At 64.4% G+C, this 112,551-nt stretch carries 107 protein-coding genes and 3 pseudogenes (1 of these 110 only partly in view); 51 read left to right on the top strand and 59 right to left on the bottom strand.

Annotated features, from left to right (window positions below):
* Window positions 1-734 carry the 3' portion of a LysR family transcriptional regulator gene (locus ACUXH0_RS13695; RefSeq protein WP_024972933.1) on the top strand. It extends 169 nt beyond the left edge of the window, so the window shows 734 of its 903 coding nt (coding positions 170-903); the start codon falls outside the window, past its left edge; its stop codon occupies window positions 732-734.
* Here ACUXH0_RS13695 and ACUXH0_RS13690 read toward each other — a convergent pair.
* From ACUXH0_RS13690 to ACUXH0_RS13675, 4 genes are all read right to left on the bottom strand, one after another.
* A complete protein-coding gene (locus tag ACUXH0_RS13690) occupies window positions 727-1,890 on the bottom strand; it encodes an MFS transporter (protein WP_182594173.1) in 1,164 nt (387 codons plus the stop codon). The two genes, ACUXH0_RS13695 and ACUXH0_RS13690, sit on opposite strands and share 8 nt — an antisense overlap.
* Before the next feature lie 77 nt (window positions 1,891-1,967).
* On the bottom strand, window positions 1,968-2,795 hold the full coding sequence (locus tag ACUXH0_RS13685) for an isocitrate lyase/PEP mutase family protein (RefSeq protein ID WP_012435485.1): 828 nt from the start codon (window positions 2,793-2,795) through the stop codon (window positions 1,968-1,970).
* 3 nt (window positions 2,796-2,798) lie between these two features.
* Window positions 2,799-3,497, bottom strand: a complete 699-nt coding sequence (locus ACUXH0_RS13680; RefSeq protein ID WP_182594138.1) for a 2-hydroxychromene-2-carboxylate isomerase — start codon at window positions 3,495-3,497, stop codon at window positions 2,799-2,801.
* A gap of 65 nt (window positions 3,498-3,562) precedes the next feature.
* Window positions 3,563-4,507: a LysR substrate-binding domain-containing protein gene (locus ACUXH0_RS13675; protein ID WP_182594139.1), complete on the bottom strand. Its 945-nt coding sequence runs from the start codon at window positions 4,505-4,507 to the stop codon at window positions 3,563-3,565.
* Between the two features lie 148 nt (window positions 4,508-4,655).
* On the opposite strand from ACUXH0_RS13675, the gene ACUXH0_RS13670 reads away from it, so the two are divergent.
* The 9 genes from ACUXH0_RS13670 (at window position 4,656) to ACUXH0_RS13630 (ending at window position 13,274) form a co-directional block, all read left to right on the top strand.
* Window positions 4,656-5,873 (top strand): MFS transporter, encoded by a 1,218-nt coding sequence (locus ACUXH0_RS13670; protein WP_182594140.1) that lies wholly within the window; start codon window positions 4,656-4,658, stop codon window positions 5,871-5,873.
* Entirely contained in the window at window positions 5,870-5,998 is a 129-nt protein-coding gene (locus tag ACUXH0_RS13665) for a hypothetical protein (protein ID WP_259393700.1), read from the top strand. Before ACUXH0_RS13670 ends, ACUXH0_RS13665 begins: the two co-directional genes overlap by 4 nt.
* A gap of 121 nt (window positions 5,999-6,119) precedes the next feature.
* Window positions 6,120-6,758, top strand: a complete 639-nt coding sequence (gene queE / locus ACUXH0_RS13660; RefSeq protein ID WP_182594141.1) for a 7-carboxy-7-deazaguanine synthase — start codon at window positions 6,120-6,122, stop codon at window positions 6,756-6,758.
* Window positions 6,759-6,837: 79 nt separating this feature from the next.
* Window positions 6,838-7,314, top strand: coding sequence for a 6-carboxytetrahydropterin synthase QueD (gene queD, locus ACUXH0_RS13655; protein WP_182594142.1), 477 nt, complete (start codon window positions 6,838-6,840; stop codon window positions 7,312-7,314).
* 19 nt (window positions 7,315-7,333) lie between these two features.
* Window positions 7,334-7,882: a tRNA adenosine(34) deaminase TadA gene (gene tadA, locus ACUXH0_RS13650; protein ID WP_004626767.1), complete on the top strand. Its 549-nt coding sequence runs from the start codon at window positions 7,334-7,336 to the stop codon at window positions 7,880-7,882.
* Entirely contained in the window at window positions 7,879-8,805 is a 927-nt protein-coding gene (gene ldcA / locus ACUXH0_RS13645) for a muramoyltetrapeptide carboxypeptidase (protein WP_182594143.1), read from the top strand. The genes tadA and ldcA overlap by 4 nt, the downstream gene beginning before the upstream one ends.
* A gap of 112 nt (window positions 8,806-8,917) precedes the next feature.
* Complete coding sequence (locus tag ACUXH0_RS13640) at window positions 8,918-10,540, top strand: ABC-F family ATPase (protein ID WP_024541683.1); 1,623 nt, start codon at window positions 8,918-8,920, stop codon at window positions 10,538-10,540.
* A gap of 240 nt (window positions 10,541-10,780) precedes the next feature.
* Window positions 10,781-11,404: a carboxymuconolactone decarboxylase family protein gene (locus tag ACUXH0_RS13635; RefSeq protein WP_004626773.1), complete on the top strand. Its 624-nt coding sequence runs from the start codon at window positions 10,781-10,783 to the stop codon at window positions 11,402-11,404.
* A gap of 322 nt (window positions 11,405-11,726) precedes the next feature.
* On the top strand, window positions 11,727-13,274 hold the full coding sequence (locus ACUXH0_RS13630; protein ID WP_012435492.1) for an acetyl-CoA hydrolase/transferase family protein: 1,548 nt from the start codon (window positions 11,727-11,729) through the stop codon (window positions 13,272-13,274).
* A gap of 19 nt (window positions 13,275-13,293) precedes the next feature.
* Here ACUXH0_RS13630 and ACUXH0_RS13625 read toward each other — a convergent pair whose 3' ends face one another.
* Together ACUXH0_RS13625 and ACUXH0_RS13620 are read right to left on the bottom strand one after the other, a co-directional pair.
* Window positions 13,294-14,187 carry a LysR family transcriptional regulator gene (locus tag ACUXH0_RS13625; protein WP_004626778.1) on the bottom strand — a complete coding sequence of 298 codons (894 nt, stop codon included), beginning with the start codon at window positions 14,185-14,187 and terminating at the stop codon, window positions 13,294-13,296.
* Window positions 14,188-14,381: 194 nt separating this feature from the next.
* Complete coding sequence (locus ACUXH0_RS13620) at window positions 14,382-14,897, bottom strand: hypothetical protein (RefSeq protein WP_004626780.1); 516 nt, start codon at window positions 14,895-14,897, stop codon at window positions 14,382-14,384.
* 152 nt (window positions 14,898-15,049) lie between these two features.
* On the opposite strand from ACUXH0_RS13620, the gene ACUXH0_RS13615 reads away from it, so the two are divergent.
* Entirely contained in the window at window positions 15,050-16,486 is a 1,437-nt protein-coding gene (locus ACUXH0_RS13615; RefSeq protein ID WP_004626782.1) for an aldehyde dehydrogenase family protein, read from the top strand.
* A gap of 69 nt (window positions 16,487-16,555) precedes the next feature.
* Here the strand turns inward: ACUXH0_RS13615 and ACUXH0_RS13610 are convergent, their stop codons facing one another.
* Together ACUXH0_RS13610 and ACUXH0_RS13605 are read right to left on the bottom strand one after the other, a co-directional pair.
* Window positions 16,556-16,816, bottom strand: a complete 261-nt coding sequence (locus ACUXH0_RS13610; RefSeq protein WP_004626784.1) for a DUF1289 domain-containing protein — start codon at window positions 16,814-16,816, stop codon at window positions 16,556-16,558.
* 41 nt (window positions 16,817-16,857) lie between these two features.
* Window positions 16,858-18,729 carry a glycoside hydrolase family 15 protein gene (locus ACUXH0_RS13605; protein ID WP_182594144.1) on the bottom strand — a complete coding sequence of 624 codons (1,872 nt, stop codon included), beginning with the start codon at window positions 18,727-18,729 and terminating at the stop codon, window positions 16,858-16,860.
* A 37-nt stretch (window positions 18,730-18,766) separates the two neighbouring features.
* On the opposite strand from ACUXH0_RS13605, the gene ACUXH0_RS13600 reads away from it, so the two are divergent.
* The 5 genes from ACUXH0_RS13600 (at window position 18,767) to ACUXH0_RS13580 (ending at window position 24,883) form a co-directional block, all read left to right on the top strand.
* On the top strand, window positions 18,767-20,014 hold the full coding sequence (locus ACUXH0_RS13600) for a DUF2252 family protein (RefSeq protein ID WP_182594145.1): 1,248 nt from the start codon (window positions 18,767-18,769) through the stop codon (window positions 20,012-20,014).
* 78 nt (window positions 20,015-20,092) lie between these two features.
* Window positions 20,093-21,223, top strand: coding sequence for a 3-deoxy-7-phosphoheptulonate synthase (locus tag ACUXH0_RS13595; protein WP_220485445.1), 1,131 nt, complete (start codon window positions 20,093-20,095; stop codon window positions 21,221-21,223).
* Window positions 21,224-21,676: 453 nt separating this feature from the next.
* Entirely contained in the window at window positions 21,677-22,624 is a 948-nt protein-coding gene (locus tag ACUXH0_RS13590) for a fimbrial protein (RefSeq protein WP_182594146.1), read from the top strand.
* Window positions 22,625-22,779: 155 nt separating this feature from the next.
* A complete protein-coding gene (locus ACUXH0_RS13585; RefSeq protein ID WP_182594147.1) occupies window positions 22,780-24,321 on the top strand; it encodes a methyl-accepting chemotaxis protein in 1,542 nt (513 codons plus the stop codon).
* 94 nt (window positions 24,322-24,415) lie between these two features.
* Window positions 24,416-24,883, top strand: coding sequence for a hypothetical protein (locus tag ACUXH0_RS13580; RefSeq protein ID WP_182594148.1), 468 nt, complete (start codon window positions 24,416-24,418; stop codon window positions 24,881-24,883).
* Window positions 24,884-24,904: 21 nt separating this feature from the next.
* On the opposite strand, the gene ACUXH0_RS13575 is transcribed toward ACUXH0_RS13580, so the two are convergent.
* The 12 genes from ACUXH0_RS13575 to ACUXH0_RS13520 form a co-directional block, all read right to left on the bottom strand.
* Window positions 24,905-25,627 carry an MgtC/SapB family protein gene (locus ACUXH0_RS13575; protein WP_004626797.1) on the bottom strand — a complete coding sequence of 241 codons (723 nt, stop codon included), beginning with the start codon at window positions 25,625-25,627 and terminating at the stop codon, window positions 24,905-24,907.
* A 99-nt stretch (window positions 25,628-25,726) separates the two neighbouring features.
* Window positions 25,727-26,830 carry an SDR family oxidoreductase gene (locus ACUXH0_RS13570; protein ID WP_182594149.1) on the bottom strand — a complete coding sequence of 368 codons (1,104 nt, stop codon included), beginning with the start codon at window positions 26,828-26,830 and terminating at the stop codon, window positions 25,727-25,729.
* Window positions 26,831-27,107: 277 nt separating this feature from the next.
* On the bottom strand, window positions 27,108-28,139 hold the full coding sequence (locus ACUXH0_RS13565; RefSeq protein ID WP_004626801.1) for an XdhC family protein: 1,032 nt from the start codon (window positions 28,137-28,139) through the stop codon (window positions 27,108-27,110).
* A 57-nt stretch (window positions 28,140-28,196) separates the two neighbouring features.
* A complete protein-coding gene (locus tag ACUXH0_RS13560) occupies window positions 28,197-28,871 on the bottom strand; it encodes a CoxG family protein (protein WP_012435499.1) in 675 nt (224 codons plus the stop codon).
* A complete protein-coding gene (locus tag ACUXH0_RS13555) occupies window positions 28,862-30,094 on the bottom strand; it encodes a vWA domain-containing protein (protein ID WP_012435500.1) in 1,233 nt (410 codons plus the stop codon). Before ACUXH0_RS13555 ends, ACUXH0_RS13560 begins: the two co-directional genes overlap by 10 nt.
* 3 nt (window positions 30,095-30,097) lie before the next feature.
* Complete coding sequence (locus ACUXH0_RS13550) at window positions 30,098-30,994, bottom strand: AAA family ATPase (protein ID WP_012435501.1); 897 nt, start codon at window positions 30,992-30,994, stop codon at window positions 30,098-30,100.
* Between the two features lie 20 nt (window positions 30,995-31,014).
* Complete coding sequence (locus ACUXH0_RS13545) at window positions 31,015-31,821, bottom strand: FAD binding domain-containing protein (RefSeq protein WP_012435502.1); 807 nt, start codon at window positions 31,819-31,821, stop codon at window positions 31,015-31,017.
* 14 nt (window positions 31,822-31,835) lie between these two features.
* On the bottom strand, window positions 31,836-34,214 hold the full coding sequence (locus tag ACUXH0_RS13540) for a xanthine dehydrogenase family protein molybdopterin-binding subunit (RefSeq protein WP_004626811.1): 2,379 nt from the start codon (window positions 34,212-34,214) through the stop codon (window positions 31,836-31,838).
* Between the two features lie 19 nt (window positions 34,215-34,233).
* Window positions 34,234-34,761 carry a (2Fe-2S)-binding protein gene (locus ACUXH0_RS13535; protein WP_004626813.1) on the bottom strand — a complete coding sequence of 176 codons (528 nt, stop codon included), beginning with the start codon at window positions 34,759-34,761 and terminating at the stop codon, window positions 34,234-34,236.
* Window positions 34,762-35,130: 369 nt separating this feature from the next.
* A complete protein-coding gene (locus ACUXH0_RS13530; protein WP_004626815.1) occupies window positions 35,131-35,307 on the bottom strand; it encodes a hypothetical protein in 177 nt (58 codons plus the stop codon).
* 162 nt (window positions 35,308-35,469) lie between these two features.
* The gene (locus ACUXH0_RS13525) at window positions 35,470-35,949 is read right to left on the bottom strand and encodes a CreA family protein (RefSeq protein WP_004626818.1); all 480 of its coding nucleotides are present in this window, start codon (window positions 35,947-35,949) and stop codon (window positions 35,470-35,472) included.
* Window positions 35,950-35,981: 32 nt separating this feature from the next.
* Window positions 35,982-36,947 (bottom strand): LysR family transcriptional regulator, encoded by a 966-nt coding sequence (locus ACUXH0_RS13520; RefSeq protein WP_024541686.1) that lies wholly within the window; start codon window positions 36,945-36,947, stop codon window positions 35,982-35,984.
* A gap of 64 nt (window positions 36,948-37,011) precedes the next feature.
* Here ACUXH0_RS13520 and ACUXH0_RS13515 point away from each other — a divergent pair, with 64 nt between their 5' ends.
* Window positions 37,012-38,565, top strand: a complete 1,554-nt coding sequence (locus ACUXH0_RS13515; RefSeq protein WP_004626822.1) for an MFS transporter — start codon at window positions 37,012-37,014, stop codon at window positions 38,563-38,565.
* A 273-nt stretch (window positions 38,566-38,838) separates the two neighbouring features.
* Here the strand turns inward: ACUXH0_RS13515 and ACUXH0_RS13510 are convergent, their stop codons facing one another.
* A complete protein-coding gene (locus tag ACUXH0_RS13510) occupies window positions 38,839-41,874 on the bottom strand; it encodes a transglycosylase domain-containing protein (protein ID WP_310735967.1) in 3,036 nt (1,011 codons plus the stop codon).
* 103 nt (window positions 41,875-41,977) lie between these two features.
* Window positions 41,978-42,889, bottom strand: coding sequence for a LysR family transcriptional regulator (locus ACUXH0_RS13505; protein WP_012435506.1), 912 nt, complete (start codon window positions 42,887-42,889; stop codon window positions 41,978-41,980).
* 111 nt (window positions 42,890-43,000) lie between these two features.
* On the opposite strand from ACUXH0_RS13505, the gene ACUXH0_RS13500 reads away from it, so the two are divergent.
* From ACUXH0_RS13500 to ACUXH0_RS13460, 9 genes are all read left to right on the top strand, one after another.
* Entirely contained in the window at window positions 43,001-44,110 is a 1,110-nt protein-coding gene (locus tag ACUXH0_RS13500) for a muconate/chloromuconate family cycloisomerase (RefSeq protein WP_004626829.1), read from the top strand.
* A gap of 36 nt (window positions 44,111-44,146) precedes the next feature.
* The gene (catC, locus tag ACUXH0_RS13495) at window positions 44,147-44,437 is read left to right on the top strand and encodes a muconolactone Delta-isomerase (RefSeq protein WP_004626833.1); all 291 of its coding nucleotides are present in this window, start codon (window positions 44,147-44,149) and stop codon (window positions 44,435-44,437) included.
* Window positions 44,438-44,472: 35 nt separating this feature from the next.
* Window positions 44,473-45,408 (top strand): catechol 1,2-dioxygenase, encoded by a 936-nt coding sequence (gene catA, locus ACUXH0_RS13490; protein WP_004626834.1) that lies wholly within the window; start codon window positions 44,473-44,475, stop codon window positions 45,406-45,408.
* A 28-nt stretch (window positions 45,409-45,436) separates the two neighbouring features.
* Window positions 45,437-46,795, top strand: coding sequence for an SRPBCC family protein (locus ACUXH0_RS13485; RefSeq protein ID WP_004626836.1), 1,359 nt, complete (start codon window positions 45,437-45,439; stop codon window positions 46,793-46,795).
* Complete coding sequence (gene benB / locus ACUXH0_RS13480) at window positions 46,792-47,280, top strand: benzoate 1,2-dioxygenase small subunit (protein WP_004626838.1); 489 nt, start codon at window positions 46,792-46,794, stop codon at window positions 47,278-47,280. The genes ACUXH0_RS13485 and benB overlap by 4 nt, the downstream gene beginning before the upstream one ends.
* Before the next feature lie 35 nt (window positions 47,281-47,315).
* Window positions 47,316-48,344: a benzoate 1,2-dioxygenase electron transfer component BenC gene (gene benC, locus ACUXH0_RS13475; RefSeq protein ID WP_012435509.1), complete on the top strand. Its 1,029-nt coding sequence runs from the start codon at window positions 47,316-47,318 to the stop codon at window positions 48,342-48,344.
* A complete protein-coding gene (locus ACUXH0_RS13470; protein ID WP_182594150.1) occupies window positions 48,341-49,123 on the top strand; it encodes a 1,6-dihydroxycyclohexa-2,4-diene-1-carboxylate dehydrogenase in 783 nt (260 codons plus the stop codon). The genes benC and ACUXH0_RS13470 overlap by 4 nt, the downstream gene beginning before the upstream one ends.
* A 100-nt stretch (window positions 49,124-49,223) precedes the next feature.
* Window positions 49,224-50,543 (top strand): MFS transporter, encoded by a 1,320-nt coding sequence (locus ACUXH0_RS13465; protein ID WP_004626844.1) that lies wholly within the window; start codon window positions 49,224-49,226, stop codon window positions 50,541-50,543.
* A 13-nt stretch (window positions 50,544-50,556) separates the two neighbouring features.
* The gene (locus ACUXH0_RS13460; protein ID WP_182594151.1) at window positions 50,557-51,753 is read left to right on the top strand and encodes a benzoate/H(+) symporter BenE family transporter; all 1,197 of its coding nucleotides are present in this window, start codon (window positions 50,557-50,559) and stop codon (window positions 51,751-51,753) included.
* 67 nt (window positions 51,754-51,820) lie between these two features.
* Here the strand turns inward: ACUXH0_RS13460 and ACUXH0_RS13455 are convergent, their stop codons facing one another.
* Entirely contained in the window at window positions 51,821-51,982 is a 162-nt protein-coding gene (locus ACUXH0_RS13455; protein ID WP_012435510.1) for a hypothetical protein, read from the bottom strand.
* Between the two features lie 385 nt (window positions 51,983-52,367).
* Between ACUXH0_RS13455 and bioA the strand changes: the two genes are divergently transcribed.
* From bioA to ACUXH0_RS13430, 5 genes are all read left to right on the top strand, one after another.
* Window positions 52,368-53,783 (top strand): adenosylmethionine--8-amino-7-oxononanoate transaminase, encoded by a 1,416-nt coding sequence (gene bioA / locus ACUXH0_RS13450; protein ID WP_182594152.1) that lies wholly within the window; start codon window positions 52,368-52,370, stop codon window positions 53,781-53,783.
* Entirely contained in the window at window positions 53,770-55,017 is a 1,248-nt protein-coding gene (gene bioF / locus ACUXH0_RS13445; protein WP_182594153.1) for an 8-amino-7-oxononanoate synthase, read from the top strand. The genes bioA and bioF overlap by 14 nt, the downstream gene beginning before the upstream one ends.
* 1 nt (window position 55,018) lies before the next feature.
* Entirely contained in the window at window positions 55,019-55,726 is a 708-nt protein-coding gene (bioD, locus tag ACUXH0_RS13440; protein ID WP_182594154.1) for a dethiobiotin synthase, read from the top strand.
* A 37-nt stretch (window positions 55,727-55,763) separates the two neighbouring features.
* Complete coding sequence (locus ACUXH0_RS13435; RefSeq protein WP_182594155.1) at window positions 55,764-56,282, top strand: hypothetical protein; 519 nt, start codon at window positions 55,764-55,766, stop codon at window positions 56,280-56,282.
* Window positions 56,283-56,447: 165 nt separating this feature from the next.
* Window positions 56,448-56,972 carry a hypothetical protein gene (locus ACUXH0_RS13430; RefSeq protein ID WP_004626852.1) on the top strand — a complete coding sequence of 175 codons (525 nt, stop codon included), beginning with the start codon at window positions 56,448-56,450 and terminating at the stop codon, window positions 56,970-56,972.
* A gap of 95 nt (window positions 56,973-57,067) precedes the next feature.
* On the opposite strand, the gene ACUXH0_RS13425 is transcribed toward ACUXH0_RS13430, so the two are convergent.
* The 4 genes from ACUXH0_RS13425 to ACUXH0_RS13410 all read right to left on the bottom strand — a co-directional run bounded on the left by ACUXH0_RS13425 (window position 57,068) and on the right by ACUXH0_RS13410 (window position 59,695).
* Entirely contained in the window at window positions 57,068-57,277 is a 210-nt protein-coding gene (locus tag ACUXH0_RS13425; RefSeq protein WP_004626853.1) for a DUF1653 domain-containing protein, read from the bottom strand.
* Between the two features lie 7 nt (window positions 57,278-57,284).
* A complete protein-coding gene (locus ACUXH0_RS13420; RefSeq protein ID WP_004626854.1) occupies window positions 57,285-57,632 on the bottom strand; it encodes a hypothetical protein in 348 nt (115 codons plus the stop codon).
* 82 nt (window positions 57,633-57,714) lie between these two features.
* Window positions 57,715-58,710, bottom strand: a complete 996-nt coding sequence (locus ACUXH0_RS13415; RefSeq protein ID WP_182594156.1) for a hydroxymethylglutaryl-CoA lyase — start codon at window positions 58,708-58,710, stop codon at window positions 57,715-57,717.
* A gap of 85 nt (window positions 58,711-58,795) precedes the next feature.
* Window positions 58,796-59,695: a LysR family transcriptional regulator gene (locus tag ACUXH0_RS13410; RefSeq protein WP_024972907.1), complete on the bottom strand. Its 900-nt coding sequence runs from the start codon at window positions 59,693-59,695 to the stop codon at window positions 58,796-58,798.
* Between the two features lie 155 nt (window positions 59,696-59,850).
* On the opposite strand from ACUXH0_RS13410, the gene ACUXH0_RS13405 reads away from it, so the two are divergent.
* From ACUXH0_RS13405 to ACUXH0_RS13390, 4 genes are read left to right on the top strand one after another with little or no spacing between them, the layout of a single operon-like run.
* Window positions 59,851-61,056, top strand: a complete 1,206-nt coding sequence (locus tag ACUXH0_RS13405; RefSeq protein WP_004626857.1) for a CaiB/BaiF CoA transferase family protein — start codon at window positions 59,851-59,853, stop codon at window positions 61,054-61,056.
* Between the two features lie 14 nt (window positions 61,057-61,070).
* Window positions 61,071-62,513 (top strand): 3-isopropylmalate dehydratase large subunit, encoded by a 1,443-nt coding sequence (gene leuC, locus ACUXH0_RS13400; RefSeq protein ID WP_009238149.1) that lies wholly within the window; start codon window positions 61,071-61,073, stop codon window positions 62,511-62,513.
* Window positions 62,500-63,147: a 3-isopropylmalate dehydratase small subunit gene (gene leuD, locus ACUXH0_RS13395; RefSeq protein WP_004626859.1), complete on the top strand. Its 648-nt coding sequence runs from the start codon at window positions 62,500-62,502 to the stop codon at window positions 63,145-63,147. The genes leuC and leuD overlap by 14 nt, the downstream gene beginning before the upstream one ends.
* 56 nt (window positions 63,148-63,203) lie before the next feature.
* Window positions 63,204-64,541 (top strand): MFS transporter, encoded by a 1,338-nt coding sequence (locus ACUXH0_RS13390; protein WP_012761973.1) that lies wholly within the window; start codon window positions 63,204-63,206, stop codon window positions 64,539-64,541.
* Window positions 64,542-64,784: 243 nt separating this feature from the next.
* Here ACUXH0_RS13390 and ACUXH0_RS13385 read toward each other — a convergent pair.
* A pseudogene (locus ACUXH0_RS13385) lies at window positions 64,785-64,907 on the bottom strand (DEAD/DEAH box helicase); the annotation flags it as partial.
* Between the two features lie 1,276 nt (window positions 64,908-66,183).
* Between ACUXH0_RS13385 and ACUXH0_RS13380 the strand changes: the two are divergent.
* The 3 genes and pseudogenes from ACUXH0_RS13380 to ACUXH0_RS13370 all read left to right on the top strand — a co-directional run.
* Entirely contained in the window at window positions 66,184-66,537 is a 354-nt protein-coding gene (locus tag ACUXH0_RS13380) for a hypothetical protein (RefSeq protein WP_182594157.1), read from the top strand.
* On the top strand, window positions 66,537-66,737 hold the full coding sequence (locus ACUXH0_RS13375; protein ID WP_182594158.1) for a hypothetical protein: 201 nt from the start codon (window positions 66,537-66,539) through the stop codon (window positions 66,735-66,737). Before ACUXH0_RS13380 ends, ACUXH0_RS13375 begins: the two co-directional genes overlap by 1 nt.
* A gap of 119 nt (window positions 66,738-66,856) precedes the next feature.
* Window positions 66,857-67,393: pseudogene (locus tag ACUXH0_RS13370) on the top strand (helix-turn-helix domain-containing protein); the annotation flags it as partial.
* 29 nt (window positions 67,394-67,422) lie between these two features.
* Here ACUXH0_RS13370 and ACUXH0_RS13365 read toward each other — a convergent pair.
* Window positions 67,423-68,634 (bottom strand): MFS transporter, encoded by a 1,212-nt coding sequence (locus ACUXH0_RS13365; RefSeq protein WP_182594159.1) that lies wholly within the window; start codon window positions 68,632-68,634, stop codon window positions 67,423-67,425.
* A 119-nt stretch (window positions 68,635-68,753) separates the two neighbouring features.
* On the opposite strand from ACUXH0_RS13365, the gene ACUXH0_RS13360 reads away from it, so the two are divergent.
* The gene (locus tag ACUXH0_RS13360) at window positions 68,754-69,716 is read left to right on the top strand and encodes an AraC family transcriptional regulator (protein WP_004626864.1); all 963 of its coding nucleotides are present in this window, start codon (window positions 68,754-68,756) and stop codon (window positions 69,714-69,716) included.
* Between the two features lie 3 nt (window positions 69,717-69,719).
* On the opposite strand, the gene ACUXH0_RS13355 is transcribed toward ACUXH0_RS13360, so the two are convergent.
* A complete protein-coding gene (locus ACUXH0_RS13355; RefSeq protein ID WP_012761975.1) occupies window positions 69,720-70,637 on the bottom strand; it encodes a LysR family transcriptional regulator in 918 nt (305 codons plus the stop codon).
* A gap of 217 nt (window positions 70,638-70,854) precedes the next feature.
* Here ACUXH0_RS13355 and ACUXH0_RS13350 point away from each other — a divergent pair, with 217 nt between their 5' ends.
* The 3 genes from ACUXH0_RS13350 to ACUXH0_RS13340 are packed head-to-tail and all read left to right on the top strand — an operon-like array spanning window position 70,855 to window position 74,913.
* Window positions 70,855-72,159 (top strand): MFS transporter, encoded by a 1,305-nt coding sequence (locus ACUXH0_RS13350; protein WP_182594160.1) that lies wholly within the window; start codon window positions 70,855-70,857, stop codon window positions 72,157-72,159.
* 43 nt (window positions 72,160-72,202) lie between these two features.
* Window positions 72,203-73,417: a M20 aminoacylase family protein gene (locus ACUXH0_RS13345; RefSeq protein WP_182594161.1), complete on the top strand. Its 1,215-nt coding sequence runs from the start codon at window positions 72,203-72,205 to the stop codon at window positions 73,415-73,417.
* A 20-nt stretch (window positions 73,418-73,437) separates the two neighbouring features.
* Window positions 73,438-74,913, top strand: coding sequence for an amidase (locus tag ACUXH0_RS13340; protein WP_182594162.1), 1,476 nt, complete (start codon window positions 73,438-73,440; stop codon window positions 74,911-74,913).
* On the opposite strand, the gene ACUXH0_RS13335 is transcribed toward ACUXH0_RS13340, so the two are convergent.
* Complete coding sequence (locus ACUXH0_RS13335; protein WP_182594163.1) at window positions 74,902-75,621, bottom strand: LysR substrate-binding domain-containing protein; 720 nt, start codon at window positions 75,619-75,621, stop codon at window positions 74,902-74,904. The genes ACUXH0_RS13340 and ACUXH0_RS13335 overlap by 12 nt on opposite strands.
* Window positions 75,622-75,642: 21 nt before the next feature.
* On the opposite strand from ACUXH0_RS13335, the gene ACUXH0_RS13330 reads away from it, so the two are divergent.
* The gene (locus ACUXH0_RS13330) at window positions 75,643-75,897 is read left to right on the top strand and encodes an NADPH-dependent FMN reductase family protein (protein ID WP_004626876.1); all 255 of its coding nucleotides are present in this window, start codon (window positions 75,643-75,645) and stop codon (window positions 75,895-75,897) included.
* Here ACUXH0_RS13330 and ACUXH0_RS13325 read toward each other — a convergent pair.
* From ACUXH0_RS13325 to ACUXH0_RS13300, 6 genes are read right to left on the bottom strand one after another with little or no spacing between them, the layout of a single operon-like run.
* Window positions 75,894-76,742: a phosphodiesterase gene (locus tag ACUXH0_RS13325; RefSeq protein WP_182594176.1), complete on the bottom strand. Its 849-nt coding sequence runs from the start codon at window positions 76,740-76,742 to the stop codon at window positions 75,894-75,896. The two genes, ACUXH0_RS13330 and ACUXH0_RS13325, sit on opposite strands and share 4 nt — an antisense overlap.
* A 5-nt stretch (window positions 76,743-76,747) precedes the next feature.
* On the bottom strand, window positions 76,748-77,809 hold the full coding sequence (locus ACUXH0_RS13320) for an ABC transporter ATP-binding protein (RefSeq protein WP_182594164.1): 1,062 nt from the start codon (window positions 77,807-77,809) through the stop codon (window positions 76,748-76,750).
* Window positions 77,806-78,603, bottom strand: coding sequence for an ABC transporter permease (locus tag ACUXH0_RS13315; RefSeq protein WP_004626882.1), 798 nt, complete (start codon window positions 78,601-78,603; stop codon window positions 77,806-77,808). The genes ACUXH0_RS13320 and ACUXH0_RS13315 overlap by 4 nt, the downstream gene beginning before the upstream one ends.
* Window positions 78,600-79,451: an ABC transporter permease gene (locus ACUXH0_RS13310; RefSeq protein WP_182594165.1), complete on the bottom strand. Its 852-nt coding sequence runs from the start codon at window positions 79,449-79,451 to the stop codon at window positions 78,600-78,602. The genes ACUXH0_RS13315 and ACUXH0_RS13310 overlap by 4 nt, the downstream gene beginning before the upstream one ends.
* Window positions 79,452-79,453: 2 nt before the next feature.
* Complete coding sequence (locus ACUXH0_RS13305) at window positions 79,454-80,485, bottom strand: ABC transporter substrate-binding protein (protein WP_182594166.1); 1,032 nt, start codon at window positions 80,483-80,485, stop codon at window positions 79,454-79,456.
* Window positions 80,482-81,552 carry a LacI family DNA-binding transcriptional regulator gene (locus ACUXH0_RS13300; protein ID WP_182594167.1) on the bottom strand — a complete coding sequence of 357 codons (1,071 nt, stop codon included), beginning with the start codon at window positions 81,550-81,552 and terminating at the stop codon, window positions 80,482-80,484. The genes ACUXH0_RS13305 and ACUXH0_RS13300 overlap by 4 nt, the downstream gene beginning before the upstream one ends.
* A 240-nt stretch (window positions 81,553-81,792) precedes the next feature.
* On the opposite strand from ACUXH0_RS13300, the gene egtB reads away from it, so the two are divergent.
* A complete protein-coding gene (gene egtB, locus ACUXH0_RS13295) occupies window positions 81,793-83,097 on the top strand; it encodes an ergothioneine biosynthesis protein EgtB (protein WP_182594168.1) in 1,305 nt (434 codons plus the stop codon).
* A 52-nt stretch (window positions 83,098-83,149) separates the two neighbouring features.
* Here egtB and ACUXH0_RS13290 read toward each other — a convergent pair whose 3' ends face one another.
* The 6 genes from ACUXH0_RS13290 to mltG all read right to left on the bottom strand — a co-directional run bounded on the left by ACUXH0_RS13290 (window position 83,150) and on the right by mltG (window position 88,010).
* Window positions 83,150-84,004 (bottom strand): ankyrin repeat domain-containing protein, encoded by an 855-nt coding sequence (locus ACUXH0_RS13290; protein ID WP_182594169.1) that lies wholly within the window; start codon window positions 84,002-84,004, stop codon window positions 83,150-83,152.
* A complete protein-coding gene (locus tag ACUXH0_RS13285) occupies window positions 83,988-84,791 on the bottom strand; it encodes a TatD family hydrolase (protein WP_012435553.1) in 804 nt (267 codons plus the stop codon). Before ACUXH0_RS13285 ends, ACUXH0_RS13290 begins: the two co-directional genes overlap by 17 nt.
* Before the next feature lie 52 nt (window positions 84,792-84,843).
* On the bottom strand, window positions 84,844-85,263 hold the full coding sequence (locus tag ACUXH0_RS13280; protein WP_004626896.1) for a PilZ domain-containing protein: 420 nt from the start codon (window positions 85,261-85,263) through the stop codon (window positions 84,844-84,846).
* A 42-nt stretch (window positions 85,264-85,305) separates the two neighbouring features.
* On the bottom strand, window positions 85,306-86,316 hold the full coding sequence (locus ACUXH0_RS13275; RefSeq protein WP_012435554.1) for a DNA polymerase III subunit delta': 1,011 nt from the start codon (window positions 86,314-86,316) through the stop codon (window positions 85,306-85,308).
* Between the two features lie 81 nt (window positions 86,317-86,397).
* On the bottom strand, window positions 86,398-87,015 hold the full coding sequence (gene tmk / locus ACUXH0_RS13270; RefSeq protein WP_004626900.1) for a dTMP kinase: 618 nt from the start codon (window positions 87,013-87,015) through the stop codon (window positions 86,398-86,400).
* Window positions 87,012-88,010: an endolytic transglycosylase MltG gene (gene mltG, locus ACUXH0_RS13265; RefSeq protein WP_012435555.1), complete on the bottom strand. Its 999-nt coding sequence runs from the start codon at window positions 88,008-88,010 to the stop codon at window positions 87,012-87,014. The genes tmk and mltG overlap by 4 nt, the downstream gene beginning before the upstream one ends.
* Before the next feature lie 132 nt (window positions 88,011-88,142).
* On the opposite strand from mltG, the gene ygfZ reads away from it, so the two are divergent.
* The 3 genes from ygfZ to ACUXH0_RS13250 all read left to right on the top strand — a co-directional run bounded on the left by ygfZ (window position 88,143) and on the right by ACUXH0_RS13250 (window position 90,431).
* Window positions 88,143-89,183, top strand: a complete 1,041-nt coding sequence (ygfZ, locus tag ACUXH0_RS13260; protein ID WP_004626904.1) for a CAF17-like 4Fe-4S cluster assembly/insertion protein YgfZ — start codon at window positions 88,143-88,145, stop codon at window positions 89,181-89,183.
* Between the two features lie 13 nt (window positions 89,184-89,196).
* Window positions 89,197-89,487 carry a DUF4936 family protein gene (locus ACUXH0_RS13255; protein WP_182594170.1) on the top strand — a complete coding sequence of 97 codons (291 nt, stop codon included), beginning with the start codon at window positions 89,197-89,199 and terminating at the stop codon, window positions 89,485-89,487.
* 128 nt (window positions 89,488-89,615) lie between these two features.
* Window positions 89,616-90,431, top strand: a complete 816-nt coding sequence (locus tag ACUXH0_RS13250; RefSeq protein ID WP_004626909.1) for an NRDE family protein — start codon at window positions 89,616-89,618, stop codon at window positions 90,429-90,431.
* An 11-nt stretch (window positions 90,432-90,442) separates the two neighbouring features.
* Here the strand turns inward: ACUXH0_RS13250 and ACUXH0_RS13245 are convergent, their stop codons facing one another.
* Window positions 90,443-91,345 (bottom strand): sterol desaturase family protein, encoded by a 903-nt coding sequence (locus ACUXH0_RS13245; protein WP_012435557.1) that lies wholly within the window; start codon window positions 91,343-91,345, stop codon window positions 90,443-90,445.
* Between the two features lie 98 nt (window positions 91,346-91,443).
* Here ACUXH0_RS13245 and ACUXH0_RS13240 point away from each other — a divergent pair, with 98 nt between their 5' ends.
* The gene (locus ACUXH0_RS13240) at window positions 91,444-92,349 is read left to right on the top strand and encodes a LysR family transcriptional regulator (protein WP_182594171.1); all 906 of its coding nucleotides are present in this window, start codon (window positions 91,444-91,446) and stop codon (window positions 92,347-92,349) included.
* On the opposite strand, the gene ACUXH0_RS13235 is transcribed toward ACUXH0_RS13240, so the two are convergent.
* From ACUXH0_RS13235 to ACUXH0_RS13225, 3 genes are read right to left on the bottom strand one after another with little or no spacing between them, the layout of a single operon-like run.
* Complete coding sequence (locus ACUXH0_RS13235; protein WP_004626914.1) at window positions 92,339-92,791, bottom strand: GNAT family N-acetyltransferase; 453 nt, start codon at window positions 92,789-92,791, stop codon at window positions 92,339-92,341. The two genes, ACUXH0_RS13240 and ACUXH0_RS13235, sit on opposite strands and share 11 nt — an antisense overlap.
* A 9-nt stretch (window positions 92,792-92,800) precedes the next feature.
* Entirely contained in the window at window positions 92,801-93,250 is a 450-nt protein-coding gene (locus ACUXH0_RS13230) for an acyl-CoA thioesterase (protein ID WP_012435559.1), read from the bottom strand.
* 14 nt (window positions 93,251-93,264) lie between these two features.
* The gene (locus tag ACUXH0_RS13225) at window positions 93,265-94,245 is read right to left on the bottom strand and encodes an alpha/beta hydrolase (RefSeq protein ID WP_012435560.1); all 981 of its coding nucleotides are present in this window, start codon (window positions 94,243-94,245) and stop codon (window positions 93,265-93,267) included.
* 109 nt (window positions 94,246-94,354) lie between these two features.
* Between ACUXH0_RS13225 and ACUXH0_RS13220 the strand changes: the two genes are divergently transcribed.
* A complete protein-coding gene (locus ACUXH0_RS13220; RefSeq protein ID WP_012435561.1) occupies window positions 94,355-95,503 on the top strand; it encodes an iron-containing alcohol dehydrogenase in 1,149 nt (382 codons plus the stop codon).
* A 9-nt stretch (window positions 95,504-95,512) separates the two neighbouring features.
* On the opposite strand, the gene ACUXH0_RS13215 is transcribed toward ACUXH0_RS13220, so the two are convergent.
* The 12 genes from ACUXH0_RS13215 to ACUXH0_RS13160 all read right to left on the bottom strand — a co-directional run bounded on the left by ACUXH0_RS13215 (window position 95,513) and on the right by ACUXH0_RS13160 (window position 109,369).
* Complete coding sequence (locus ACUXH0_RS13215; RefSeq protein WP_012435562.1) at window positions 95,513-96,439, bottom strand: alpha/beta fold hydrolase; 927 nt, start codon at window positions 96,437-96,439, stop codon at window positions 95,513-95,515.
* A 36-nt stretch (window positions 96,440-96,475) separates the two neighbouring features.
* Complete coding sequence (locus tag ACUXH0_RS13210; RefSeq protein WP_012435563.1) at window positions 96,476-97,378, bottom strand: SDR family oxidoreductase; 903 nt, start codon at window positions 97,376-97,378, stop codon at window positions 96,476-96,478.
* A gap of 56 nt (window positions 97,379-97,434) precedes the next feature.
* Window positions 97,435-98,391, bottom strand: a complete 957-nt coding sequence (locus tag ACUXH0_RS13205; RefSeq protein ID WP_012435564.1) for a glutathione S-transferase family protein — start codon at window positions 98,389-98,391, stop codon at window positions 97,435-97,437.
* A gap of 27 nt (window positions 98,392-98,418) precedes the next feature.
* Window positions 98,419-99,267, bottom strand: coding sequence for a class II aldolase/adducin family protein (locus ACUXH0_RS13200; protein WP_024972680.1), 849 nt, complete (start codon window positions 99,265-99,267; stop codon window positions 98,419-98,421).
* 97 nt (window positions 99,268-99,364) lie between these two features.
* Window positions 99,365-100,375, bottom strand: coding sequence for an NADP-dependent oxidoreductase (locus ACUXH0_RS13195; protein WP_012435566.1), 1,011 nt, complete (start codon window positions 100,373-100,375; stop codon window positions 99,365-99,367).
* A gap of 44 nt (window positions 100,376-100,419) precedes the next feature.
* Window positions 100,420-101,823, bottom strand: coding sequence for a serine hydrolase domain-containing protein (locus ACUXH0_RS13190; RefSeq protein WP_012435567.1), 1,404 nt, complete (start codon window positions 101,821-101,823; stop codon window positions 100,420-100,422).
* 81 nt (window positions 101,824-101,904) lie between these two features.
* Window positions 101,905-102,339: a PaaI family thioesterase gene (locus tag ACUXH0_RS13185; RefSeq protein ID WP_012435568.1), complete on the bottom strand. Its 435-nt coding sequence runs from the start codon at window positions 102,337-102,339 to the stop codon at window positions 101,905-101,907.
* Window positions 102,340-102,371: 32 nt separating this feature from the next.
* Window positions 102,372-103,154 carry an SDR family oxidoreductase gene (locus tag ACUXH0_RS13180; RefSeq protein WP_004626936.1) on the bottom strand — a complete coding sequence of 261 codons (783 nt, stop codon included), beginning with the start codon at window positions 103,152-103,154 and terminating at the stop codon, window positions 102,372-102,374.
* A gap of 37 nt (window positions 103,155-103,191) precedes the next feature.
* Window positions 103,192-105,060: an acyl-CoA dehydrogenase gene (locus ACUXH0_RS13175; protein WP_012435569.1), complete on the bottom strand. Its 1,869-nt coding sequence runs from the start codon at window positions 105,058-105,060 to the stop codon at window positions 103,192-103,194.
* A 309-nt stretch (window positions 105,061-105,369) separates the two neighbouring features.
* The gene (locus ACUXH0_RS13170; protein WP_012435570.1) at window positions 105,370-106,548 is read right to left on the bottom strand and encodes an acetyl-CoA C-acyltransferase; all 1,179 of its coding nucleotides are present in this window, start codon (window positions 106,546-106,548) and stop codon (window positions 105,370-105,372) included.
* A 58-nt stretch (window positions 106,549-106,606) separates the two neighbouring features.
* Window positions 106,607-107,248, bottom strand: a complete 642-nt coding sequence (gene pncA / locus ACUXH0_RS13165; protein ID WP_012435571.1) for a bifunctional nicotinamidase/pyrazinamidase — start codon at window positions 107,246-107,248, stop codon at window positions 106,607-106,609.
* Between the two features lie 39 nt (window positions 107,249-107,287).
* Complete coding sequence (locus tag ACUXH0_RS13160; RefSeq protein ID WP_024972678.1) at window positions 107,288-109,369, bottom strand: 3-hydroxyacyl-CoA dehydrogenase NAD-binding domain-containing protein; 2,082 nt, start codon at window positions 109,367-109,369, stop codon at window positions 107,288-107,290.
* A gap of 359 nt (window positions 109,370-109,728) precedes the next feature.
* On the opposite strand from ACUXH0_RS13160, the gene ACUXH0_RS13155 reads away from it, so the two are divergent.
* Window positions 109,729-111,264 (top strand): amino acid permease, encoded by a 1,536-nt coding sequence (locus ACUXH0_RS13155; RefSeq protein ID WP_012435573.1) that lies wholly within the window; start codon window positions 109,729-109,731, stop codon window positions 111,262-111,264.
* A gap of 80 nt (window positions 111,265-111,344) precedes the next feature.
* Window positions 111,345-112,460: pseudogene (locus tag ACUXH0_RS13150) on the top strand (amino acid permease); the annotation flags it as partial.
* Window positions 112,461-112,551: the final 91 nt, after the last annotated feature.

Here is a 112,551-nt window from a genome sequence, read left to right as displayed (position 1 = left end):
GCCTGACACCCGCCGGCGAGGCCACGCTTGCACGCTGCCGCCAGATGCTGGAAATCGCTTCGCAGATGGCCGTGTCAGAAGGCCCTGAAGCCGATACGCCGCGCGGGCTACTGCGCATTGCCTGCGCGCAGTCCCTGGCGCAGCAGACGTTGAGCGCGGCGGTGACGGCCTACCTGCGGCGCTATCCGCAAACGGCGGTCGATCTGGTAGTCGATAACCGCACTATCAACCTCGTGGAAGAGCGCATCGACCTGGCCGTGCGCATTACCAACGATCTTGACCCGAACCTGATCGCGCGGCCGCTGGGCATGTGCGAATCGGTCGTGGTGGCGGCGCCGTCTTACCTGGCCGCGCATGGCACGCCGCGTCGCGTACAAGACCTGGCCGTTCACAACTGCCTGACGTATTCGTACTTCGGCAAAAGCCTGTGGAAGTTCACCGAGGCGAAGACGGGTGCGCCGACGGACGTGCCGGTGGGCGGCAATCTCAGCGCGAATGAATCGATGGTGTTGCTGGCAGCGGCGCGAGAGGGCGCGGGGATTGCGTTGCAGCCGGTGTTTGCTGCCGCGCCGCTGATCGCCAGCGGGCAACTCGTGCGTTTGTTGCCTGACTACGTGCCGCAGGCGCTGGGCATTCACGGCGTGTACAGCTCGCGCAGGCAGATGCCGGCGGCGCTGCGGGCCATGCTGGATTTTCTGGTGGACTGGTTTAGGGTGCAGCCGAACGTTACGTGATCCCGGAAGCATTCCCTCGCATGGCCAACATGCCAAGCGCCAGCACGCAGAACACCACCCCCGCGTGGAACGTTGCGGCTGCGCCGAGCTTGTCCCACAACAAGCCCGCCAGAACGCTGGCGGCCAACATCGCCAGTCCGCTCACCAGGTTGAACATGCCGTAAGCGGTGCCGCGCAAGTCGGCCGGTGCGGTGTCGGCGACCATGGTTGCCAGCAAGCCCTGCGTGATGCCCATGTGCACGCCCCACAGCGCCACGCCTGCGATGACCACGCTCCAGTGAGCGGACAGGCCAAGCACCACATCGGCGGCAATCAGCACCACCAGCCCAAGCGCGAGCAGCTTCGTGTGGCTCATGCGGTCTGAGAGCTTGCCGAACGGATATGCCGCGAGTGCATAGACGACGTTCATCGCCACCATGACCAGCGGCACCAGCGCGACTGGAATGCCGCCTTGCTGTGCCCGCAGGACCAGGAACGCTTCGGAGAACCGTGCGAGCGTGAAGACCGCGCCGATCATCACCACCCACCAGTACGCGCTGTTCAACCGCTGCAGGTTGTCGCGGCGGATCGGGTTGGTGCGGTGGGCGCCGTTGTGGGTTTGCGGCTCGCGCAGGCCGAACATCAGCAGCGCAACAGAGAGCAGCCCCGGCACGACGGCCACCCAGAACACGGCACGAAAGTCATTGGCCCAGAGCAGCATCAGCCCGACGGCCAGGAGCGGCCCCAGAAACGCACCCACGGTATCGAGCGACTGCCGCAGCCCGAAAGCCGCGCCGCGCAGCGCAGGCGGGGCAATGTCGGCGACCAGCGCATCACGCGGCGCCCCGCGGATGCCCTTGCCGACGCGGTCGAGCAGGCGCGCTGTCAGCACAATGCCGGCCGTGGGCGCGATGGCGAACAGAGGTTTGGACAGCGCGCCCAGCGCATAGCCGAACACCGCCAGGCCCTTGCGCTTGCCAAGGTAGTCGCTCAGCGTGCCGGAGAAGATCTTGACGATGAGCGCAGTCGATTCGCCCAGGCCCTCGATCAACCCGACTGACAGCGCACTGGCGCCCAGCACCGACACCATGAACAACGGCAGCAGGCTGTGGATCATCTCGGAAGCGATGTCCATCAGCAGGCTGACGCAGCCGAGCACCCAGATGCCGGCGGGCATCTGGCGCAGGCCGCCGGGCGGCTTGGTGTCGGTTGGAGGGGATGCCAAGATTGGTTGCGATTGCCCGGCGGCAAGCGTCAGGCGAACGGCGCAAAGAGGCCGTTGAGCTTGGCTCCGCTGGCGGCATCGCGCGCAAAGTTGAACGTCCCGGCGGTGCGCAGTTCTTCCGCTGCACGCTGGAACGCACCCATGGCCACACGTGCCAGCGTGGCGCCCACGCTGATGCGCTTGACGCCCAATTCCGTCAGTTCTGCCACGCTCAGGTTGCCGTCGGCGAAGCCCATCAGCACGTTGAGCGGGCGGTCGATCTCGCGCAGCACGGTGGCGATCTCGTCGCGCGTTTTCAGGCCGGGGGCGTACAGCACGTCGGCGCCGGCGTCCTGAAAAGCCTGCAGGCGGCGGATCGTGTCGGCCAGGTCGTTGCGGCCGTGCAGGTGGTTCTCGGCACGTGCGGTGAGCGTGAACGGAAACGGCAGCGACCGCGCAGCCTCCACCGCCGCGCGCACACGGTCGACCGAAGCTTCCAGGGAATAGATGGGCGCATCTGCGCGGCCCGTTGCATCTTCAATCGAGCCGCCGACGATGCCGGTGGCGCCTGCCAGGCGGATCGTCTCGGCCACCGTTTCCGGCCCATCGCCAAAGCCGTTTTCCAGGTCGGCAGCCATGGGCACGTCCGTGGCGGCCGCCAGATCGGCCACGTGCGCGAGGATGGTGTCGCGGGCAACGCCATAGTCAGGCAGCCCGCGCGAGAACGCGAAGCCCGCGCTGGTGCTGGTCAATGCTTCGAAGCCGAGTGATGCCAATAGCCGAGCCGATCCCGGGTCCCACGGGTTGGGGATCACGAAGGTGCCGCTGCGTTCGTGCAGTACGCGGAAGGCACGAGCTTTTTCGATCTGGGTCGGCATGGGTTATCCGCTGTGATATGAACCAGGATTGGACTGCAATGCTACGGCGCAGGCGAGCGCATCGTCCAGGCGGTCGTTGCCCCAGAACATCGCGTCGCCGACAAAGAACGTGGGAGCGCCAAAGATGCCACGAATCTGCGCGGCGTGCGTTTGCTCGCGCAGGCCTAGCCTGCTTGCGTCGGACTGTGCCTGAGCGAGGATGGCGTCGACCGGCAAGCCGAGCGCCGTCAGTTCTTCTGCCACGGCGTCAGGCGTGTGGATGTCGCGGTCCTGCGCGAAATTGCGCAGCATGATGCGTTGGCAGAAGGCACCGACCCACGGCGTGTCTGCGCCGAGGAGCGCAACGCGCAGCGGCAACACGGAGGCGCGCGGAAACGTGCTCGGCTGCGTCCACGGCAAACCGTGCTTGGTGCATTCGCGCGCCATGTCTTGCCAGACGTAGTGCCCTTTGGCCCGTTGCAGCACAAACGGCGAACTGGCCCAGCCGAGCGACTGGAAGATCGGCCCGAGCAGGAACGGCTTCCACACCACGCGCACACCGTGTTGCACCGCGGCGGCCTCGATGCGCATCACACTCGGGTAGCTGTAATTGCTCGCGAAGTCGAACCAGAACTCGACGGTGGGCGCGGGGACGAGCGCTTCCCACGTGGCGTTGTATGCGGCAGGCCGGGGGGCTGTCTGCGGTCGGGCGAGGGTGTCCATGCGGCCTCCAACGAGGTGTCGTTGGCGGCATTACACATGGACCGCCCTGTGGGCTCAAACGCCTTTCATGCAAGTTCGGATGCGCCGGACGCATGCGTAGCCTGAGTTGCAGCTTCCGAGCAGATCCAGGCAGCCACATCGCGCACGTCGCGGCGCGGGTTCGGCTCGGATTGGATCAACCAGTACGCATGCGTATTGCGCACGCCGGGGGCGATGGTCGGTACGGTGACCAAGCGGCCGTCGGCCAGCAGCGGCGCGATCAACTCCAGACGGCCCAGCGCGATGCCCTGGCCGGCCACCGCCGCATGGATGATCTGGTCGTGCTGGTTGAAGCGCAGCACGGTGCGCGGCTTGGCGTGGCTCCATCCGGCGGCGGCCAGCCAGTCGGTCCATTGGAGCCAGGGGCGGCGCAGGTCGCGGTCGTCAAAGTCGAGCAGCGTCAGGCCGGCAAGCGCCTCGGCGGAATCCAGCGAGCGCAGCCCCAGCGACGGATGCGCGACCGGCGCAACGGTTTCCCCAAACAGCCGGCTCGCGCCGGGTGGCGCATCGCCCGGTGGGCAATACCGGATGGCAAGCTCGATGCCCTCGTTCTTCAGGTCGACGAGGCGGTTGTTGGTGGCCACGCGCACGTCGATGTCGGGGTACTGCAGCTGGAAGCGCGCCAGGCGCGGCAGCAGCCACAAGCCGGTGACGCCGATGCTGGCCGTGATCGTGACTGGCCGGCGTTCGGCCGCCACGCGGATGGCCCCGATGGCGTCCTGCAACTGCTGCACGGCGCTGTCAGCGCTGCGGAACAGGCGTTCGCCCTCGGGCGTGAACGCGATCGAGCGGTGCCCGCGCACCAGCAGTTTCACGCCCAGCGCCTCTTCGAGCGCCGACACCTGGCGGCTTACGGCGGACTGCGTCAGACACAGATCATCGGCCGCGAGCGTGATGCTCATGCGCCGGCCCACCGCCACGAAGCCGCGCAGCAAGTCCAGGGAGGCCAACCGAACCAGGGGAGTCGACATGCGTTTTCCTCATGCAAGGCGTTCTCAAAGATCAATTGAGAAGCCGGGTAGGGCGAAGTTTAATAAGCCATCAGGCGACATTCCAGCCCAACGCGCATTCGGTACGCTTGCGAAGCTGGAATGTCAGTCACACCGGAGAAAAACGCTCATGACATCGAAATCTTTCACGCAATCGCCCTGGTTGCCGGTATTGGCCGGCGGGGCGGTGATCGGCGTGGCGCTGGGCATTCGGCACGTGCAAGGCCTATTCCTCGTGCCCGTCACGATGGGCCATGGCTGGACACGCGAAACGTTCGGACTGGCGATTGCGTTACAAAACCTCATCTGGGGCGCGGCACAGCCATTTGCGGGCATGCTGGCCGACCGCTACGGCGCGGCCAAGGTGGTCGTTGCCGGCATCCTGGTCTATGCGCTTGGGTTGCTGCTGATGGCCCATGCTGGCACGCCGCTGGGCTTCACGCTGTCGGCGGGCGGGCTGATCGGGCTCGGGCTGTCAGGCACGTCGTTCGGCGTCGTGTATGGCGCGATCAGCCGATTGACGCCGCCCGAGCGGCGCAGCTGGGCGCTGGGCGTGGCGGGCGCGGTGGGCGGTGTCGGCCAGTTCGTGATGGTGCCGACGGCGCAGGGCTTGCTGAGTACGGTCGGCTGGGTGACGGCGCTGGTCGTCATGGCGGTGGTCATGGCGATCTTCTTGCCGCTGGCCGCGCCGTTACGCGAGAGAACATCGGCTGCCGCCGCGCAGCAGGCGCATCAAAGCATGGGTGCGGCCATCCGCGAGGCGTTTGCTCACCCCGGTTTCTGGCTGCTGAATCTCGGGTTCCTGACGTGCGGATTCCAACTCGCCTTTATCGGAGCGCACATGCCGGCGTATCTGCTCGACAAGGGGCTCACCGGCCGCCACGGCATGGTCGCGCTGGCACTGATTGCGGCCGCCAACATCGTCGGCACGTATTACTGCGGCGCACTGAGCGGGCTGTTCCGGCGCAAGTATCTGCTCTCGTTGCTGTACCTGATCCGCACGGCGGCGATTGCGCTGTTCATCCTGCTGCCGCTGTCGCCCGCAACGCTGTATGCGTTTGCCATCGTGATGGGCCTGCTGTGGCTCGGCACGGTGCCGCTGACCAACGGGCTGCTGTCGCAGGTGTTTGGGGTGCGCTACATCGGCACGCTGTTCGGCTTCGTATTTCTTGGTCACCAGATCGGCGCGTTCCTGGGCGTGTGGCTGGGCGGCGTGGTGTACGACCACCTGCATTCCTACGACGCGATCTGGGTTGGCGCCATGGCGCTCGGCGTGGTGGCTGCGCTACTGCACTGGCCGATCGACGATCGCCAACTCGTGCGTACGCCGGTGGCGCAACCCGCGTGAACGCACAGTTCAAAACATGGATGGCTTGGGCGCTGGCAGCGGCCGGCGCCGCCCTGATCTTTGCGGCGTGGCTGACCCCGGAAGGCGCACTTTCCTTTGTGACGCTGGCGTCCTTCTGCGGATAGGACGACGCACTAGCTCGATTTGTGAAACAATATCGGGTTAATCACTAGTGGGCACTGGTACGGTTTGCGCGGGAAATACGTCGCTTCTGCGTCGTTCTCCTGTGAATGCCACCGTTCAGACATGACTTACGCCGTCAAGGAAATCTTCTACACGCTGCAAGGCGAGGGTGCCAACACCGGCCGCGCAGCTGTCTTCTGCCGCTTTGCCGGCTGCAATCTCTGGAGTGGGCGCGAAGCCGATCGCGCCACCGCCGTCTGCCAGTTCTGTGACACCGACTTCGTCGGCACGGACGGCACGCAAGGCGGCAAATACACCACCGCCGAGGCACTCGCCGATACCGTTGCCGCCGAATGGCCGGCCAACGCCACCGGCGGCAAGCCGCTCGTCATCTGCACCGGCGGCGAGCCGCTGTTGCAACTCGACAAGCCGCTGATCGACGCGCTGCACGCACGCGGCTTCGAAATCGCCATCGAGACCAACGGCACCATCGCCGTGCCGGAAGGTATCGACTGGGTGTGTGTGAGCCCCAAGATGGGCTCCGAACTCGTCGTCACACGCGGCGACGAGCTGAAGGTGGTGATCCCGCAAGACGGGCAGGACCTCGACGCATACGAACGGCTGGATTTCCAGCATTTCTTCCTGCAGGCCATGGATGGCCCGCTTGCCCGGCAGAATACGGCGGCAGCCGTTGAGCTGTGCCAGCGCCGTCCGCGCTGGCGCCTGTCGCTGCAAACCCATAAGATGCTGGGCATCCGCTAAGGCGGGCCGCAGCACTTTGTCCCCGGTTTTCTGCCGGTTCCAGCCGTTTCGCGGCGTCTGCTGCCGCCACCCTTGCTCCATGACCAAGACCGTATCCATCACGCGCCGGCTCGAATTCGACGCCGGCCACCGCATCCCCGGCCATGCCGGCCAGTGCCGCAACCTGCACGGGCATCGCTATCAGCTCGAACTCACGCTCACCGGCGAAGTCCTGCACAACGACAAGGCTGCCGACGACGGGATGATCCTCGACTTTGGCGACGTCAAGCAGCTCGCCAACAAGCATCTTGTCGACCTTTGGGATCACGCCTTCCTCGTCTATCGCGGCGATACCAAGCTGGTTGAATTCCTGAACGACATGGAAGGCGGTCACAAGACCGTCGTGCTGAACGATGTGCCCACCGTCGAGAACCTCGCGCAGGTCGCGTTCGATATTCTTGAGCCGGTGTTCCGCAACGCGTTCGGGCACCATCTGCGCCTGTCCAAGCTCGTGCTGTACGAAACCCCGAATTGCTGGGCCGACGTGAGGCTCGCGCGCCCGCACGAACAGGATTGATGCGACAGCGCCGGATCGCATGACCACACCGCACGTCCTCATCCCGCCTGCCGACATGTCCGCCCATGAGCGCGACGGTTACTGGATGCAGCAGGCGCTCGTGCAGGCAAAGTTCGCGTGGGGGCAGGGCGAGGTGCCGGTGGGCGCCGTCGTCGTGCGCGGCAACGAAATCGTCGGGGTGGGCTACAACGCCCCGATCGGCACGCATGACCCATCCGCACATGCCGAGATGCGCGCACTGCGCCAGGCCGCCGAGAAGCTCGGCAACTACCGCCTGCCCGACTGCGAAGTCTTCGTGACCCTGGAGCCTTGCGTGATGTGCGCCGGCGCCATGCTGCATGCCCGCGTGGCGCGCGTCGTCTACGGCGCGCCCGATCCCAAGACGGGCGCCGCGGGCAGCATCCTCGACCTGTTTGCAGAAACGCGGCTGAACCACCAGACCGCCATCACCGGCAGCGTGCTCGCGCAGGAGTGCGGCGACATGCTGCGCGCCTTCTTCGCCGAGCGCCGCGCAACCCAGAAGGCCGCACGCCTGGCCGCCACTGAATCCGACGAATCCGCCACATGACCACTGTCCGCCTGATTGCGCCTTCCGGTTATCCGAACGATGCGGCCATCGCCGAGCGCGGCGTGGCGGCACTGGAAGCGCAGGGCTGCACGATCGTCAACCGCGAGTGCCTGAGCCGGCAGCATCAGCGTTTTGCCGGCGGTGAACTTGCGCGGCTGGCAGACCTGAACCAGATCGGCACGGGCGGTGGCCAGGAAATCGCCATGGCCATTCGTGGGGGGTATGGCCTGACGCGCTTGCTGGACCATATCGACTTCATCGACATCGGCCGCCGCGCGCAGGCGACCGACGCCATCATCGTCGGTCACAGCGATTTCACCGTGTTTTCGCTGGCGTACCTGGCGGCCACCGGCGGCGTGACGTTTGCCGGCCCGCATGTGTGTTCGGACTTCGGGCTGGAGACGGTCGACCCGTTCATGGTCGAGCACTTCTGGGGCATCTTGCGAAACCCGACCTATGCGTTGCGCGTGGATGGTCCGCAACCGACTGGCTGCGCACGGCCGGGCCGCTACGCCGGCACGCTATGGGGCGGCAATCTGGCCATGCTGTGCAGCCTGATCGGCACGCCGTATCTGCCGGATATCCGCGACGGCATCCTGTTTGTTGAGGACATCAACGAGCATCCGTACCGCGTTGAACGCATGCTGCTGCAATTGCAGCAGGCTGGCGTGCTCGATGCGCAGCAGGCGCTGTTGTTTGGCGATTTCTCCGGATATCGCACCACGCCGTACGACGCCGGCTACGATTTCGACGCCATGCGCGATTATCTGGCCGAACGCCTGTCGATTCCGGTCGTCACCGGCTTGCCGTTCGGCCATTGCCCGACCAAGGCGACGCTGCCGATTGGCGCACAAGCCGAGCTGGATGTCGACGCCGCGGGCTTTACGCTGCACTTGTCGGGATATCCGACACTGAAGGCATAAGTCTTCCGGCCATCCGGGTCACGGCCGGGTGGTAAAATCTCAGGTTCTCCAAATGGCGTCCGGTCAAGTGCTTGCCGCGCCAGATCACCGCTTTTCAAATCAAGGTTTCCACGTGCTTTCCACCGCCAACATCACCATGCAGTTCGGGCCCAAGCCCTTGTTCGAGAACATCTCGGTCAAGTTTGGCGAGGGCAATCGCTATGGCCTGATCGGCGCCAACGGTTGCGGCAAGTCGACCTTCATGAAAATCCTGGGCGGCGATCTGGAGCCGAGCGCAGGCAACGTGATGCTGGAACCGGGCGTGCGCCTGGGCAAGCTGCGTCAGGACCAGTTCGCCTACGAAGACATGCGCGTGCTGGACGTGGTGATGATGGGCCACACCGAAATGTGGGCCGCCGCGCAGGAGCGCGATGCCATCTACGCGAACCCGGAAGCCACTGACGACGACTACATGAAGGCCGCCGACCTGGAGGCCAAGTACGCCGAATACGACGGCTACACGGCGGAAGCGCGCGCGGGTGAACTGCTGATGGGCGTGGGCATTCCGACCGACCAGCACAACGGCACGATGAGCAACGTTGCGCCCGGCTGGAAGCTGCGCGTGCTGCTGGCGCAGGCGCTGTTCTCGAACCCGGACGTGCTGCTGCTGGACGAGCCGACCAACAACCTCGACATCAACACGATCCGCTGGCTGGAATCGGTGCTCAACGAGCGCAACTCCACCATGATCATCATTTCCCACGATCGCCACTTCCTGAACTCGGTCTGCACGCACATGGCCGACATGGATTACGGCACGCTCAAGGTCTACCCGGGCAACTACGACGACTACATGCAAGCCTCCCTGCAGGCGCGCGAGCGCCTGCAGGCCGCCAACGCCCGGGCCAAGGAGCGCATCTCCGACCTGCAGGACTTCGTGCGTCGCTTCTCGGCCAACAAGTCCAAGGCGCGCCAGGCTACGTCGCGCCTGAAGATGATCGACAAGATCAAGGTGGAAGACATCAAGCCGTCGTCGCGCCAGAACCCGTTCGTCCGTTTCGAGATGGAGAAGAAGCTGCACAACCTGGCGGTGGAAACCGAGAACGCGCGCAAGACGTACGACCGCAAGATTTTCGATGGCCTGACGATGGCCGTGCGGGCGGGCGAGCGGATCGCCATCATTGGTGAGAACGGCGCGGGCAAGACCACGTTGCTGCGTTGCCTGCTGAACGGCGCCGTGAAGACCGGCGTGCAGCGCGGCATCGAGATCGACGGTGGCACCGTCAAGTGGGCCGAGAACGCCAATGTCGGCTACATGCCGCAGGACACCTACGAAGAATTCCCCGAAGACCGCGACCTGATGGACTGGATGAGCCAGTGGACGCAAGCCGGCGATGACGACCAATCGCTGCGCGGCACCATGGGCCGCCTGTTGTTCTCGGCCGACGACATCAAGAAGAGTGTGAAGGTGCTCTCCGGTGGCGAGAAGGGCCGCATGATCTGGGGCAAGCTCATGCTCGGCCGCCACAACGTGCTGGCGCTGGATGAGCCGACCAACCACATGGACATGGAGTCCATCGAGTCGCTGCAGATCGCGCTCGACAAGTTCGAAGGCACGCTGATCTTCGTGTCGCACGATCGCGAGTTGATCAGCGCCCTGGCCACGCGTGTGATCGAAGTGCGCCCGGACGGCACGCTCACCGACTACCTCGGCACCTACGACGAATACCTGCAGAGCCAGGGCGTCGAAGTCTGACCCCCGATCTTTTGCCGTAGCCAAAGGGCCGCCGATGTGCGGCCTCTTTTTTTTTCGGGCGTCCCCGCGAGGCGAACATGTGTTTCCGATCCGGATCGGTCTCTCACGTGCGGCTCGCCGAGGCCGCGTTGACAGTGCCTCCTCCCGATTCCAGAATGCCTTGGCAGAACGCGGCACAGCATCCTTGCGGCTGCGTTGAGCGCCAACAAAGAACAATCAAAACATATGAGGAGACTCACGTTGAAAAACGTACTGACCTTACTATCGACAGCCGCCCTGGTGCTGATGACGTCTGCACACGCAGCTGAGCGCCTACCAACCATTCCGCCGGACAAGTACAACGCCGAACAGACCAAGGCGGCGCAGGACTTTCAGGCTGCGCGCAAGGTGCCGGTATTCGGTCCTTTCGAGCCCCTGATGCATAGCCCCGAGGTGATGAGCCAGGCCCGCGCAATGGGCGACTATCTGCGATATCACTCCGCGATTGGCAACACGCTGAGCGAATTGGTCATCCTGATCACCGCGCGAGAGTGGAGCCAGGATTACGAGTGGTATGTGCACCATCCGATCGCCCTGAAGGCGGGTATCAAACCCGGTATTGCCGATGCCATTGCCGATGGCCGCCGCCCCACGGGCATGAGCGAGGACGAGGAGATCGTCTACGACTTCGCGACGGAGCTGATCCGCAACAAGCGCGTGGCCGACGAAACCTATACCCGGGCGGAAAAGCGGTTCGGCAACAAGGGTATCGTAGACATGACGGGCATCTGCGGCTACTACACGCTGCTCGCCATGGAAATGAACGTGGCGCAGTATCCGGCACCCAAGAACGCCGCCAAGCTCGCGCGTTTTCCGGAGCCTTGACCGCTGTGCCGTCGAACGAGGACTGCGCGCAGCTGTGATGCCGCGCAGGGTGAACACCGATTCTTTGCCGTCATCAAGGGGCCGCCAATGTGCGGCCCTTTGTTTTTGGTCTTCGCCGCAATCGACTGAAGCATGTCGGCAAAGTGGACCATCTATGAAAAAACCGACTGGGTTTCATGATTTTTTATCGCCATCAGAATGCATGGCCGTCGCTACACTGGTCTGCATATCCCAGTGAATAGGCCGAGACCTGCTGACGGGGCGCCCTACATCACAACAAGAAGCGCCAAAGTCAGGCTCGGCGAAGTACCAAGGAGACGAGATGACCTCTGATATTGGCGGCCGCATTCGCCTGCAATCCCTGCTGGACAAAGTGGTGTCTGCGGACGAAGCCGCGACCCTGATCCACGATGGCATGACGGTCGGCATGAGCGGTTTCACCCGTGCCGGCGACTGCAAGGCCGTGCCGTTTGCCCTGGCCCGGCGTGCCGCGCACGAGCCGCTGCGCATTACCCTGATGACCGGCGCCTCGCTGGGTAACGACATTGACAAGGTATTGGCCGAAGCCGATGTGATTGCCCGTCGCCTGCCGTTCCAGGCCGATGCCACCCTTCGGCGCAAGATCAACGCAGGCGAGGTCATGTTCATTGACCAGCACTTGTCGGAAACCGTCGAGCAACTGCGTTCGCGGCAGATTGCACCGCTGGATGTGGCGGTTGTCGAAGCCACGGCCATCACCGAGAACGGCGGCATCGTGCCGACTACGTCGGTCGGTAATTCCGCAAGTTTCGCGGTGCTGGCGAAGCAGGTGATCGTCGAGATCAACCTGAACATGCCCGCCAATCTGGAAGGGCTGCACGATATCTTCTTTCCGGTGCAGCGGCCCTATCGCCAGCCGATTCCACTCATTGCAGCGGAGCAGCGCATCGGCCTGCCGTCTATCCCGATCGATCCGCGCAAGATCGCTGCCATCGTCATCACGGGGCAGGACGACAGCCCGTCCAACGTGTTGCCGCCCGATGCGGAGACCAATGCCATCGCGGGGCATCTGAACGCATTCCTGGCGCGCGAGGTGCGCACGGGCCGTCTTTCGCCCACGCTGCAGCCGCTGCAGGCGGGTATCGGAACGATCTCCAACGCGGTCCTGCATGGCTTCATCGACTCGCCGTTCCATGACCTCAAGATGTATTCGGAGGTTTTGCAGGACAGCTCCATCGAGCTGCTCGACTCGGGCAAGCTGGCGTTTGCCTCGGCCTCGTCGATCACGCTGTCACGCCCGGTCTACAAGCGGTTTCTGTCAGAACTGGAACGCTACAAGACGCGGGTGATTCTGCGACCGCAGGAGATCAGCAACCACCCGGAAGTGATCCGCCGGTTGGGCCTGATCACCATCAATACCGCGCTGGAATGCGATATCTACGGCAACGTGAATTCGACGCACGTGGGCGGAACGCACATGATGAACGGCATCGGCGGCTCGGGCGACTTCGCGCGCAACGCGCATCTGTCAGTCTTCGTGACCAAGTCATTGGCCAAGGCCGGCGACATCTCGAGCATCGTGCCGATGGTCTCGCATGTGGACCATACCGAACACGACGTCGACATCATCGTTACCGAACATGGACTGGCCGATCTGCGCGGGTTGGCGCCGCGCGAGCGTGCTGTGCAGATCATCAGCAACTGCGCTGATCCGCGCTACCGCGAGCTGCTGCGCGACTACGTTGTGCGCGCGCAGCGGCGCGGCGGGCATACGCCCCACCTCCTGGAGGAGGCGCTGGCCTGGCATGTCCGGTTTCGCGACCAGGGCTCGATGGCCTCAGCCGGGCTCACAGGTGAAAGTCTGCTCCCGGAACCCGCCCTCAGCGCTTGACGCGCGTCGCAGCCGCTGCTCAGGCGCCGAGCACTTCCTGGCACGTCGCGAGCCACGCGCGAGCGGCGTGCGACAGGTAGCGGCCGGGCGACCACAGGTGCGCGAGCGCCCAATCCATGTCGGGGGCGGTCAGGCGTGCCACGGCCAGCTTGTCACGGTTCGCGAGGTTGGCCACCAGCGGCTGCGGCAAAAAAGTCGTGCCCAGTCCCGCAGCGGCCATCGAGGCGAGGAATTCCCAATGCCCGCTCCGCGCAGCGATGTGCGGCTCGATACGGGCTTCGAGAAAGGCCTGTCGCAGCTTGCGCGTCAGGGAGAAATCCTCGGCCAGCAATAGCAGCGGTTCGTCGCGCAGTGCCGTGAGGGTGACGGTCCTGCCTTTGGCCCATTTCGCTTTGCGCGGTCCCACCACCCAGATCGGATACTTTGCAAACTGTCGCGTGGCGAGTTCGAGCCCACTATCGCCGGGCAGAACGGTGGCGCCCACTTCCAGTTCGCCGCTGGCCACCTGCTGTTCCACCGTTTTGCCGCCGTACTCTGCCAAGTTCAGTACCAGATTCGGATAACGCTGACGAAACGCGCTCACGACGGGCGAAAAGAACAGATTCACCATCGGTGGGATGCCGACCGTCAGTTCGCCCCGTCCGAGCGAGGACAGATCAGCGACTTCAAGCGTCAGCCTGTGCACCACGCCCAGCGTTTCCTGCCCGCGTGCGTACACGACCCGGCCCACGTCAGTGAGCCGCACCTGCCGGCCTTCGCGGATCAGCAGCGGCTGGCCGACCTCGTTTTCGAGCTGACGCACCATCTTGCTGATGGTGGACTGTGTCACCGAGAGCGAGCTCGCCGCCTGCGTGAAGCTCTGCAGCCGCGCGGTTTCGACAAAGTAACGAAGGGCTCGGATATCGATGGGCATGGACGGACCTTAGCCATGAAGCACGCGAATGGAATTCGCCATGGTAATGAAGTTTTCCCACTCCACGACGCGATGGCCTCAACATCGTGCGGGCCTGTGTGTGCATGTCTGATGGACACGCGCACGCAACGGCACTCGACAAAAGAAAGGCGGCTCATGCGGCCGCCTTTCATGCAGTCCGGCATACGTTGCAGTCAGCCTGTTGCCTCGTCGATCAGCAGATCCAGCTGGGCGATCAGGTTGCTGGTCTCGGGCTCGCCGCGCGTTTTGCTGAGGGCTGCCTTGAGCGTGTCGCGCAGGGCGACGAGTTCTGCGACGTTGCCGGCTTTCTCCACCTTCATCTCCAGCAGATAGCCGCGCAGGCCGAGATACCGGCTGATGGTTTCGGTATAGAAGCGATAGAGGCGTTGATAGCCTTCGGCGGCCGGCTCTTTTGAAGAGTCGACGGGGGCGGGCACGGATGCAGCGGCCGGCTCCACCTTTGCCGTGGTCGCCATGGGCATGTGCGGGCGGATATACCCCCCTCCCTCCAGCTCGTCGAATACCGCTTGCGTCATGCCGAGCGGCTGAAGCTGCACGAGGATGTCGTCGCAGGTTTTCTCGCCATTGATCATCAGGAGCACCGCGCGGTGACGCTGGTCGAGGTGGTTCGCGCGCGTTCGGATCTCGTCCTGACCTTTTTCGGTCTTCTGATAGATGCGGGTGGTCATGGTCGTCTCCCTCGGCCGGCGCGTCTGCGGTGTGCGCTCTGGTGGCTCTACAATAGACCGATCATAACCGCCCGGGGGCGATGTAGGGCTCAGTCGCAACCCGGATAGCACAACGCGCAAATCGCGCATCCACCAGAGCGAGACGACCGACGATGCAGCAACGCGACAAGCTTTTTATCAATGGCAAGTGGGTGGCGCCGCAGGGCAAGGGCGTCATTGAAGTGATTCATTCGGCCACGGAAGCCGTGATGGGGACCATTCCCGAAGGCAGCGCGGCCGACGCGGAAGCCGCCGTGGCCGCCGCGCGCGCCGCATTTGATGACTGGGCTGCCACGCCCGTGACCAAGCGCGCCGAATACATCCAGAAGATTGCCGACGGCCTGCATGCCCGCAGCGAAGAGCTGGCGCAGCTGATTGCCGGCGAAGTCGGCATGCCGATCAAGCTGGCGCGTGCCATCCAGGTGGGCGGCCCGGTCTACAACTGGGGCAATTTCGCCAAGCTGCTCAGCACGTTTGAATTTGAAGAGCACGTCGGCAACTCGCTGGTGGTGCGCGAGCCCGTGGGCGTGGTGGGCGCCATCACGCCGTGGAACTACCCGCTCAACCAGATCACGCTGAAGGTTGCGCCCGCGCTGGCGGCCGGCTGCACGGTGGTGCTCAAGCCGTCGGAAGTGGCACCGCTCAACGCGTTCGTGCTGGCGGAAGTCATTGAAGAAGCCGGCTTGCCGCCGGGCGTGTTCAACCTTGTCACCGGCTATGGCCCGGTGGTGGGCGAGGTGCTGGCAAGCGACCCGGAGGTCGACATGGTGTCGTTCACGGGCTCCACGCGTGCGGGCAAGCGCGTGGCGGAACTCGCATCGCAGTCGGTCAAGCGGGTGGCGCTGGAGCTGGGCGGCAAGTCGGCCTCGGTGATCCTGGATGACGCGGACCTGGCATCGGCGGTCAAGGGCACGCTGTCGGCGTGTTTCCTGAACTCCGGGCAGACGTGCTCGGCGCACACGCGCATGCTGGTGCCGCGTGCCAAGTATGAAGAAGTGAAGGCGCTGGCCGCGCAGTTTGCCGCTGCCTACGTGCCGGGCGATCCGGCGCAGGAATCGACGCGCCTGGGGCCGCTCATCTCTGCCGTGCAGCGCGACCGCGTGCTGGGCTACATCCGCAAGGGGCTGGAGGAGGGCGCGGAACTCATTACCGGGGGCGCCGACGCGCCGGAAGGCCTGTCCACCGGTTACTTTGTCAAGCCGACGGTGCTGGGTAACGTGAAGACCACCGACACCGTGGCGCGCGAAGAGATCTTCGGCCCTGTGCTGACCGTGATCTGCTACGACGACGAGGAAGAGGCCGTCCGCATTGCCAACGACAGCATCTACGGCCTGGGCGGCGGTGTGTGGTCGGGCGACGAGGCGCGGGCGATTCGCGTGGCGCGGCGCATTCGCACGGGCCAGGTCAATATCAACGGCGGGCCGTTCAACATGCAGGCGCCGTTTGGCGGCTACAAGCAATCCGGCAACGGGCGCGAGAACGGCAAGTACGGCCTGGAGGAGTTCCTGGAGTACAAGGCGCTGCAACTCAATCCCGCCAAGACGGCCTGATCTGCCCCACGTGCAGCACCAATGAAAAACCCGGCCTCGGCCGGGTTTTTTGCGTTTGACGCCCTCCGCCTACTTGCGGCTGCCGTCAGCGTTGTAGCCCTGGGCGGTGCCTTCGGCCAGGATGCGCGTCCAGACCGCGTTGCGCTCTTCGTCGGTCATGAAGACCCAGTTGCTGACCTCCAGCTGCGTGCGCCCGCAGCCTTGGCAGACCTCGTCGAAGAGCGTGGAGCAGATGCCGATGCAGGGGCTGTCTGGGCGGCCCAGCAGGGTGCTGTCGGAAGCACTGGTTGCGTCGTCTGGCATGGGGCTGAAAGCAGTCGATTCGGTCATGGCCGGTATTTTACCGGCTTCGGCCGGACGTCAGCTGCACGTCAGCTGCACGGGGGTTCCCCAGTGCGCTGGCTGACATGATCGGCCGCCTTGGATAGCGCCAGCGCGGAATTGACCAGCGCGATATGCGAAAACGCTTGCGGGAAGTTGCCAACGAGCCGTTGCACGCGTGGGTCGTATTCCTCGGCCAGCAGGCCCACGTCGTTGCGCAGTGCCAGCAGCTTGGCGAAGAGCGCGCGGGCTTCGTCCTGGCGACCTTGCATGACGAGGTTGTCGACATACCAGAAGCTGCAGGCCAGGAACACGCCCTCGCCCTGGGGCAGGCCGTCGGTCACGGCTTCGGTGCGGTAGCGGCGCACGAGGCCATCGACGAGCAGGTCTTCTTCGATGGCCTTGACCGTGCCCTGGATGCGCGGGTCGGATGCCGGCAGAAAACCCACCAGCGGCAGCATGAGAAGTGCAGCGTCCAGCTCGTGCCCGCCGTAGCTCTGCACGAAGCAGCCACGCGCGGCATTGTAGCCGTGGGCGCAGACCTCCGCGTGGATGCGGTCGCGCACGGCTCGCCAGCGCTCCACGGGCCCGTCTACATTGAATTGCTCGATGGTTTTGACGGCGCGGTCGAACGCCACCCACGCCATGACCTTGGAATGCGTGAAATGGCGCGAGGGCCCGCGGATCTCCCAGATGCCTTCGTCGGGCGTCTGCCAGACGCTCTCCAGATGGGTCATCAGCGCGACCTGCAGGCGCCAGGAGGCATCGTCCCCGTCAAGGCCGCCTTTGCGGGCGATGAAGAGGGCGTCCATCAACTCGCCGTACACATCGAGCTGGAGCTGCAGCGCGGCCGCATTGCCCACGCGTACGGGCTGCGCGCCTTCGTAGCCGGGCAGCCAGGGGACGGTCCACTCGCCCAGGCGCCGTTCGCCGGCAATGCCGTACATGATCTGCACTTGTGCGGGGCTGCCGGCGATGGCGCGTTCGAGCCATTCACGCCAGGAGCGTGCCTCGTTGTAGTAGCCCGCATTCATGAGCGCGAGCAGCGTGAGCGTGGCGTCGCGCAGCCAGCAGTAGCGGTAGTCCCAGTTGCGCACCCCGCCGAGCTGTTCGGGCAGCGACGTTGTTGGTGCGGCCACGACACCGCCGGTGCGGTGGTACGTCAGCGCCTTGAGCGTGATGAGCGAGCGTTCCACGGCTTCGGTCCATTCGCCCGCGCCGTGACAGCGGCCGGACCACGCGCGCCAACGTGCCTCGATGTCGACCTGCGCCTCCAGCGCGTCGATGGAGTCGGGCAAGGGCAGGTGCGACGGCGAATACGTCAGCACGAAGGGCATCGCCTCGCCTTCGCTCACGGAAAAATCCGCTACGGTGGAGAGATTTTCGCCTCGGATTGGGGCGGCGGTGCGCAGTGTCGTCATGTTGGGCCCGGCCACGGCCCGGAGCACGCAATCGGGCATGTCGCACCTGCCTTCAGGCGCCGCCCCCGTGACTTCGGACACGCGGCTGACCCACGGTACAGACGCGCCGTAATCGAACCGCAGCGTAAGGTCCATACGCATTTCGACGGTGCCGGAGAGCCCGCGCACGATGCGGATGAGCTCAGAGGTGTCGTCCCGTGCGCCGGCGATGCCGGGCAAGCGGGCCGTCATCAGGTCGGTCACGCTGGCGGAACCGGTGTCGGTCTCGAAGACGGTCTCCAGCACGAGCGTGCCAGGCAGGTAGCGTCGGCGCGTGGCGCGGACCTCGCCTTGCGGAGCGATGCGCCACCGGCCGTGGTCCGGCGTGCCAAGCAGCGCGGCAAAACAGGCGCCTGAATCGAACCGAGGCCAGCACAGCCAATCGATGGAGCCGTCGCGCGAAACCAGTGCCGCGGTTTCACAATCGCCAATCAACGCGTAATCTTCAATTCTTGAGGGCATTGCACTCCACTCCACGTACTTCAACGAGGCCGAGACCATGCATGAAACCACCCGTATCCTTCTTGAATACAACGCTGGGCGTGATCCGGAAAGGCTCACCCGAAAACTGGATGCCATTGCCGCCGACCCGTTTTCATTCTTTCGCGGCACCAACAACCTGTATGCGGCCTCGCTGGCCGATGCTGCCTTGCTGCACGACGCACCCCGCACGCTGGTCTGCGGCGACCTCCACCTTGAAAACTTCGGCAGCTTCAAGGGCGACAACGGCCTGGTCTACTTCGACATGAACGACTTTGACGAAGCCCTGGCGGCGCCGTTCACGGTCGACCTGGTGCGCGTGCTGTCGAGCCTGCAGGTGGCGTCATTCGGCTGGAAGCTGGCCGATGAAGACGCTCATAACCTGTGCCGGCGCTTTCTCGACACGTATGCGGCCGCGCTGGTTGACGGCAAGCCGCGCTGGGCGGAGCGCGCCACCGCCACCGGTATCGTGCGCGACCTGCTGCGCGGCCTGCGCAAGCGCAATCGCGCCGCCTACCTCGCGCAACGCACCGAGCGCGATGGCAACCAAATCCACCTGCGCATCGACGGCCGCCACACCTTGCGGGCTAGCAAGGATGAGGCCCGCCGCGCACGCCGCATCCTGCAGGCCTATGGCGAGCAGGGCAATGGCACCAGCAGGGGTAGCCACAACCAGCGCTTTATCGCCATCGATGTGGCGCGGCGCATTGCCGGCACCGGCAGTCTGGGGCTGGAGCGCTATTCCGTGCTTGCGCGCCCGGAGAACGACCCCGCCACGCTGCGGCTGATCGACATCAAGCTTTCCATTCCGAGCGTCTGGGCCGATACGCTCGGCAACGCGTGCAGCGTGGCGCCGTGGCACAGCGAAGCCGGCCGCGTGGTGGACATTCAGCGCCTGTCGCAGGCCATCTCGCCGGCGCTGCTGCGTGGCGTCGTTTACGGGGCCAAGGGCGAGAAGCCCAAGTCGTACGTTGTCAAAAGCCTGCAGCCGACCGCGGACCGTGTGGCGCTTGGCTCCGGCAAGAACGTGGTCGCCAATCTGGACGATGCGCTGCAGACCATGGCGCACGTGGCGGCCTGGTGCCATCTGCGCGGCTGTGGCCGCCACGGGACGGATCTCGTGGAAAAGGTGCAGGACTACGCGGCCGGCACGGCGTGGCGCAAATCGGCGCTGAAGCTGGCGGCGCACGGCCGCAAGGTGTCGTTGAAGCAATGGGCCGAGTTTGCGGAGGACTACCGCCAGGCGCGTGGTGATAAGGCCGCTTAAGTGCGCTGTGTCAGTGCGGGATAGCGCGCCATTGACGGCAGGTGCGTGAGTCCCATTTGAAACCCCTGTGAGATCGCAATGAATAACCTCGACAACCCATCGCATGATCGCGAGGTGGGCATTGCCGACGCCACGCAAGACACGACGCGTATCGACGACACGCGCATCGGCGCGGTGCGTCCGCTGATTTCTCCGGCGCTGCTGCTGGACGAGCTGCCCGTGCCGGCCGATACGCAGACGCTCGTTGAAGACACCCGCCGTGCCATCAGCAACATCCTGCACGGCCGCGACGATCGGTTGCTGCTGATCGTCGGCCCGTGCTCGATCCACGATCACGATCAGGCGCTCGATTACGCGCGCCGCCTCAAGGCTGCGGCCGATGCACTGAAGGACGACCTGCTGATCGTGATGCGCGTCTACTTCGAGAAGCCGCGCACGACGGTCGGTTGGAAGGGTTACATCAACGACCCGCGCCTGGACGGGAGCTTCCGCATCAATGAAGGGCTGCGCGCTGCGCGGCAACTGCTGCTCGACGTCAACGGGCTCGGGCTGCCCGCCGCGACGGAATTCCTTGACCTGCTGAGCCCCCAATACATCGCGGACCTCATCGCATGGGGCGCGATCGGTGCGCGCACGACAGAAAGCCAGAGCCATCGACAGCTGGCCTCGGGTCTGAGCTGCCCCATCGGTTTCAAGAACGGCACGGACGGTGGCGTGCAGGTCGCGTCGGACGCGATCATCGCGGCGCGCGCCAGCCATGCGTTCATGGGGATGACGAAGATGGGCATGGCCGCGATTTTCGAGACACGCGGCAACGACGACGCGCACGTGATCCTGCGCGGCGGCAAGGGTGGGCCGAACTACGACAGCGAGCACATCGAGGCGGCCTGCGCGGCGCTGCGCGCGGCAAAATTGCGCGAACAGGTCATGGTGGACTGCTCGCACGCAAACTCAAACAAGTCGCATGAACGTCAGATCGAGGTTGCGCAAGATCTGGCGCGGCAACTCTCGCAGGGCGAGCGTAGGATCGTCGGCGTGATGGTCGAAAGCAATCTCGAAGCGGGCCGCCAAGACCTGAAACCGGGGGTGCCGCTCAAGTACGGCGTGTCGATCACCGATGCGTGCCTGAGCTGGACGCAGACTGAGCCCGTGCTCGACATACTCGCCGAGGCGGTGCGGCATCGGCGCGCGTATTCGTACGACGGGTGATGTGACGGCGGCAGGTTCAGGCTTGTCGCCTTTTCCCTATCCATGATGTAGCTCGGCGTTTCAGTGCCATTTCACTGATGGCCAGCCGCTGCACATTCGCATGCGGCTTGGTCCGGCATTGTGTGTCGGCATCCTGCCCGCACGCTTTTCGGTGTCGTTCGTGGAGTGACACCGCCGCCCCTTTTTCCAGCTTTCCTCCCAGACCGCATCTCCCGCACGGCGTGCACGTTGCACGCGCACGTGGCCTGCCGGTGCTCATCTTCCGCTCTTCAAATCCGCCCGCGCCTGGGTGGATTTTTCGGTTTTTAGGAGCGCTCCTATATCCGTGACATTTCTCAACACTGAGAATTTCACCCGGCAGCGCGTAGCAAAGACCAGCGCATTTTGATTGCGCAGCGCGTATTTGCGCCGAAAACCCAGTGGAAAAAAACTGAAATGAGGCTTTGGAGATCGATGATTGTTAAAGGATTGATTCAGCGCTGCACGCAAATGGTGAAAGCCACGGCGTTCGTCGTGTTGGGTTTGGCCATGGTGCCGCACGACGTGGCGGCCTATGAGTATGTCGCCTTTTCCGGCTCGTATGCACTGCCAGGCAGTCTGGCACCCGGAACGGTTGTCGCACGGCGCATTTATACGCCTACGCAACTCTGTGGTGAGGCTCAATGCAGGCTGTACCATTTCAAACTGATTACCAAAGGAGCCGCCGATGTTTCCCCGCCTAACACGACAGTTTCAACACGGCTAACCGGCTTGGCCATGCAGGTCATCGTGAATGGAAAACCTCAGATACTTGTGGATCAATGGAAAGATGCTCCAGTTATATTTTCCACGCCGGTTGAAGTGCAGTTGGTCAAAGATCCATACGTGGAAATCAGCAGTAGCACAGCAAAACGCTTGGTTCACTCATGGTTTTTCACGAAAACAATGACGAGCAATACTCAAAACATTCACTACTTCAGCCTGGGCGATTCCACGCTCACCAGAATTGAAGGAACGTGTTCCGTGCCAAGTCAGACGGTAGACTTGCCGCCAACCATCGTTCGGAAGCTGACCGGTGTCGGTTCAGTGGCCGGGGTGAGCGACTTCCAGATCAAGATCAACAGTTGTCCGAAGGGATACAACCGGGTGGGATACACGCTCGAGCCCATGGGCGGCGTGGCGGATTCACCGGGCGTGCTGCCGCTCTCTGCCGACTCCACCGTCAAAGGCGTAAAGATACGCCTTGCCGACCGTGACGGCGTTGCCGCCCAATTCGGCACGTCGATCAAGGTGGACGATTACAGCAAGACCACCGGCGGCTCATATGCGATCCCGATGCAGGCCTCGTATGTCCAGACCGAAGCTGCGGTCACTCCCGGCTCGGTAAAGGGCGCTGTCTCGCTGCGGCTCGACTATCAGTAACGCGGTTGCCCGACGACGGGCAGGGCGAAGGAGGCGCGTTTGCCCCGTCGCCCTTAAGTTGACGGGTTACGCAGCCGATAGTGATCAGGTAGCCGGCCGCCTGGCGCGATGGTCGCGCCGCGTGAAGAGCCGTGCACGCCACTTTCGCCGCGCCCATGTCCGCTCGCCTGACCATCCGCACCCGCCTGGTGCTTTCGGTTTCTCTTCTCTTCCTGCTGGCCTTGCTGATCGGCGTGGCTGGCCTGCTCGGCCTGCGTGACGCCAACCGCGCGCATGAGCAGACCTTTACCAACCAGTTTCCGTCCGCACTGGCGCTGGGCGAATCCGATCTGAGCCTGACGCGTGCCCGCACCGCGCTCGACAAGGCGATGCTGTATCCGGAAGACAAGGGCGCGATGAAGCTGCTCGACCGCACCGAAGAGCTGATTGCCGAGGCGGATGGCGCCTGGAAGAAATACCTGGCCTTGCCGCGCGACGACGAAGAGGAACGCCTGGCCAAGGACGTTGCGACCAAGCGCGAAGCTGCCTCCACCAGCTTGCGCGACATTATCAAGGCGCTGCGCGCGGGTGATCGCGCCACGGCGGACAAGATCATGGATAAGGAAGTGTCAAAGGCCTTCCGTGATGCCAATGATTCGAGCCTGGCCCTGAGCAAGAAGCAACTCGCATTCTCCAAGGCCAACTACGACGCATCGCGCGATGCTTATGCGCGCTTCCGGCTGATCGTGGTGGCCGCCATCGTCATCGCGCTCGTGGTAGCGCTGTGGTGTGCTTGGTCGCTGCTGTACGCGATCGTGGGGCCGCTGAACGCCGCGCTGGCGCAGTTCGACCGCATTGCTGCCGGTGACCTGACCGAGCGTGTGCGCATCGACCGTCATGACGAAATGGGCCGCCTGCTCGAAGGCCTGGCCCGCATGCAGACCGCACTGACCGATACCGTGCGCCGGGTGCGCACGGGCTCCGAGTCGATCGGAGCCGCCACCAAGCAGATTGCCGCCGGCAATGCAGACTTGTCGCAACGCACGGAAGAGCAGGCCAGCTCGCTGGAGGAAACCGCTTCCAGCATGGAAGAGATGACCTCCATCGTGCGCCAGAACGCCGACAACGCGCGCCAGGCCAGCCAGTTGGCCGACAGCGCATCGGAAGTCGCCAGCCAGGGCGGCGCGGTGGTGACCGATGTGGTGGCGACCATGCGCGAGATCAGCGCGTCGTCGCGCACAGTGTCGGAAATCATTGGCGTGATTGACGGCATTGCGTTCCAGACCAACATCCTGGCGCTCAACGCCGCGGTGGAAGCCGCCCGTGCCGGCGAGCAAGGTCGCGGCTTTGCCGTGGTGGCCGGTGAGGTGCGCAACCTCGCGCAGCGCAGCGCAGCGGCCGCCAAGGAAATCAAGGAAATGATCGAGGCGTCGCTGTCCAAGGTCGAGACCGGCAGCGCGCTGGCCGAACGCGCGGGCAGCACGATGGAAGACATCGTGTCGTCCATCCGCCGCGTGACCGACATCATGGGTGAAATCGCTGCCGCATCGAACGAGCAAAGCTCGGGCATCGAACAGGTCAACAAGGCTGTCACGCTGATGGACGAAGCCACGCAGCAGAACGCTGCACTGGTGGAGCAGGCCGCAGCCGCGGCTGAATCGCTGGAAGAACAGGCCCAGGCCCTGAACGCCGCGATCGCCGCATTCCGCCTCGCTTGATATTGGCCCCGTCGACGCACGGGGCATACCGAAGACTTGCCTTGAACGCCATTTCGGTTGATATAACCGACGGGTCCATTCAAGGAGTCGCCTCATGCCGTTCATCATTGCCGCGCTCGCGTTGGTTGGTCTGCAGATCTACGGCGCGCTCCGGCTGTATGCGGGCGTTGCCGCGGCATACGGCGCGGTGGCGGGCGGCGCGGCGGTGCTGCTCGCTGTGGCGCTGCTGGCCGGCGCAGTCGTTACTTTCATCCGGCGTTACCGCGCCGTTCATGGCGTGAACGTGGAAGGCCAGCGAATTGTGTCGCTCAGTGCAAGCTGGGGGCAGGTCGCGGTCGATGCCGAACAGAAGCGGGGGACGCTGCAGTTGCACGGGCAGGACGCCCGCTTTCTCTTCGCCGATATTGCCGGCGCTGACTCGGTCGAACGCGAAGGCGCCTGGACGCTGGCGCTGCGCCTGAAACATCAGACGCAGGCAGACTGGCCGATCCCGATGCGCAATCGCCGGGAAGCGAAACGCTGGGCGAAGATCTTCGCGCTGGCGGCGAGCCAGGAGCTTTGACCGGCGCGTTGGGTTGACCGCTTATTCGGTCGTACTCGGGTTCCAGAATGCCTGCGCCACGTGCGGCTGCGATTGCAGCGACGCGACGATGCGGTCCAGCTCGGCCGCGTTTACGGCAGTCGACATCAGCATGGCTTCAATTTCCACATGGTCGTCGCCAAAGGGTTCGACCGATAGATCGCTGATTGGATAGCTGGCCTCTTCCAGCAGGCGTTCCAGGTCGGCCAGCGCCTCCTTCTGGCGTTCGCTGGTCGAGATGACGCACATCGTGTACGTGACTTCGCTCGCCTGATTGTCCAACGGCGTGCGGTTGATGCGGTCCACCACCGGCCGCAGCAGGATGTTCGAGGCCAGCACGAACAGCGTAATGAGAATGGCCTGCCCAATGAGATCGGAGCCGGTCGCCGCACCCACGGCGGCGGAGCCCCAGAGCGTGGCGGCGGTGTTCAGCCCGCGCACGTTCAGCCCTTCCTTCATGATGGTACCGGCACCCAGAAAGCCGACGCCCGACACCACATAGGCAATCACGCGGGTCGTGTCCGATGCGGTGCCGATCTGCGCGGCCATGTCGACAAACGCCGATGCGGCCACGGCCACCAGCGCGTTGGTGCGCAGCCCCGCAGTCCGCTGCCTCACCTGCCGTTCAAAGCCGATGAGTGAGCCCAGCGCAAAGGCCGAGGCAAGGCTGATGAACGAATCCACCAGCGTGGCGACATTGAGGTGGACGAGGGCTTGCAGCGTCATCGGCGGCTCCTTGTTGTGGTGACCGGAGTCTTGGTGAAGGGCGCCGATGGTTATAGCACGGCGCCATGACACGCCGTGCGGGCCGGGGAGGCCGGACGGCTACTTATAGTCCCACTGCATTTGCTCTGGGATCGGCACGGCGTCCGATGTCTCGAGGCAGCGGTCGAGGTAAGCGAGCAGGGAGCGCGGCTGGAAGCCGGTCTCCTGCACCAGCCGCGTGTTGTCGAACACGTAGCTCATGCTGGCGAACTTGGCATACAGGTGAATGCAGCGCGCGACCAGTCGCACGTTGCCGTCCCCCGTCAGGCTCAGGAATTTACGCGCCAATGCTTTCTCGGCAATTTTTTCCTGATACACGTAGCCGGCCAGCGCTTGTGCGTCTTCTTCCGGCGTCTTGCAACGCTTGAAGCGCGGGTACAGCGTTTCGATGCGCTCGGAGTTCGCGTCGCCGGCACTGACGTGATACAGGTCTTGCGCCAGCCTGGGCTTGGTCGACAACTGCACGATGGCCTCGGCGCAATCGTCCACGGGCAGGATGTCGACGCGGTCGGACAGGCGGCAGCTGAACGTCTCGAGCAGCGCCACCATGCGCAACATCCAGAAGATGCTGCCTGACGGCTCGCAACCCAGCGTGCTGTGGCCCACCACGATGGACGGCCGCACCACCACCAGGGGCAGCTCGGGCACCGCTTCGCGCAGTTTCAGCTCGGCCATCCCCTTTGAATACGTGTATGGCACCGCGTGTTGCGCGAGCGGGGGGACATCCCAGCTCTCGCTGACATGGCGATCGGCCAGCTGGCCGCATGACATGGCTGTGCCAATCTGCAGGAAGCGCTTCAGGCGTGAGCCTTGCGCCGCCAGCCGGCCGAGCGCCAGCACGCCGTCCACGTTGGTTTCCCACAGCGACGGATGGTTCGAAAACGTTGCCAGCGCCGCGCAGTTGATGATGATTTCCGGATTGCCCAGCTTGGCGGCTCCGGCATCGCGCAGGTCGAACGGGACGATTTGCGATTCCGTAATGCCGTCCAGCGTGCCCTGTGCGAATTCAAAACGCCGCAGGTTGCTGCGCAGCCGCGCCACCCCTTCAGCAGGCGTGTCGCCGCGCACGGCAAAGCGTGTGTCGGCCAGCAAGCCTTTGGCTGCCAGATTGGCGGTAATCGCACCGCCCACGAAACCGGTGGCACCGGTCAGCAAAATACTCATGCGAAAAAACTTGAATTTCCTGGGTGGCAAAACGGGCGACCGTCCCGTTTGCAAACAACACGACTGCCGCCCCACCGGCGAGGCGCGGTGTATTGGCAGCGCGCTCGGGGCAGGGGACAGGCAAGCCGTGCCAAATGAAGCCGCGCACACGAACCAAGGTTCGCGGGCCGCGGGGTTCGCATGATGCGCTGCGGCCAAAACCTGCGCACAATCGGCGATTTATAAGAATGTAACCTTTCAGACGCCTTTCGGCATCCCATTCGATCAGAGGGTTGACTCAACTCTGCGGCACAGCGCAGCTCGAAGCGGCGTTGGCGGCAATCTCGCGCGCAGCCTTGGCGCCTTCGACTTGCAGGATGGTCGGCAGCGACACACCGTTCTTGGCGGCCGTCACCTCGGCCAGGATCGAGATGGCGATCTCCGGCGGCGTTCGGCTGCCGATGTAAATGCCGACCGGCCCATGCAGGCGCGCCAGCTCGGCATCGCTCAGATCGAATTCCTTGAGGCGCTCGCGCCGGTTGGCGTTGTTGCGGCGGCTGCCGAGTGCGCCCACGTAGAACGCTGGCGTCTTGAGCGCTTCCATGAGCGCGAGGTCATCGAGCTTGGGGTCGTGGGTGAGGGCGATGACGGCGCAGCGCTCGTCGAGCTTCATGGCCATCACTGTGTCGTCGGGCATGGTGCGGACCATGGCCACGCCGGGAATTGACCACTCTTCGCTGTATTCCTCGCGCGGGTCGCAGACGGTGATCTGGTAATCCAGGCCCACGGCGATCTGGCACAGGTAGCGCGAAAGCTGTCCCGCACCGATGACGAGCATCCGGTAGCGCGGCCCGTGAATCGTCACGAGGCGCGCTTCGTCGAACTGCAGGCCGTCAGTGACGGTGGCGTGCTGCAGGGTTGCGGCGCCGGTCGCCATGTCGAGCGTGCGGGCGACGAGCTGACCGGCTTCCACGGCGCGCAGCAGGGCGTCGATTCCGCTGGAAGCGTTCAGCGGCTCCAGCACGAGTTGCAGCGTGCCACCGCAAGGCAGCCCAAAGCGATGCGCTTCTTCAGCGCTGATGCCGTATTTGACGGCTTCGGGCTTGGTGTAATGCAGGCCTTCGCGGCGCACGCGGTCGATGAGGTCGTCTTCAATGCAGCCGCCCGAGACCGAGCCGATGACGACACCGTCATCGCGCAGCGCGAGCATCGCGCCTTCGGGCCGCGGCGACGAACCCCACGTTTTGACTACCGTGACGAGCAGCACGCGCCGCCCTTGTTCTAGCCAGCGAACGCTGGTTTTCAAGACTTCAAGATCGACGCTGTCCATGATGCGTTGGCTGCGCTTTCGCGCGCTTGAGTGATGTGTTGCGGGGGAATGGACCGATTATGCCCCGTGGTGCAAAAACAGGTAGGCGGCCGCCACGGCCACCAGCGCCACGATGATCCACGGCCATGGATTGCGCGGTTGCAGCGCGGGGCTGACGTTGGGTGCGTGGCCTGGCGGTGCACCGTGGGCCTGCAGTTGGCCCGCGGCCAAATCGGGAATCGCCTGTGTGGCCGGCATGCCGTCGACCGGCACGGCATGTCCGTCGACGCCAGCCGTCTCTGCGGGGCCGAATTCTGCGGCAAAGCGCTGGAAGAACTCGTCGGCCAGTTTGCGCGCGGCGCCGTCCACAAGGCGTGAGCCGATCTGCGCAAGCTTGCCGCCCACCTGCGCCGTTGCGGTGTAAGAGAGCCGCGTGACCGTAGGGCCTTCGGGCGTGAGCTGCACCTGGGCGCTGCCCTTGCCGAAGCCGGCCGCGCCGCCCTGGCCGTCGAAATGCAGCGTGTAGCTGCGCGGCGGCGCCACGTCGGCCAGTTCCATGCGCCCCTTGAAACGCGCCTTGACGGGCCCGACGGCGGCGGTCATGGCGACATCGTAGGCGGGGTTGGCACCGCCCTCGGCGGCGGTGATGCTCTCGCAGCCGGGAATGCAGCGTTGCAGCACCGCCGGGTCATTCAGCGCATCCCAGGCGGTCTGCAGGGGTACGGGCAGGAGATGGGTCTGGGTCAGTTCCATGGGGCGGTCAGTGGGGCAGGGGTGGGCGGGCGCGGGGGACGCGTGCGGCGGGCATGCGCCAGTTCGTGCTCCAGCGCAGCGAGGCTGTCGAAATGGTGGGCCGGCACCATCACGTCGACATGCGGCAGGATGGCCCGCACGCCACGTGCCCGCGGCTCAAAACCGGCAAAGCGCAATAGCGGGTTGAGCCAGACGATGCGATGGGCGAAGCGAGCCAGACGCGCCATTTCGGTGTCGAGCACGTCGATGTGTTCGTGGTCGAGCCCATCCGTCACAAGGAGGACGGTGGCACGGCCGGACAGCGTGCGGCGCGCCCATTGGCGGTTGAACTCCGCTAGCGCTGCACCGATGCGCGTGCCGCCCGACCAATCCGGAACAAGCTGGGCGATGGCCTGCACGGCGACATCCGGATCACGCTCGCGCAACTGCCGGGAGACATTCGTCAGCCGCGTGCCAAAGAGGAAGGCCTGGATACGCTCGCGCGACTGCACCAGCGCGTGGCAGTAATACAGCACGGCGCGCGAATAGCGGCTCATCGAGCCGGAGATGTCGAGCAGCAGCACCAGCGGCGGTGTCCGGTCGACGGGCTGGCGGTATTTCCAGCCGGTCCACTCGCCGCCGGCGCGCACAGCCTGGCGGGCGGTGGCGCGCAGGTCCGGATGGCGTCCGCGCGAGGCGGCCTTCAGCCGGCGTGTCCGCTCCTGGGCGAGATGCACGCGCCGGCGGCGGATCATGTGTTGCAGCGTGCGCCATTCGGCGGCGTTGAGCGTGTCGAAGTCACGCGTGCGCAAGGCCTCGTTGGCGGAAAACGCCAGCGGCGCCACGACGTCATGGCGTTCGCCGTCGGGCTTGGGGCCAGGCGGCAGGCGGGTCGACGGCTGCGCGCGCAAGGCATCGGCCAGGCGGTTGCTGCGTGCCGCCGGAATGCCGCCACGCACCTTGGGCAGCAGCAGGGCGCGCAGCTTGCCTTCCCAATCCGGATCCCGCCAGAACACGTTGAAGGCCGCGTCGAACAGCGTGCGCTCGTCGGGGTGCGAGACGAGCAGGGCGGACAGCGCGGCTTTTACGTCGTCGCGGCGGCCGATGTCGATGTGGCTCAGGGCTTCGATGGCGTCCACCGCGCGCGAGGGCGCAAGCGGCATGCCGGCGTTGCGCAGCAGCCGCACGAAATGCGTCACGTTGCGCGCCAGCATCGGACACTGCGTTGGTTCGGTCGCTTGCATGCCTTACTCCGGCAGCGCGGGCGCCGCCAGCAGTTGCTCGATGGTCGGCATATCGACGCGGGCTAGGTCGTCCTGGTACTTGAGCAGTACGCCCAGCGTGTCTTGCACGGACTGGGGATCAAGCTCCGTCACGTTCAGCGCCGCCAATGCACGGCACCAGTCGATGGCTTCGGCAATGCCCGGGGCCTTGAACAGGTCGATGCCGCGCAGACGGTGCACAAAATCGACCGCGCGCTGCTGCAGGCGGGCAGCCGTCTCGGGCGCGCGCTGCGCCACGATCTGCAGCTCCCGTGCCTTGTCGGGGTAGCCAATCCATTGATACAGGCAGCGCCGCTTGAGCGCGTCGTGCACCTCGCGCGTGCGGTTGGACGTCATGATGACGAGCGGAATCACCTGCGCGCGCACCGTGCCGAATTCGGGAATCGACACCTGGAAGTCGGACAGCAGCTCCAGCAAAAACGCTTCGAACGGTTCGTCCGCGCGGTCGATCTCATCGATCAAAAGAACGCGCGGTGTGTCGGGATGGAGCGGGTCGGGCAGCAGCGCCTGCAGCAGCGGGCGCTTGAGGAGGAATTCGTCGCGGTAGAGGGTGTCGGCGCGGGGTTTTTCGCCGGCCGCTTCGGCCAGGCGCAGCGCCATGATCTGACGCGGATAGTCCCATTCGTAGAGCGCGCTGGCGGTGTCGAGCCCCTCGTAACATTGCAGCCGCAGCAGCGACGTGCCGAGCAGGCCAGCCGCCGCCTTCGCCAGCTCGGTCTTGCCGACGCCGGGCTCGCCTTCCAGAAACAGCGGCCGCTGCATGCGCAACGCGAGGAACAGGGCCGTGGCCAGCTCGCGGCTGGCGAAATAGCCCTGACCTTGCAGTTGCGCGATGCAGTCGTCGATGGAATCGACTGGCATGCCGTTCCTTGGGCGTGCGCTCAATGGTGGTGCGCCAATGCCTGTTCGACCGCGCGCGCCGTCAATACCGGAATGAGGTGCGCCCGGTATTCCGGCGAGGCATGCAGATCGCCCACCAGATCGTCGGCGGGCACCACCACCTTGCGTGCGGCTTCCGATGTAAAGCTGGCTGCCAGCGCCTGCTCCAGGGGCGTGCAACGGAACACGGACGGCGCCGCGCCCGTCACCGCCACACGCACGTTGTTGCCCTTGCGGCTGATGAACACGCCCACCAGCGCAAAGCGCGACGCCGGATTGCGGAATTTCACGTAGGCCGCCTGGTCCGGCACGGGAAACTGCACCTCGGTGATGAGTTCATCCGCAGCCAGCGCGGTCTCATACATGCCGAGGAAGAAATCGTCCGCCGCGATGTTGCGCCGTTCGGTGACGACGGTGGCGTTCAGCCCGAGCACGGCGGCCGGGTAGCACGCCGCCGGGTCGTTGTTGGCAAGCGACCCGCCGAGCGTGCCCATGGCGCGCACCTGCCTGTCACCGATGCCGCCGGCCAGTTCGCCCAGCGCGGGCAGCATGCGGGCGATCTCCGCGCTGTCTGCCACATCGGCATGGCGTGTGGCCGCGCCCACCGTAATCACGCCGGGCTGTGTGCGAATGCCCGACATGCCCGGAATGCGCGTGACATCCACCAGCGTTGAGGGCTGTGCCAACCGCAGTTTCATCGCTGCCAGCAGGCTCTGGCCGCCGCCGAGGTATTTGGCGTCGGTGTGCGTTTTCAGTGCGGTGACGGCGGTCTGGGCGTCGGTGGCTTTCTGGTACTCGAAGTCGTACATGGTTCGCTCCTTGCCTAGGCCTTGGCCGCTTGAATGGTTTGCCAGACCCGATGCGGTGTCGCTGGCATCTGGATGTCCTTCACGCCCAACGGCGCAAGCGCGTCGACGATGGCGTTGATCAGGGCCGGCGGCGAGCCGATCGCGCCGGCCTCGCCACAGCCTTTGACGCCCAGCGGGTTGTGCGTGCACGGCGTGCCCTTGGCGGTTTCCACCGTGAAGCTGGGCAGGTCGTTGGCGCGCGGCATGGCGTAGTCCATGTACGAGCCCGTCAGCAGCTGGCCATTTTCGTCGTACACGCACGCCTCGAGCAGCGCCTGGCCGATGCCCTGGCCAAGCCCGCCGTGCACCTGGCCCTCGACGATCATCGGGTTGATGATGTTGCCGAAGTCATCCACCGCCACGAAGCGGTCGATGTGCACCTCGCCAGTGTCGGGATCGACTTCCACTTCGCAGATGTACGCGCCGGCGGGGTAGGTGAAGTTGGTCGGATCGTAGAAGGCGTTTTCGTCCAGCCCAGGTTCGAGCTTGTCGAGCGGATAGTTGTGCGGTACGTACGCCGTAAGCGCGACTTCGCCAAAGGTCTTGGTGCGGTCCGTGCCGGCCACGCGGAAGACGCCGTCCTTGAACTCGATGTCCTCCGCCGACGCCTCCAGCAAATGCGCGGCGATCTTCTTGGCCTTGGCCTCGATCTTGTCGAGTGCCTTCATGATGGCCGAGCCGCCCACGGCAATCGAGCGCGAGCCGTATGTGCCCATGCCAAACGGGATGCGCCCGGTGTCGCCGTGCACGATCTCGATGTTGTCGATGGGCACGCCCAGACGATCGGCCACCACTTGCGCGAACGTCGTCTCATGGCCCTGGCCGTGGCTGTGCGAGCCGGTGAAGACCGTGACGGAGCCTGTCGGATGGACGCGAATTTCGCCGGCCTCAAACAGGCCAGCCCGCGCGCCCAGTGCCCCAGCGATGTTCGACGGCGCCAGTCCGCACGCTTCGATGTAGCAGGAATAGCCCAAGCCGCGCAGCCGGCCCTTGGCGCGCGAAGCGTCGCGTCGGGCGGCAAAACCCTTCACGTCGGCCAGTTCGATGGCGCGGTCGAGGCACGGCTCGTAGTCGCCCGTGTCGTACGTCAGCCCCACCGGCGTGGCATACGGGAACGTGCGGATGAAGTTGCGGCGGCGCAGTTCCGCCGGGTCGACCTGCAGTTCGCGCGCGGCCGTTTCCACGAGGCGCTCCACCACATACGTTGCTTCCGGCCGGCCGGCACCGCGATACGCATCGACGGGCGCGGTGTTCGTGAACACCGCTTTCACTTCGGCATAGATGGCCGGCGTTTTGTACTGGCCGGCCAGCAACGTCGCATACAGGATGGTCGGCACGCTGCTGGCAAACGTCGACAGATACGCGCCCATGTTGGCCGTCGTATGCACGCGCATGGCGAGGAAATTGCCCTGCGCATCGAGCGCCAGTTCGGCATGCGTGACGTGGTCGCGGCCATGCGCGTCGGTCAGGAAGGATTCGGAGCGCTCGGCCGTCCACTTGATCGGCCGGCCAACTTTTTTCGATGCCCACGTGAGCGCCACGTCTTCCGGGTACAGGAAGATCTTCGAGCCGAACCCGCCGCCCACATCCGGCGCAATCACGCGCACCTTGGCTTCGGTCAGGCCCAGCACGAACGCCGACATCAACAGGCGTTCCACGTGCGGGTTCTGGTTGGCGACGTAGAGCGTGTAGCTGTCGTCCTGGCGCGAATAGCTGGCGTTGACGGCGCGTGGCTCAATCGCATTCGGGATCAGCCGATTGTTGACGATATCGAGGTGCGTCACGTGCGCGGCCTTGGCAAACGCCGCGTCAGTGGCGGCCTTGTCGCCGTGGCCCCAGGTGTAGCAGGTGTTGTTCGGTACGTCGTCGTGGACAGCGGTGCCGGCAGTATCTGCGGTGGCGGTGTCCACCACGGCGGGCAGTTCGTCGTATTCGACGTCGATCATCTCGACGGCGTCCTTGGCGATCTTCACCGATTCCGCCACCACCAGCGCAACCTGGTCGCCCACATGGCGCACCTTGCCTTGCGCGAGCACGGGGTGGGGCGGCTCCTTCATCGGTGTGCCGTCAATGCTGTGGATGAGCCAGCCGCACGGCAGGCCATTGACCTTGTCGGCAGCCAGGTCGTCGCCCGTCAGCACGGCCAGCACGCCCGGATGGTTGCGTGCGGCATCCGTGTTGATGTGCTTGATACGGGCATGCGCATACGGCGAGCGCAGGAACACCGCGTAGGACTGGTGCGCCTGCACGACGTCGTCCGTGTATTGCCCGGCGCCCGTCAGGAAGCGGAAGTCTTCCTTGCGCTTGACGGACGCGCCAATCAGGTGGTTGTTGGGTTCTGCGGGAGCGTTCATGGTGGTCTCCTCGCTGGGGTCAGGCGGCGTGGGCCCGCGCCGCGGCCAGGCTTTGCAGCGAGGCATCGTCGCCCTGGGCTTCGGCCATGGCTTCGGCTCCGTGCATGACGGCGCGCACGATGTTGTGATAACCCGTGCAGCGGCACAGGTTGCCGTCGAGCTGCTCGCGCACCGTGTGCTCGTCGGGATGCGGGTGTTGCGCAACCAGCGCCGTGGCCGCCATCACCATGCCCGGGGTACAGAAGCCGCATTGCAGGCCATGGCATTGGCGAAAGGCTTCCTGCATCGGGTGCAGCGCACCATCTTTCGACAGGCCTTCAATGGTTGTCACCTCGGCGCCGTCGGCCTGCACGGCCAGGATGTTGCAGGACTTCACCGCCCGCCCGTTCATATGCACGGTGCAGGCACCGCATTGCGCCGTATCGCAGCCGACGTGCGTGCCGGTCAGGCGAAGGTGCTCGCGCAACAATTGAACTAGCAGGGTATGGGGTTCGACACTGACGGTGACAGGCGCACCGTTGACCGACAGCTTGAGGCTGATCGCCATGGGAGTCTCCTTGGGGGATGGGCGCCGGGTGCCATGCTGTGCGTCTTCGTGGCTGGGAAGATGCACGCGTGGTCTCGATATGGGTGGTCGCGGCTCTACTCAGTAAAGCACAGGCGAACGAGAAGACAACTGCGGCGCGGTGAGCCGGTCGGGGGAGACAGGGCGATGCTGTGGCATGCAACAACCCAGACAAATGCCGCAGAAATGACAAAGGGCCGGAAACCGGCCCTCGATTGGCACCAGGCGGTCATGACCTGGCGGGTGTGGCGGCGGGTGTGATGACACACGGCCGGCGCACGGTGCTACTGAGACTGCGGGTACTGCATACAGCTAACTCGGGCACACGCCCATCAACAATAGCGCGGCGGGTTAGGCCTTGGCAGTGCGGTGCGTGCCGAACAGGTTCGCGATTGCCGAGAAGAACTGGGCGAACGAGAACGATTGGCCGCTCGGACGGCGATAGAAGTAGATACCTTCGGACATTTCGCGCTCGATCAGTTCGCGTTCGAGTTGATCGGTCAGCTTCAGGTCGTTCGTGTTTTGCATGATTGGCCTCTTAGGGAAATCCCGGTTAGGGAATACCCTGACTATACACCAGATGATGCAATGCACCATACGTAGGCTTACGTATGCACCCTTTCTGCGCTGTCTACCGTTGCTCGGCCACCACGCTTGCGTTGCCTCGCACCAATGTGGTGCTGCCATCGCTTACTTGACTGGAATCGGCTGGCTGGCGGGAATCGGCACCGCCGTCACGCTGTTCTTCGGGCTGCCCGATATGACCTTGTCCGAATACGTCAGATAGACCAGCACATTGCGCTTGCGGTCCACCGTGCGCACCACGTGCAGCGTCTTGAAGACGAGCGACAGGCGCTGCGTGAACATGTCGTCCTGCTGCGGCAGCGGCTTGACGAAGCTGATCTCGCCGACCTGGCGGCAGGCCACGGCGGCTTCGCTCACGTCTTCGGCCACGCCCAGCGAGCCCTTGATGCCGCCGGTGCGCGCCCTCGAGACATAACAGGTCACGCCCTGAACGAGCGGGTCATCAAAGGCTTCGATGACGATCTTGTCGGAGCCCGTAATACGGAAATTGGTGCTGACGCTGCCGATGTCTTCGGCGCGGGAGCAGCCAACGGTGGTCAGAGCGAGCGCGACAATCAAGATGGGGAGTTTGGTGAACGGGCGCATGGTTTTGCGGAGATCAAGGGAGGATTGAACAGTCAGAGCAGCGACTCGGGCGGCCAGGACGCGGCGGCTTCGTCTACGAACGTGGGCCGCATGTCGGTGTGTTGGCGGGAATGCTCTATACGGCGGTGAAGGGCGTCCATGAAGACCTTGACCTTGGCTGGCATCAGGCGGCGGCCCGGGAAGACGGCGTACACGCGCATGGGCGGAGATTGGAATCCCGTCAGCACCTCCTGCAGCGCGCCCGAAGCCATCAGGTCGGTGGCAAACACGGAGGTGATGCGGGCGACACCCAGGCCAGCAATGGCCGCCTGCATGCGCAGTTCGCTATTGGAGGTGCGCATGCGGAAGTCGAGCGGCAGGTTGATCGTCTCGCCGCCAGGCGTGCGGAATTGCCATTCGGTTTCGTTCGAGGTACCGAGGCAGGGCCAGTCGGCGAGTTGGTCCGGGTGGGTGAGCGGCCCGAGGCGCTCCAGCAGTTGCGGGGCGACGACCACGGCGCGCCGCAAATCGAAGACGCGCTGCGCGACGAGGCCGGAATCGGGCAGCGGCCCGCGCGGCACGGTCAGCATGATGTCGTAGCCCTGGGCGAGCGGGTCGATCTGGCGTGGTGCCACGTCCACTTCGATGCGTAAGCCAGTGTGCTCGCGCATGACTTCCAGCACCACCTCGGCGAGCTGCTTGGCGGCAAATTCGTACGGCATGGCAATGCGCAACGTGCCGGCGGGCGACTGGAACGTCGCTGCGGCGTCTTCCGAAACTTCGCGCAGCCGCTGGAACAATGGGCCTGCGTCGCGCAGCAGGGCTTCGCCGGCATCGGTCAGGCGCAGGCGGCGCGTACTGCGCTCGAAAAGGCGTGCGCCCATCTTGCCTTCCAGCCGCGACACCGCCGTGCTGACCGACGATTTGGGCAACCCCAGCCGCTCCGCCGCGCGCGTAAAGCTGCCGAGCGTGGCCACGGTGCAAAAAGTGTCCCAGTCGTTCCAGTCCGTCGTTCGCATCATTGAACAATGAATTTGTTGGCAGGCGATTTCCGCCGGTTTCGAGGCAAATTACCATCCCTGCATGAACACGCCAAGCACAGACCACACGGTTTCTCCGCCGCCCGCAGTGCGCAACCCGGTTGCCGAATCGACCGTCGGCAGCCGGATGGAATTGCGCATGGTAGGCATGGTGATCGGCTTGGCGACGGGCGTGGACTACATGTCCAACCTGATGTTCTCAATTGCCGGACCGCATATCGAAGGCGGGGTGCTGGCGTCCCAGGATGTCTATCTCTGGGCCGTGACGGCGTATGCAGCAGCGGCAAGTCTGTCGATTCTGGTGATGGGCCGGCTGGCCGACCACATGACCTACCGCAGGCACACGCTACTGTCGCTGCTGGTGTTTATTGTCGGCACGCTGATGTGCGCGGCGGCCGAGGGCGGAACGATGCTGATCGTCGGGCGGGCGGTGCAGGGGTTTGGCGGCGGCCCGATGCTGTCCACGTCGCGCATCTTCGTGCAGCACAGCCCCGCGCACGAACGCCGCACGATGATGAAGGGCATGATCTACGGCATCTTCGGGCTGAGCTGCGTGTCGCCGATGCTGTCGGCGGCGCTGACGGAGCAATTCGGCTGGCGCGCCATCTTCGTCGCGCAGTTGCTGGTGGCCGTGGTGGTATGCGGGCTGGTGGCGGCGTTTTATCCGCATCCGAAGATGCACGAGCGCCAGGGCGATTTCGCCTCGCTCGATTGGCCCTCAGCCATCGCATTTGGGCTGGCGGCGCTGATTGCGCTGCACGGCTTTCAGCAGGCCCGCTTCATTCATCCTGATGGTTCGCCTGCCCAGGTGGTGCCGATCATTGCGGTGGTGGCACTCATCATCTGGGTCGGCATTCGCCAGACGGCCCACCCATTGCCGTGGGTGGACTTGCGGGCCACGCTGCAGCGGCGCTTCATGATGGGCATGGTGTTCTACGCCATCTATTACATGTTTGCGAGCGCCTGGGGCTTTCTTTCGTCGAGCCTGCTGCAGAACGGTCTGGGCTTTCGCTACGAGACCACCGCGCAGTTGATGAGCCTGGGCGGGCTGGTGACGGTGGTGCTCGGCATCCTGAACTTTCAATTGACGAACGTGTTGCCGACCAAGCGCGTGCTGATCTCCATCGGCTTTGTGCTGATGGCGACAGCTCTGCTGTGGATGTCGCATGTGGCCATGCCAGGCGCCTCGGTGGCGGCGGTGGTGCCGGGCTTCATGATCGAAGGCATGGTGGGGGTCTTTGTGGTGATCCAGGTAGCGGGGCTGACCTACGTGGATTTGCCGGCCAAGGATTTCGGCCATGCCTACCAGTTCAAGGGAATCATGCGGGCTTGGGCGCAGGCCTTTGGGACGATGGGGGCAACATTGTTGCTGCAGCGCGGACAGGCGCAGCATCGCACCGATCTGGTGGGGCACGTCAGCGCGCTGACGCCGGCCTGGCAGTGGCCGCATCCGTTGCAGGGGTCGGAGTTGATGCGGCTCTCGTTGGAGATTGATCGGCAGGCGACGTTGCTGGCGGTGGGGGATTTGTTCGCCTGGGGCGCGGTGGTGGCGTTGGTTTGCGCGGGGGCGATCTGGTTGCAGCGGTCGTTGCGGTGAGGGTGCTGTGGGCCGGGTGTTTCGTCCCCTGGCGGGGCCGACTTACTTTCTTTGTCTTGCCAAAGAAAGGTAAGCAAAGAAAGGCGCGCCCGATGCGGCGACTTCCTCTTTGGATTTCTGTCGCGGGGAGGGAAGGGAGGCAAACTCGCTGCGCTCAGACAAGCCTCCTTCCTTTTTCCTCCCTGCAACAGAAATTCAAGGCGCCATCTAGGGCAGGGTACGGCCACACCGTCTGGCGGCCTGCGTTGTCGCCGTCGGTTGTGCCGACTTTGCTCAATCCAGCTTCTGTTCCGGCGCCGTGGCCTGCGGCATTTTGCAGTTGAAGGCTGGCGCCTCGTCTTGCAGGTCCAGGTGGTTCATCAGCGTGGGCGCCAGGACCTTGAGCACTTGCACCGTCAGGGCGCTGGTGAATTTGTACTTGGCCGCGTCTGCGCCGGCTACGTAGGCGACGACGGTGCCGAAGTAGCGGTCTCCCAGATAGAAGACGAACGCGCCGGAGCGGCTGACGACCCGCTCGGAGATAAGGCCGCCGCCGCGGCTGAAGGTTTTGAAGCGGTTGTCGCCGGTACCGGTCTTGCCGCCGATGGCGATGGGTTTGCCGTTCTTGTCGATGAACGTGCCGGAGATACGCTTGGCGGTGCCGCCTTCGACGACGCCGGCCAGCGCGGATTTGACCAAGGGTGGAATCTCGGGCGGCAGCACGCGTTCTCCGGCGTTGGGGTCGCGGCAGAGCATGACTTCGTAAGGCGTGTCGGCGGCGAAGCGCAGCCGGTCGATGCGTACGCTGGGCAGGCGGATGCCGTCGTTTTCGAGAATGCCCATCAGCTCTGCCAGCGAAGCCGGGCGATCTGCCGATGCGCCGATGGCGGTTCCGTATGACGGCACCAGCGATTCAAACGGATACCCCAGCCGCTTCCACATCGCGTGAATCTGCTGGAACGCCTCGATCTCCAGCATCTGCTTGATGCGCTTGTCTTGCGCGGCCTTGCGGTGCGATTGCAGCAGCCATTTATAGACGGACAGGCGCTCATCTGCGCTTGCCTCGTTCACCTGCGTGAGCGTGGCTTGAGGATGGGTCCGCAGATACGCCACCAGCCACAGCTCCAGCGGATGCAGCCGGGCAATGTAGCCGCGGTCGGCCAGGTCGAAGCGTTGGACGGAATACTTCTCATACAGGTTGGTGAGTTCGGCCTCATCGAGCTTCGCGCCTGGCAGGTAGCTGCGGATGAATGCAGCGAGTTTTCCTGGTCCGGCCTCCGGGTCGATGCTGCGGTAGATGGTAGCCAGCCGCACCGGCGTGGCGCGCGTGCTTTGCACCAGGATGGCTTCACGCTCCCGGTCGGTCTTGCCTTTGTACTTGGTATAGAAGCGGCCCATGAAGAGCTTGCCTTCGCGGTCGGCAAAGCGTTGCAGGTAGACCTGTCGCTGTGGGGAATCGGGGTTGGTCAACGCCTCGGCGCCCGCATTGGGCAACTGGTGCTGAAAGTAGCGCGAGATGTCGCGCATGATCCGGACGAAGACGAGGTTGACGGAGTGCTTGAGCCCCTCGCGCACCGTGAAGTTCTGGGTGCCCTCCCATTTCTCGAAGTTTTCGAAACTCTGCATGCCGCCGCCGGTGGCAAACCACTCGCCGGCGTTGCCGGAGTATTTGCGCTCCATCGATGCATCGAGCATCGCCGCGAGCGACCGGTCTTGCGTATGGGCGAGGTAGTCGACAGCCCAGCGCTCGATCGGGTTCTGCACGGGAATGTTGACCTTGCGCAGCGCCGCCACAGGTTGATCGGCGTAGCGCTTTTGCAACTCGGCCACGATCTGAAGGTACGTCACCAGCGTGCGCAGCTTGGCCGTTGAGCCCAGATCCAGCTTGACGCCCTCGTTGATATCGAACGGCTTGTCGAACGTATCGGCTTGCACCAGCACGCGGTTGCCGCCCTGCGCGCGTTCGTAGAGCGTGAAGCTGTAGGTCACGCCGCCCGGGTCGCCGCGCTCCAGCATCTTGTCGCCGACGAGGCCGGCGGCCTTGGCGCGGGCCGGGTCGCGCAGCTTGCGCAGCTCAGATGAGACATCGCGCTGCAACGGCGCGTCCAGCGTGCTGCTTGCGGTCAGGTCGAGCCGGTCGAGCGCATACATGCGCGAGATGCCAAGCATGCCCGCCAGGTTCACGCGTACGGCGTTCGTGCCTTTATGCTCCAGCGGCGGGGGCGGCACGCGCGTGTTCAGCGCCTGCTGCTTGAGCGACTGCGCAATCGCCGCATCGCGCAGCGCGGGCGGAATCACGCCGGACGCGGCCAGCACGCGCAGGTAGGCGTTGGTCAACGTCTCCAGCTCATCCAGGTTCTCAAGGTAATACGACGGCCGCCGCTGCGAGACCAGCAGGCTCAACGCTTCCTTGTAGGCCAGCGCACGGTCTGCGAGCGGCGCGGCCGACTGGGCCGCGAGCAATGCATTTACCTGGGCGAAGTCGCGTCCGTACCAGACCCACAGCGCATCGCCAATCCCCTGAATCTCGCCAAAGCCGGCGCGTGCGCCCAGTGGCACGGTGTTCAGGTAATCGACCGCGAGTTGGTGGCGCGCTGCAGTGGTGTCTTCGCCGTTCAGGTAAGCGCGGGCGGATGCGGAGAACATTTGCCGCAGCTTTTCGCTGGGCGATTCGGTGCGGCCTTCGGGCGAGTGGCGGTACTTCTCGATTTGCGTGGCGAGCGTGCTACCGCCCGGCGATTCATGCGCCGGGTCGACCGCGTGAAGGGCACGGTCCCAGACGGCGCGCGCGAGACGCGACCACTCCACGGCCGGGTTGCGCTTGGGGTATTCGGTCTGCAGCAGCGTGCGGTTTTCAATCGCCAGCAGCGAGTTGACGAGCAGCGGCGGCACCGACGCGAAACTGTCATACACGCGTTCGGGGTGCCGCACGCGGTAGATCGGGCGGCCATCGTCATCGAGCAATTCCAGGCCAGCCTGGTCCTTCTCGCGATAGGGCGGATTCATGCCGCTGTCCATGCGCGCGACCATCTCCTTGGATGGCATGGCCTGCTGGGCGACGATATAGCCGCGCGAGCGCAGGCGGTCCAGAAAGGTGGGGAGATCGTGATAGCCGAGCCGCAGGTCGTAGGGGCCGGAGTTTGGATAGCGGGCCGAATTGTTCGGCCCGGGCTTCATGGGAAAGGTTTGCGACTTCGCCAGTTGCGCGAAGTAGCGGGCTTGCCAGGCGGAGGTGCGGAATTCGTGCGCGACAAGCAAGGCGGCCATCGCAAGCACCAGCGCCACGACGACGACCAATTTGATGATGATGGGGCGGCGTATTCTTTTCACTCGCTTGCGCTCCAATCGCAGGCGAACGGGCGCCTTGCTTCAATCTAGCCCATGCGGCCGTCGTGTCCAGCGGCTTGTAACTTGGGAGCCGCCATTGCAAGCCTTACGAGGGCACGTAATACGGGATTTTCTGCTCGTCGTACAACCGATACGTCAGCGCCAGCATGGCCTGGATGTCTTCAGACTCATCGAGCAGCCGCGCGCTGAAGATAATGGGCGAGACCAATTGCGGATCGTCGAGTTCCATGTAGCAGACATCTTCGCGCCGCAGGCCCGCCACACTGCGCGGCACCACCGATACCCCTTCGCCTGCGGCGACCAACCCCAAGGCAATTTGCAATTCCCGTGCCTCGTAGATCTTGCTGGGTTCCAGCGCGCGATCGTGGAAGAGGGCGAGCACCTGATCGGCATAGCTCGGACGCGGTGTGCGCGGGTAAATGATGAGCGTGTCGCCGACAAGGTCGCGCAGGGATGCGGTTGTCCTGCCGTCCAGCAGCGCATGGCCGGACGGCAGCGCGACGATCAGCCGTTCATCGCGCAGGAGGATGCGTCGCACGTTTGGATCTTCATAGCGTATGCGCCCAAACCCGACATCGATGCGGCCGTCCTTGAGCGCCTGGATCTGGTCCATGGTCGTCATCTCGTGCATGGTCAGATCGACCATCGGGTACTCCGCGCGAAAGCGCCGGATGACCTTCGGCAGCATCCCATACAGCGTTGATGCCACGAAGCCGATGGACAGGCGCCGCTCGATCTGGCCGACGCGCTGTGTCATCGAGGCGAGTTCGGCCGTCTGCGCGAGCAGTTGCCGCGCGTGCGCGTGAAAGAAGCGGCCGGCTTCGGTCAGCTTGAGCGGGCGGCTGCCGCGCTCGAACAACAGCACGCCGACTTCCTCTTCCAACTGCTGAATCTGCCGCGAGAGCGGCGGCTGCGCGATGTGCAGCCGTTCAGCGGCACGGGTGAAATTCAGCTCTTCAGCGACGGCAACGAAGTAGCGAAGGTGGCGTAGCTCCATTCTTATACCTCTGGAGTATGAAACTGATACTAAATCAGTGTTGGACGTGACAATTCGCGCTGCGTAATCTGGTTCCCACGTTGATAGCAGTTCTTCTGATACCTGGAAAACATGATTCGCTCGATCGAGGCAATTCTAGTGGATGTGCCCACCATCCGTCCGCACAAACTGTCCGTCGCCACCATGCACACGCAGACGCTCGTCCTCGTGCGAGTGTGCTGCGAAGACGGCATCGAAGGCTGGGGCGAGGCCACCACTATTGGCGGCCTCAACTACGGCGAAGAGAGCCCCGAGAGCATCAAGGTCAACATCGACACGCACATCGCGCCGCTGCTGATCGGCATGGAGGCGCGCAATGTGGCGGCAGCCATGGCTCGCGTGCGCAAGACCATCCAGGGCAACCGCTTTGCCAAGTGCGCGCTGGAAACAGCGCTGCTGGACGCGCAGGCCCGCCGGCTTGGTGTGCCGCTGTCAGAACTGCTGGGCGGCCGGCTACGCGATGCGCTGCCGGTGGCCTGGACGCTCGCCAGTGGCGACACGAAGAAGGACATTGCCGAGGCAGAAGCGATGCTGGCTGAGCGCCGCCACCGCATCTTCAAGCTGAAGATCGGCTTGCGCCCGGTAGCAGACGATGTGGCCCATGTACTGGCCATCAAACGGGCGCTGGGCGATGCCGTGAGCGTGCGCGTGGACGTCAATCAGGCCTGGAGCGAGCTCGACGCCGCCAATGGCATCGCCGCGTTGCAGGCCGGCGGCATCGACCTGATCGAGCAACCGGTGCGCGCAGAAAACCGCGCCGCGCTGGAGCGCCTCGCCCGCCAGTTCGCCGTGCCGATGATGGCCGATGAGGCACTGCACGGTCCGCTGGATGCCTTCGAACTGGCGTGCAGCGCGAGCGCCGACGTCTTTGCCGTGAAGATCGCGCAGTCCGGCGGGTTGGTTCCGGCCATGCAGGTCGCCGCCATCGCGCAGCTTGCGGGCATCAGCCTCTACGGCGGAACTATGCTGGAAGGGGCAGTCGGCACAGCAGCGTCGGCCCACGTGTTTTCCACCTTTGGCGAGCTGCAGTTCGGCACCGAGCTGTTCGGCCCCTTGTTGCTCACGCAAGAACTGCTGACCGAGCCGCTGCAATACCGCGACTTCATGTTGCAGGTGCCGACCGGCCCCGGCCTGGGCATCGAGATCGATCGCGACAAGCTGGCGCGCCTGCGCCGCCAATAACAACCGCCTTACCAAGACACCGCCAAGGAGACCACGATGCTGTTCCACGTCCGCATGGATGTCCGCCTGCCGGCCGACATGCCCGCCGATGTCGCCAACGAGATCAAGGCGCGCGAAAAGGCCTACTCGCAAGATCTGCAGCGCAGCGGCAAGTGGCGCCACATCTGGCGCTTGGTTGGCGAGTACGCGAACTACAGCGTCTTCGACGTGCAGAGCAATGCTGAACTGCACGACATCCTGACGGCGCTGCCGCTGTTTCCGTACATGGAGATTTCCGTGACACCGCTGTGCCGTCATCCGTCGTCAGTTCACAGCGACGACGCTTGAGACATTCCCTAGAAAACCACGTGGAGACACCCATCATGAACGTGCGCGTATTCCAAACGAAAGAAGTGCAGGACCTGCTGAAGGCCGCTACCAACCTGGATGGCAACGAAGGTAACGCCCGCCTGAAGCAGATCACCCACCGCTTGCTGGCGGACCTGTTCAAGGCCATCGACGATCTCGACATCACGCCGGATGAAGTCTGGGCCGGCATCAACTATCTGAACAAGCTTGGCCAGGACGGAGAGGCTGCATTGCTGGCTGCCGGCGTGGGCCTGGAGAAGTATCTCGACATCCGCATGGACGCCGCCGACGAGGCGCTTGGTCTCAATGGCGGGACGCCTCGCACGATCGAAGGCCCGCTGTACGTGGCGGGCGCAACGGTGCGCGATGGCGTGTCCCGCATCGACGTTGATCCGGACCCCGCCGCAGGCCCGTTGATCATTCACGGCACGGTAACCGGCCAGGACGGCAAGCCGGTCGCCGGCGCCTTGGTCGAGTGCTGGCATGCGAATTCGAACGGCTTCTACTCGCACTTTGACCCGACCGGCGAGCAGAGCCCGTTCAACCTGCGCGGCGCGGTCCGGACCGGTGCCGACGGCAAATACGAATTCCGCACGCTCATGCCCGTGGGCTACGGCTGCCCGCCAGAGGGTGCGACCCAGCAACTGCTGAACGGACTGGCCCGCCATGGCAACCGGCCGGCGCACGTGCACTTCTTCGTCACGAGCGATGGCCACCGCAAGCTGACGACGCAATTCAACATCGAAGGCGACCCGCTGATCTGGGACGACTTTGCCTACGCCACCCGTGAAGAACTGATTCCGCACGTGGTTGAGAAAACCGGCGGCGCCGCATTCGACCTGAAGACCGATGCGTACAAGGACATCGAATTCAACGTCGTGCTGACGCCGCTGGTGCAGGGCAAGGACAACCAGCGCGTGAACCGCCTGCGTGCTTCGGCCGAGGCCTGAGACCCAAGACCTCAACGTGGAGAAGACAATGTCCGCCTTGATCGACAAAGCCAACGAACTGGATCACCTGCTCTCAACCGCGGTGGTGGATGACGAAGAGGCGGGCATCTTCCGCTGCCGCCGAGACATCTTCACCAACCCCGATCTGTTCGAACTGGAGATGAAGCACATCTTCGAGAACAACTGGGTGTATCTCGCGCACGAAAGCCAGATTCCGAACAACAACGATTACTACACCACGTGGATCGGTCGCCAGCCGATCGTCATCACCCGCGACAAGACGGGTGAGCTGAACGCGGTCATCAACGCCTGCGCACACAAGGGCGCGATGCTCTGCCGTCGGAAGCACGGCAACAAGGGCAGCTTCACGTGCCCGTTCCACGGCTGGACGTTCTCCAACACCGGCAAGCTGCTCAAGGTGAAGGACGAGAAGACCACCGAGTATCCGGTGCAGTTCAACACGCACGGGTCGCACGATCTGAAAAAGGTCGCGCGGTTCGAGAACTATCGCGGCTTCCTGTTCGGCAGCCTCAACGCCGATGTGCAACCGCTCGAAACCTACCTGGGCGAAGCGCGCGTGATCATCGACCAGATCGTCGACCAAGCGCCCGAAGGCCTGGAATTGCTGCGCGGCAACTCCACGTACGTCTATGACGGCAACTGGAAGATGCAGATGGAGAACGGCTGCGACGGCTACCACGTCAGCACCGTGCACTGGAACTACGCCGCAACGATGGGCCGGCGCAAGGAAGGTGGCACCCAGGCCGTGGATGCGAACAGCTGGAGCAAGTCGGTGGCGGGCGTCTACGGGTTCGAGCATGGCCACATCCTGCTGTGGACCAGGACGATGAACCCGGAAGTGCGGCCCGTCTATGCGCACCGTGACGAAATCAAGGCGCGCGTAGGCGACATCAAAGCGGACTTCATCGTCAACCAGACCCGCAACCTGTGCCTGTATCCGAACGTGTTCCTGATGGATCAGTTCAGCACGCAGATTCGCGTGGTACGCCCGATCAGTGTCGACAAGACCGAGGTCTCGATCTTCTGTTTCGCGCCGAAGGGCGAGAGCGCGACCGACCGCGCAACGCGCATCCGCCAGTACGAGGATTTCTTCAACGTCACCGGCATGGGCACCGCCGACGACCTCGAAGAGTTCCGCGCCTGCCAGAACGGCTATGCCGGCACCACTGCGCTGTGGAACGACCTGTCGCGCGGCGCACCGCTGTGGGTGCACGGCCCCGACGAGAACGCCACCAAGATGGGCCTGAAGCCGCTTATCTCGGGTGAACGCAGTGAAGACGAGGGGCTGTTCGTCTGCCAGCACGAATATTGGGTACAAGTCATGCGCGAGGCTCTGAAGAAAGAAAGCGAAGGAGTGGCGGCATGAGCTCCAATTACCACAACATCTGCGCGGCTCTGTACCGTGAAGCGCGGCTGCTCGACGACCGCCAGTGGGACGCTTGGCTGGAGTGCTACGCGGAGGACGTCACCTACTGGATGCCGGCATGGGATGACGATGACCAGCTGACCGACGACCCGCAAAGCCAGATCTCGCTGATGTACTACGCCAATCGCTGCGGGCTGGAGGATCGCGTCTTCCGTATCAAGACCGAGCGCAGCGGCGCGTCCACGCCGGAACCGCGAACCAGCCACACCGTCACCAACGTGGAAGTCCTGGCCGAACGCGGCGATGAAGTCGACGTGCGCTACAACTTTCACACACTCAGCCACCGATACAAAACCACCGATCACTTCTTCGGCACGATGTTCGTCACCCTGCGCCGCGCCGGCGAAGGTTTCCTGATCGCATCCAAGAAGATCGTCCTGAAGAACGACTACATCCGGCAGGTGCTCGACGTCTATCACGTCTGACGAGCACACCCGTATCCAAGGCAGTGAGGTATTCCATGTCCAGTTTCACAGTCGCATTGAACTTCGAAGACGGCGTGACCCGCTTCATCGATTGCAAAGCGGGGGAGAAGGTGCTCGATGCCGCCTTCCGCGCCAAGATCAACCTGCCCATGGATTGCTCCGATGGCGTCTGCGGGACCTGCAAGTGCCGCGCCGAGAGCGGAACCTACGACCTTGGCGACGATTACATTGAAGACGCCCTGACCGAAGACGAGAAGAACACCGGCCTTGTGCTGACGTGCCAGATGGTGCCGCAAAGCGATTGCGTGATCGCGGTGCCGACCTCGTCGACCGCCTGCAAAACGGGGCAGAGCACGTTCGGCGCAACGGTGTCGAACGTCGAGTTGCACAACGATGCCGCCGTGGTGCTCGAGCTGGACGTGGATGCCACGGCGCCGGTGTTCCTGCCCGGCCAGTACGTCAACATCGGTGTGCCGGGAAGCGGCCAGCACCGCTCGTATTCGTTCTCCTCAGCGCCCGGTGAAACGAAGATCAGCTTTCTGATCAAGAAGATTCCCGGCGGCGTGATGAGCACCTGGCTCGAAGCCGCAAAGCCGGGCGACAAGCTCGATCTGCAGGGGCCGCTGGGCAGCTTCTACCTGCGTGATGTGCAGCGGCCGCTGTTGTTCCTGGCCGGCGGCACCGGCCTTGCGCCGTTCCTGTCGATGCTCGAAGTGCTGGCGCGCAGCAACTCGCAGCAGCACGTGCATCTGATCTACGGCGTGACCCGTGATCTCGACCTGGTACAGGTCGACGCGATCGATGCCTATGTGGCGCGGTTGCCGAACTTCAGCTACGCCACCGTCGTCGCCGACGCCGCGTCGAATCATCCGCGCAAGGGTTGGGTGACGCAGCACATTCCGGCCAACGCACTGAACGATGGCGACGTGGATGTCTACCTGTGCGGTCCGCCGCCGATGGTAGACGCCGTGCGCAAGTACTTTGACGACCAAGGCGTGAAACCCAAGAGCTTCCACTACGAGAAGTTCACGCCCAATGCAGTACCGGAGGCGAAGGCGGCATGAGCACGCAACGATTTTCAGGCAAGGCCGTCGTGGTGACGGGCGCAGCGCAGGGCATCGGCCGTGGCGTGGCGGTGGCTGCGGCAGAAGAGGGGGCGCACGTGCTGCTGGTCGACCGCGCCGAACTCGTCCACGAAGTGCAGGCCGAGATTGCGGCAGCGGGCGGCCACGCCCGCGCCACCACGGCTGATCTCGAAACCTACGCCGGTGCCCAGCATGCCGTGCAGACTGCGCTTGGCGCGTTCGGCCGCATCGACGTGCTCATCAACAACGTCGGCGGCACCATCTGGGCCAAGCCGTATCAGCACTATGAAGAGGCGCAGATCGAGGCGGAGATCCGCCGTTCACTGTTTCCGACGCTGTGGTGCTGCCGCGCGGTGCTGCCGCACATGGTCGAGCGCAAGCAGGGCGTGATCGTGAACGTGTCGTCCATCGCTACACGCGGCATCTACCGGATTCCGTACTCGGCGGCCAAGGGCGGCGTCAATGCGCTCACCGCGAGTCTGGCGTTGGAACATGCGGACGACAACATTCGCGTCAACGCCGTCGCCACGGGCGGCACGGAGGCACCGCCGCGCAAGATCCCGCGCAACGCGGCGCCCATGTCGGAGCAGGAAACCGTCTGGTACCAGGGCATCGTCGACCAGACCCTCGCCAGCAGCCTGATGCACCGCTACGGCACGATCGACGAGCAGGTGCGGGCGATCCTGTTCCTCGCGTCAGATGAGGCCTCGTACATCACCGGGACGGTACTGCCCGTCGGCGGCGGAGACCTGGGTTGAAGGTTTGAAGCGCCAACAGAGCGCGCCATCAGTCGAAGAAGCCAACCCAGCATAAGAAAGGCGCTCACGCCTTCAAAAAAAACCCCAAAGGAGACCACCCATGCGTCAGATTGACCTGCACGCAGTGGCCGACCACGCCCGGTTCGGCCGCTTCCATGCCATCACACTGTTCTGGTGCGCGCTCATCATCATCTTTGACGGCTACGACCTTGCCATCGCGGGCATTGCACTGCCGTCCATCATGAAGGACATGGGCGTCACGCCCACCAGCGCCGGCTTCATGGTCAGCGCGGCACTGTTCGGCATGATGTTCGGCGCGATCTTTCTGGGCACGATTGCGGATCGTATCGGCCGCCGCTGGGCGATTGCCGTGTGCATCGTGCTGTTCAGCGTCTTTACGGCGGCAGCGGGTTTCTCCACGGACCCGGTCACCTTCAGCGTGACGCGTTTCCTGGCGGGCCTCGGTATCGGCGGTGTGATGCCGAACGTCGTGGCGCAGATGACGGAGTACTCGCCGCGCCGGGCGCGCAGCACCCTCGTCACGCTCATGTTCAGCGGCTATTCAGTGGGCGGCATGCTGGCGGCGCTGCTGGGCAAGGGTCTGCTGGAACACTACGGCTGGCAATCGGTGTTCATCGCGGCTGTGTTGCCCGTGCTGCTGGTGCCGGCGATCCTGCGCTGGATGCCGGAATCGATGCCGTTCCTGCTGCGCACCGGCAAGCTCGATGCGGTGCGTGACATCGTGCGCCGGCTCAACCCAAACGATGCGCCTCAGCCAGGCGACACCTTCATCCTGCCCGAAGCCGATCGCGGCAACGAAGCGCCGCTGGGCAGGCTGTTCCAGGACGGACGCGGCTTCAGCACGGCGATGTTCTGGATTGCCTTCTTCATGTGCCTGTTCATGGTTTACGCGCTCAGCTCGTGGCTTACCAAGCTGATGGCGTCGGCGGGCTACAGCCTGGGTTCGGCGCTCACCTTTGTGCTGGTGCTGAACTTCGGGGCCATGCTCGGCGCCATCGGCGGCGGCTGGCTGGCTGATCGCTTCAACATCAAATACGTGCTGATGGCCATGTATGCGCTGGCGGCGGTGTCGATCGCATTGCTCGGCATCAAGACTTCAACCGAGGCGCTGTACGTGCTGGTGGCCGTGGCCGGCGGCTGCACCATCGGCACGCAGATCGTGACGTACGCCTATGCCGGGCAGTTCTATCCGATGAGCATCCGCTCCACGGGCATCGGCTGGGCATCGGGCGTCGGGCGCAGCGGGGCCATCCTCGCTCCCATCGTCATCGGCATGCTGGTGGGGATGGCGCTACCGCTGCACCACAATTTCTTCGCCATGGCTGTGCCGGCGGTGATTGCGACGATTGCCGTGGCGTTCATCAACCACCAGCGGTCGGCCTCGGTCATCGCGCGCTGATCTGCCACCAGCGATGCATCCATCGAGCACGCAAACGGCCTCGCGCGGGGCGCTGTCCGATTGGTCCCTCTCGGCCGTCGCGGCGGGGTTCCTGGCCGTGCTGATTTCGTATGCGGGGCCGCTGGTCATCTTCTTCCAGGCGGCGCAGGCCGCGCATGTGCCGGATGCGATGGTGGCGTCGTGGGTCTGGGCGATCTCCATTGGCGCGGCGGTGTCCGGCATCTACGCGAGCTGGCGGTGGAAAGCCCCGGTGGTAACGGCGTGGTCGGCGCCGGGGACGGCGTTGCTGGTATCGCTGTTCCCGGGGCTGTCGCTCAATGAAGCGGTGGGGGCGTACATCACGGCGGCCGTCGTCATTCTGTTGATCGGCGTGTCGGGCACGTTCGACCGGCTCATGCGGCTGATTCCCAAGGGCATCGCCGCGGGCATGATGGCGGGCATCCTGTTCCAGTTCGGTACCCACGCGTTTGCCGCGGCTTCTGCCATGCCGGTGCTGGCGTTTTCCATGATCGCCATCTACGTGGTGGGCCGGCGCTGGTGGCCGCGCTACTGCATCGTCGTGGTATTGCTGGCCGGGATTGCGCTGGCAATGACCCTGAGGCTGACGCATTTCGACGGTGTCACGCTGGAATTCACCCATCCGGTCTTCATCGCCCCACACTGGGCCCTGAGTTCGACGCTGAGCCTGGCCATCCCGCTCGTCGTCGTCAGCCTCACGGGGCAGTTTTTGCCCGGCATGGCGGTGCTGCGCGGCTCCGGGTACGACATCCCGGCCAAGCCGATCATGACGGCCACCAGCGTGGCATCGATCAGCGTGGCGTTTTTCGGCGGCATCACCATCGTGATCGCCGCGATCACTGCCGCGTTGTGCACTGGCAAGGATGCACATGACGACCCGTCCAGGCGCTACGTGGCCGGTATCGCCAACGGAGTGTTCTACCTGATTGGCGGCACGTTTGCGGGTGCCATCGTGATGCTGTTTGCGGCGCTGCCCAAGCCGTTCGTGGCCATCCTGGCCGGGCTGGCGCTGATTGGCGCTATCGCCTCGAACGTGATGGGGGCGATCGAAGATGGCGAGCACCGGGAGGCGTCGATCATCACCTTCCTGGCGACGGCGTCCGGGTTGACGCTGTTCGGGTTGGGCTCGGCATTCTGGGGAATTGTGATCGGCTCGGCGGCGGCGCTTGTCTTGAGGCCGGCGCAGCGATAGCGCGCTCCAAAACAAAAACGGCGCCAATGCGCCGTTTTGTCATGTGTGCCGTGATGGCGTACCTGTCTTAGCCCAGGTACGAGCCCGACTTGCCAACCACTTCAGCGTACACCAGGTTGTTATCCCAACCTTTGCGGAAATAGTTGAACACTGCGCGCAGCAGCGACGGGCGACGAGTGGCTTGGGCTTGGCCGGCGAACTTCGGGGTGTAATAGGCTTGCTGGATCATGATGTTTTCTCTCAGTGCGTTGTCTAGGGTTTTCCCGAGTATAGGGTTATCCCTGGGACGGAGCAATGAAGCAAGCCGTACTTTCAGTACATTCTGAATATCACGCGCGACTGATATGGCGCCACAGCAAGGCCGGGAGGGAAAAGGCGCCTCATAAGCCACAAAAATCGCGCCTCGCAAAAATTTTTTCCCTGCGAGATCGAAGCAGGACACGGCACATCTGCGGATAAAGCGATCATCATCGTGCATTGGCAATGATTTCGCCGACAAAATGCGTCGATCTGTCCGCTTGTCGTTTGATCCGCAAGGCACCTACCATACGCCGCCATGTGCCGGTTCCGCTTTGCAGCATGATGCGGGCCGGTGTTGTTGACTGGAGGTTCGTATGGCGTATCCCCCCATTCCTGTGCCGGCTGCCGGCGCGCAAGGTGCCTGCTCGGCCAACACGGCGTGGCAGGCGCGCAGCCGCGCGGCCGTCTGGCATCCGTGCACGCAGAACGCACGGCTCGATGCCATGCCGCCGCTGCCGATCGCGCGCGGCCAGGGCCCGTGGCTGATCGACTTTGACGGCAAGCGCTACCTGGACGGCACCAGCTCGTGGTGGGTCAACCTGTTCGGCCACGCCAATCCGCATATCAACGCCGCCCTCAAGACGCAGCTCGATTCGCTGGAGCACGTCATGCTGGCGGGCGCCACACATCGCCCGGCTGTGGAGTTGGCCGAGCGCCTGATCGATCTGACGGGCGGCGTGCTGGGCCACAGCTTCTTCGGCTCAGACGGCGCCTCTGCCGTGGAAATTGCGCTCAAGATGAGCTTCCACGCGCATCGGAATGCAGGGCGGGGCGCCCGCAATCGCTTTATCTGCCTGGAACACGGCTACCACGGTGAAACGCTCGGCGCGCTGGGCGTGACCGATGTTGCGGTCTTCCGCGATGCGTATGACCCGCTGATCCTGCAGTCGCACCGCGTGCCATCGCCCGACGCACGTCTGGTCGGCCCCGGCGAAACCGCCGCTGATGTGGCCGACCGCGCCTTGGCCGCACTGCGCGATTGCCTCGTCGCCAACGCGGGCACCATCGCCGCCGTCATCATCGAGCCGCTGGTGCAGTGCGCGGCCGGCATGGCCATGCACGACGTGAGCTATCTACGCGGCGTGCGTGCGCTGTGCGACGAGTTTGGCGTGCATTGGATTGCAGATGAAATTGCCGTTGGCTGCGGCCGCACCGGTACATTCTTCGCATGCGAGCAGGCTGGCGTGTGGCCGGACCTGCTTTGCCTGTCCAAGGGCATCAGCGGGGGGTATCTGCCGCTGTCGATCGTGCTCTCGCGCGATGTCATCTACAACGCGTTCAACGACGATGCGCCGGTACGCAGCTTCCTGCATTCGCATTCGTATACCGGCAACCCGCTGGCGTGCCGCGCGGCACTGGCCACGCTCGATCTGTTTGCTGAAGAAGACGTCTTTGCGCGCAATCGCGTAACCGCGGCACGCATCGCTCAGGGCCTGGCGTCACTGTCGCACGATGCGCGTTTTGCCCATCTGCGCCAGACCGGGATGATCACCGCGTTCGACGTGCACCCGGACGTGGCCGGTGCACGCTTTGCCGAGCGCTTTGCGCTCACGGCGCGCACGCACGGGCTGCTGCTGCGCCCGATCGGCAACACCGTCTATCTGCTGCCGCCATATGTGCTGAGCGATGAAGAGACCGACACGCTGGTCGAACGCACGCTGCAGACGCTTGAAGACACGCTGGCCCAAGCCACGGGCGAAACAGAGGGACACACCTATGCGATTGCTTGACGACCTGCAGGCGGGCCTAGCTGCTATCGACGCCGCGCACCTGCGCCGCGTGCGCCGCACCGCGTACAGCCCGACCGACCGCAGCCAGCGCATCAGCGTGCCCGGTGAAGCGCCGCGCGACATTCTCGGCTTTTGCGGCAACGATTATCTCGGCCTGGCAGCGCATCCGGCCTTGGCCGAGGCGATGACGCAGGGCACACAGCAATATGGCTTCGGCAGCGGCGCATCGCACCTGGTCAGCGGCCATTCGATCGCGCACGCGCGGCTGGAAGCACGCATGGCTGCGCTGCAAGGCGAACACATTCCCGAGGCGGATGCGCTGTTCTTCTGCACGGGCTACATGGCCAATCTGGCCGTGGTGAGTGCCATGGCGCAGGCTGGCGGCATCCGGCCGGCGGAGGAATGCACGATCTTTTCCGATGCGCTGAACCACGCTTCGCTCATCGACGGTGCGCGGTTGTCGCGGGCGCCGATCAAGGTCTATCCGCACGTCGACCTCGCTGCGCTGGAAGCGCTTCTGGCCGCGAGCACCAGTCGCAACAAGCTGATCGTCACGGATGGCGTGTTCAGCATGGATGGCGACATCGCACCGCTGCCCGAACTGCTTGCGCTGGCCGAACGCTACGACGCCTGGCTGATCGTGGACGACGCCCATGGTCTGGGCGTGCTGGGCGAGAACGGTGCGGGTGTGCTGTCTCATTTCGGGCTGCACTCACAGCGCATCATCTATGTCGGCACGTTCGGCAAGGCTGCCGGCGGCTCGGGCGCGGCCATCGTCGGACATCGGCTGGTGATTGACTGGCTGGTGCAGCGCGCACGCACGTACATCTTCACAACGGCCACGCCGCCGGGCATTGCGTGTGCGGTGGAAGCGGCATTGGACTTGATCGCAAGCGAGGAGGGGGATGAACGCCGCGCCCGCCTCGACCGCCACATCGCCGTGTGGACTTCGCACGCGCAGCGATTGGCTGCACGTTTCGGCTGGCAGTGGATGCCATCGCCAACGGCCATCCAGCCGATCGTGATCGGCGAGAACGCGCCCGCTTTGGCGCTGGCCGCCGCCCTCGAACACGAAGGCATCCGCATCGCCGCGATTCGCCCGCCGACGGTGCCTGCAGGAACGGCACGCTTGCGCATCACGCTGTCAGCGGCACATACCGATGCAGACATCGAACGGCTTGCGCAGGCGCTAGAAGCGGCCGGCCAATCGCTGCAGCCGGCCAAGGCAGCCTGATATGCCCGCACGCTTCGATTGCTTTGTCACCGGCACCGATACGGAGATCGGCAAGACGCTCGTCAGCGCGGTATTGCTGACCCGGCTCGCCGACGCTGGCTACCGTGCCGCGGGCCTCAAGCCGATTGCGGCAGGCACGCTGGCGGGCGCGCCCACGCGCACCAACGAAGACGTCGAGCAACTGCGCGCCGCCGCGTCAGTCAATCTGCCGCTCGACACCGTTTGCCCATGGTTGCTCGACGCGCCGATGTCTCCGCATTTGGCTGCCGCGCGCGAAGGCGTGACGATCACGCTGCCGCCGATTCTCGATGCGTTTGCACACGCCAGATCGTTGGCGGATGCCGTTGTGGTGGAGGGTGTTGGAGGTTTCCGCGTGCCGCTGTCGGACGACTTTGATACGGCTGAGATGGCCGTGGCGTTGGGCTTGCCGGTGGTGCTGGTTGTCGGGTTGCGCCTAGGCTGCCTGAATCACGCCGCCCTTACTGCCGAGGCGATTGCCGCGCGCGGGCTGCATCTGGCCGGCTGGGTCGGCAACGTGGTCGACCCGTCCATGGCGGGGCTTGACGACAATGTCGCCACGCTGCGCCGCTGGATCAACGCACCGCATCTGGGCACGATTCCGCGATTGCCGCACGCCGATGCGCGGCTGGCCGCGGCCCACGTCGACATCGCGCCGCTACTCGCGCGCACTGCTGAAACGCGGCGGTAAACTACGCGCTTCACTCAGTGCAACAGGGACCATTGTGATGCGGGCGATGCGTTGGCTGGCGGTAGCGATTGTCGTGGCGGCGACGGCAGGATGTGCAGTATTGGAGTCCCCCGTCACCAAGGGGCAGCGGCTGGTGGGTGCGGACGAGCCCGCCGTGCAGGCGCAATTCGGGCCGCCGCGCGAAACCTATCCGCTCGATGGCGGCACCCGCTGGCTCTATCCGACCAAACCGTACGGGCAGTTCACCTACGCGGCCGACTTTGATGCCGGCGGCAAGCTCGTCGCCTTCAAGCAAGTCCTGAGCAGCCTCGAGTTTGCCCAGGCCAAGATCGGCGTCTGGACCCGCGATGACGTGCTGCGACATTTCGGCCAGCCGGTCGAAACCGCGTATTTCCCACGCATGGACCGGCTGGTCTGGTCGTACCGCTTCAAGGCGGACGACGTCTGGCCGTCGCTGATGCATTTCTACTTCGACTCCGCCGGCGTCCTGCAACTCACGCAGATTACGCCCGACCCGCTCTACGATCCCGACCGCCCGCGACTGTTCCGCCGATAGTGGGCCGACAGTTGAGGTAGCGCAATCCGATTGTGCGCTCAGGGTTCCTCCTGCATTGCGCGCATTGCGCGGCGACCTAAGCTAGAGGGCAGGGGAGGCAGACGCCGCCGGCGCTTGCCGAAAGCAACCGTCATCAGAACGGACGCGCATTGTTGGGGGTGCATCATGCTGACGCATCGCTGGGTCGACATCGACCCGATCGCAGCGGGCCAACATCCGCTGTACGGCATTGCCGGATGGCTGCCGTGGGTGCTGGCCATCGCCATCGCGGGGCCAACGTGGGTGTTCTGGCAGGGGCTGTCGATGGATGCGCTGCAACTGGCAGGCGCCGATCTATTTAATGCCAACGCGCCTGGCAGCGGGGCGATCAACCTGACTACGCTGCTTTATCTGATTTCCTGCGTGACGGTCCTGGTGCTGGCCACCACGCACGACAGCGCGTTCCGGCCGGCCATGCTTGTGCACATGGCGCTGCTGCCGCCGCTGATCGGACTGATGCTCATGGCCGGCGGCGTTCCAGGGGCGCGTTCAACTCTCATCGACGGCGTTGCCGTTGCGGTGGCACTGACGCTGACGTGCGGCGTCTACGTGCAGGTCTCGCGGCGCGTACGCATCACCTTCGAATTTCGCGACCGGGCGCCGGGCGAGCATGCCTGGTTCAAGCGCCAGAAACGGGCCGCGCCGGGTTGATGGCCGTTGCGCGCCGCCCAAGCACCGCTGCGGTTGCGCCAATACGTAAAACGGGCTCGAAGGCCCGCTCGCAAGGAGACGGTTTCCGCCAGCATTCAGTCCATCAGCGCGAAGCGCGGCACTTGCCGGCCGTCGACTTCAACCATCTCGTGGAACATCGTCGATGGCCGTGTCCAAATCGTGCCGTTGGCGGCGCGATAGACCGTCATCCTGATGGCGGGATCCGGCTCGTATGTGGCCTCGCACAGCCATTCGTATTCGCCGCCCTTGTAGTGACGGTAGCGGCGCGTTGGCGTGTTCTGCATGGCAGCTTCAGTGTTGGGTGGGCTTGTCTTCTTCGTCGACGTAGGGCACGTGCTTGCCCTCTTGCGTCTGCGCGCCGAGCTTGGCGTCTTCCATGGCGTCCTTGTACGCTAGCATGGCGGCGGCCACGGCTTCGGGCTCGCCGTTGAACGAGATCACGCTCTCGCCGCAGTTCGGACATTCGCCGCCGAAAATGGCGTGGATGCCGGGCATGTCGCGCGGCTCCATGCCTTCAAATTCGGTAAAGGCGGTCTGACAGGCACCGCAGACCAGCTTTTCAGGACGCAGCGCGTCCAGCCGGGCGTGCGCCTGAGAAATGCGGTCGGCCTGAGAGCCGCGTCGTTTGGCTTCGCCCATGGTGTCCTCCTGTATTCAAATGATCACAGGCGGGATCATACCGAACGGCACGGAACCCATGACGACCGGCCCGTCAAGAAACTCAAGCCGGTGCTTTCGACAGGGCGTGCTGCCGGGCCGTCTCAACATAGTCCGGCGTGGGGTGCAGATCGTGGGTGCGTCCGGCCTTGGCGACCTGACCGTTGGTGTCATGACCGATGAGGCCCGGCAGCAGCCGCGAAGCCTCCAGCAGGGCGCCAAGGTTGGTGCCAGTGTCGTAGTTCAGGAGTTCAAGCATATGCACCATGTCCTCGGTGCAGACGTTGCCCGAGGCACCGGGCGCGTAGGGGCAGCCTCCCAGGCCGCCGAGCGCGCCATCGAAGCGATCGACTCCCGCCTGCAGCGCGGCCAGCACGTTGGCAAGTGCCATGCCGCGCGTGTTGTGCAAGTGCACGGTCAGCGTGGTCTGGGGGAACGCCAGCCGGAATGCACTGCACAGCGCGAACACCTGGCTGGGCCAGGCCATGCCGGTGGTGTCGCACAGCGTGATGCCGCCGATGCCCGCTTCGACGGCCCGTGCCGCCCAGGTCAGCACGGTGTCAGTGGGGATCTGGCCTTCCATCGGACAGCCGAACGCGCATGAGAGCGAAAGGTTGAGCGACGTGCGGCTCGAACGGACTGCCGCCGCGACCTGCGCAGCCTGCTGGAACGACTGCCCCGGCGTCATGCGCAGGTTGGCGAGGTTGTGCGTTTCGCTTACCGACATCACGAGGTTCAACTCGTCGACATCGCAGTCCACCGCACGTTCGGCGCCTCGCGTATTCGGCACGAGCGCGGCGTAAGTGACGCCGGGCACGCGCGCGATACCGCGCATCACGTCTTCCGCGTCGGCCAGCGTCGGGATGGCCTTGGGCGAGGTGAACGAGGTGACTTCGATCTTGCTCAGCCCGCATTGGCTCAGCCGGTCGACAAGCGCGATCTTGTCTTGGGTCGGAACCATGCGCGGTTCAATCTGAAAGCCGTCGCGCGTGGCGACTTCCTGGATGAACACCCTTTTCCCTTGACCGTTGAGTACCACTGCGTTCCCCGTGCTGGACATGTTGGAACTGCAGTGTGTTGCGCAGGCAGCCAGCGCGCAATTGAAGAATCAGGACGTGAGCCTTCTCCGAACCAGATGGCTCGCGCTAGTTTTCTTCGCTGGCCTGGGATACCAGATGGTCGATCAGCAGCCGGGCCGGCACCGGCAGCGCCGCGTAGCCCCGCGTGATGACGGACAGTGGGCGCTGTGCCCACGTCTCATCCAGCTCGACCATGCGCAGGGTGCTGTTGCGCAGATAGGGCTTGACACTGGCCTTGGGCAGCAGGCCGATGCCAAGGCCCGCCGCCACCATGTTGCGCAGCCCCTCGAAGCTGGTCACCTGGATGCGGATCTTGTGCTGCTTGCCGGCCTGCTCGGCGCTCTGCGCGCAGAGCGTGGAGATTGACGCGCCCAGCGGCATGCTCACGTAGTCATAGTCCAGGGTATCGGCAAAGCGCAGGTGGCGCGCCGCGCCGATCGGGTGGTCGTGCGGCACGATCAGCACGAGCCTATCAACGTGATACGGTCGTACTTCCAGCCCCGGTGCCGCTTCCGGCTGGCTGCAGATGCCGATGTCAGCGGTGCCCGCTTCGACCGAGCGCAGGACCTGGCTGCTGCTTTTCTCCATCAGGTCGATCTTCACGTCGGGGTTGATCGACAGGAACGAGGACAGGTCGCCCGGCAGGTACTGGACCATGGTCGAAAAGTTGACGTGCATGCGCACGTGCCCCCGCACGCCCTGGGCGTACTCGCTCATTTCCGACGAGATTTCCTGCATCTGATCGATCAGGCGCTTGGCCCGGTAGTACAACGCCGAGCCCGCCGGGGTGGGCTCCACGCCACGGCTGTGCCGATAGAGCAGGGCGGTGCCGGCGTCGTTTTCCAGCTCCGCAATGCGTCGGCTGATGGCCGAAGGCACGATGTGCTGCCGCTCGGAAGCCGCCGCCAGGCTGCCTTCCTCGATTACCGAGACCAATACCTGCAGCGATTCCAGATCGAAACGCATGGTCGTCCATTCCCCCTTCGTGTTGAAGCCTTCTCCTTTGGAGATGGCTCGCTTGATTATTTAGCGTTTTTTGGTCTGGCGAGAAGTGTCCATGATGCATTCATCGAGCGCGGCAATGTTGTGCGCTGCACGATATGGAGTAAAGAGGAGACAACATGGCACAGCCAGATCAACCCTTGCCGCTGCAAGGCATCAAGGTGATCGAGTTGGGGTCGCTGATCGCCGGCCCTTATGCCGGCACGCTGCTGGCCCAGTTCGGCGCCGAGGTCATCAAGATCGAGACCCCGGTCAACGGCGACCCGCTGCGCAAATGGCGCAAGCTGCACGATGGCACATCCCTGTGGTGGTATTCGCAGAGCCGGAACAAGAAATCGGTCACGCTCAACCTCAAGTCGGAACGCGCGCAGCAGATCGTCCGCGATCTGGTGAAAGATGCCGACGTCGTGATCGAGAACTTCCGCCCGGGTCTGATGGAAAGCTGGGGACTGGGCTGGGAGCAACTCTCGGCCATCAACCCGAAGCTGGTGATGGTGCGCATTTCGGGTTACGGGCAGAGCGGCCCGTACCGCGAGCGGCCCGGATTTGCCGCGATTGCCGAGTCGATGGGTGGCCTGCGCTACCTGTCTGGCTACGCCGATCGGCCTCCGGTACGCGTGGGCGTGAGCCTGGGCGATTCGCTGGCGTCCCTCTACGGCGTGATTGGCGCGCTGCTGGCCATGCATCACGTCAAGGCCAATCGCGGCACCGGGCAGTTCATCGACGTGGCGCTGTACGAAGCGGTGTTCGGGATCATGGAAAGCCTGATCCCCGAGTATGCGATGTTCGAGCACGTGCGCGAGCGCACCGGTTCAAGCCTGCCGGGCATTTCGCCCTCCAACACCTACCTGTGTGCCGACGGCAACTACGTGATCATCGCGGGCAACGGCGACGGCATCTTCAAGCGCCTGATGCAGGCCATCGGCCTGCCGGAGTTTGCGGAGGACGCGCGCTTTGCCGATAACGCCAAGCGCGTGCAGCACAACGATCTGCTCGACGGGGTGATCGGCGAATGGACCGCGCGTCATCCGATCGACGCTGTGCTGCAGGTGCTGGAGCAAGCCGATGTGCCGAGCGGGCGCATCTATACCGCCGCCGACATCGCACGCGATCCGCAATATGCGGCGCGTGGCATGATCGAGCGCCACACCTTGCCCGATGGCCAGCCTATCGACTTGCCGGGCATCGTGCCCAAGCTGTCCGCCACGCCGGGCAGCACGCGCTGGGTCGGCCCCGAACTGGGTGAGCACACCGACGAGGTGCTGCACGCGCTCGGACTCGACGCTGCCGCGCTCGACAGCCTGCGCGCCGAAGGCATCATCTGACAGCGGGATCGCACATGACACCTCAGACCTTGTTCGCAAAGCTGTGGCAACGCCACGCCGTGCGTGATACCGACGATGGCCACACGCTGCTTTACATCGACCTGCATCTGGTCAATGAAGTGACCAGCCCGCAGGCGTTCGAAGGACTGCGCATCAGCCGGTTGCACCCGTGGCGGCCCGCCTCAGTGCTGGCCACCGAAGACCATAACGTGCCGACCGCCAACCGCGCCGCCGGCATTACCGATGACATCGCGCGGCGTCAGGTCGAGGCGCTGCGCAGCAACTGCGCGCGCTTCGGCATTACCGAATACCCGATGCAGGACGCGCGTCAGGGCATCCTGCACGTGATCGGGCCGGAGCAGGGGGCCACGCTGCCAGGCATGACGATCGTCTGCGGCGATTCACATACCACCACGCACGGCGCATTCGCCACGCTGGCATTCGGTATCGGGACGTCCGAAATCGAACACGTGCTGGCCACGCAATGCCTGATCGTCAAAAAGATGAAGACGATGCGCGTGCTGGTGGAGGGCGACCTGTCGCCCGGCGTGACTTCCAAGGACGTGGCGCTTGCGCTGATCGGCCGTATCGGCACCGCGGGCGCCACCGGGTATGCCATCGAATTTGCCGGCTCGGCCATCTCTGCGATGAGCATGGATGCACGCATGACCCTGTGCAACATGGTCATCGAAGCCGGAGCACGCTGCGGCATGGTCGCCGTGGATGACAAAACCATCAACTACCTTCGCGGGCGGGCGCGTGCGCCGCAGGGCGCGCAATGGGACGCCGCGCAGGCTTACTGGCGCACGCTGCGCAGCGATGAAGGGGCGCAGTTCGATCGGACTATCGCACTCGACGCGACCACGATTCGCCCACACGTCACCTGGGGCACCTCGCCCGAGATGGTGGTCACCATCGACGGCCGTGTGCCCGACCCGGCCGAGGAAAGCGACCCCATCAAGCGGCAAGGCATCACCCGGGCGCTTACCTACATGGGACTCGAGCCGGGCACGCCGCTGCGCGACATCGCACTCGACAAGATTTTCATCGGCTCGTGCACGAATGCACGTATCGAAGATCTGCGTGCCGCGGCGCGTGTGGTGGCCGGCAAGCACGTTGCGGCCAACATCGTGCAGGCGCTTGTGGTGCCGGGCTCCGGACTGGTCAAACGCCAGGCCGAGGCCGAAGGGCTCGACCGCATCTTCGTCGATGCCGGTTTTGAATGGCGCGACCCGGGGTGTTCGATGTGCCTGGGCATGAACGACGACCGCCTGCAGCCGGGCGAGCGCTGCGCGTCAACGTCCAATCGCAATTTTGAAGGGCGGCAGGGCGCTGGCGGGCGCACCCATCTGGTCAGCCCGCCAATGGCGGCTGCCGCAGCAATCGCGGGGCATTTCGTTGCCGTCAGCGAACTTGGCGCCGATGTTTTGGGGAGGAACAACGATGCAGGCTTTTGATTCGATTGACGGACTGGTGGTGCCGCTTGACCGCGCCAATATCGACACCGACGCCATCCTGCCAAAGCAATACCTGAAGATGATCGGCAAGACCGGTTTTGGGCCTTACCTGTTCGACGAGTGGCGCTATCAGGACCGCGGTGAACCGGAGCAGGATTGCTCGACGCGCCCGCGCGTGCCGGATTTTCCGCTCAATCAGGCCCGCTATGAGGGCGCGCAGATCCTGCTGGCGCGCGAGAACTTCGGTTGCGGCTCCAGCCGCGAGCATGCGCCGTGGGCGCTCCGGGATTGGGGCATCCGCGCGCTCATCGCCCCGAGCTTTGCCGAGATATTCCATGGCAATTGCTTCAAGAACGGGCTGCTGCCGATCGTGCTGGACACCGACGTGGTAGACCGCCTGTTCGGGGCCGTCGCACGCACGCCCGGCTATCGGCTGCAGGTCGACCTGGCGGGGCAGTCGGTAACGACGCCGGACGGCAACGTGTACCGCTTCGACATCGACCCGTTCCGAAAAGACTGCCTGCTGCGCGGGCTCGATGAAATCGGCCTGACGCTGCAGCACCGCAGCGCCATCGCCGCATTCGAGCAGGCGCGCCGCACCGCGGAACCCTGGCTATTCAACTCACCAGCATAAGCCGGCACAACACACAAAAAGCAGCCGCATATCCCTATCTTCCAAAGGAGACAACGATGGAAACCCAACAAGCGGTCGCTGCCGGCAAGCCCTGGCATGCAGACCTGACCCCCACGCACTGGCGCGTGCTGACCGGCAGCTTTCTGGGCTGGATTTTCGACGGCTACGAAGCCTTCGCGCTCGTCGTCGTGCTATTCCCGATGCTGCATTCGCTGCTCACACCCGCACAGCTGGCGACGCCGGCCCTCTACGCCGGCATCGTCATCGGCGTGACTCTGCTCGGCTGGGGGATCGGCGGCCTGGTGGGCGGCGTGATGGCGGACTATGTCGGGCGCAAGCGGATGATGCTGTGGTCGATCTTTCTGTACGCGCTGTTCTCGGGCCTGACCACGTTCTCGCAGACGTTTGTGCAGTTGTGCGCGCTGCGCTTCATCACCGGTCTGGCGATGGGCAGCGAATGGAGCACGGGCATCTCCCTGCTTGCCGAAACCTGGCCGGAAAAGGCGCGCGCCAAGGGCGCCGGCTTCCTGCAATCCGGTTTTGGCTGGGGCACGCTGATTGCTGCGCTGATCTGGTTTGGTCTGTCGTCGTCGCTCCCGATGGGCCAGGAAACCTGGCGGCTGATGTTTGCCCTCGGCGCACTGCCCGCGTTCTTCGTGCTGTACATCCGCCGCGGTGTCGAGGAGTCGGAAAAATGGAAGCAGGCCGTGCGTGAAAAGCGCTGGAGCGCCACCGGCGCGGCAGGCAAGGGCGGCAGCGACAAGCGGCCCTTCACGCTGTCCCAGTTGTTCCGCGAACCGGAGGCTCGTCGCCGTACGTTCGTCACGCTGCTGCTTTCGGTGGTCACCACCGTCGGCTGGTGGGCGATCTCGAGCTGGCTGCCGACCTTCACCATCGGACTCGCCAAGGAACAAGGCCTGGCCAACCCGGCCGGCTGGGGCTCGAAGATCACGATTCTTTACACGGTTGGCGCCATTGTTGCCTACATGGCCGCCGGCTTCATCATCGACGCCATTGGCCGCCGCCGCTTCCTGTTCCTGACGTTCCTGGGCTCATTGGCGACGACCTACGTGACCTACGCGATGACGACCTCGGTTGAATCGATGTCCGTCGTCGCGCCCATCAACGGCTTCTTCACGCTGGGCTGCGCCTATGTGTGGATGGCGATCTATCCGGCAGAGCTGTTCAGCTCGACCGTACGCTCGACCGCGTGCAGTTTCGTCTTCAATGCTGCGCGCCTGATCGCCTGGGTGTTCCCGATCATCGCCGGCTCGTTGATCCACTCGTTCGGTGGCGTCGCCAATGCGGCACTGGCGCTTGGCTCTGTCTACGTCCTCGGGCTTGTATTGCCGTGGTTCCTGCCGGAAACGCAGGGGGAAGGTCTACCACACTAAGCGCCCATCCCTACGGCACTTTGGCTGCGCGGCGATATCGCCGCGCTTTTTTTTGAGAAGAGAAGGGGATTGAGCCCGCTGCCGACACGCACTGAGGCTCAGGGATGTGCCGGGGTGCCGAGCGACGCTGCCGTGCTTCGACGTGCCATCTGCGTCGTCAAACGCTGCGGCCGCGTACCGGCGTCATTCGTCCATCAGCCGAACCCTGACCTTCTTGCCCTTCAACGTGTCGGCGTTGAGCTTGCGCAGCGCGTCGAGCCGTGCGAGCAGGGCCAGCGCAAACGCAGCGGTTTTGCCGCTGCCCGTTTTTGCCTGCGCGATCAGATCGTGGTCGGCAGGGGCGATCGGCAGGCTTGCGGCCTGAATATAACTGCGCGCGCCGCATAGCGCACAGCGGAACAGCGGCCTTTGGCCCTCATCCTTGATGACGACGTCGGACAGCTCCCACTGCGTGCCGCAGCTCTGGTTTTTGCTCGTGTCTTTTATTTAACATAATGCAAATTATGCGACCCAAGACTCACTAAAAGTGGGGCAAGGCGTGCTCCAACACGTTCCTGCCCCTGACCACAAACAATCTGTATCGGAGATTGGCTATGGCTGGTTCAAAGTCTATCGGAGATGCGCTTAGAAGGCTGGATTCTGCGGCCGCGGCGGCGGAATCTTTCCTTCAAATTTTTTCACAGATCAATCAGGCTGACCTTGGGCAGTGGGCACATATTGTGTCTGTTTCCTGCTACTTGGCCGACTCTGTAGCGCATGCTCGGGAAGGTTTGGAGGTGGCTCTTGGGGAAAATATTTCCTTTTGCCCTGAGTTGATTGTGGAGGTGTCGAGTGGCTCATGACCCTTCCCGCAAATGGGCTGTGCACGCTGAATGGTGTTACGAGCGTGCCGGTTATCCCCTTAGGGCACTTTGTCGCTTTCTCTGTACGCATCAAAAGACCATTAAGGCGTGGGATGAAGGGCTTCGTCCTGTTCCTCATTGGGCTCCGCAGGTGCTGCGTCTGCGTCGAGTTGAGGCTGCGTCGTGGCTGCGGCAGTTGAGGCGTCCTGATCCGCGCAATGAGGGGCCTGCTCGCTGGGCTGGTGCCGATGCCGTTAATGAGGCCGGAGGCGATCATGCAGCGCGTCAATAAAGCGGCTTGGGCCCAGGGCTATGACGCAGGCTGGCGTGGCGAGGTCCGGAATTGCCCGTTCTTGGTCGATGGCGTTCTCGCGCTGTCTTGGCAGATTGGCTATGTGGAGGGGCGCCAGTGCCGGTCTTGGCGGCGGCATCGCGATCAGGTGCCGGGGGTATGGGGGCGGTAGCGCCCCATGCAGGCCTGCTGCGTTCGTTTGCAGGCGCCCTCCTTTGCGGCTGGTGCTTGTGGGGTGCCGTAGCGGTATCCGCGCTCTGCAAGCCGCCTTTGCTGCCGTGTTGGTCTGGCTGCGCTGTGCTCTTTGGTAAGCAAGTGTGGGAGATGCAAAGTGGGCGGCGTCGCGCCCGCCCTGCCGTCGCCCGCAGCGCAGCGAGGACGCGCAGGGCGGCGCGCAGCGCCGCCCCTACTTGTATCAATAACACTTAAGGACAAAGGAAACGAGGAAAAGGCTTCGCGGTAAGAATGGTGGTGCTATAGTAATGACACTGTAATTACACACCCCATCATGGCCATTGTTCCGAAGGATTCTGTATTGCAAGTTCGGTTGCCGCTGGATGTGCGTGAGCGATTCCAGGAGTACTGCTCAGAGAGGCTTACCACGGCGAGTGATGAGGTCCGGCAGTTCATCCTCTATCGTCTCCGTGAGTGGGAGCATGAAAAGCTCCGGATGGCTGAGAAGCAGGCGCGTGTGCGTACAGCTGAGCGTGTGCATCAGCAGGTCGCGGCACAGAAGCAGGCTGTCTCTACTGGTTCGCCTCTTGAAGACGCGTTGGCTGAGGCTGAGCAAGCGTTTGGGCGTAAGTTGACGCGGCAGGAGCGGCGCGCAATCGAGCGTGATGTAGAGAAAGGGAGGCTGTGATGGTGCTCAGGAAGCCGTACGACCTGTACGTTGATGGCAGTTGGGTGGCCAAGGTTGAAGGCCTTGGTGAAGCGCATGAAAGGGTTCTGCGCTTGGGTGACCGGATGGCCATGGGCCAACGGTTGGGATATGAGGTGAAGCTTGGTAAGGCCGTCGTTTGGGAGGGCGAGGCTGAGAAGTCTGAGTTGAGCGGGCAATAATGCAAATTACACGATGAATTGATGTTGGTGCCAAGTTGTAATGTCCGGTTATAGCCAAGTTCAAATGTCCGAGTGACTGAGCGTAGCCTAGACGGCTCCTTGTTTTGCAGGAGTCGGCCATGCGCCCGGACGCGGTTACCTTGACGATGCGGCAACTCGATCGACTCAAGATCCTCCAGGCGCTCGCGGATGGGCACCTCAAGACTGGCATTGCAGCAGTCAGGTTGGGCGTGAGCCTCCGCCAAGCATTGCGGTTGTTGCGACGCTATCAGGCTCAAGGTGCGGCGGGTCTGCAGAATCGACACCAAGGGCAACCGGGCAACAACCAATTACCACCCGGCCTGGAGTCGCGCGTGCGCGGCCTGATCCGTGACAGCTATGCCGACTTTGGCCCGACCCTGGCCGCTGAGAAGCTGCGTGAGCGGCACGGTATCGACTTGGCCACCGAGACGGTGCGCCGGATCATGATCGACGCCGGTTTCTGGGTGCCGCGCAAGCTGCGCCCGCCCAAGGTGCACCAGCCGCGCAACCGGCGCGCGTGTCTGGGTGAGCTGGTGCAGATCGATGGCAGTGATCACGCGTGGTTCGAGGACCGCGCGCCGGCCTGCACGCTGCTGGTGTACGTCGATGACGCCACCGGCCGGCTGATCAGCCTCGCAGCGCGCATCTCGCCATTCTCGCCAATTCACTCGGCCATCGCCGGCACCACCTCGACGCGCTTCGGCACGCCCGTCACGATCGTCGCGACGGCAGTGGCCAGCACCACGGCGGCGCCAATGAACACACCAGCTGCGCCGTTCGCGTCGAACACCAAGCCACCGGCTGCCGCGCCGGTGGCGATCGCGAGCTGTACGGCTGCAACAATCAGGCCACCCGCGCTTTCGGCTTCATCGGGCACGGTGCGCGTCACCCATGTCGACCACGCCACCGGCACGCCGCCAAACGCCATGCCCCACAGCGCGATCAGCACAGCGTCGATGACCGGTGCGCGGCCCAGCGCCACGAGCGCGATGCCCAGCACGACCATCAACGCGGGCATTGCGATCAGCATTGGGCGCAGCCGGTGTTCCAGCACGCGGCCTGCGAGCGATGTGCCGACGAAGTTGGCAATGCCGTAGCCCAACAGGATTGCCGACAGCCCGTTTACGCCAACGCCTGCAACCTGCTCCAGGAACGGCCGCAGGTACGTGAAGAACGCAAAGTGCCCGGTGAACACCAGGATCGTCGCGAACATCCCGATGCCCACGCTCGGACGGCGCAGCACGTCGATCAGCGTGCGCAGGCGCGTTGTGCCACTTGGCGCCATCGACGGCAGCGTCGAGACCTGCGACACAAACGCCATCACCCCCAGTCCCGCTGCGGCCAGGAACACATTGCGCCAGCCGATCAGGTGGCCGAAGTAGCTGCCCAGCGGCGCGGCGGCAATCGTGGCGACGGCCACGCCGCTGAAGATGATCGATAGCGCCCGCGGCACCAACGCCGGTGGCACGAGCCGCATTGCGGTGGCGGTCGCCATGGTCCAGAAGCCGCCCAGTGCAATGCCAAGCACAACGCGGCCGATCAGGATCGTCGTGAGGCTGGTTGCAAACGCCACCGCAAGATTGGATGCCACAAGCAGCACCGAGAATGCGAGCAGCACGCGCCGCCGGTCGATGGACCGCGTGACAGCGGCGGTCAACAAGCTGGTGACCAGCGCAACCGTTGCCGTGGCCGTGACGGCCTGCCCTGCCACGCCTTCGGTCACGCCCAGGCTTTCCGCCATGGGCGTCAGCAGGCTTGCAGGCAGGAATTCGGCCGTGACCAGCCCGAACACGCCCAGTGCCATTGCAAAGACAGCACCCCAGGCCGGTTCACGCGGAGCCGCAATTGACGCGGCAGTGGAGATTCCGGGATTCATGCGTCGTTCCGTCGAAAACATCAGGGAAAATACCAATAAGGGCGCATGGTAGGGCCCGATAGCCGGACGGTCTATGGCATACACTCCGACCTTGTTGATCAATCGTCCGGATTTTCGACATGCTGACTCCCCTGCCCGACGTGCACGACCTTGTTAGCGAGCTGCTGCTCGGCATGCGGCTGAGCGGTGTCCAGTACCGCCGTATCCATGTGGCGCGGCCCTTCGGGCTGAGCTTTGGCAAGGCGCCGGGGCGTGCGCAGTTTCACTTCGTGGGGCGCGGGCCGGTGCTGCTGCGCGACGCGTCGGGGGCGACGATGCGGCTCGAAGCCGGCGATGCGGTGTTGCTGCCGCAGGGCACCCCGCACGCGTTGCTGTCCGATCCGGATGCGCCGTGCCGCGAGATCGCCGGCTTTGAATCCGCGAAGATCTGCGACACGGTGGCGTCGGTTGGCGCCGGGGCGGAAGCGGCCCCGGGCGATGCGCTCATTTTCAGCGCCTGCATGGAGCTGGATCTGGGCGGCATGCAGCCCTTGGTGGGCACGATGCCGGAGTTCATGCACGTCGGCACCTTGCTCGCGCGCTACCCGGAAATCCGCCCGATGCTCGACGCGATGGAGCGCGAATCGTGCTCGGAGCGCGCCGGTTTTGCCGGCATCCTCGCGCGGCTGGCGGACGTGGTGGCCGCCTTCATCGTGCGCGGCTGGGTGGAGTGCGGCTGCGGCGACGCCACGGGCTGGGTGCAGGCGCTGCGCGAGCCGAAACTCGGTCCGGCGATCGTCGCCCTGCATCGTGACCCGGGGCGCAACTGGAGCGTCGCGGAGCTGGCAGCGCAAGCCGGTGTCTCGCGCTCGGTGTTTGCCGAGCGCTTCCTGGCGGCGACCGGAATGACGCCCGTGCGCTATCTGACCGAGCTGCGGATGCGGCTCGCCGCACAATGGATCACGCGTGACCGCGAGGCGATCGAAGCCGTCGCGTACCGGCTCGGCTATGGGTCGCTCGCTGCGTTCAGCCGCGCGTTCAAGCGGGTGGTCGGACGGCCGCCGGGGGCCATGCGCGCGGAGGGTGCCGAAGCCGACGCGTGACGGTCAGCGATGACGATAGCGCTGCGCCGCGTGCCGAATCTCCTTGCTGAATTCCGCGCAGGCATGCGTCATCAGGTCCGCCGATCGGTAGACCATGTAGACGCTGAAGTCGGGTAGTTCGTCTTCCATGGGGAGCACCTCCAGCGCGCCCGAAATCGTACGCAGCGGCCCCAGTGTGTTGGTGAAGACAAAATCCGACCACATGCTCACCAGGTCCGTCTTGGTAGCCAGTTGCAGGCCGAGCAGGTTGGAGCCGCTCTGCACGATCCGGTGCGGGATTTCCAGCCGGTGCAGCCGCATTAGGCTTGCCATCGGGCTGCCAGGGTCATCCAGCGGGTCCAGCACCAGCCAGTCGGCATCCAGCAGCGAGCGCAGCTTGCGCGTGCGCCGTAGCGGATGACCGGGGCGCACCGCCAAGCGCATCGGCACGGAGAATAACGGCTCCCACTGGAAGCTGCTCGTGCCGGGCCCGCTGTTGGTTGAGATCAATCCCAGATCGATGCGGCCTTCGCGCAGACCTTCAAGAATCTGCTGCGAGCGCTGTTCGAAACCGCGCAACGCCACATTGGGAAAGCGCGTGCGGAATGCCGCCATGGCATCCGGTAGCGGGCCGCTGGAGGCGACGGCGGTAAAGCCGATGTTCAGTTCGGCCTCTGCGTGGCCGCGAATGGCTTCGATGTCTTCCAGCGCGTGACGCAGTTCCTGCTCGACCACGCTGGCCCGTTTGACGAGCGCCATCCCATACGCCGTCAGGCTCACGCCGCGCACCGAACGCGACAGCAGCGTGACGCCGAGCTCCCGTTCCAGTTCCGCAATCGCCTTGGACAACGCCGGCTGCGAGATATGCAACCCGCGCGAGGCCTCGTGAATGCTGCCGTGCTGTGCCACGGCAAGCAGGATGCGCAACTGGTGCAGCTTCACCTCGCTCTCCTCCTCGCTCATTGCACACGGTTGGGTGTGCGTCTCGCCTCACGCCTTCACGGGCTTTCCCTGATAGCGGATATATGCCGGTTATGACGGTGATTCTATTTGGTTATCGAGATGAATATTTGCGATTTTTTCAGCGCCCGTGTTCCCTGAATACTGCAAGCACCCAAGGCTCAGAGAAGCCCTTTCCAACATCGTGGACGGAGACCCCATGAACGACGCCACCTTGCAGACTACGGCCCTGCCCGCCTCGGCCGTTGCTGCGCCCAAGCCCGCCGGCCAGGCGCGATTGATCGCCGCGTGCTCGATCGGCAATGCGCTGGAGATGTACGACTTCACGGTCTACAGCTTCTTCGCGCTGATGATCGGCAAGCTGTTTTTTCCGTCAGACAGCGCGTACGGCTCGTTGCTGCTCGCGGTGGCGACGTTCGGCATCGGCTTTGTGATGCGGCCGCTGGGCGGTTTCGTCATCGGCAACTACGCAGACCGCCACGGACGCAAGGCCGCGATGACGCTGACAATCGGGCTGATGGTCATCGGCACGCTGTGCCTGGCGGTTGCGCCGACATACGCCACCGCAGGCCTGCTCGGCCCGCTGGTGATCCTTGCCGGGCGGTTGCTGCAGGGCTTCTCGCTGGGCGGTGAAATCGGCGCGTCGACGGCGATGCTGATGGAGTCCGGCGGTATCCGCGGGCGCGGTTTTCGCGTGAGCTGGCAGTTGGGCAGCCAGGGCATTGCAGCGCTGTGCGGCGCGCTGACTGCGGCCATTCTGTACGGCAGCCTGTCGCCGGAAGCGCTGCAGAGCTGGGGCTGGCGTGTGCCGTTCTTCCTTGGCCTGCTGATTGCGCCGGTGGGCCTGTATATCCGCTCGCACCTGGATGAAACGCACACCGCCGAGGCGCATGCGCCGAGCCCGCTCGGCACCTTGTTTCGCGACCACGGCGGGCTGGTCATCAAGGGCGTGCTCACGATCATCGGCGGGACAGTCGGCACGTATCTGGTCATCTACTTCATGCCGACCTACATGATCCGCGAGCTGCATCTGCCGGCTTCGCTGTCGCTGCTGGCCGGTTGCGTGACGGGGCTGACGAGCTTCGGCGCGTCGCTCCTTTCCGGTTGGCTGGCCGACCGCCTGCCGCGCCGCAAGCCTCTGGTGGTGGGCGCAACGCTGGTCACCGTGGCGGCGCTCTACCCGGCCTTCTGGCTGATGACGCATTACCCGAGCGTGCCGCTGGTGCTGGCACTGTCGGCGTTGCTCACCGGCACGCTGTACCTGGGCACCACGCCCATGCTGCTCATGATGATGGAGCTGCTGCCCATCCAGGTGCGCGCCAGCGGCCTGTCGGTCATCTACGCGATCGGCGTCACGGTATTTGGCGGCTCGTGCCAGTTTGTTGTGACGTGGCTGCTGGCCCGCACCGGCAATCCGCTCTCCCCTGCCTTTTACATGATGGCGTGCAGCGCCATCACGCTGCTGACCGTGCTGAGCCTGCGCGAAGCGCGCGAAACTGATTGACCCCGGATTCCCATCTCCAACCTCCAACCCCCGGAGCCCCGACATGACGAAAGCCCCCACGCTCACGCCGTTCCAACTGTTGCCGCATCTCCTGCCGCCCGTCCATATCGATGCAGAAACGTTCGTCAACATCCGCCGTCAGATCCACGCGCAGCCCGAACTCGGTTTCGAGGTGGGCGCCACCAGCACGTTGGTGGCCGATCTGCTCAAGAGTTGGGGTTACGAGGTGCACACGGGCATCGGCAAGAGCGGCGTGGTGGGCCAGCTGAAACTCGGCAACGGCACGCGCCGCCTTGGCATTCGCGCGGACATGGACGCCCTGCCCATTGTTGAAGCGACCGGCCTGCCTTACGCCAGCCGCAACCACGGCAAGATGCATGCGTGCGGCCACGACGGGCACACCGCCATCCTGCTCGCCGCAGCCAAGGCGCTGGCCGAGAGCCGCGATTTTGATGGCACGCTGAACCTCATCTTCCAGCCCGATGAAGAAAACCTGTGCGGTGCGCGCGCCATGATCGAAGACGGCCTCTTCGAGCGCTTCCCCTGCGATGCCGTCTATGCCTTGCACAACATGCCGGGCGTGCCGGCCGGCAGCTTCCGCGTGCTGCCGGGACCGGTGAGCCTGTCCTCCGACGTGGCCGACGTCACCATCAAGGGCATGGGCGGACACGGCGCGATGCCGCATCGCGCGCGTGATCCGATTGCCGCGTCGGCCGCCATCATCACCGCGTTGCAAACCGTGGTCGCACGCAATGTCGCGCCTGACGACACGGCGGTGGTGTCGGTCGGTTTCATTCGCGGCGGTGCAACGCACAACGTGATTCCCGAATCGGTGACGATCGGCCTGAATGTGCGCGCAGCGCGGCCGGAAACGCGTGCGCTGGTGGAAATGCGCATTCGCGAGATTGTCAGCCTGACCGCACAGGCCCATGGCGTCGAGGCGCAGATCGACTATCGTCAATTGACGCCGCCCATGGTCAATACCGAGGCCGAGACGCAACTGGCGCAGCAGGTCTGTACCGAACTGGTGGGTGCGGCCAACGTCGTCACCCAGGCGCCCAAGGGGCTCAACGGCAGCGAAGACTTTGCCTGGATGCTCAATGAAGTGCCGGGCTGCTACCTGATCCTCGGCAATGGCGAAGGCGAATTCGGCGGCTGCATGGTGCACAACCCCGGCTACGACTTCAACGACCAGGTGTTGCCGTTGGGCGCAGCCGCCTGGGTGCGTCTGGCGCAAACCTACCTGAGCGCCGCGTGAAGTGAACTTCGAGTCAAGCAATGCAAGCGAATCCGAGCCAAGCTGCAACACCTGCGGCCGCCAACGAAGAGATTGTCCAATGGAGCGCGATCGAACTGTCCCGGCGTATCCACGCGCGCGATGTGTCGTGCGTGGAAGTCATGGAAGCGTTCCTTGCGCAGATCGATCGTCATAACCCGACGGTCAATGCCGTCGTGGCCCGCATCGATGCCGAATCCGCCATCGACCAGGCACGCGAGCGGGATGTGCTGCTGTCGCAAGGTTTGTCCGGCGGCTGGATGCATGGCTTTCCGCAAGCGCCCAAGGATCTTGCGGCCACCGCAGGCATGGTGACGGCGATGGGCAGCCTCGCCATGGCGCGCAATGTGCCGACACATGACAGCATCGTCGTCGAGCGCATTCGCCGGCAAGGCACGGTGCTGATCGGCAAGACGAATACGCCTGAGTTCGGGCTCGGCTCGCACACCTACAACCGCGTGTACGGCACTACGCGCAACGCCTGGAACCCCGAGCGCTCGGCCGGCGGCAGCAGCGGTGGCACGGCCGCCGCGCTGGCGCTGAACATGCTGCCCGTGGCCGACGGCAGCGACATGATGGGTTCGCTGCGCAACCCCGCCGCCTGGAACAACATCTACGGCCTGCGTCCGAGCCTCGGTCGCGTGCCTTACGGACCGACCGGCGACGTGTTCTTCCAGCAGTTGGGCACTGAAGGCCCCATGGCGCGCAATCCGCACGACCTCGCGTGGCTGCTCGCCACGCAGGCCGGCTACGACCCGCGTGCGCCGCTGTCGCTGAGTGACGATCCGGCGTGCTTCATGCAGCCGCTGCACCGGGATTTCCGGCAGGCCCGCATTGGCTGGTTGGGCGATTTCGGTGGCTACCTTGCCGTCGACCGCGAAGTGCTGGCCGTCAACGAGCACGCGCTCGATACGTTCGATACGCTGGGCTGTCATGTCGAAACCGTACGGCCCTTCTTCGCCATGGATGCGCTGTGGGAATGCTGGTGCACGCTGCGCGCGCTGAGTGTGTCCGGCAACCTCGGGCTGCTGTACGCCAACGCCGCCACGCGCGATTTGCTCAAGCCCGAAGCCATCTGGGAGATCGAGCATGGACGCAGCCGCACCGCCATCGACATCAACCGAGCCATCGCCACACGGGCAAGCTGGTACCAGGCGCTGCTGCGGCAGTTTGCGCACTACGATTTCCTCGTCCTGCCTTGCACGCAGGTTGCGCCCTTCCCCGCCGAAGAGCACTGGCCCAAGGCCGTAGCAGGCCGCGCGATGGACACATACCACCGCTGGATGGAAGTCGTGATTGGCGCCACGCTGGCGGGCGTGCCGGCCGCGAGCCTGCCGTCGGGCTTGACCGCCGATGGCCTGCCGCTGGGCCTGCAGGTGATTGCGCCGCCCCGGTCGGAGTTTGCGTTGCTGCAGCTTGCGGCCGCGTGGCACGAAGCGTTCGCGCCGGCACGTGCCGCGTCGCCGCTATTGGGCTGAGCGATGCACACGTGCCGTGTTTTCCCGGCACGCGCATAGCCAATCCCACACCGCGCGCACGGCAGCGTCTTCAAGCCGCGCAGATGGCGCCACGGCCCAGAACGCATAGCGCTGAATGACCGGCGCTGCGAAAGGCTGGACGAGCGTGCCCGCCTCCAGCGCATCGCGCACCAGCGGCAGGTTCGCCAGGATCACGCCTTGCCCCGCCATTGCCGCCGACATGGCATGCCCGTTGTCGGACAGCACGATGCCCGTGTCGTGCCTGAGCGTGTGCTCGATACCTGCCGCGCGCGCCCACATCGGCCAGGCAATCGGCTGCGGCAGCGTGCGCTGCCACTCGGAGTGAATAAGCCGCACGCGCGCCAGATCGTCGTGCGACCGCACGTTCAGGCCCGGGTGGCAGACCGGCGCATAGGCGTCGCCAAAGAGCCGCTCGGTGACGAGTCCATTCCCCGTGACGGGCGTATCGCCATAGCGCACGGCAAGGTCTGCGCTGCCGCCATGCAGGTCGACCACGGTGTCGGACGCATGAATGCGCAGATCCACCTCCGGATGCTGCGTAGCAAATTCACCCAGCCGAGGCACCAGCCAGCGCGCAGCAACCCCCATCGGTGCCGTGAGCGTCACGCGCTGACGCCCCGGTTGCGCTTGGGAGCTACGAATGGCATCGATGGCCTGCGCAAACGCATCAAAGCCGGTGTTGAGCACCGGATACAGCTGCTCGCCGGCATGAACAAGCGCCTCGTCATCCTCAGCGCACGCGGCGATTTCGGTTACGGCCCCGGCCAGCACATTGCCCACCTGAACCACGTCGAGGCCGGCGTCGCCACGGCATTCGGCTACATCGGCGTCACGGATGTGGCATCCGTCGCGATCGAATACGACGAATTTGCCGACAAGCGGTTACGCGCGTCCATCGCATCGGCGGAAAGCGAGGCCGATGCGCTGGTCGCCCGTCTGGCGGCCGCCGTGGAAGCGGCCTAGTCGATCAGCCGGCCGTCCGGCTCAAAAAACGGATGCGGGCCATCAAATTGCCCCACGTAGGCGAGATGGCTCACCAAGCCTTGCCCCGGCACCCACGCATGGACCTTGTAGGCTGGTGGCTCCATGACAAAACCGGGCGCAGCATCAGGGTCCAGATCCAGTGCGACCTGGTGTGCCGGCGATGGGCAAGTGGACGCCACCGTGCCCGCAAAACGCACGTCGATGGAGCGATGCAGGTGCCCGCAGATGATGCGCTCGACGTTGCCGGCGGCACGCACGATCTGCGCGAAGGCCGGGATATCTTCTTCGGCGAGCGATTGCACGTCCATGTGGCCGATGCCGGTGGCAAATGGCGGATGGTGCATGGCGATGACGGTCGGGCGTTGCGTTTCGCATGCCAGCGCTTCGGCCACCCAATCAAGGCGCGGTACGCCCAGACGGCCGCCCGGATGGCCGGTGTCCAGCGTGTCGATCACGATCAGGCGCACGTCGCCAATGTCGGTCCAGTACTGGAATGCACGCGTGTCCTGCGCGGCGGCCGGAATTGGCGCGAGCCAATCGGCAAAGGCTTCGCGTGCGGCATCACGGCCATCGTGGTTGCCGAGCACCGGCAGCATGCGGATGCCTGCCGCATCGAGCGGCGCAAGCACCGCACGCAGGTGGGCGTATTCCTCGGGCGCGCCGGCGTCGACCAGATCGCCGGTCAGGACGATAGCGTCTGGTTTCTCGGGCTGTGCCAGGATATGTGCCACGCAGCGTGACAAATAGGCCGCCGAATCCACGCGCCGATAAGCCAGTCGCCCCGGCCGCTTGATATGGAGGTCCGTCAGTTGCAGGAAGTGCATCGGCATCAGGCTTGCAAGGTCAAGAGGCGGTCTGCCGGGATATCGAAGCCGACCGCATGGCCCGGCGCAAACTGCTGGCGGCCGGGCACATCGATGAACAACGGCGTGGCTGACACGCCCGCCACGCGCACGCGGGTGCGGAAGCCGAGAAACACCGCCGACTCGACCGTGCCCTTCAGCGCCGCCTGGGACGGGTCGGCCAGCACGGCATCTTCGGGACGGAAGAAGACCGCATTGCCGTCGCCGTCCGGCACGCGCACGCTTCCGCCCGCGCAGACGAACGTGCCATCCTGCCGCGTGCCGTCAAGCCGGTTCATGATGCCGATGAAATCCGCCACGTGCCGGTTGGCCGGCTGGAAGTAGATTTCGCGCGGCGTGCCGATCTGCGCAATGCGGCCGGCTTCCATGACGACAATGCGATCGGCCAGCGCCATCGCCTCTTCCTGATCGCGCGTGACGTAGATGGTCGTGATGCCGAGACTGCGCAGTAGGCGGTCCATCTCTGCACGCACGGATTCGCGCAGCTTGGCGTCGAGCGCCGTGAGCGGTTCGTCGAGCAGCAGCACGCGCGGCTCGGGCGCCAATGCGCGCGCCAGTGCCACCCGTTGGCGCTGACCGCCGGAGAGCTGATCGACACCGCGGTCCGCGTACGGCGTGAGTTGCATCATCTCCAGCAGCGTGTTTGCCCGGGCGCTGATCTGTGTGTCGGACAAACCGTTCTGCCGGCGCTGGATGCGCAGGCCGTATTCCACATTGCCTCGCACGCTCAGGTTGGGGAACAGCGCGTAGTTCTGGAACACCATGCCGACGCGGCGGCGCTCGATCGGACGCGCGGTCACGTCTTCATCGCCGAAGTGCACGGTGCCGCCGGCGTCCGGCGCCTCCAGCCCGGCGACGATGCGCAGCGTGGTGGTCTTGCCGCAGCCCGAGGGGCCGAGCAGCACGACGGTCTCGCCGGCGGCGATGTCGAGGTCCATCGACTCCAGCACGCGCTCGCCACCGAAGTGTTTTCCGCAGCCACGCAGCCGGATGGGCACGGGCGCGAGATGTAGGGATTCGGTACTCATCGGGAAGCCTTTCCGTTGTTCACCCGCAGGCCGCCAAAGCGCTGCATCAGCACCAGCAGCGGCACGATCATGACGAAGAAGATCAGCGTGTAGGCGCTGGCAATTTCCAGCCGCATCGACGCATAGGTGTCGGCCAGGCCGACCGGCAGGGTTTTGGTTTCTGGCGTGTGCAGCATCCAGGTGAGGTTGAACTCGCCCACCGAGAGCGTCACCACCGTCAGCGCGCCGGCCAGGATGCCGGGTTGCACGTTGGGCAGCACGATGGTGCGAAAGCGCTGCCAGAACGACGCGCCCAGGCTGGCAGCGCCCTCTTCCAGCGTCTTCAGGTTCTGGCCTGCCGCCACGGCGGCAACCGAGCGCACCATGAACGGCAGCGTAAACACCACATGGCCGACGACGATGAACCAAAGGCTCTCGCGAAAGCCGCCAAAGCCGCCGTACGCCACGATCAAGCCCAGCGCCGTCGCCAAGCCGGGCAGCGCCACGGGCAGCGTCAGGAATTCTTCGATCAGGCGGCTCGCACGGCTCTGGCGCCGCGCCAGTACATAGCCTGCCGGCACGCCGGCCGCGAGCACGATCACCAGCGTGCACAGCGCCACCAGCAGCGACATCCAGATCGACGCGTGATACATCTCCCAGACTTGGGCGACCCAATCCAGCGTCCAACCGCTCTTGAAGCCGCGGATGTAGTTGCGCGTCAGGCCCACGGCCATCGACAGCACGACGGGCACGATCAGGAACAGGCACAGCAGCAGCGTGATGAGCCACTGCGAAAGAGAAAGCACGCGTTTCATGCTGCGGCCCCACTTGGGCTACCACTCGCGGTGCGCGCAATCGCCAGCACCAGCCACGTCACCACGCCCAGCACCACCGACAGCGCTGCCGCCATCGCAATGCCCGCGTTGAGCGTGAACTCGGTATAGATCGTCATCGGCAAGACGTCGATGTCGGTGGCGAGCGTGAAGGCGGTGCCGAACGCGCCCATCGACGTGGCAAAGCAGATCGCTCCGGAGGCGATGAGCGCAGGCGCCAGCCCCGGCACCAGCACATCGCGCGTCACCTGCCACGACGATGCGCCCAGCGAGCGCGCCGCTTCTTCCAGTGAGCGATCAAGCTTTTCCGCCGCTGCCATGACCGTCAGCACCACGCGCGGGATCGAGAAATACAGGTATCCAAGAAACAACCCGCCGATGGAATAGGCGAAGACCCATTTCTCACCGATGAGCTTGTGCGTGACGTCGCCCAGCAGTCCCTGGCGCCCCGCCAGCAGGATCACCATGAAGCCGACCACCACACCAGGAAACGCCAGCGGAAACGTCAGCATGGCGGTAATCATTTGCTTTCCCGGTACGTTGTGGCGCACCAGAAACAGCCCGGCGATGGTCGAGAGGACGAGCGTCGCCAGCGTGACTGCCGCCGACAGCATTACCGTCGAAAACAGGCTGCTGAGGTAGCGAGACGTGGTCAGCGCTGCGGTGTAGGTGGCAATCACGCCCTCGCTGCCGCTGACACGCAGCAGCGCGGCCATCGGCAGCAGCCAGAACGCGCAGAACAGCGCAACGGCCGGTGCCAGCAACGCCACCCGCCACCGTGCGGGCAGTACCGCATCGTCGGGCAAGGTGTTTCGGGTGACGGTGCTCATGCTCAGCGGACCTCGTTCAGGTAGCGCGTGCCAAATGCCTGCTGGCCGGCTGCCATCTTGTTGAAGTCGACCGTCTTTGCACGGGCGTATTCGCTGGCCGGCAGGAAGCGCGAGGCGGCTTCCTTGCTCATGGCGCTGGCGCGCACCGGGCGCAGGTAGGCGTTGGCCCACAGCGTCTGGCCTTCGTCCGACAGGACAAAATCGAGCACCTTCTTGGCGTTCTCGGCATGCGGCGCGCCAGCTGTCAGGCTCATCACGTACGGCACGGCAATCGTGCCTTCCTGCGGGATCACGAATTCCACGTTCGCGTGATCCTTGTACTTGGCACGGTAAGCGTTGAAGTCGTAGTCGAGCAGGATCGGGATTTCACCGGCCACGACGCGCGCGTAGGCGGTCTGCTTCGGCACGATCGGCGCGTTCTTCTTCAACTGCTTGAACCACTCGATGGCCGGGCCGAAGTCGTCAAGCGAGCCGCCCAGCGCCTGGTTGACCGCCACGGCGCCCACATAGCCGACGAAGGCGCTGCTCGGGTCGAGGTAGCCGACCATGCCTTTGTATTCGGGCTTGAGCAGGTCTTTCCAGGAACGCGGCACGGGCTTGCCTTCCAGCGCGTCCTTGTTGACGAAAAAGCCCAGCGTGCCGGAGTGGATCGAGAAGAACGCACCGTCCGGGTCTTTCATGCCGGCCGGAATGTCTTCCCAGTGCTTGGGCTTGTAGTTGGCGACCAGGCCCTTTTCCTTGGCCTGATACGCAGACGTGATGCCCAGGTAGGCCACGTCAGCCACGGGGTGCGATTTCTCGGCCAGCATCTGCGCGATGGCCTGGCCGGAGTTCTTGTTGTCGAACGGCACGGTAATGCCGGTCTTGTCCTTGATGGCCTTGATCTGGCTGGCCCAGTCGGCCCATTCGGGCGGGCAGTTGTAGCAGATGGCGACTTGCTGGCCGGCCGGCTGTGCCTGCACCGGCGCAGCCACGGCGAATGCGCCGGCAGCCACGAGGCCGCACACGCGCAGCCATTGAACGAGACGTTTCATCGAGACGCTCCTTGCGTATCAGACGTGAGGGAAGAAACAACGGAGAGAGACGCTTCCGCCGGCGCACGGGCCAGCGTGCCGCCCGCCAGCAGGCGGTGCGGCAAGGTAATCGAGGGGACCACCTCGCCGGCGATGCGGCGAGCCAGCGCCGTGGCCGCATCGGTGCCGATCCGGCGGTGCGGCTGCGCCACGGTGGCCAGCGTGGGCGAGAGCCACTGCCCTATCGCCAGGCCATCAAAGCCGACCACGCTCACGTCTTCGGGCACGCGCAGGCCCATCTCGCGCAGCGAGCGGATGGTGAGCAGCGCGAGGCGGTCGTTGCTGCAGAAAATGGCGGTCGGGCGCGGCGGTGCGAGCAGCCGGGCCAACTCGGCGGGCAGCATGGCATCGGCATTGAAGTCAATTTCGACGGGCGGCTGCGGCGCAATGCCGGCCGCCTCCAGCGCTTCGCGGTAGCCGTCGTGGCGCAGGGCCGCACGGTCCGAGGCCGCCAGCGTGCCGGTGAGCATACGGATCTGTCGGTGCCCTTGCGCCAGCAACGCGCGGATGGCGTCGCGCGCAGCGGCCCGGTTGTCGACCGTCACGCAGCAGCGCGCCGGAATGCGTGCCTGGCCGACCGTATCGTTGTAGACCAGCACATAAGGCACGTGCTCGGCGTCCAGTCGATCGAGATGCGGATTGGCGGCTGCATCGGCCACGGTCAGGATCAGACCGTCGACACGTTGCTCGAGCATGGTCTCGATGGCGCGGGCCTCGCGCTCGCGGTCGTAGGCGGTCGTCATGAGCATCACACGCTGGCCGGTGATGGATGCGGCTTCCTCGATGCCCTGCATGCACTCGGCAAACACGGGGTTGGCGAGCGACGGCAGCACCACGCCAAGCAAGCCCGTGCGCTCGGCGCGCAACTGGCGGCCCAGCGCGTTCGGGCGATAGTGCAGCGCATCCATGGCCGCCTGCACTCGGGCCAGCGTCGAGGCACTCACCCGCTCCGGCGTATTGACCGCCCGCGACACGGTGGCAATCGAAATGCCGGCGTGCGTCGCCACGTCCTTGATACTGCTGCCCACTACGCGCCCCTGGGAGTTGTAAACGTTTACATCCTAGGTGCGCGCAGTGACTGTTTCATGACAATCGATGCTGCGGTGCAGTCATCACCGCAACGCAGCATCGCCAGCGTTGCGCATGGCAAAGTTACAAAGCTCGCATATGCTTCTTACGAACATGGGCAAGCTGGGGGCGCCAATGCGCGCGCAGCGGCATGGCCCACTTGCTGCTGTGCTGTCCTCGCTGCCTGCTCTGGAGACCCCATGCGCGTATCGCCTGTATTTGATGTGCCGACCACCGCCCTGCCCGCGCTGATGCAGCACTACGGCATGGTGCGAGCGCAATCCCTGGCCTTGACGGCGCAGTTGTCCGACGCCGATGCCACCGTCCAGTCCATGGACGACGCCAGCCCCGCCAAATGGCACTTGGCCCATACGACGTGGTTCTTCGAGGAGTTCATCCTTGGCCCCAACGTGCCGGACTATCGCTCACCCGATGCTCGCTACCGTTACCTGTTCAATTCGTACTACGAAACGGTCGGAGCGCGGCACCCGCGCCCGCGCCGGGGCATGCTCACGCGCCCCACGCTCGACGAGGTGCGCGCCTACCGCGCCCATGTCGATGCGGCCATGCAGCGCTTGCTGGCCGGCGGCGTATCGGACGATCTTGCCCGTCTGGTGACCCTCGGCCTGCACCACGAACAGCAGCACCAGGAGTTGCTGCTGACCGATCTTCTCCACCTGTTTGCGCAGAACCCGTTGTGCCCGGCCTATGCCCAAGCGCCCGTAGCACGCGTGCACGCGGCCCCGGTGCAACCGGGTTGGGTCAGCTTCCAGGGCGGCGCCGTACAGATCGGCAGAACCGATACGGGAACCGATACTGACTTCATGTTCGACTGCGAAGGCCCGCGTCACACCGTGTGGCTGGAGGCGTATGCGCTGGCCACGCACCCTGTCACCAACCGCGAGTGGCTCGCCTTCATGCAGGACGGCGGCTATTGCCAGCCAACGTTGTGGCTGGCCGACGGCTGGGCGTGGGTGCAGCGGGAAGGCATTGACGCCCCGCTCTACTGGCGCGCCGGCATGGATGAGGCTGAAGGCTGGCAGCAGATGTCGCTGCACGGCCTGCAGCCGGTCGATCTGGACGCGCCGGTCACGCACGTCAGCTTTTACGAGGCCGATGCCTACGCCCGCTGGGCCGGCGCCCGCCTGCCGACGGAAGCCGAATGGGAGCACGCCGCCGAAGGCCTGCCCGTGCAAGGCAACTTCGCCGGCCGCGGCGCGCTACGCCCGCTTCCCGACCACGGCATCGTCCAGGCCGGCAGCCTGCGTCAATTGTTCGGTGATGTGTGGGAATGGACCGCCAGCCCTTATGGCCCGTATCCGGGCTTCGAGCCGGCCGAGGGCGCCGTGGGCGAATACAACGGCAAGTTCATGTGCAGCCAGATGGTGCTGCGCGGTGGATCGTGCGTGTCGCCCGAGGGGCATCTGCGGGCGACGTATCGCAACTTCTTCTATCCGCACCAACGGTGGCAGTTCACCGGAGTGCGGCTGGCGCGGCGGGCGTGAAGCGCATCACGCCCGGCACCGGCGCTGACGTGCCGGGCCGTTCGGGCCGCGTCTAGCGGTTGCTGTCAAACAGCATGTTGGTGGGCGTGCCGATCGTATCCCGGCCGGCCGGGCTAGGCGCTCCGGCGTCGCGTTTAGCGGGCGGCATCGGCGTTGGCACATCCGGCGCTGCAGGCTTGGCAGGCTGCGAGACTGCGGCCGCAGGCGCCGGTGCTGCAGCAGGCTTGCCGGATTGCTCCGCCAGCTTGCGCCGGCGCGATTCCAGCCCCGCAGCAATCTCATCCTGGTGATACCGCTTGGCGAAGTCGATCACGTCCATCTTCTGCTGATTGCGCAGGTTCATGTCGGCGCCCTCGTCCAGCAGGAGCTTGACGGTGGTGATGTGCCCGCCCATGACGGCCATCATCAGCGGCGTGGTCGCGTTGGGGCTTTCGGCATCGATATAGGCCGCGTGGTCGAGCAGGTATTTGACGATGTCGTCATACCCATTGGTGGCGGCGTAATGCAGCGCGGTCCAGCCGGTCTTGTTGACCTCCACGTCGTACGTTTCCACCATCAGCTTCACCATGGGCAGCAGGCCCTGGTACGCGGCCATCATCAGCGCGTTTTCACCTGCGGCATTGGTGCGCTCGAAATCGATGTTCTTGGCGCGGATGAGCGCCTCGGCCACCTCGATGTTCTTCTCCTTGAGCGCATCCACCAGCAGCGGCGTGCCATCGCGGGTCTTCAGGTTGGGGTCGACGCCCTGCGCGACATACTTCTGCACCAGCGCCGGGCGGTTGTATTCGACGGCGTTGCGCAGATCGTCCTGCGGCGTGGCGAATGCGGCACCCGACAACGCCATGGTCAGCGCACCAGCCAGTGCGATTTTTTTCATCGCTTGCTTCAAGTTATCGCGGTATCGCATTGAATAGATTGAAGAAGTTCTCGGTGGTGGCGCTGGCAATCCGCTCGAGTGGTTCGCCGCGCAGCGTAGCCAGGAATTCGCCCACGTGCCGCACATACGCCGGCTCGTTCGTCTTGCCTCGGAACGGCACCGGCGCCAAGTACGGCGAGTCGGTCTCGATCAGCATGCGGTCCAGCGGCACCTTCCTGGCGGTTTCCTGCAGGTCCACCGCGTTCTTGAACGTCACGATGCCCGAGAAGGAGATATAGAAACCCAGGTCCAGCGCGGCCTTGGCCACGTCCCAGGTCTCAGTAAAGCAATGCATGACGCCGCCTGCGGCCTCGGCGCCCTCTTCGCGCATGATGGCCAAAGTGTCCTCAGCCGACGAGCGCGTGTGGATCACCAGCGGCTTGCCGGTCTGCTTCGACGCGCGAATATGCGTACGAAAGCGATCGCGCTGCCATTCCATGTCGGCCACGGTACGGTCGCCCAGGCGGTAGTAGTCGAGCCCGGTTTCGCCGATGCCGACCACGCGCGGATGATCGGCCAGCGTCAGCAGACGCTCGAGCGTGGGCTCTTCAATGGACCGGCCTTCTTCGACGTCGGCCTCAGCGTCGGGATGCACGCCCACGGTGGCGTACACGTTGGGCTCCTGCTCGGCAATCTCCAGCACACTCGGAAAATCCTCCAGCGTGACGGAAATGCAGAGTGCGTGCGTGACGCGGTTCTCCCGCATGCGCGTCAGCAGCTCAGGCAGGCGCGCGCGCAAGTCGGGGAAATTGATATGACAGTGGGAATCGACAAACATCGAATAATCAGAAAGTTACGGCGTAAACTTCGTGCGCCGTATCAGGAAAAAATCAAAGTGTTTGGGTGGGGCGCTGCGAATTGATCTGTTTGCCCAGCACCTCTTCGATCACACGGCGCAGCACGCGGCACTGCTCATCTTCGCCAAGGTGCACGCCAATGCCCGGCGTCTTGGCCGGCGTGCCCACCGGCGTGATCCAGGCTACCTTGCCGGCCACCTGATACTTCTGCGGGCGGTCCAGCAGCGACAGCACGAGGAAGACCTCCTCGCCAATCCGGTAAGGGCGCTGTGTCGGCACGAAGATGCCGCCGTTCTTCAGGAACGGCATGTAGGCGGCGTGCAGGCCAGCTTCATCCTTGATGGCCAGCGAGACGATGCCCGGACGGGTCGGTGCGCCTGAAGCCGTGCCGGGTGCAGCGGGGGTGCCAGGGGTGACGGGAGTGCCGGGCGTACGAAGAGGTGCAGTGCTCACAGGGTGTCCACAGAGTGCAAACGTTCAGGTGCGGGTTCGGGTTCAGGCAGACGGAAAGAGCTGCCGGTAATCCAGCAAAAGGCTTTCGATGACGAGCCGCGCGGCCAGCGGATGCTGCTCGGAGCGGCGCCGCTGCGGCAAGGCACGCGCAAAACGTTCCAGGCGGTCCAGCGGAATGGTATTCGCGCAACGTTGCAGCACATCGCGCTGCGCCGGAAAGTAGCGCGGACGCCCCGCCAAGCGTGCCGCCATCAAGTCAAAGACCCATCGGTGCATGGTACTGAGAACGGCCGGGACCGACAATTTTTGTAAATGGTCGGCCGTGGCCAGTGCATCGAGCTTTGCGCCCTGGCCGAGCTGTTCAAGCAGGAATTGCAGCAGCGGACGGTCTTCGGACTCGGCGGCGGCCAGCGCGGCCAGCGGCGCGTTACCGAACTCGGCCAGCAGATCCTGCGCGTGCGGCACGCCTTGCCGCTCCAGCCACTGGCGCGCGGCCTCGGGCTGCGGCGGCTGCAGCGGAAACTGCCTGCAGCGCGACAGAATGGTCGGCAGGATACGGTCGATACGATCCGTCACCAGCAGGAAGACGGTGTTCTGCGGCGGCTCTTCCAGCGTCTTGAGCAACGCGTTGGCGCCTTCGGTCTGCAACGCGTCGAGCGGATACAGCACCACCACCCGCAACCCGGCCCGGTGCGTACCGACCCCCACGCCTTCGATCAGGTTACGGACCTGCTCCATGCGGATGATCTTGCTCGGCGCCTTTTTCTTGCCGTCGGCGTCCTTCTCCGTCTCGGGCGCGTCTTCCATCGCTTCAGGGCGCACGAGGTGGAAGTCCGGGTGGTTGCCCTGCGCAAACCAGTTGCAGGCCGCGCATGTGCCGCAGGGCTGGCCGTCGGCCGCCGGCGTATCGCACAGCAGGCTTTGCGCGAAGTGCATGGCGAAATCGCGCTTGCCGGTGCCGGCCTGGCCGTTGAGCAGAATCGCGTGCGGCAGCTTGGCCCGCATGGCTTGCAGGCGGGACCAATCAGCGAATTGCCAAGGATAAAGCATCATGAATCAATGGGTTGCGTCAGATTATTGATGCGAAAACTTGCCGTGGAACCATTATTTCCGTATCCGAAATTGCCTGCAAAATCAGAGCGTTGCAAGCAGATTCTCCAAGTCTTTCTGGATATCACTGCGCTCGCGGTTGGCGTTGAGCACGACAAATCGATCCGGTTCGGCTGCCGCGCGGCGCAGGTATTCGGCGCGCGTGCGCAGGAAGAACTGCGCTGATTCGGCCTCGAACTTGTCCGGCGTGCGGGCATCGGCCAGGCGCGCGGCGGCAATTTCAGGCGCCAGATCGAAGAGGATGGTCTTGGTCGGCTGCAGGCCCTGCTGTACCCAGTGCTCCAGCGCTTCCAGCCGGTCGATTGCCAGGCCCCTGCCCCCGCCCTGATAGGCGAACGTGGCATCGGTGAAGCGGTCCGAGATGACCCAATCGCCGGCGTCCAGCGCGGGCTGAATCACCTCGGCAATGTGCTCGCGGCGGCTCGCGAACATCAGCAGCGCTTCGGTTTCCAGGTGCATGCGTTCGTGCAGCAACACTTCGCGCAGTCGCTCGCCCAGCGGCGTGCCGCCGGGCTCGCGGGTGACGACCACCTTTTTGCCCAGGGGCGCGAGCTTCGCCTGCAGTTGCTGTGCAAACCACGCCAGGTGCGTGCTCTTGCCCGCGCCGTCGATCCCTTCGAATGTGATGAACTTGCCGGTCATGGTTGGCCGCGCTGATATTTGTTGACGGCCCGGTTGTGGTCCGTCAGGTTGGTCGAAAACTGGCTGCTGCCGTCGCCGCGCGCCACGAAATACAGCGCGTCGGACGGTGCCGGGTTCAGTGCCGCCTGCAGCGACGCCATGCCCGGCAGCGCGATTGGCGTGGGCGGCAGGCCGGTGCGCGTGTAGGTGTTGTACGGCGTGTCGGTCTGCAGGTCGCGCTTGCGCAAATTGCCGTCAAAGCCGGCACCGATGCCGTAGATGACCGTCGGGTCGGTCTGCAGCAGCATGTTCTTGCGCAGGCGGTTGACGAACACGGCGGCAATCATCGGCCGTTCCAGCTTCTGGCCGGTCTCCTTCTCGATGATGGAGGCCATGGTCAGCGCTTCGTACGGCGTCTTGTACGGCAGATCCAGTGAGCGCTTGGCCCAGGCATCGTTCAGACGCTTCTGCATGGCCTGGTACGCGTGACGGTACAGCTCCACGTCGCTGCTGCCCCGTGCGAAGAGGTAGGTGTCGGGAAAGAACAGGCCTTCCGGATTGGTTTCAGGCGCCCCAATCTTGCGCATCAGATCTGCATCGGACATGCCGGCCGTGTCGTGCTTGAGCGCAGGCTCTGCGTCCACCACCGCCCGCATCTGCCGCATCGACCAGCCCTCGATGACGGTGACCACGTAATGCGTGACATCGCCGCGCGCCATCTTGTCCAAGATGGACATGGGCGTCGCGCCGGTTTCCAGCGCATAGCCGCCGGCTTTCAGGCTCTTGGCGTTGCCTGTCGCGCGCGCCACCAGCGAGAACAACTGCGGTTGCACGCCCACACCGGCGCTCGCAAGCTGCTTGCCGACCGAGATCACGCTCGAGTTCGGTTTGATCACCACCTCCAGCGGCGACGCCGCCAGGCTCACCGGTTGCTGGGCCCACCACACCACGCCGCCTGCCGCCGCCAGCACAATCAGGATGGCCAGCAGGACCAAGCGTTTGAGAAAAGAGAGCATTCTGTTGCGAATCTGTGTGAGGAACCGGCCGACACCGGCGATTGCCGCACTCTTGAAATGGATAGACAGGGCACAAGCTGCCCTTCAGACAGCCCAATATAATACCGGGTCAATCTCAGGCCGCCCCGCACCATGAATGATGTCTTCCACGATTTTGTCGATACGCTGAGCTTTCCTCCGCTCGACGTGCAATTTGATGCCGCCACGCGCGGCAGCGTGCTGTGTGCGCCGACCGATCTGGCGCGCATCGCTGTCGAAGGCGCCGATGCCGCCGAGTTCCTCCATAACCAACTCACCAACGCCGTGACCGGCCTGGGCCTGAACCAGGCGCGACTGGCGGGCTATTGCTCGCCCAAAGGACGGCTGCTTGCCACCCTGCTGGTATGGCGCCAGGCCGATACGATCGTGCTGCAGACAGACAAGCTGATCGCGCCCGCGTTGACCAAGCGCCTGTCGATGTTCGTGCTGCGCGCCAAGGCCAAGCTGCGCCCGATGGACGAGTTCATCGCCATCGGCGTCGCCGGGCCTGACGCGGCGGAAGCGCTGCGCGAGGCTGGTGCCGTGCTGCCTGAACCCGATACCGTCAACGCGGTGGCGCAGCAGCCTGCCACGGTCGGCCAGCAATTCGGCGCCGTCGTCCGCCTGCCGGATGCCGGCGGCCGCCCGCGCTATCAATGGATGGTGCATGCCGAGCACTTCCAGGACGCCTGGAAGACGCTGTCGTCGCGGCTGTCGCTGGTCGGCACCGAGGTGTGGGATTGGCTGAGCCTGCAGGCAGGTGTGCCGCACATCACCCTGCCCACACAGGAGCAGTTCGTCCCGCAGATGGTGAACCTGGAACTGCTGGGCGGCGTCGATTTCCGCAAGGGTTGTTATCCGGGGCAGGAAATCGTGGCACGCAGCCAGTATCGCGGCACGCTCAAGCGGCGCATGCAGCGCGCGCACGTCAATGCCCCCACGTCGGCCGGCGCCGAGGTCTACAGCGCAGCCGATCCGAACCAACCGTGCGGCATGGTGGTCAATGCAGCCATGGCGCCGGATGGCGGGACCGATCTACTCGTCGAATTGAAGCTGGACGCCCTCGACACCGTCATCCACCTGGCCACGCCGGACGGCCCGATGCTGACGCTGCAAGAACTGCCGTACGTCATTCCCGCTTCAGAAAACGCCTGATACCGCCCCCACCATGGCCGACCACCTGTTCGTCTACTTCCGCATCGCCGAGCGTGACGCTGCCAATGCCCTGCCGCGCTGGCAGCGTTGGCTCGATACCGTGGAAGAGGCGACCGGCGTGGCCGGCGCGTTGATGCGCCGGCCCGAAACGCGCGACGGCCAGGCCACATGGATGGAGTCCTACGACGACGTCCCGCCTGCGTTTGCGACCACGCTGGCGGCCCTGTGGGAAACCTGCGGCCCGCGTGAATTCGTCGCGGGTGAACGCCATGCAGAGCTGTTTGTCGATCTGGAAAACAGCTGACGGCGTCCTGCCGCAATCGACATCGCAAAAATCCGGCAGGCTGCTATGCTTGGCCGAAGCCCGCGCGACACAGGTCGTCACATTGACCATTGGTCGTTCGTTGCGCGGCATGTTCAAAGGAAGTGCTCATGTGTTTGATTCTCACGGCCTGGCACGCCCACCCCGCCTACGCGCTGGTGGTGGCCGCCAACCGGGACGAATTCTATGATCGCCCTGCCGCGCCGCTGGCGTGGTGGAGCGACGCGCCCAATGTCCTGGCCGGGCGTGACATGGCCCAGGTGGTCGGTCACGCAGGCACGTGGATGGGCATGACGCGTGACGGCCGCTTTGCCGCGCTGACAAACTACCGCGCGCCGTCCGAGCGCCGGCCCGATGCACGCTCGCGCGGGGAACTCGTCTCGAATTTCCTGATGGCGGACGACATGTCGGTGCCCGCCTATCTCGATAGCCTCGCCGCACGCGACCGTGCCTACAACGGCTACAACCTGCTGACCGCCACGCGCGACGAACTCTGGTGGACGAGCAACCGCGCCGAAGCGCCGCGCAAGCTCGCGCCCGGCCTTTACGGGCTGTCCAACGCATTGCTCGATACGCCGTGGTTCAAGGTGCGGCATCGCATGGCTGCCTTTGCCGAAGCGCTGGCCGCAGATACGGGCCGGCACGGCAACGCGCTGGACGTGGCGCGCTATCTCGATCTGCTATCGGAAGCGCGCGAAGCACCGACCGGCGCTTTGCCCGCCACAGGCGTGGCCCCTGAATGGGAGAAGCTGCTATCCGCCGCCTTCATCCGCTCGCCGCGCTACGGCACGCGTGCCAGCACCATCCTGCGCATCCGCCACGACGGGTGCTTTGACGTGACCGAGCGCCGCTTCGACGCCCAGGGCCAGATTGGCGAAACGCGCTATCTCGGCGTGCTCGATACCGTCACGCACGCCGATACCTAGGCGCTGCCCACTCAGGCTGCTTCCTGCTTGGCGCTCGCGGCCTGGTCCACTTCCATTTCGGTGATGGCCGCGCCGCCCGGGCGCAACGCCGACTGTTCGCGCCTTGACTGCACCAGCGGATAGAACATCTGCGCCGTCCAAGGCTCTGCGCCGAACAGCACGTCATCCTGCAAGCCGATCTGCGCGGGATATTTGCGCGTGATATGCGCCGTGCCGAATAGGACATCCCAGAAAAACAGCAGGTTGCCGAAATTGCCCTTGTAGTGGCCGATGCCGTCGGCGTTGGTGAGCGCGTGATGCGCCCAGTGCGTGGCGGGCGTGGAAATCGTCCGCTCGATCACCCACATCAGCGGACGCAGCGCGCGGATGCGGTACAGCGGTGCGTCCCAGGGCCAGGCGCAATGCGCGCCAACAATGACAGTCAGCTTGACGACCAGGTACGCCGCATAGACCGGCCCAAAGCCCAGGTACACCGCCACGCCGCCAATCCACAGGCCCGGCATCATCAGGTAGTAGAAGAAGTTGTTGCGGTACGTAATACGCACGCTCATGTAGGAAGCGCTGTGGTGCGCGCGGTGCAACGGCCACAGCAGCGGCGTGTGCGAAGCACGGTGCCAGAGGTATTGCGTGAGGTCGTCGCCGATCAGCAACAACCCCGTCATCGCCCACCAGGGCAGATCCGCCCACGCGTTGTGCTGCGCCGGAATGAGCCAGTTACAGAGTGCATTGCTGCCCAGCAGCGCGATCGGCTGCGTCACTGCAACGAGGCTGATGAACATCAGCACTTCCAGCCAGGCATCGTTGGCCGTGGCGCGGCCGCGCACGTTGGCTTGGTAGCGCCGTGTCACGAACTCCATGGCGGCAAATCCGAGGATGCAGGCGACGATCAGCGCGTGCTCCATGTGCGAACTCATTGGTGTCTCCTCGCTTGTTGTGGAGACAAGCCTAGGAGGGCGATACCAATGCGTCCAATGCATAATTAACATTCATTCAATGCAAAGTACGCAACATCATGGATTTGCGACGCCTCAGCCACGTGGTTGTCCTTGCCGACACGCTGCACTTCGCACGTGCCGCGCAAGCGGTGCATCTGAGCCAACCCGCATTCAGCTGGAGCATCCAGGCGATCGAGGATGATCTCGGCATTCGCCTGTTTGATCGCGAAACCGGCGACGTGCGCCCCACTCCCGCCGGCGAATTCGTCATCGAACGCGCGCGGCGCCTGCTGTTCGAGGCGCGCTGCCTGCAACGCGATGTTGATCTGTATCGCGACAGCCAGCTTGGCGACACGGCCTTCGGTGTCGGGCCACTGCTGACGGCCACGCTCATGCCGCAAGCGCTGCAGGAATTGCGGCAGCAACATCCTCAGGTGGCGCTGCGCATGGAAGTCGGCAATTGGGTGCAACTGCTGGAGAGCCTGCGCAGCGAGAGCATCGAATTCTTCGCCGCCGACGTGCGCGACATGCCGAAAGACGCCGCGCTGGATATCCAATTGATTGGAGGTCAGCCCCCGCACCTGTACGTGCGGGCCGGCCATCCGCTTGCAGGGCGCACGCACACGCTGCGCGAAGTTTGGGAATACGGCATTGCCGTACCGAAGCTTCTGAGCCCGTCAAAGGTGGAACTGGCGATGCTGCTTGGCCTGCCGGCAGGACAGGAAGCCAGCATCGCGCTGGAATGCGACAACTACGGCGTACTGAAGACGGTCGCGCTCACGACAGACACCGTCCTGGGTGCCACGGACGCTGCGGTAAAGGCGGAGCTGGAGACCGGCACGCTGGTGCGGTTGGCAGTGACGGGGTGGCTTTCGCCGCCGTCCAAGACTGGGATTGTGCGGCTGCACGGCAGAACTGCGTCGCCGGCGGCGCAGGCGGCCATCGCAGCCATTGTGCGGGCCGCCCAGGACATCAACGTGTAAGCACGCGGCGCATGGTCCGGTGCGGAATGCCGGCCTCCTCGAACTCCTCGCCCTCGGCCGTAAAGCCTGCGCGCGAGTAGAACGGCATGGCGTGGGTTTGTGCGTTCAGGATCAGCTCGGGATAGCCAAGCGACTGCGCCTTGTCGATCAAGGCTTCCAGCACGCGTGCGCCAACGCCCGTGCCTCTCGCCTCCTTGCGCACCGCCATCCGGCCGATATGGCCGTCGGGCAATAGGCGGCCAGTGGCGACGGGGCGCCCCGCCGTATCGTGTGCCAGCGCATGCCAGCACTCGTCATCCCACTCGTCCCATTCCAGTTCAACGGGCACGCCTTGTTCGATGACAAACACGTCGTAGCGGATGGCGCGCGCTTCTTCGCGCACGGCATCCCAGCGCTCGACTTCAACACCGGCAAGCGGGCGGACAGATTCAGGGGCGGTCATGCTTCGTTCTCACACTTCAGGCTTCAGAACTTCAAAATTGAGGATGCGTTCGCGCAGCGTCTCGGGAATCGGCGCGGAGGTCTGCGTGGCCATGGGTGTGGCTGGACGGGCGCACACATAGATGACTTCGCCGGTGACGAGGTGTTCGTCTGCGCGATACATCTCGATGATAAAGCGCATGCTGGAACGGCCGAGGCGCGCCACCCGGCAGCGCAGGTCCAGCTCGTCGTCAAAGCGCGCGGAGGCGTGGTATTCGAGCGTGGATTTGACCACGTAGAAATCCACGCCAAAGGTGTCGACCACATCCACCGGATACCGCACGCCGATGCTGCGCCAGTATTCGGTGATACACACATCCGCGTACAGCAGGTAGTGGCCGTTGAAGACGATGCTCTGCGCATCGACTTCGGCCCAGCGTACGCGCAGCGGCGTGCTGTGACGGAAATCCTCGATCGCCATGCGGTCTCCTCTCGTTATAGGGATTCGGTCTCGGTGCCGAAGGCTCGGCGTAGCGCGTCGGCGGCATCGCGGTGCGCGTCTTCCACAGCCGGCACGAAGCGCCCGATCTTGAAGAAGTCGTGAATCATGCCTTCGTACAGTTTCAGCTCGACGGGCACTTCTGCCGCGCGCAGCTTGTTGGCGTAGCCGATGCCCGCATCGCGGATCGGGTCGAAGCCGGCCACGGCAATCCAGGCAGGGCAGACGCCGGTCACGTCCGCGCCATGGCCGCCTGCATCGAGCGGGGCGAAACGCCAGTCGTCGCGGTCGGCATCACTGCGCAGGTATTGAGAGAAGAACCAGTGGATCATGTCCTGCGTCAGCAGGTAGCCCTCGGCAAACTCACGGTGCGACGGCGTGGATTCACGCGCGGTGGTGCCGGGGTAGATCAGCAGCTGCAGCACAGGTGCCAGGCCGCGGTTGCGTGCCTCGATGGCGCTGATCGCGGCCAGCGTCCCGCCCGCGCTGTCGCCGCCGAATGCGATGCGGGCTGGGTCAGCGCCCATGGTGGGGGCTTCATCGAACACCCACTGCAGCACGTCGAATGCGTCGTTCGCTGCGGTCGGAAATTTCCAGTCGGGCCCAAGCCGGTAGTCCACTGACAACACCATCGCCCCCGATTTGGCCGCCAGCGACCGGCAAAGCTGGTCGTGCGTCTTGATGCTGCCCACGGTAAAACCACCGCCGTGGAAATACACCAGCAGGGGCAGCGGATCGGCCCAACTGGCCTCGCGCGCTGCGTACGTGCGGACAGGGATGGCATGGCCATCGCGCGCCGTCACCGTCAGGTCATGCACAGCTTCCAGCGCGATGGGCGGGATGTCGACGATGGGGCTGCTTTTTTCGTAGGCAATCTTGGCGTCGGCTGGGTCAAGGGCATTCAGCGGCGGACGCTTGGCACGCGCAACCAGATCGAGCAACTGGGCGACGTGCAGGTCGAGAGACGGGTGCTGCATGAGGGCGGGAACTGAACGATCGTTCTAATTTGGCTATCATCGGAGTATCCATTGAACCACGCCCGCACGACAAGACGGGCGATGCAGACCAACACCCTCTGGAGACAGCATGGCCCTCATCTTCTACCTCACGCACGTTCACCTTGGCTTCGGCACCATCAATGAACTGAAAAGCGAATGCGCACGCGTCGGCATCCGCCGGCCGATGATCGTGACCGACAAGGGCGTAGCCGCCGCAGGGCTGGCACAGCGCGCCATTGACGCCACGGGCGGCTTGCCCGTCACCGTGTTCGACGAAACGCCCTCCAACCCAACCGAGGCGATGGTGCTGAAAGCCACCGCACAGTATAAAGACGCCGGCTGCGACGGGCTGATCGCCATTGGCGGCGGTTCGTCGATCGACCTGGCCAAGGGCATCGCCATTGCGGCCACGCACCCGGAACCGCTCACCACCTACGCGACCATCGAGGGCGGCAGCACGAAGATCACGGAAGCGGCAGCGCCGCTGATTGCGATTCCCACGACGGCCGGCACCGGCAGCGAGGTGGCGCGCGGCGCGATCATCATCCTGGAAGACGGCCGCAAGCTCGGTTTCCACTCCTGGCATCTGCTGCCCAAGTCCGCCATCTGCGATGCGGAACTGACGCTCGGTCTGCCGCCCGCGCTGACGGCCGCCACTGGCATGGACGCGATCGCGCATTGCATCGAGACCTTCCTGGCCCCGGCGTTCAACCCGCCCGCGGACGGCATCGCCCTGGATGGTTTGGAGCGCGCATGGGCCAACATCGAACGCGCCACGCGCGATGGCACTGACCGCGATGCGCGCCTGAACATGATGAGCGCGTCGATGCAGGGCGCGATGGCGTTTCAGAAGGGCTTGGGGTGCGTGCATTCGTTGTCGCACCCGCTGGGCGGCGTGAAGGTCGACGGCAAGACTGGGTTGCATCACGGCACGCTGAATGCGGTGGTGCTGCCGGCGGTGCTGCGCTTCAACGAAACGGCCGAGACGGTGGTGCGCGACAACCGCTACGCCCGCATGCGCCGCGTGATGAACCTGCCGGCGGGCGCCGACCTTGCCCAGGCCGTGCACGACCTGACGGCGCGCCTGGGTCTGCCGACCGGCCTGCGCCAGATGGGCGTGCCCGAAGATGCGCTGGAACACGTCGTGGAAGGCGCCCTGCTCGACCACTGCCACAAGACCAACCCGCGCATCGCCACAGCGGACGACTACCGCCGCATGCTGGCGGAGTCGATGTAACGCGGGCGTTCAGGAAACGAACGACCGGATCAGCGCATTAACGCGCTCCGGTTGTTCGTGCACGACCCAGTGCGTGCCGTCGGGAATGCGCTCCAGGCGCATGTCAGGAATGAAGCGTTCCAACCCGTTGAGCAGGCTTTTCGGCAGCGCCATGTCCATCTCGCCCCAGATCACGAGCGTGGGCACCTTCACAATAAACGCCTCGGGCGGCATCTGGTCGATGCGCAACGGCGCCGTGCCCTCGGTGGGCGGGTGCAACGGCGAGGCGCGGTAATAGTTGACGCCGCCGGTCAGGCCATGCGAGCCGCCTTCGCCCGGCTGGCTCCAGGCGGCGTGATAGCGCGCCCGCACCTCGGGCGTGAACCATTCGGCCACGGGCTGGCCCATACCGCTGAAGAAGCCCTCGAGCTTTTCGAACTCGTTGGCGGCCAGCGCCTCCTCCGAGCCCGGCTGGCGTAGCCAATTCATATACGCTGATGAAGCCTGCTGCGCGGGATCGCTCAGCAGCGCATTCGCAAACACCCACGGGTGCGGCGAATTGACGATCACCAACCGCTCGACCAACTCCGGATGCTGAATGGCAAGGTTCCAGCAGATCGCCCCGCCCCAGTCATGCGCGACCACAATCGCTCGCTCATAGCCGAGCGCCGCGATGAACTGCTCCAGATCCTGCACGAGAAATTTCGGTCGATACGCATCCACCGCAGCCGGCTTGCTCGACAGGTTGAACCCACGCATGTCGGGCGCTACGGCAAAGTGCGTGGCGCCAAACGCAGCCAGCTGCGCTTCCCACTCGTACCAGAACTCCGGAAAGCCGTGTACGAACAGCATCAGCGGTGCGCCGCGCTTGCCGGCGCTGGCGTAATGGAGCCGCGTGCCGTTGGGCAGATCGGCGAATTGCGATTCCGTGATGGCGGCAGCCGTTGCAGTGTTCATGGCGATCTCGGCGTTATGGCAGTCGTGGAGGTGGGGTTACCCGCGCAGCGCATCGACCAGACGCGCACGCACGTCTGGCTTGCCTTCAAACGGATCGGACGGATTGCGCTGCGAGACGATGTCTTCAAAACGATGCTGCACGGGCGCCAGCGCGTGTGGGTGCGAGTAGATGTAGAAGCCCGCGTTGCGGATCGCATCGAAGGTCATCTGGCCGACCTGCTCGGCGGTGACCTTGCCGGAGCTGACCGCCTTTTCCGACATGGCGCGCGAAACGAGCTGCGACTTGGTGGGCGGCGCCGTGTTGGCCAGATCCTGTGGGCGGTTGCGGTCAGACTGCGTGATGCCGGTCGGCACGAAGTACGGGCACAGCACCGAGCAATGGATCTGTTCGGTGACCAGGCTCAAGTCCTGATACAGCGATTCGGACAGCGCCACCACCGCGTGCTTGGACACGTTGTAGATGCCCATGGCCGGCGCATTCAGCAGCCCTGCCATCGACGCCGTATTGACGATATGACCCTCGTAAGACGGATCTTTCTTGGCGGCTTCGAGCATCAGCGGCGTGAAGATGCGTACACCGTGGATGACGCCGTGCAGGTTCACGCCGAGCACCCAATCCCAGTCGCGCTCGGTGTTCTCCCAGATCAGCCCGCCCGCACCCACGCCGGCGTTGTTGAACAGGAGGTTGACCTTGCCGAACGCCTTGATGGCGGCATCGGCCAGCGCTTGCACGTCTTCCACCTTCGACACGTCGACGCGCAGGCCGATCACTTCCACGCCCTGCGCCGAGAATTCGGCCACGGCGGCATCCAGCGCATCCTGCTGGATATCGGCCAGCACCAGCTTCATGCCCAACCCGGCACCAATCTTGGCGAACTCCTTGCCAAAACCCGACGCACCGCCCGTGATGACGGCCACACCGCCTGCGAATTGCTTCATACGTGTCTCACTGATGTCGTTGTAGTAGGAAAGGCGATCGAGATGGCAAAGCCGTGTCAGCCTGCCGCCTCGACCTTGCGCACGGCATAACCCACGCGCGGAAAATGCACCACCACCTGGCCGACGCGCGGGTCTTCGCGCAGCACGCCAACGCTGTCGCGCGTGGAGACGACGAGGTCCCCTTCGACAGGATCGACGCCGTAGTCGACCGCCGCCACCGTCACGCGCGTGCCTTTGGGCACGCCGTAGCTATCGTCGAAGGTAGCGTTCGTTTCCGTCAGCGCACGCGGTGTGGCGGCCCTGGCAACGTCCAGCGCCTCGGCCGGGGTCATCGGTTGCGCTTGCGAGTGCCCGAACGCCGCAACGCGATGCATCCATGCCACGACTTCCGGGTGCGCATCGAGAATACCGGCCACCGCCGTCGCACGGCGGATGAACCACAGGCAGTGGTAGACGGAAAAATCGGCCACGGTTGGCTGCTCGCCAAACAGGAAGATGCGTTCGCCCGTGGCGAGTTGACGTTGCAGCTGCGCCAGGAAAACATTCAGCGTGGCGGTGGCTTCCGGCAGCGGCGTGCGCAAACCGGTGCCACCCGCACGCATCGCCTTGCGGTCTTCCACGAAGGCTTTGACGTATGCTTCTGGCGCGTCGCCAAACAGGCTCTGGAAGCCCGCCGGTTGCGTCACGAATGTCGCTGTAGCCCAGAACAGCGCCGTATCGGCCCACTGCGCCATTGAAAACACCGCAGCGGCATGCTCTGCGGGATACAGCGTCGGCGCGGGATGGATGGACTCCAGCGTCTGCGCGATCAGCGCGGTATCGCAATAGATGTCCGCGCCGATCTGCAGGAACGGTGTACGCCGGTAGCCGCCGGTGAGCGGCATCACATCGGGCTTGGGCAAGATCGGCGGCACCGTGACGGACTTCCACGGCTGGTCTTTGTAGCCGAGGATCAAACGCACCTTCTCAGAAAACGGCGAGGTGGCGTAGTGATGCAGGATCAGGTCCGTCATGCGGGCTCCAGAAATGTGCGTTGCCGATCAGTCGAGCAGATCGGGTTGTTCTTTGACGATGCGCGCATACAGCGGCTGGAACTGGAACCACCCCGCCTGCGCCGATCCGACGATGGAATACGCCTGGCGGGCAGCGGCATCGGAAATCGTGCGTAGTGCGTCGCCGGTGCGCGCCGCAGCGGCTTCGGCCAGCAACTGCACCTGGCAGGAGCGCTCCATCGTGATGAACCACCACGCTGCTTCGTCGACCGTCTTGCCGACCGTCAGCAGGCCATGGTTCTGCAGGATGGCGGCCTTGTTGTCGCCCAGCGCTTCTGCAATGCGCTGGCCTTCGTCCAGCTCGACCACTACGCCGCCGAAATCGTCATACACAGCGTGGTCGCCATAAAAGGCGCACACGTCTTGCGTAAGCGGGTCGAGTTTGCGGCCGAGCGTCGACCACGCCCGTCCGTACGTGCTGTGCGAGTGCGCAGCGGCCACCGCGTCGGGGCGCGCCTGGTGCACGCGCGAGTGAATCGCAAACGCTGCGGCGTTGACCGGGTAATCCCCTTCCACCACGTTGCCGTGGTGATCGCAGCGGATCAGGTTCGATACCGTCACCTGGCTGAAATGCACACCGAACGGGTTCACCCAGAAGCTGTCCTGGTGTTCCGGATCGCGCGCAGTGATGTGTCCGGCCACACCTTCGTCGAAACCGAATTTGGAGAACAAGCGAAACGCCGCAGCCAGGCGCTGTTTGCGATGCAGGCGCTCTTCTTCAACGGTGGCAAATTGCGGCGGGCGCGGCAGGTTGCGATAGCGCGCGGCAGCCTCGGGGCTGAGACTGGCGGCCATGCTGTCGGGCCGCTTGGCTTGGGTGGTTGCAGGTGCGTTCATGGTGTCTCCTTCACGCGTTCGTTGTGGGTGGGGCCATTCTGTGGCGGCCCTCGCCCAGCGGACTGTCAAGCGATTGACAGTCCGCGTGCGGCGCAGCTCAAACCAGCTTGACGAGTTGCTTGCCGAAGTTCTTGCCCTTGAGCAGGCCCATGAATGCTTCCGGTGCGCTCGCCAAGCCCTGTGCCACGCTCTCGCGGAATTTCAGCTTGCCCTGCGCCACGAAGCCGCCCAGCTCGCGCAGTGCTTCCGGCCACACGTCCATGTGTTCGGAGACGATGAAGCCCTCGATGGTCAGGCGCGACACCAGGATCAACTGCGGGTTCTGCAGCGGCAGCGGCTGACCGTCGTAGCCGGCGATCATGCCGCACATGGCGATGCGGCCGAACGCGTTCATGCGGGAGAGCACCGCATCCAGGATCGCGCCACCGACGTTCTCAAAGTACGAATCGATACCGTCGGGCGTCGCTTCCTTGAGCATCTTGTACAGCTCTTTCGCGTCACTGGCGGCCTTGTAGTCGATGCAGGCGTCAAAGCCCAGTTCGTTGACCACGTAATCGCACTTGTCCTTGCCACCGGCAAAGCCCACCACGCGGCAGCCCTTGAGCTTGGCAAGCTGGCCGACCACGCTCCCCACCGCGCCCGAAGCGGCGCTCACGGCCACGGTCTGGCCGGGCTTCGGCAGCATGATCTTGTTCAGGCCATACCACGCCGTCACGCCCGGCATGCCCACCGAGCCGAGATACGCCGACAGCGGAATGTGGCGCGTATCGACCTTCTGGATGCCGCGGCCGTCCGACACGCCCATTTCCTGCCAGCCGAACATGCCGACGACGTTGTCGCCCACGGCAAACGACGGGTTCTTGGACGCTTCCACCACGCCCACCGTGCCGCCGATCATCACTTCATCCAGCGGCTGCGGTTGTGCATACGACTTGCTGTCGTTCATGCGGCCGCGCATGTACGGATCGAGCGACAGGAAATGGTTGCGCACCAGCACCTGGCCGTCCTGCAGCTCGGGGATGTCCACCGTCTCCAGGCGGAAATTGTCGGGCGTCACGGCCCCTTGCGGGCGCGAAGCCAGAACGATGCGCTGATAGGTCTTCGACATGAAAAACGCTCCTGAATATCGGATATCGGTGTTGGTTCGGGTTGTTACTTGTGTTGCATGAAGTACTCGGCCAGCGCCGCATAGGCGCGGTGCGTGACCGGATCATTGGCAGCATTGGCAGCGATCGGGTGCGAGGCGTAGCGCACGATCGTCATCTGGGCCACCGGATCAATATAGATGCGCTGGCCATGGATGCCGCGCGCTTCGAACGTGTGGTGCTCGTTGCTCGAAACCCACCACATGTTGCGATACGAATAGCCGGGCAGCGTCGTGTAGCCTGCCTTGGCAAACTTGGCCGGGTCGCCGCCCCGGCGAATATCGTCGATCACACTTTTGGGCAGGATCTGCTTGCCGTTGAAGCGGCCGTCGTCGCGGATCATCTCGCCAAAGCGCGCCAGATCGCGCAGCGTGGTGTTCAGGCCACCTCCGCCCGATTCGGTACCGATGCTGTCGATCGAGAAGTACGCGTCATCCTGTGCCCCCATCGGTTGCCAGATGCGCTCGGACAGCAGCGCCGCCAGCGATTTGTTCGACGCACGGCGCACGATCCACGCCAGCGTTTCGGCGTTGACGGTCTTGTACGCGAACTCCGCGTCGTGCTCGCCTTCCTTGCGCAGCGTCGTCAGGTAATCGTAGAAATTGTCAGGGCCCTTGTAGCCCGCCGGCCGCGGCAGCATGCCGCCGGCGCGGGCGTAGGCCCAGACATCGGCGTTCGGGTCGGCGTAGTTTTCGGAATAACGCACGCCCACCGTCATGTCCATGACCTGGCGCACAGTGGCGTCGCCATAGGCCGTGTCCTTCAGCTCCGGCACGTACTGCGTCACCGGCGCGGCCGGATCGAGCTTGCCGTCGGCCACCAGCATGGCGGCTAGCGTGCCGACAAACGATTTCGTGACCGACATGGCGATGTGCTGCGTATGCGCATCGAGCGCGCCGAAGTAACGCTCGTAGACAACCTTTCCCTTGTGCATGACGAGGATGCCGTCGGTGTAGGTCAGCTTGAGCGCCTCGGCAAACGTGCGGCGAGTGCCGTTCGGATCGGTAAACAACACGCCGCTGATATCGCGCTCGGCGCGCGGCAGCTTGCTGACCGGACCGTCGCCGCGCCACACCACACGCGTCGGCACAAACTCGCGCATGTGGCTATAGCCGTAGCGCGTGCGCGGGAACATGTTGCCCGCCAAGTCAAAGCGGATGATGCGATCGGGCGGCGGCGGAAAGCCCTGCATCCAGCCCATCCTGCTCGGATCGGACTCGTCGGCCGTGAGCGGTTTCTGCATCGGCGGCGTCGGTGCGGGCGGCGCCTGCACGGTGGTTTGCGTGTCGCCGGCCGGTGCGGCAGCCGGTGCGGAACTGGAGGCGCATCCTTCCAAGGTCATGGTCAGTCCGGTGCAGCAAAGCAGAGTGATGGCAAGGGCAGACGCCGTCCGCCGCGCGGGTTGTTGCATGGGTGTCTCCGTGGTTGCTCTTCTTGTGTGTCGGACGCTATCCGGTGTGCAACTGGGTACTCCAACTGCGGTGTTGTCTGATCAGCCGTCCGCACCGGGTTCGGGCGTGCGCGGCGGTGGCATGCGCTTGACGAACTTGAAGGTGCCCGAACCGCGTGCGACCAGCTTGTCATCTGCGTCACGCACCTCGCCTTCGCAGAACGCCATGGTGGTGGACTGATGCACGCAACGGGCGCTCGCCTTGAGCGTGCCGCGCCCGGGCTGCATGAACGCCGTCTTCATCTCGATCGTCACCACGCCGCGGCCATGCACGTCGGCCGATCGGCCGGCCATGGCCATGGCGACGTCGAGCATCGTCATGGTCACGCCGCCGTGGGCCATTTCCCAACTGTTCATGTGCTCGGCTTCGAGTGCAAGTTCGACCACGCCCTCGCCATCGGCCACCTTCAGGCAGCGCATGCCGAGAAGCTTGAGGAAAGGGATGTCGATCGGAAAACCGTTGTTGTCTGCGTTCATGCTGCGTCAGAAAGAGTAAGAAGCAGCCGAAATTAGACCACGCTCACGCCGCCGTCGACGGCGAGGATCTGGCCCGTGATGTGCTTGGACGCATCCGACGCGAACAGCGCGGCCACGCCCTTGAGGTCTTCGTCGTCGCCAATGCGGTGCAGCGGCGAGCGTTCGGCTAGCTTGTCCACGCCGAGCTTCTCTAGCGAGCCGCGCGTCATCTTCGACGGGAAGAAGCCAGGTGCAATCGCATTGACGGTGATGTTGTGCTCGCCCCACTCGCCCGCCAGCGCGCGAGTGAAGTTGACCACCGCACCCTTGCTGGTGTTGTAGGCGATCGTATCCAGCGAGCCCGGCGGGTTGCCCTTCAGGCCTGCAATCGACGCCACGTTGACGATCTTTCCGTACTTGCGCGGGATCATCGAGCGCTTGCCGATCTGCTGCGTGAGCAGGAACAAGCCGCGGATGTTCAGGTTCATCACCTTGTCCCACGCTTCGACCGGGTGGTCTTCAGCCGGTGCGCCCCACGTCGCGCCCGCGTTGTTGACGAGAATGTCGACGTGGCCGAGTTTGGCCAGCGCCTCGTCGGCCAGGCGCTGGATGTCTGCTTCGACGGCGCCGTCGGCGGCGATCCAGTCGGCCTCGATGCCGAGGGATTTCAGGTGCGCCTGCGCTTCCTTCAGCTCATCGGCCTTGCGGGCAGACAAAACGATGCGCGCGCCCTGCTCGCCCAATGCTTCGGCAATCTGCAGGCCGAGCCCGCGCGAGCCGCCGGTGATCAGCGCCGTCTTGCCGGAAAGATCGAAGAGGTGTTTCAGCGTACCCATGGTGTCTCCTGTGTCTCGTTGTGGTTGTGCGATGCCGTCAGAACCAGGCGTCCTGCATGTCCAGCGTGGTCGTGTCGAGCGAGCCCAGCAGCACGATCTGCGGGTCGATCTTTGGCAGTTCCCACTGGAAGAAATAGCGCGCGGCCTGCAGCTTGCCGCGGTAGAAATCAGCGTCTTCGCCTTGGGCGTTCGGCAATGCCTTGGCGGCGGCCAGCGCCTGCTCCAGCCAGATCCACGCGACGACGACGTGGCCGAACGCTTCCAGATAGACCGAGGCATTCGCCAGCGTCACGCGCGGGTCGCCGGCGGCCCACAGCGTCTGCGTGACCTTGGCCAGTTTCTGCGTCGCCATGCCGAGCGCACGGCCGTAGCCGACCAGCGTTTCATCGTCAGTTTCCAACGCACGGCCGACGGTGGCCTGCACGCGCTCACCGAGCGCGGCGAAGGCAGCGCCGTCCTGCATCACGACCTTGCGGCCCAGCAGGTCCAGGCCCTGGATGCCGTGCGTACCTTCGTGAATCGGGTTCAGGCGGTTGTCGCGGTAGAACTGTTCGACGTTGTATTCGCGCGTGTAGCCGTAACCGCCATGCACCTGGATCGCCAGGCTGTTGGCCTCCAGGCACCACTGCGACGGCCAACTCTTGGCAATCGGCGTGAGGATGTCGAGCAGCAGACCGAGCTTGGCGCGTTTGGCTGCGTCGGTTTCCCCGCGTTCTTCATCGACGAGCTTGGCGCAATACAGGTTCAGGCCGAGCGCGCCTTCCACATACGCCTTCTGCGCCAGCAGCATGCGACGCACGTCGGCGTGATCGACGATACGGATCTGCGGAGATGCTGCATCCTTGCCCGATGGCCCGACCGGGCGGCCCTGCGGGCGATTGCGCGCGTAGTCCACCGCGTGCAGATAACCCGTGTAGCCAAGCATCGTTGCGCCCATGCCGACGCCGATGCGCGCCTCGTTCATCATGTGGAACATGCATGCGAGACCCTTGTGCGGCTCGCCGACGAGGTAACCGATGGCGCCAGGGCGCGGCTGGCCATCTGCGCCCTTCGGACGGAACTGCGTGCCCTCACCAAAATTTAGCAGGCAGTTGGTCGTGCCGCGATAGCCCATCTTGTGGTTCAGGCCGGCGAGCACCACGTCATTGCGCTCGCCGAGCGAGCCATCGGCGTTGACGAGGAACTTCGGCACGATGAACAGCGAGATACCCTTCACGCCCGGAATCAGCTTGCCGTCCGGGCCGGGGATCTTCGCCAGCACAAGGTGGACGATGTTTTCCGACAGCTCATGTTCACCGGCGGAGATCCACATCTTGTTGCCGGTTAAACGGTACTGCGCGCCGAGCGGCGATTCGCCCTCGTACTCGGCCCGCGTGACGATGTCCGAGAGCGACGAGCCGGCCTGCGGCTCCGACAGGCACATCGTGCCGTAGAAGCGGCCTTCCATCTCGGGCTGTACAAACGTTTCGATCTGCGCGGGCGTGCCATGCGCGAGCAGCAGATTCGCGTTGCCGATGGTGAGGAATGGATACGAACTGGTGCCGACGTTGGCAGCCTTGAAGAAACCGAAGCCGGCTTTTTCGACCACCGTGGGCAGTTGCATGCCGCCACGTTCAAAGTCTTGCCCGGCAGCCATCAGGCCCGCTTTGTTGAAGGCGTCCAGCGCTGCCTTGACCTCGGGAATGATGTGGACCTTGGTGCCGTCGAAGTGCGGTTCTTCTTGGTCGTTTTTCTTGTTATGCGGAGCAAACAGATCCGTTGCGATGCGCTCGCAGGTGTCGAGCGCGGCGTCGAAGGTTTCGCGGGAGTGGTCGGCGTAACGGGGAATGCTTGTGAGTGACTCAACGTTGAGCCATTCGTAGAGCAGGAAGCTGAGGTCGCGGCGGGATAGCAGTTTCGAGGACATGATGTTGGTGCATCCTGAGTTTCGTCCCCTGCCGGGGCCGACTCACTTTCTTTGTCTTGTCAAAGAAAGTAAGCAAAGAAGGCGCGCCCGAGATGGCGCAAGATTCCTTGAATTTCCGTAACCGGGCGGAGAAGGTCCGAAACTCGCCGCGCTTAGACAGCAGTCCTTCTTTTTTCCGCCCGCTTAAAGAAATTCAAGGCGTCATCTAGGGCGAGAGCGGCCCAACCATCTGGGTGCATGCTCTGGCGATCAAGCCAGTTCCAGCGGAAACAAATCAGGCTCCCGTTTTGAGGGGGAGCCTGCTTGGCTTTAGAGCACCTCGAACAGGCCGGCTGCGCCTTGGCCGCCGCCAATGCACATGGTCACGACCACGTACTTGACGCCGCGGCGCTTGCCTTCGATCAGCGCGTGGCCGACCAGGCGTGCGCCCGACACGCCGTACGGATGGCCCACGGCGATGGCGCCGCCGTTGACGTTCAGGCGGTCCATCGGGATGCCCAGCTTGTCTGCGCAGTACAGCACCTGCACAGCAAACGCTTCGTTCAGTTCCCACAGGCCAATGTCTTCAACCTTGAGACCCGCCTTCTTCAGCAGCTTGGGCACGGCAAAGACGGGGCCGATGCCCATTTCGTCCGGCTCGCAGCCGGCCACGGCGAAGCCGCGGAACACGCCGAGCGGCTGCAGGCCCTTTGCGGCTGCCACCTTGCCATTCATGACCACAGCAGCGGATGCGCCGTCGGAGAATTGGCTGGCGTTGCCGGCCGTGATCACGCCGCCCGGCATGGCCGTGCGAATCTTCGACACGCCTTCGAGCGTGGTGTCAGCGCGAATGCCTTCGTCGGCTGAGATCGTGACTTCGCGCGTCATGAGCTGGCCGGTCTTGGCATCGGCCACGCCCATCACCGTGGTCATCGGGACGATTTCGTCGTCGAACTTGCCGGCGGCAGCGGCGGCAGCGGCGCGCTGCTGGCTTTGCACGCCGTACTCGTCCATGCGCTCCTTGGCGATGTTGTAGCGCTTGGCGACGTTCTCGGCGGTCTGCAGCATGCTCCAGTAGATTTCCGGCTTGTGCTTGTTGAGCCAGCCTTCGGTCATCATGTGGCGGTTCATTTCCTGCTGCACGCACGAGATGGATTCCACGCCGCCCGCCACGAAGATGTCGCCTTCATCGGCAATCACACGCTGCGCCGCCATGGCGATGGTCTGCAGGCCCGACGAGCAGAAGCGGTTGACGGTCGCGCCCGGCACGGTCACGGGGCAGCCGGCACGCAGGGCGATCTGGCGAGCGATGTTGGCGCCCGTTGCGCCTTCCGGGTTCGCACAGCCCATCAGGATGTCTTCCACTTCGCCCGGCTCGATCTTGGCGCGCTCGATGGCGTGCTGAACCGCATGGCCGCCCAGCGTGGCGCCGTGCGTCATGTTGAAGGCGCCCTTCCAGCTCTTGGCCAGGCCGGTACGTGCGGTGGAAACGATGACTGCTTCGGTCATGGTGTTGCTCCTCGTATCTGGTGGCGGGCGCGGCTCCGGCAGCGCCCGATGTGTTCCGTTATCCGTTCAAGACTGTGTGCGACTGCAACCGCGCGATGCCCGCATCCGTCATGCGTTGCCACGCCTGCGCCAGCGAACCGTTGAGGTCGATCGCGCGACAGGCATCCTCGATGACGACCACTTCCAGCCCCGCCGCACGCGCATCCAGCGCCGACCACGCCACGCAAAAATCCGTGGCGAGGCCAACGCAGAACACGCGCTCGACCCCAAGCTCGCGCAGGTAGCCGAGCAGGCCGGTCGGCGTCTTGCGATCCGCTTCAAAGAATGCGGAATAGCTGTCGATGTGCGGGTGATAGCCCTTGCGGACGATCAACTGGGCATGCGGCACATTCAGCCCATCGGCCAGCGCGGCACCTTTGCTGTGCTGCACGCAGTGGACCGGCCACAGCACTTGCTGCCCGTACGGCAAATCGATCGTGCCAAACGGCTGCGTGCCCGGATGGTTGGCCGCGAACGAGACGTGCTCGCTCGGGTGCCAGTCCTGCGTCAGCACAGTACGACCAACGGCCCCGAATGCCTTGGCGAGCAGGTTGACGACCGGGATGACCTGGTCGCCGTCCGGCACGGCCAGTGCACCGCCGGGCAGAAAATCGTTCTGCACGTCGATGATCAACAGGCAATCGGTGGACGTCAGTTGCATGGTGGTTCAGTCGCGTCAGTCGATTGATTAGCTGCTCATTCAGCCATTAAAGCCCTTGCCTTCATCGGCCAGCTTCTGCAGCAGCGGGGCAACCTTCCACGCTTCACCGTGGTAGCCCTTGCTGTAGCGGTGCATGGCTTGCGCGACGTTGTACAGGCCGACCGTGTCTGCGTAGAGCATCGGGCCACCGCGGAACAGCGGGAAGCCGTAGCCGGTCAGGTACACCATGTCGATGTCGGAAGCCTTGGAGGCAATGCCCTCTTCCAGGATCTTCGCGCCTTCGTTGACCAGCGCGAACACCAGGCGCTCGACGATTTCCTCGTCCGAAATCTTGCGGCGCGTGATGCCCAGATCCTTCGAGTGCTGGACGATCATGTCGTTGACCTGCTGGTTCGGATACGGCTTGCGGTCGCCCGCCTTGTAGTCGTACCAGCCGCCGCCGGTCTTCTGACCAAAGCGGCCCATCTCGCACAGCAGATCGGCGGTCTTCGAATAGACGATGTCCGGCTTGTCCACGGCGCGGCGCTTGCGGATGGCCCAGCCGATGTCGTTGCCGGCCAGATCGCCCATGCGGAACGGGCCCATGGCAAAGCCGAACTTCTCGATGGCCTTGTCGACCTGCTCGGGCAGCGCGCCTTCGTCCAGCAGGTAGCCGGCCTGGCGGCTGTACTGCTCGATCATGCGGTTGCCGATGAAGCCGTCACACACGCCGGAAACAACGGCCGTCTTCTTGATGGCCTTGGCCAGCTTCATGACGGTGGCCAGCACGTCCTTGGCGGTGTCCTTGCCGCGCACGACTTCCAGCAACTTCATCACGTTGGCCGGGCTGAAGAAGTGCATGCCGACAACGTCTTGCGGGCGCTTGGTGAAGCTGGCGATCTTGTCGACGTCCAGCGTGGAGGTGTTCGACGCCAGGATTGCGCCCTGCTTGACGACTTCGTCCAGCTTCTTGAACACGACTTCCTTGACGCCCATTTCTTCAAAGACGGCCTCGATGACGAGGTCAGCATCCTTGATGTCGTCGTAGGACAGCGTCGGGGTCAGCAGGGCCATGCGCTGCTCGACCTTCTCTTGCGTGAGCTTGCCCTTCTTGGCGCTGTTCTCGTAGTTCTTGCGGATGGTGGCGACGCCGCGGTCCAGCGCTTCCTGCTTGGTTTCCAGCATCGTGACCGGAATGCCTGCGTTGAGGAAGTTCATCGAGATGCCGCCGCCCATCGTGCCAGCGCCGATCACGGCAACCTTCTCCACCTTGCGCACTGGCGTATCTTCCGGCACATCGGGGATCTTGCTTGCAGCGCGTTCACCAAAGAAGGCGTGGCGCAGTGCGCGCGATTCGGACGTATTCACCAGTTCGATGAACAGGTCGCGTTCAAACTTGATGCCGTCGTCAAAACGCTTTTCCACGGCGGCCTGCACGGCGTCAACGCACTTGCCCGGCGCCGGGAAGTTCTTGGCGACGGCCGCGACGGTGTTGCGCGCAAATTGCAGGAAACCTTGCGGATTGTCGTGCTCGACCTTGCGATCGCGCAGCTTCGGCAGCTTGCCCTCGGCTGCGGCCTTCAGTGCGAAATCGATGGCACCGGCCATCAGGTCACCTTCGATCATCTGGTCGAACAGACCGCTCTTGGCGAGCTTTTCCGACGGGATGGCGTTGCCGGAAACGATCATGTTCAGCGCCGGCTCCAGGCCGATTGCGCGCGGCAGGCGTTGCGTACCGCCCGCGCCCGGCAGAATCCCCAGCTTGACCTCGGGAAGCGCAATTTGTGCGCCTGGTGCGGCCACGCGGAAATGGCAGCCCATCGCCAGTTCCAGCCCGCCGCCCATCGCCACCGAATGGATGGCCGCCACGACCGGCTTGCTGCTCGACTCGACTGCCTTGATGACAGCGTGCAGCGTCGGCTCTTGCGTGGCCTTGGGCGTGTTGAACTCGCGGATATCGGCGCCGCCCGAGAAGGCCTTGCCCGCACCGGTGATCACGATGGCCTTGACGTTGGCGTCGTCGCCCGCTTTCACCATGCCTTCAACGATGCCCAGGCGCGTGGAGTGGCCAAGGCCGTTGACGGGCGGGTTGCTGAGCGTGATGACGGCAACGCCGTCCTGGACCTTGTACTCCGCAGTCATGCTGGTTCCTTTGGTGATGCGAGGGCCGGCAGATCAGGCGCACCGTGCCTCGCGGTTGAACTGTCTCTCAACTATCGTTTTTTTAACGCGCGGTAAGGCCGCGACTCGACACAGAATACACAAAATAGCACGGTCGTTCAATTTTTATTTTTGCGCTGCACGGCGCCGTCTGGCGGGCGATTCGGCACGCCCCGGCAAGTTCAAACGCGGGTGCTGCAGCATGGATTTTTTGCCCGCTACGTGACGGTTTTGATAGAGTCGCGCATTTCGTTTGCCGGGTGCCCATCAGGCGCGGGAACGTCTCGTCACATTTCGTCGATTTGATTCGCGATCCGAGCAAAATCGACCACTCTGTATCCATGTCAGAACACGCTACCCCGTCTTCAGAGACGCCGGGCTTGCGCCGCACCTTGCGCGCGCGCCATCTCACCATGATCGCCATCGGCGGGTCGATCGGCACCGGGCTCTTCGTGGCCTCGGGGGCGTCGGTCTCGCAGGCCGGCCCCGGAGGCGCCCTCGCCGCTTACATCCTGATCGGGGCGATGGTCTACTTTCTGATGACCAGCCTGGGCGAACTTGCCGCCTATATGCCGGTTTCCGGGTCCTTCGCCACCTACGGCGCGCTGTACGTGGACGAAGGCTTCGGCTTCGCGCTCGGCTGGAACTATTGGTACAACTGGGCCGTAACGATTGCCGTTGAACTGGCCGCCGCACAGCTCGTCATGCATTACTGGTTTCCCGATGTGCCGGGCGTGCTGTGGAGCGCCGTGTTCCTCGCCATCATGTTCCTGCTCAACGCCATCTCGGTGCGCGGCTTTGGCGAGGCGGAATACTGGTTCGCGCTCATCAAGGTCGTTACGGTCATCTTCTTTATCGGCATTGGCCTGGCGATGATCTTCGGGATCATGAAGGGCGGTCCGCAATCGGGCCTGCAGAACCTGACGATCGGTGATGCGCCGTTCGTGGGTGGGCTGCCGGCGATGATCGGCGTGGCGATGATCGCCGGGTTCTCGTTCCAGGGGACGGAGCTGATTGGCGTGGCGGCCGGCGAATCGGCCGACCCGGCGCGCACCATTCCACGTGCGGTCAAACAGGTGTTCTGGCGGATCCTGCTGTTCTACGTGCTGGCGATCTTCATCATCGGCCTGCTGGTGCCGTACACCGATCCGAATCTGTTGTCGACGGAAGTCACCAACATTGGCGTGAGCCCGTTCACGCTGGTGTTCAAGCATGCTGGCCTGGCCTTTGCCGCCGGGCTGATGAATGCGGTGATCCTGACCGCGGTGCTGTCGGCGGGCAACTCGGGCATGTATGCATCCACGCGCATGCTCTACAACCTGGCCACTGAGGGCCGCGCGCCGCGTATCTTTGCGCGACTCACCCAGAACGGTGTGCCGCGCAATGCACTACTGGCCACGACCGCCGTTGGCGCGCTATGTTTCCTGAGTTCGCTGTTTGGCGACAAGACGGTCTACCTGTGGCTGCTGAACACCTCTGGCATGACCGGCTTCGTGGCGTGGCTTGGGATTGCCGTGAGCCACTATCGCTTCCGCAAGGGACTCGTGGCGCAGGGGCACGATCCGGCGCAGTTGCCGTACCGCTCCAGGTTCTTCCCATATGGCCCGTTGTTCGCGTTCGGGTTGTGCCTGGTCATCACGCTGGGCCAGAACTACCAGGCGTTCACCAGCGGCACCGTCGATTGGCCGGCGGTGATCGCCACGTACATCGGCATCCCGGTCTTCTTCCTGATCTGGATCGGCTACCGGCTGGTGCGTGGCGGCGGCATTGTCCGTTACCCGGACATGCACTTCCCGCGCCCGCCCGTGTTGCGCGATTCGCTGGCCGGCCAAGACCCCGGCCCCGAATTGCCGATCGTGGCAAACAGTACACAGTAACCATCCCCCCGCTCCGCCAGCCGTTTGCACAGCATCCGGCCGGCGCTTTTATTGGGGCGCCCGCTCCGGCGCTACCGGCTATGCATACACCCATCACCCCCACCGGGCTCGAAGCCCAATCCGAACTGCGCCGACGCCTGCGCTCGCGCCACCTGATGATGATCGCCCTGGGCGGCGCCATCGGCACGGGGCTGTTCGTCGCGTCCGGCGCGTCCATTGCCCAGGCCGGCCCCGGCGGCGCACTGCTGACCTACACGCTGATCGGCGTGATGGTCTATTGCCTGATGACGAGTCTTGGCGAGCTGGCGGTACATCTGCCCGTCTCGGGTTCGTTCGTGACTTACAGCCGCCTGTATGTCGAAGAAGGCTTTGGCTTTGCGCTGGGATGGAACTACTGGTTTGCACTGGCCGTGTCCGTTGCGGTGGAATTGGCGGCCGCGCAACTCGTGATGAAGTACTGGTTCCCGGGCATCTCGGGCATGGTCTGGAGCGCCGCATTCCTGCTGCTGATGTTTGGCCTCAACGCCTTCTCCGTGCGCGGCTTCGGCGAGGCGGAATACTGGTTCTCGATGATCAAGGTGGTGACCATCATCGTGTTCCTGCTGATCGGCCTGGCGATGATCTTCGGCATCATGCACGGCGGCCCACAGTCGGGTTGGCAGAACTTCACCGTGGGTGATGCGCCGTTCGTGGGCGGTGTGCCTGCCATGGTGGGTGTGGCGATGATTGCCGGGTTCTCGTTCCAGGGTGTCGAAACCATCGGCGTGGCCGCCGGCGAGGCGGAGAACCCCTCCCGCACGATCCCCCGCGCCATCCGCCAGACGTTCTGGCGCATTCTGCTGTTCTATGTGCTGGCGATCCTGATCATTGGCGTGCTGCTGCCATACACCGACCCGAACCTGCTGCGCAATGAAGCGACGGACGTCGGCGTCAGCCCGTTTGCGCTGGTGTTCCAGCACGCGGGCCTCGCGTTTGCGGCCGGGATGATGAATGCGGTGGTGCTGACCGCGCTGCTGTCGTCCGGCACGTCGAGCCTCTATGTGTCGACGCGGATTCTGTACGATTTGGCGCTCGAAGGCCAAGCGCCGCGCTGGTTTGCCAAGGTATCTACCAATGGCGTGCCGCATCGCGCGCTGCTTTCCACGTCCGCTGTTGGCGCGCTGTGCTTCTTCAGCTCTTTGTTTGGCGATCAGGTGACCTGCCCCCGGTTTTAGTACGAAGCACAGTTAGAGTCCGAGGTTAAAAACTCTTGCTCATGCCCCTGCGCAAACTGCATCGGGGTCAGGT

The organism is Ralstonia sp. 110700041-2 (genome assembly GCF_056280165.1).
This window is presented reverse-complemented; position numbering and strand designations above follow the sequence as displayed.

Coding starts and splice junctions, on each gene's coding strand:
- ACUXH0_RS13580 (WP_182594148.1), top strand. CDS start 24,416: ATGCCGTTCATCATTGCCGCGCTCGCGTTGGTTGGTCTGCAGATCTAC.
- ACUXH0_RS13685 (WP_012435485.1), bottom strand. CDS start 2,795: ATGCCGACCCAGATCGAAAAAGCTCGTGCCTTCCGCGTACTGCACGAA.
- ACUXH0_RS13310 (WP_182594165.1), bottom strand. CDS start 79,451: ATGAGCACCGTCACCCGAAACACCTTGCCCGACGATGCGGTACTGCCC.
- mltG (WP_012435555.1), bottom strand. CDS start 88,010: ATGCTCTCTTTTCTCAAACGCTTGGTCCTGCTGGCCATCCTGATTGTG.
- ACUXH0_RS13500 (WP_004626829.1), top strand. CDS start 43,001: ATGATTCGCTCGATCGAGGCAATTCTAGTGGATGTGCCCACCATCCGT.
- ACUXH0_RS13365 (WP_182594159.1), bottom strand. CDS start 68,634: ATGAATCCCGGAATCTCCACTGCCGCGTCAATTGCGGCTCCGCGTGAA.
- ACUXH0_RS13360 (WP_004626864.1), top strand. CDS start 68,754: ATGCTGACTCCCCTGCCCGACGTGCACGACCTTGTTAGCGAGCTGCTG.
- ACUXH0_RS13555 (WP_012435500.1), bottom strand. CDS start 30,094: ATGCAAGCGACCGAACCAACGCAGTGTCCGATGCTGGCGCGCAACGTG.
- ACUXH0_RS13415 (WP_182594156.1), bottom strand. CDS start 58,710: ATGTCCAGCACGGGGAACGCAGTGGTACTCAACGGTCAAGGGAAAAGG.
- ACUXH0_RS13570 (WP_182594149.1), bottom strand. CDS start 26,830: ATGAGTATTTTGCTGACCGGTGCCACCGGTTTCGTGGGCGGTGCGATT.
- ACUXH0_RS13605 (WP_182594144.1), bottom strand. CDS start 18,729: ATGCCCTCAAGAATTGAAGATTACGCGTTGATTGGCGATTGTGAAACC.
- queE (WP_182594141.1), top strand. CDS start 6,120: ATGACTTACGCCGTCAAGGAAATCTTCTACACGCTGCAAGGCGAGGGT.
- pncA (WP_012435571.1), bottom strand. CDS start 107,248: ATGCAACTGACGTCCACCGATTGCCTGTTGATCATCGACGTGCAGAAC.
- ACUXH0_RS13680 (WP_182594138.1), bottom strand. CDS start 3,497: ATGGACACCCTCGCCCGACCGCAGACAGCCCCCCGGCCTGCCGCATAC.
- ACUXH0_RS13625 (WP_004626778.1), bottom strand. CDS start 14,187: ATGCCCATCGATATCCGAGCCCTTCGTTACTTTGTCGAAACCGCGCGG.
- ACUXH0_RS13590 (WP_182594146.1), top strand. CDS start 21,677: ATGATTGTTAAAGGATTGATTCAGCGCTGCACGCAAATGGTGAAAGCC.
- leuC (WP_009238149.1), top strand. CDS start 61,071: ATGACACCTCAGACCTTGTTCGCAAAGCTGTGGCAACGCCACGCCGTG.
- ACUXH0_RS13185 (WP_012435568.1), bottom strand. CDS start 102,339: ATGAACGCAGACAACAACGGTTTTCCGATCGACATCCCTTTCCTCAAG.
- ACUXH0_RS13425 (WP_004626853.1), bottom strand. CDS start 57,277: ATGCAGAACACGCCAACGCGCCGCTACCGTCACTACAAGGGCGGCGAA.
- ACUXH0_RS13320 (WP_182594164.1), bottom strand. CDS start 77,809: ATGAGTACCGAATCCCTACATCTCGCGCCCGTGCCCATCCGGCTGCGT.
- ACUXH0_RS13530 (WP_004626815.1), bottom strand. CDS start 35,307: ATGCAAAACACGAACGACCTGAAGCTGACCGATCAACTCGAACGCGAA.
- tmk (WP_004626900.1), bottom strand. CDS start 87,015: ATGACCGGCAAGTTCATCACATTCGAAGGGATCGACGGCGCGGGCAAG.
- ACUXH0_RS13390 (WP_012761973.1), top strand. CDS start 63,204: ATGGAAACCCAACAAGCGGTCGCTGCCGGCAAGCCCTGGCATGCAGAC.
- leuD (WP_004626859.1), top strand. CDS start 62,500: ATGCAGGCTTTTGATTCGATTGACGGACTGGTGGTGCCGCTTGACCGC.
- ACUXH0_RS13245 (WP_012435557.1), bottom strand. CDS start 91,345: ATGAGTTCGCACATGGAGCACGCGCTGATCGTCGCCTGCATCCTCGGA.
- bioF (WP_182594153.1), top strand. CDS start 53,770: ATGCGATTGCTTGACGACCTGCAGGCGGGCCTAGCTGCTATCGACGCC.
- ACUXH0_RS13215 (WP_012435562.1), bottom strand. CDS start 96,439: ATGAACACTGCAACGGCTGCCGCCATCACGGAATCGCAATTCGCCGAT.
- ACUXH0_RS13170 (WP_012435570.1), bottom strand. CDS start 106,548: ATGACCGAAGCAGTCATCGTTTCCACCGCACGTACCGGCCTGGCCAAG.
- benC (WP_012435509.1), top strand. CDS start 47,316: ATGTCCAGTTTCACAGTCGCATTGAACTTCGAAGACGGCGTGACCCGC.
- ACUXH0_RS13630 (WP_012435492.1), top strand. CDS start 11,727: ATGACCTCTGATATTGGCGGCCGCATTCGCCTGCAATCCCTGCTGGAC.
- ACUXH0_RS13405 (WP_004626857.1), top strand. CDS start 59,851: ATGGCACAGCCAGATCAACCCTTGCCGCTGCAAGGCATCAAGGTGATC.
- ACUXH0_RS13375 (WP_182594158.1), top strand. CDS start 66,537: ATGGTGCTCAGGAAGCCGTACGACCTGTACGTTGATGGCAGTTGGGTG.
- queD (WP_182594142.1), top strand. CDS start 6,838: ATGACCAAGACCGTATCCATCACGCGCCGGCTCGAATTCGACGCCGGC.
- ACUXH0_RS13345 (WP_182594161.1), top strand. CDS start 72,203: ATGACGAAAGCCCCCACGCTCACGCCGTTCCAACTGTTGCCGCATCTC.
- ACUXH0_RS13200 (WP_024972680.1), bottom strand. CDS start 99,267: ATGAACGCACCTGCAACCACCCAAGCCAAGCGGCCCGACAGCATGGCC.
- ACUXH0_RS13250 (WP_004626909.1), top strand. CDS start 89,616: ATGTGTTTGATTCTCACGGCCTGGCACGCCCACCCCGCCTACGCGCTG.
- ACUXH0_RS13240 (WP_182594171.1), top strand. CDS start 91,444: ATGGATTTGCGACGCCTCAGCCACGTGGTTGTCCTTGCCGACACGCTG.
- ACUXH0_RS13465 (WP_004626844.1), top strand. CDS start 49,224: ATGCGTCAGATTGACCTGCACGCAGTGGCCGACCACGCCCGGTTCGGC.
- ACUXH0_RS13325 (WP_182594176.1), bottom strand. CDS start 76,742: ATGCACTTCCTGCAACTGACGGACCTCCATATCAAGCGGCCGGGGCGA.
- ACUXH0_RS13195 (WP_012435566.1), bottom strand. CDS start 100,375: ATGTCGAAGACCTATCAGCGCATCGTTCTGGCTTCGCGCCCGCAAGGG.
- ACUXH0_RS13180 (WP_004626936.1), bottom strand. CDS start 103,154: ATGGGTACGCTGAAACACCTCTTCGATCTTTCCGGCAAGACGGCGCTG.
- ACUXH0_RS13565 (WP_004626801.1), bottom strand. CDS start 28,139: ATGGACAGCGTCGATCTTGAAGTCTTGAAAACCAGCGTTCGCTGGCTA.
- ygfZ (WP_004626904.1), top strand. CDS start 88,143: ATGAATGATGTCTTCCACGATTTTGTCGATACGCTGAGCTTTCCTCCG.
- ACUXH0_RS13615 (WP_004626782.1), top strand. CDS start 15,050: ATGCAGCAACGCGACAAGCTTTTTATCAATGGCAAGTGGGTGGCGCCG.
- ACUXH0_RS13515 (WP_004626822.1), top strand. CDS start 37,012: ATGAACACGCCAAGCACAGACCACACGGTTTCTCCGCCGCCCGCAGTG.
- egtB (WP_182594168.1), top strand. CDS start 81,793: ATGCGCGTATCGCCTGTATTTGATGTGCCGACCACCGCCCTGCCCGCG.
- ACUXH0_RS13225 (WP_012435560.1), bottom strand. CDS start 94,245: ATGCAGCACCCGTCTCTCGACCTGCACGTCGCCCAGTTGCTCGATCTG.
- ACUXH0_RS13220 (WP_012435561.1), top strand. CDS start 94,355: ATGGCCCTCATCTTCTACCTCACGCACGTTCACCTTGGCTTCGGCACC.
- ACUXH0_RS13595 (WP_220485445.1), top strand. CDS start 20,093: ATGAATAACCTCGACAACCCATCGCATGATCGCGAGGTGGGCATTGCC.
- ACUXH0_RS13535 (WP_004626813.1), bottom strand. CDS start 34,761: ATGGCGATCAGCCTCAAGCTGTCGGTCAACGGTGCGCCTGTCACCGTC.
- ACUXH0_RS13210 (WP_012435563.1), bottom strand. CDS start 97,378: ATGAAGCAATTCGCAGGCGGTGTGGCCGTCATCACGGGCGGTGCGTCG.
- ACUXH0_RS13470 (WP_182594150.1), top strand. CDS start 48,341: ATGAGCACGCAACGATTTTCAGGCAAGGCCGTCGTGGTGACGGGCGCA.
- ACUXH0_RS13485 (WP_004626836.1), top strand. CDS start 45,437: ATGTCCGCCTTGATCGACAAAGCCAACGAACTGGATCACCTGCTCTCA.
- ACUXH0_RS13550 (WP_012435501.1), bottom strand. CDS start 30,994: ATGCCAGTCGATTCCATCGACGACTGCATCGCGCAACTGCAAGGTCAG.
- tadA (WP_004626767.1), top strand. CDS start 7,334: ATGACCACACCGCACGTCCTCATCCCGCCTGCCGACATGTCCGCCCAT.
- ACUXH0_RS13430 (WP_004626852.1), top strand. CDS start 56,448: ATGCTGACGCATCGCTGGGTCGACATCGACCCGATCGCAGCGGGCCAA.
- ACUXH0_RS13585 (WP_182594147.1), top strand. CDS start 22,780: ATGTCCGCTCGCCTGACCATCCGCACCCGCCTGGTGCTTTCGGTTTCT.
- ACUXH0_RS13155 (WP_012435573.1), top strand. CDS start 109,729: ATGTCAGAACACGCTACCCCGTCTTCAGAGACGCCGGGCTTGCGCCGC.
- ACUXH0_RS13675 (WP_182594139.1), bottom strand. CDS start 4,507: ATGTCGACTCCCCTGGTTCGGTTGGCCTCCCTGGACTTGCTGCGCGGC.
- ACUXH0_RS13230 (WP_012435559.1), bottom strand. CDS start 93,250: ATGGCGATCGAGGATTTCCGTCACAGCACGCCGCTGCGCGTACGCTGG.
- ACUXH0_RS13525 (WP_004626818.1), bottom strand. CDS start 35,949: ATGCGCCCGTTCACCAAACTCCCCATCTTGATTGTCGCGCTCGCTCTG.
- ACUXH0_RS13420 (WP_004626854.1), bottom strand. CDS start 57,632: ATGGGCGAAGCCAAACGACGCGGCTCTCAGGCCGACCGCATTTCTCAG.
- ACUXH0_RS13350 (WP_182594160.1), top strand. CDS start 70,855: ATGAACGACGCCACCTTGCAGACTACGGCCCTGCCCGCCTCGGCCGTT.
- ACUXH0_RS13690 (WP_182594173.1), bottom strand. CDS start 1,890: ATGCCCGCCGGCATCTGGGTGCTCGGCTGCGTCAGCCTGCTGATGGAC.
- ACUXH0_RS13285 (WP_012435553.1), bottom strand. CDS start 84,791: ATGTTTGTCGATTCCCACTGTCATATCAATTTCCCCGACTTGCGCGCG.
- ACUXH0_RS13160 (WP_024972678.1), bottom strand. CDS start 109,369: ATGACTGCGGAGTACAAGGTCCAGGACGGCGTTGCCGTCATCACGCTC.
- ACUXH0_RS13545 (WP_012435502.1), bottom strand. CDS start 31,821: ATGTACGACTTCGAGTACCAGAAAGCCACCGACGCCCAGACCGCCGTC.
- catC (WP_004626833.1), top strand. CDS start 44,147: ATGCTGTTCCACGTCCGCATGGATGTCCGCCTGCCGGCCGACATGCCC.
- ldcA (WP_182594143.1), top strand. CDS start 7,879: ATGACCACTGTCCGCCTGATTGCGCCTTCCGGTTATCCGAACGATGCG.
- ACUXH0_RS13610 (WP_004626784.1), bottom strand. CDS start 16,816: ATGACCGAATCGACTGCTTTCAGCCCCATGCCAGACGACGCAACCAGT.
- ACUXH0_RS13205 (WP_012435564.1), bottom strand. CDS start 98,391: ATGACGGACCTGATCCTGCATCACTACGCCACCTCGCCGTTTTCTGAG.
- catA (WP_004626834.1), top strand. CDS start 44,473: ATGAACGTGCGCGTATTCCAAACGAAAGAAGTGCAGGACCTGCTGAAG.
- ACUXH0_RS13190 (WP_012435567.1), bottom strand. CDS start 101,823: ATGCAACAACCCGCGCGGCGGACGGCGTCTGCCCTTGCCATCACTCTG.
- ACUXH0_RS13380 (WP_182594157.1), top strand. CDS start 66,184: ATGGCCATTGTTCCGAAGGATTCTGTATTGCAAGTTCGGTTGCCGCTG.
- ACUXH0_RS13410 (WP_024972907.1), bottom strand. CDS start 59,695: ATGCGTTTCGATCTGGAATCGCTGCAGGTATTGGTCTCGGTAATCGAG.
- ACUXH0_RS13175 (WP_012435569.1), bottom strand. CDS start 105,060: ATGTCCTCGAAACTGCTATCCCGCCGCGACCTCAGCTTCCTGCTCTAC.
- ACUXH0_RS13575 (WP_004626797.1), bottom strand. CDS start 25,627: ATGACGCTGCAAGCCCTCGTCCACCTCAATGTCGCCACGCTGGTGGAT.
- ACUXH0_RS13290 (WP_182594169.1), bottom strand. CDS start 84,004: ATGCGATACCGCGATAACTTGAAGCAAGCGATGAAAAAAATCGCACTG.
- ACUXH0_RS13520 (WP_024541686.1), bottom strand. CDS start 36,947: ATGCGAACGACGGACTGGAACGACTGGGACACTTTTTGCACCGTGGCC.
- ACUXH0_RS13455 (WP_012435510.1), bottom strand. CDS start 51,982: ATGATCCAGCAAGCCTATTACACCCCGAAGTTCGCCGGCCAAGCCCAA.
- bioA (WP_182594152.1), top strand. CDS start 52,368: ATGGCGTATCCCCCCATTCCTGTGCCGGCTGCCGGCGCGCAAGGTGCC.
- ACUXH0_RS13505 (WP_012435506.1), bottom strand. CDS start 42,889: ATGGAGCTACGCCACCTTCGCTACTTCGTTGCCGTCGCTGAAGAGCTG.
- ACUXH0_RS13600 (WP_182594145.1), top strand. CDS start 18,767: ATGCATGAAACCACCCGTATCCTTCTTGAATACAACGCTGGGCGTGAT.
- ACUXH0_RS13330 (WP_004626876.1), top strand. CDS start 75,643: ATGAACAAGCGCCTCGTCATCCTCAGCGCACGCGGCGATTTCGGTTAC.
- ACUXH0_RS13435 (WP_182594155.1), top strand. CDS start 55,764: ATGCGGGCGATGCGTTGGCTGGCGGTAGCGATTGTCGTGGCGGCGACG.
- ACUXH0_RS13620 (WP_004626780.1), bottom strand. CDS start 14,897: ATGACCACCCGCATCTATCAGAAGACCGAAAAAGGTCAGGACGAGATC.
- ACUXH0_RS13235 (WP_004626914.1), bottom strand. CDS start 92,791: ATGACCGCCCCTGAATCTGTCCGCCCGCTTGCCGGTGTTGAAGTCGAG.
- benB (WP_004626838.1), top strand. CDS start 46,792: ATGAGCTCCAATTACCACAACATCTGCGCGGCTCTGTACCGTGAAGCG.
- ACUXH0_RS13305 (WP_182594166.1), bottom strand. CDS start 80,485: ATGAAACGTCTCGTTCAATGGCTGCGCGTGTGCGGCCTCGTGGCTGCC.
- ACUXH0_RS13255 (WP_182594170.1), top strand. CDS start 89,197: ATGGCCGACCACCTGTTCGTCTACTTCCGCATCGCCGAGCGTGACGCT.
- ACUXH0_RS13540 (WP_004626811.1), bottom strand. CDS start 34,214: ATGAACGCTCCCGCAGAACCCAACAACCACCTGATTGGCGCGTCCGTC.
- ACUXH0_RS13560 (WP_012435499.1), bottom strand. CDS start 28,871: ATGGAACTGACCCAGACCCATCTCCTGCCCGTACCCCTGCAGACCGCC.
- ACUXH0_RS13460 (WP_182594151.1), top strand. CDS start 50,557: ATGCATCCATCGAGCACGCAAACGGCCTCGCGCGGGGCGCTGTCCGAT.
- bioD (WP_182594154.1), top strand. CDS start 55,019: ATGCCCGCACGCTTCGATTGCTTTGTCACCGGCACCGATACGGAGATC.
- ACUXH0_RS13315 (WP_004626882.1), bottom strand. CDS start 78,603: ATGAAACGCGTGCTTTCTCTTTCGCAGTGGCTCATCACGCTGCTGCTG.
- ACUXH0_RS13670 (WP_182594140.1), top strand. CDS start 4,656: ATGACATCGAAATCTTTCACGCAATCGCCCTGGTTGCCGGTATTGGCC.
- ACUXH0_RS13340 (WP_182594162.1), top strand. CDS start 73,438: ATGCAAGCGAATCCGAGCCAAGCTGCAACACCTGCGGCCGCCAACGAA.
- ACUXH0_RS13275 (WP_012435554.1), bottom strand. CDS start 86,316: ATGATGCTTTATCCTTGGCAATTCGCTGATTGGTCCCGCCTGCAAGCC.